This is a genomic window from Floricoccus penangensis, assembly GCF_001832885.1.
Lineage (GTDB): Bacteria > Bacillota > Bacilli > Lactobacillales > Streptococcaceae > Floricoccus > Floricoccus penangensis.
This window is the reverse complement of sequence record NZ_MKIQ01000028.1, coordinates 230,278-345,620: the sequence shown is the minus strand read 5'-3', so window position 1 is coordinate 345,620 and position 115,343 is coordinate 230,278. Positions and strand designations below refer to the sequence as shown.

Here is a 115,343-nt window from a genome sequence, read left to right as displayed (position 1 = left end):
AATTATTCTTTGCACGTAGCTTGATTCTTCACTCAGCACGTGCAGCTGGAATTGCAGCTATTGATACTGTATATTCTGATGTTGATAATGTTGAAGGATTCACTGCTGAAGTTGAACGCATTAAACAATTAGGATTTGATGGTAAATCTGTAATTAACCCTCGCCAAATTCCTATCGTAAACAAAATTTACGCTCCAACTGACAAAGAAATTCAAAATGCTAAAGAAGTTATTTGGGCAATTCGTGAAGCTGAATCTAAAGGTTCAGGTGTAATTGCGCTTAATGGTAAAATGATTGATAAACCAATCGTAGAACGTGCACAACGTGTAATCGCTTTGGCAAAAGCAGCGAAATTGATTACTGAGGAGGAAATTTAATCATGACAAAAAATAAAGTTGGAGTTGAAATTCCAGAAGAATATGTTAGCAAACATGGTGTTTACGAAGGTGAACTAGCTAATATTAATACTTATGAAGAATCTAGCCGTACAATTAAGCCAGTAAAACCACGTGATGAAAAATTACTTGATAGTATTCATGATGCAATTGTGAAGACTGGTCTTAAAGATGGTATGACAATTTCTTTCCACCACCATTTCCGTGAAGGTGATAAAGTTCTAAATATGGTAATGGAAGAAATCGCTAATATGGGAATTAAAGATATTTCAATTGCGCCTTCTTCAATTGCTAATGTACACGCACCACTTATTGATCATATTAAAAATGGTGTTGTAACTAACATTACGTCATCAGGACTTCGTGACAAAGTTGGAGCAGCTATCTCTTCAGGAATCATGAAAAACCCTGTTGTTATTCGTTCACATGGTGGTCGTGCAGCAGCAGTTGCTCGTGGTGATATCAAAGTCGACGTAGCTTTCCTTGGAGCTCCAAGTTCTGATGCTTACGGTAATGCAAATGGTACTAAAGGTAAAGCACCTTGTGGATCTTTAGGATATGCTATGGTTGATGCTAAATATGCTGATCAAGTTGTTATCATTACAGATACACTGATGCCTTACCCAAACACTCCAATTTCAATTCCTCAAACTGATGTTGACTATGTAGTTGTAGTTGATTCAATTGGAGATCCTAAAGGTATCGCTTCTGGAGCTACACGCTTCACTAAGAATCCAAAGGAACTTCTTATTGCTGAGTATGCATCAAAAGTTATCATTGGTTCACCTTACTATAAACAAGGATTTTCATTCCAAACAGGTACAGGTGGTGCTTCGCTTGCAGTGACACGTTTCTTAAGAGATAAAATGATTGAAGATGGAATTACTGCTAGTTTTGGTCTTGGTGGAATTACAAATGCAATGGTTGAACTTCTTGAAGAAGGCTTAATTGAAAAACTTATAGATGTACAAGACTTTGACGCTCCTTCAGGACTTTCTCTTGGTCGTAATGAAAATCATTATGAAATAGATGCGAATATGTACGCTTCACCATTAAGTAAAGGTTCAGTTATTAATCAACTTGATACTGCTATTCTTTCAGCACTTGAAATTGATACAGACTTTAACGTTAATGTAATGACAGGTTCTGATGGTGTGATTCGTGGAGCATCTGGAGGTCATTCAGATACAGCGTTTGCTTCTAAAATGAGTATGATTGTCGCACCAATTATCCGTGGACGCATTCCTACAATTGTTGATAAAGTTAATACAGTTATTACTCCTGGTACGAGTGTAGACGTTGTTGTTACAGAACTTGGAGTTGCGATTAATCCAGCTCGTACAGATTTAATTGAACATTTCAAAGATCTTGATGTTCCTCAATATACAATTGAAGAGTTAAAAGAAAAAGCATATTCTATTGTTGGTGATCCTGAACCAATTCAATATGGTGATAAAGTAGTTGCTGTTATTGAATACCGTGATGGAACAGTAATTGATGTAGTAAAAAATGTCTAATTTATTTAGCGGGAAACCAGTATCTCTTATAGAGATGCTGGATGCCCGTGAAAAGAGATCATATAAACAAAAAGATCTTTTGTGTAAATATCCAAATTTAGTTATGGTTTCTATGACTATGAACATACCTGGTGAGATCAAAAATTCAGAGCAGTTGTCTGATATCTTTGACTCTATGCTAGGTAGGGTAAAAGAACTTCTCGTTCCAGATGTTATTGTTGTCAATGACGCTAATATCAAGACAGGTAGAGAAGCTTTTTTGCTTATTAATGGTGATGCAAAAGATATAAAAAGAGAATTAGTAAAGCTTGAGGAAGAATCACCTTTAAATAGGTTATTTGATTTAGATGTAGTCTTGATTGATGAAGATGGTTTGATATACCAGGTTTCAAGAGATGATCTTAAACTTCCAAAACGATTATGCTTGATTTGTGGGAAAAATGCTAAAGAGTGTTCACGATCTAGAAAGCATAGTGTTAAAGAGCTACAAGAAGAAATTGAAAGGCTAGTTATTAATGAGTAAAGTTAAAGTAATGGAAACGGTTCTTCGTGATGGTCAACAAAGTTTGATTGCAACACGTATGCCGATTGAAGATATGACACCAATTCTTGAGACGATGGATCAGGCTGGATATCACTCTATGGAAGTATGGGGTGGTGCAACATTTGATTCATGTTTAAGATTTTTGAATGAAGATCCATGGGAACGTCTAAGAACTATTAGAGAAGGTGCAAAAAATACTAAGTTGCAAATGCTCCTTCGAGGACAAAATTTACTTGGATATAAGAATTATCCAGATGATGTTGTTGCTGAGTTTTGTAAGAAATCAGTAGAAAATGGTATTGATGTAATACGTATTTTTGATGCATTAAATGATACACGTAATTTAGCAACTGCAGTTGAAGCTACAAAAAAAGCTGGAGGCCATGCTCAGCTAGCTATCTCATATACAACTTCACCAGTTCATACTGTTCCATATTTTGTAAAACTTGCAAAAGAAATGGAAGAACTTGGCGCTGATTCAATTTGTATAAAAGATATGGCTGGGGTATTAACTCCTGGTGTTGCATACGAATTGGTTACAAAAATTAAAGATGAAATTTCTGTACCACTTGAAGTGCATACCCATGCTACTGCTGGTATTTCTGAGATGACTTATCTTAAGGCCGTTGAGGCAGGTGCAGATATTATTGACCTTGCTATCTCTCCTTTTGCTGGTGGAACTAGTCAACCTGCTACTGAGTCTGTAGCAATTGCTTTGCAAGATTTAGGTGTTGAAACTGATCTTGATATGGATAACCTTGAAAAAATTGCTGATCATTTTTCTGTAGTACGTGATAAATTCCAAGATAACGGAACTATGAATATTAAAGTTCTAGGTATTGAACCGAAGTCACTTATTTATCAAGTACCTGGAGGAATGTTGTCTAATCTTCTTAGTCAATTGACTGAGCAAGGGATTGCCGATCGTTACCAAGAAGTTCTTGAAGAAGTACCACGTGTGAGAAAAGACTTGGGATATCCTCCATTGGTTACACCGTTGTCACAAATGGTTGGTACTCAAGCTATGATGAATGTGATTACAGGTGAACGTTATAAAGTTGTTCCTAACGAAATAAAAGACTACGTTCGTGGTTTATATGGTCGCCCTCCTGCACCAATTGACCCAGAAGTTAAAGAAAAAATTATTGGAGATGAACCAGTTATTACTGTGCGTCCTGCTGACTTACTTGAACCAGGTTTACCAGCTGCACGTGAAGAAATTGGATCATATGCACGTAACGAGGAAGATGTATTGAGCTATGCATTATTCCCTCAACAAGCTAAGGATTATCTTGGACGCTTACAAGATAAATTCTATGATGTACCACTTGAAAGTTTTGACCTTAAACTGTAGGAAGAACACAAGAGAACACTAGTGTACATTGACTAGCAATTCCGATTTTGATAAAATTATTACAAACATCAAGGGAGTAGCTAACGTGTAAACGTGGTAATATCGACAATCCGAGTAATCCGGTATTATCTTAAAAAGTGAGACTTGTGGCCGTGCCACAAGTCTCTATTTTTTTCTACTTTACAATGTGAAATAGAAAGGACTATTATGTCAGAGAAAAAGTTTTTTACTCAAACGGGTGAGGAAACATTAAAAGAATTATCAGCAACTTCTAAAGGGTTAACTAGTACTGAGGTAGAATCAAGACTAGAAAAGTATGGTAAAAATCAACTAGATGAAGGAAAGAAGAAGTCAATATTTCAAAAATTTCTTGATCAATTCAAAGACTTGATGATTATTATTTTGATTGTTGCTGCCATATTATCTGTAGTTACAAGCGGTGGTAAAGATATTAGTGATGCAATAATAATCATGGCAGTAGTTATTATCAATGCAGTATTTGGTGTTATTCAAGAAAATAGAGCAGAGGCAGCAATTGATGCGCTGAAAGAAATGAGTACTCCAATTGCGCGTGTTCGAAGAAATGGACATGTTGAAGAAGTAGATTCTACTTTACTTGTCCCAGGTGATATTGTTCTTTTAGAAGCTGGGGATGTGGTTCCTGCTGATATGAGGTTATTGACTACGGCAAGTTTGCAAATTGAAGAATCAGGTCTTACAGGAGAATCAGTTCCAGTCGATAAAAATCAAGACGCAATCGTAGCAGATGATGCCGAAGTTGGTGACCGTGTTAATATGGCTTACCAAAATTCTAATGTTACATATGGTAGGGGAACTGGTGTTGTTGTTGCAACTGGAATGCATACTGAAGTTGGACATATTGCTCACCTACTACAGAATGCTGATGAAACTGAAACGCCACTTAAGACTAACTTGAATAAACTTTCAAAAGTTCTTACATATGCTATCTTAGTAATTGCAGCAGTAACATTTGCAGTTGGAGTATTCGTTCAGCACCAAGACCCAGTTGAAGCTTTGATGACTTCAGTAGCTCTCGCAGTTGCTGCAATTCCGGAAGGTTTACCAGCAATTGTTACAATTGTACTTGCATTGGGAACTCAAGTTTTAACTAAGAAAAACGCTATTGTACGAAAATTACCTGCAGTTGAAACATTAGGATCAACAGAAATTATTGCAAGTGATAAAACTGGTACATTAACTATGAACCAAATGACCATTGAAAAAGTATTTACCAATGGTAAATTAATAGATGCTACTGATGAAATACCTTCAGATGATTTAACTTTGCGCGTTATGAACTATGCAAACGATACAAAGATTTCTGAGCAAGGTAAACTAATTGGTGATCCAACTGAAACTGCACTTGTTCAATATGGTCTTGATCACAATTTTGATGTGAGAGATGAACTTAAAAAAGAACCACGTGTTGGTGAGTTACCATTTGATAGTGATCGTAAGCTTATGTCTACAATTCACAAACAAGCTGATGGTAAACTATTAGTTGCAGTTAAAGGTGCTCCTGATCAATTATTAAAACGTGTTACTAGAAAACTCGTTGATGGTCAAGTATTACCGATGACTGACGCTGACAAACAAGAAGTTCTTAAAGTTAATAAAAGTCTAGCAAAACAAGCTCTTCGTGTCTTGATGATGGCTTATAAAATTGAAGATACAATGCCAGAATTAAGCTCAGATGCTATTGAGAATGATTTAATTTTTGCAGGTCTTGTTGGTATGATTGACCCAGAACGCAAGGAAGCTGCTGATGCTGTTAAAGTTGCGAAAGAAGCTGGAATTCGTCCAATCATGATTACCGGTGACCATCAAGATACGGCAGAAGCTATTGCAATTCGTTTAGGAATTCTTGAAGATAATGCAGACGCAGATAGCCATGTACTTACAGGTGCTCAACTTAATGAAATGTCTGATGAAGAGTTCCAAAAAGCTGTATCTCAATACTCAGTATATGCACGTGTATCTCCACAGCATAAAGTCCGTATTGTAAAGGCATGGCAGAATGAAGGTAAGGTAGTAGCCATGACTGGTGATGGTGTTAATGATGCGCCAGCACTTAAGACAGCTGATATTGGAATTGGTATGGGTATCACTGGTACAGAAGTATCTAAGGGTGCTTCAGATATGGTACTTGCAGATGATAACTTCGCAACGATTATTGTTGCAGTTGAAGAAGGACGCAAAGTATTCTCGAATATTCAAAAAACAGTACAGTATCTACTATCAGCTAATACAGCAGAAGTACTTACAATTTTCTTAGCAACATTGTTTGGTTGGGATGTTCTTAAACCAGTCCACTTATTATGGATCAACTTAGTTACAGATACTTTCCCAGCGATTGCTTTAGGTGTTGAACCAGTTGAACCTGGAATAATGGATCAAAAGCCTCGCGGAAGAAAAGCCAGTCTTTTCTCTAATGGTGTAATGTCATCTATTATTTATCAAGGTATCCTTCAGGCTGCCCTAACTTTAGGTGTTTATTGGTATGGAATTAAATTCCCAGTTCATTCAGGATATGATGCTATTCATGCTGATGCCTTAACTATGTCATATGCAACTCTCGGACTTATACAGTTAGTACAAGCATTTAACTGTAAGTCTGTTTATCAATCAATTTTTAAAGTTGGATTTTTCAAATCTCGAATTTTCAACATTTCAATTTTAATCTCATTTGTTTTACTTGCAATTACAATTGTTGTTCCAGGATTTAACAAGGTATTCCATGTTACTAATTTAGGTGGTCATCAATGGGCTGCAGTAATCATTGGAAGTCTATCAATGTTTGTAATTGTTGAAATTGTGAAAGCAATTCAACGTTCAATGGGACTTGATAAGAAACAATAAAACCATCTAAAAGAGTTATTCAGTTTAATCTGATTAACTCTTTTTTGATAGACTATAAATCTGATTATTATTACTAGAAGGTATATATCGTACAATTTCTGTTCTAGTAAATTCATGATGCTTTTACTTTTGAAAAAAATCTGTTATACTTATTACCCTAAGAGCCTTTTTTAGGTTAAAGTAAAATATAAGGAAGAAAAAAATTGACAAAATTACGTGATGATATTCGCAACGTTGCAATCATAGCCCACGTTGACCATGGTAAAACTACTTTGGTTGATGAATTATTAAAACAATCAGATACATTAGATGACCACTTTACACTTCAAGAACGCGCAATGGATTCAAATGCCATTGAAAAAGAACGTGGAATTACAATCCTAGCTAAAAATACAGCAGTTTCATATAATGGAACACGTATTAATATCTTGGATACACCAGGACACGCGGACTTTGGTGGAGAAGTTGAACGTATTATGAAAATGGTTGATGGTGTAGTATTAGTAGTAGATGCCTACGAAGGTACAATGCCTCAAACACGTTTTGTATTGAAAAAAGCTCTTGATCAAAAACTAACTCCAATCGTTGTAGTTAATAAAATTGATAAGCCAGCAGCACGTCCAGCTGAAGTTGTTGATGAAGTTCTTGAACTGTTTATCGAACTTGGAGCTGATGATGAACAATTAGATTTCCCAGTAATTTACGCAGCAGCAGTTAATGGTACTTCTAGTCTTTCTGATGATCCTGCTGATCAAGAAGAAACTATGGCACCTATTTTCGATACAATTGTTGAACATATTCCAGCACCAGTTGATAATTCTGATGAGCCATTACAATTCCAAGTTTCATTACTTGATTATAATGACTATGTTGGACGTATTGGTATTGGACGTGTATTCCGTGGTAAAATTAAAGTTGGAGATCAAGTTACTCTTTCAAAACTTGACGGTACTACTCAAAACTTCCGTGTAACTAAGTTATTTGGTTTCTTTGGTCTTGAGCGTCGTGAAATTCCAGAAGCGAAGGCTGGAGATCTTATTGCTGTTTCTGGTATGGCTGATATCTTCGTTGGAGAAACTGTAACTCCTACTGATGCAGTTGAACCACTTCCAATTCTTCATATTGATGAACCAACACTTCAAATGACTTTCCTAGTAAATAATTCACCATTTGCAGGTCGCGAAGGTAAATTTGTTACTTCAAGAAAAGTTGAAGAACGTTTAGAAGCTGAATTACAAACAGACGTATCGCTTAGAGTAGATCCAACAGACTCACCAGACCGTTGGACAGTATCTGGTCGTGGAGAACTTCACTTGTCTATTCTTATCGAAACAATGCGTCGTGAAGGATATGAGCTTCAAGTATCTCGTCCTGAAGTTATTGTTAAAGAAATTGATGGTGTTAAATGCGAACCATTTGAACGTGTTCAAATTGATACGCCAGAAGAATATCAAGGATCAATCATCCAAAGTTTATCTGAACGTAAGGGTGAAATGCTAGATATGCAAAATGCTGGTAATGGTCAAGTTCGTTTGATTTTCCTTGTACCTGCACGTGGACTTATTGGATACTCAACTGATTTCCTTTCAATGACTCGTGGATATGGTATTATGAACCATACATTTGATCAATACTTACCTCTTATTCAAGCTGAAATTGGTGGCCGTAATCGTGGAGCTCTTGTATCAATAGATACAGGTAAAGCAACAACATACTCTATCATGTCAGTCGAAGAACGTGGAACTATCTTTGTAAACCCAGGTACTGAAGTTTATGAAGGAATGATTATTGGTGAAAACAGTCGTGATAACGATCTAACAGTTAATATCACAAAAGCAAAACAAATGACTAACGTTCGTTCTGCTAACAAAGACCAAACTTCTGTTATTAAAACTCCAAGAATCCTTACTCTTGAAGAATCACTAGAGTTCTTGAATGATGATGAATATATGGAAGTAACTCCAGAATCTATTCGTCTTCGTAAACAAATTCTTAACAAAGCTGAGCGTGAAAAAGCTAATAAGAAAAAGAAAAATTCTGAAGAAAAATAAATATTAGTTCTATTTTAAAGATGTGATTTGTCACATCTTTTTTTGCGAAAAAATTTTGTTTAAATTTCGTATAGACATATGTACATGAAATATTTTGTTTTTAAAATATACTTAAATATCGTGAAAAGTGCTTATAATTTTGATAAAATTAGCATATGAAATTAAATGAAAATGATATGCTAGCTTTTGCTGAAAGTTTAGCTCATAAATTAAATGCAGGTGATGTCATTGTACTGACAGGCGATCTAGGAGCAGGAAAGACTACTTTTACTAAAGGTCTTGGAAAAGGTTTGGGTATTAATCAAATGATTAAAAGTCCCACATATACTATAGTTAGGGAATATGAAGGAAGATTACCTCTTTATCATATGGATGTATACAGAATAGGAGATGATCCAGATTCAATTGATTTGGATTCATATATTTTTGGTGATGGAGTAACAGTAATTGAGTGGGGGAATTTACTGGAAGCAGACCTTCCTAAGGAATACTTGGAAATTATTTTTGAAAGAGATGGTGATGTTCGAGAGGTTCTATTGACTGCTCATGGGGATAGTTATATAAAATTTTTACCTCTAATTGAAGAAAACTAAATTAACATTTTATTACAAAGAGAAAGATCTTATTGTAAGATACTAGGAAAAATGTGATAATAGTAAAATACAATAAAAAGCGAGAATATAATAAAATATGAAGAAAATATTAACTATGTTAACTATGATTATCGTGTTAACAATAGGTGCATTATTTGTTTATGGTTATACTTTAATGAATGGTGCGGAAAATATGATGGCATCAACATTTGATGATTTAGGATTGGGTTCAGAGGAAGGCGTACAGTTTGATAACTCGAAGCCCTTTACTATACTTCTAATGGGTATTGATACTGGTGGGGCAGGTCGTGAGAATCCTTGGGAAGGAAGAAGTGATTCAATGATCGTTGCTACTGTAAATCCTAAAACAAATACGACTACAATGACGAGTTTAGAACGTGATATGCTAGTTGATTTATTGGATAAGAATGGAAAGGCTACAGGGAAGCTAACGAAATTAAATGATGCTTATTCTGAAGGGGGGCCTAAGATGAGTATCGTAAATATTCAAGATATTATTGGATTTAAAATAGATGCATATGCATTTATTAATATGCAAGGTTTGGTTACTCTTGTTGATGCAATTGGTGGGATCACAGTTAATAACACCTTAGGGGATACTATTTCAATTGAAGATACTGAACCAGATTATAAAGCAACTGTAAAGCCAGGCATTCAACATTTGAATGGTGATCAAGCCCTTGTATATTCTCGAATGAGATACCAGGATCCAGAAGGAGATATTGGCAGACAAGCGAGACAAAGAGAGGTAATTACTAAAGTCATAGAGAAACTTCTAACAATGAACAGTGTCTCAAATTATAGAAATATTTTTGAGTCTTTAAGTGGTAATTTGAAGACAAATATAAAAATTAATTCTAATACTTTGATGCAACTTATGGGATTTAGTTCATCATTTGAAACTATTCAATCAATTAAACTTCAAGGTGTTGGAGAAATGATTAATGAGGTATCCTATCAAGTGATGCCTGAAAATAATTTGTTGAGTGTTCAAAATACACTGAGACGTTCAATAGGGAAAGATACATTGGATTCACTTTCTCCTGATATCGTTACATTTGAAAAATATTTTGGATCTTCTCCTAACACATATGAAATACCTAGTATTGCAATTAGTAAAAATAATAATTTAAATACTTACTTTTTGCAGACAGATGGTGAACCAAATAAAGAAATGCCTGTACTAGATACGAATGCCTCTTCTAATGGTGGAAGTACAACTCCTTCAACTTCACGGGAAGAGTCTTCACATTAATTAATTTTAGTGTATTTAGAGGAAAATTAAAAAATCAGATTGACAAATTGTGATTTTTTGATAAAATATAATTAACGTTTACACGAACTAGATGGCGATTTGCCTCGTCATTCTAGTTGTTTTTATGTAAATAATCATGTTTCAATAGCTCAGCTGGATAGAGCATTCGCCTTCTAAGCGAACGGTCGGGGGTTCGAATCCCTCTTGGAACACTACTTAACACAAAAGCCCTTAGCATGCTAAGGGCTTTTGTGTTAAGTTTTATAGACTTAGATAATGAATCATAATGATGCTTACAAGTGATTATAGTTCTTTTCTCATACTAATATGTTTTATCCCAGCTTCTTTAAACACTTGTCCAAATTCTTCAAAACCTATTTTCTTATAGAAATCTCGTGCAGGGAGTTGGGCATGGAGAGTGATAGTACGATATCCATTATTAGCAGTGAATTTTAATGCTTCTTGAATAAGTAATTTCGCGTATCCAAGTTCACGATATTCTTTGAGAACAGCCATACGTTGAAGAATTAATTGCTCGTTATTCTGAGGTAATAGTCGTAGGGTGGCTACTGCTATATCTAAGGAATTATATAGTACAAAATGTATGCAATAACTTTCATTTTCATCTATTTCAAGTGCGAATGGTACACCTTGTTCCTTGACGAATACGCTATTACGTATTTTTACTGCATCTAAATATGTTTGTGATTGTGTATTTTTGGTTTGTTTAATTTTCATTTTAGTCCTTTTATAATTAGTCTAAATAAATTATAATATAAAGAAAGTCTTTCAACAAATAGTGAGTGAGGAATTATGTTTAAGAATAATAAATTGTTTTTTTGGACTGTTGAGATACTGGCCATAGCTTCGTTAATTTTCATTTTAACAAAACTAGATTTTCTATTTAAACCGATAGGAAGTCTCTTCGCTACAGTCTTTATTCCTTTTTTAATCGCTGGTTTTTTATACTATGCCTTTAATCCTTTAATCGAACTTCTTCAGAAAAAATTTAAAATTAAGAGAAGTCTAGGAATTTTAATTGTTTTTATAATTTTAATTGGTCTTGTGGTATTTATGGTCGTTAGTTTTGTTCCGACTATTATTAATCAGCTAACTGGTCTTGTAAATGCTACAGCAAATGCGATTCCAGATATTCAAAAGTGGGTTGAAGAACTTGCTCAAAGAAAGGAATTCCGTGATTTAAATATTGAAGAAGCTTTTCAAAAGTTAAATTTATCATACTCATCGATACTAAAAAATGTATTGAATGGAGTAACCCTAAGTTTAAATGGTATGCTTTCAACGATAACAAGGGTTGGACTGATATTAGTATTAGCACCAATACTTCTTTACTACATGCTTAGAGATGGTCATAAGCTACTACCAACTCTTAAGAAGACAATTTTAAAAGATGATAAGTATAATATAACTGGTCTTTTAGAAACTTTAAATGATACTATGTCTCGTTACATTCTAGGATCAGCAATAGATTGTTCAATCATATTTATTTTTGTGTTCATTGGTTACCTTGTTATGGGTATTCCCTATGCTTTCTTACTTGCGACTTTTTCAGCAATTACAAATTTGATTCCATATTTGGGTCCTTATATTGGTATGGCTCCGATGGTTTTAGTAGTTGCAGCGGATGATTGGAAGAAGGCAGTTGTTGCAGTAATATATGTTGCAGTGGTTCAACAAATTGATGGTAATTTTATTTATCCAAAAGTTGTTGGAAACGCAATGAAAATTCATCCAGTGACTATTATGTTATTGATGCTAGTTGTTGGTAACTTATATGGTTTAGTTGGAATGATAATTGCAGTACCTGCATATTCATTGATCAAGGAAGTTGTTAAGTTTATTGCTAATATTTTTGAAGAGAAGAAAAAAGCAAAAGCATAATCTCTTTTCAAGAAAATAAAATATGATATAATTATACTACCTTTACAAAAGAATTTATAAAATAGGAGAAGAGAAACAAACATGAATGCAGATCCCGAGGGTCAGTCGATTTTAATTCAATTAATATTATTAGTTGTTCTTACAGCATTAAATGCCTTTTTTGCAGCCAGTGAGATGGCTCTAGTAAGTGTCAATCGTTCAAGGGTTGAACAACGTGCAGCAGAAGGTGATAAAAAATATTCAAAGCTGTTAAGTGTAATCAATAATCCAAGTAACTTCCTTTCAACAATTCAGGTTGGTATTACTTTAATTAATATCTTAACTGGGGCGAGTCTTGCTGAGACATTGGCAGCTAAACTAGTACCATATTTAGGTCATATTGCTGGGGCAAAAACAATTGCACAAGTTATTGTTCTTGCTTTATTGACATATTTTTCAATTGTTTTTGGTGAACTTTATCCAAAGAGAATTGCTCAAAACTTAAAAGAGAGTCTAGCGGTTAAAGTTGTAACACCAATTCAAATACTTGGTGTTATTATGAAGCCATTCGTATGGTTATTAGCAAGTTCAACTAACTTATTAAGTAAGTTGACACCTATGAAATTTGATGATCACAGTGATAATATGACACGTGATGAAATCGAATATCTTCTTAACACTAGTGCAGTAGCACTTGATTCCGATGAGCGAGAAATGCTTGCCGGTATTTTCTCACTAGATGAGCTAGTAGCGCGTGAAATCATGGTGCCTAGAACGGATGCATCAATGATTGATATTCAAGACGATACGGCTTACAATATTAAATATATCATTGATTCTGTCTACTCAAGATTTCCTGTTTATGATGATGATAAAGATAAAATTATCGGTATTCTTCATACTAAAAACTTATTACGAGAAGCTTATAATAAGGGCTTTGAAAATGTTGATATTTTAAGTATTATGCAAGAACCATTATTTGTTCCTGAAACAATTTATGTTGATGATTTAATGAAAGAACTTAAGAGAACAAAAAATCAAATGGCTATCTTGCTTAATGAGTATGGTGGTGTAGAAGGTATTGTAACGCTTGAAGACTTGTTAGAAGAAATCGTCGGTGAAATTGAAGACGAAAGTGATGCTAAGGAAGATCCGGAAGTTGAACAAATTAGTGATAATCTATATCAGATAAAAGGTAGAATGCCATTAAGTGATTTCAATGAGGAATTCAAAGTAGAGCTTGAAAATAATGATGTTGATACAATTGCAGGATTCTTTGTTACTGAAATTGGTACAATTCCAGGAGAAGATGAGCATATAAACCTAGACCTAGTATCAAAAGACAAGTCGTTTACATTGACTAACTTAAAGATGGAAGGACCCCGTGTCGATGTCCTTCAGCTTGAATTTTTTGACACTGAAGATAAGGAAGAAAAGGAGGAGGATTAACCTCCTTTTTCTATGCTTTGTAGTAAAACAGAAGATTTGAAAATGCTTTCAAAATCATGTATCCTATACATAGGAAATAAAGACGATGGAGAGTTAGAGATGACTGAAAAAGATATTACACAAGTTACTGGTTTAGTTCATTCTACTGAAAGTTTTGGTAGTGTAGATGGTCCAGGGATTCGTTTTATTATATTTATGCAAGGTTGTAAAATGCGTTGCAAATATTGCCATAATCCAGATACTTTAGCATTTAAAAGTGAAAAAGCTGAAGAAAGAACTGTTGAAGATGTTTTAAATGAGGCACTTCGCTTTAAATCATTCTGGGGTAAAAATGGTGGTATTACAGTTAGTGGTGGTGAAGCAATGCTACAAGCTGAGTTTGTTACTGCTTTATTTACTAGAGCACATGAACTTGGAATACATACAACTCTTGATACGGCAGCACTTCCATTCAATAGAAGTCCAGAGTTTTTAGAAACAATAAATGCTCTCTTAGATGTTACAGATTTGGTTTTACTAGACTTGAAAGAAATAAATCCTAAACGTCATAAGATTTTAACTGGTCATGATAATAAAACCATTTTAGATTTTGCTAGATATCTTTCTGACTATGGAGTACCAGCGTGGGTTAGACACGTATTAGTTCCAGGTGAAACAGATTTTGATGAAGATTTGATTGAATTAGATAAATTTGTTAAAACTCTTAAAAATGTTGATAAGTTTGAAATTCTTCCATACCATACAATGGGTGAAATCAAATGGCAGGAGATGGGCCTTAAATATCCACTTGCTGGTGTAAAGCCGCCAACAAAAGAAAGAGTTGAAAATGCAAAGGAATTAATGCATACCGAATCATATACTGAATATTTGACAAGGGTACATAGAGCATAGATTAACTCAAAAGAGTAGGGCGAACGATGTTTCGCTTTTTCTTATAGCTAGAAAAAATGAAGAAAATTTGCTAGAATAGTATGAAGAAAAAAAGATAAATGGAGATAAAACAATGTCAAAAATTTTAGTTTTTGGTCACCAAAACCCTGATACAGATGCGATTGCTTCTAGTGTTGCATTTGCTCACCTTTTAAAAGTTGAAGATAAACTTGATGCAGAAGCAGTTGCTCTTGGGGAAGTTAACGAAGAAACAGCTTTTGTCCTTGAAAAATTTGGAGTGACTGCACCTCGTGTTGTAGAATCTGCTAAAGCTGAGGGCGTTGAAAAAGTAGCCCTTACTGACCATAATGAATTCCAACAATCAATTTCTGATATTGAAGATGTTGAAGTATTTGCAGTTGTTGACCACCACCGTGTGGCAAATTTCCAAACTGCAAATCCACTATTTATGCGTCTTGAACCTCTAGGTTCATGCTCATCTGTAATTTACAAATTATATAATGAGTATGGAGTAGAAATTCCAAGTGAGATTGCAGGACTTATGCTTTCAGGACTAATTTCTGATACGCTTCTTTTGAAATCGCCAACAACTACTGATTTTGATAAAGAAATTGCTCCAAAATTAGCTGAAATTGCTGGAGTAGATCTTGAAGAATACGGACTTGCTATGCTTAAAGCAGGAACAAACCTTGCTAGCAAATCTGCTGATGAATTAATTGATATTGATGCTAAAACATTTGAACTAAATGGTAATGCTGTTCGTGTAGCACAAGTTAATACTGTTGATATTGATGAAGTCCTTGCTCGTCAAGACGAAATTGAAGCAGCTATGAAGGCATCAATGGAAGAAAATGGATATTCTGATTTTGTACTTATGATTACTGATATCGTAAATAGTAACTCTGAAATCCTTCACTTAGGTGAAAATGTTGATAATGTTGAATCTGCATTTAATTTCAAACTTGAAAATAACCATGCTTTCCTTGAAGGTGCAGTATCACGTAAAAAACAAGTAGTTCCACAATTAACAGAAGCATTTGAAAAATAATGTCAATTAAAATATATAACGAAAATCGGCTGACTAAACAGCCGTTTTTTCGCAGTTTGATAGAATTTCTAGATATTAATCAGGATGTAACTTTGCGGGCAATAAAAGCTGAATTTAAAGATACGAATAATTTAGATAGAAAATTAGAAGATTATATTCAGTCAGGTTTAATTAGAAGAGAGAATCGTCGTTATTATAACAATTTTAAAGTTTTTGACGATATTGATTTTACTAAGGAATTAGTGGAAGAATCAGAAGAGCCTAACAAAATTCAAATTTTATCTTACAGCAAACCATTTTTCTTGAGATCTAATTCTATATTAAGTATAAAATTAAATGAGAGCCAAACATATTTATTACTAAAGAATGAAGTTAATGATTTGAAGTTTTTCTTTTCAAGTAATTTTGCAAGGACAGATGATAATTTAGCAAATTATTTTTATCATGTTGCTCAAGGTATTCCATTATCTACTCTTGAAAAGGATATATATAGAATTATGGGGGATGTAGATCCTAATTATGCTTTACGCTATATGACTGTTTTTCTTTTGAAGTATACTAAGCGTGAACTTGTACCTAATAAAAAGCCTGATATTTTTATTCAGACTTTGATTAAATATGGGTATATTGAGGCAGTGGATGATAAGTATTATAAAATTAATGTTGAAATTAATGATGATTTTGCAGATCCTCAAGGTATTACTTTCGATAATCCAGAAGAATTTATTGCAGCTCAACTGAAGGCGACAAGAAAAATCCAAACTAGCTTTATTGTCTAGCTTGGATTTTTTCTATAAATATTTTTGTGCAATAATATGGTCACCTGCATACTCGGCATGTGCACCATCAACAATCTGATAGGCATCTGCTCCCTTACCAGCGATGATTACAGCGTCTGAATCACTTAAGGTTCTACTCATTGCTTCTTTAATTGCTTCTTCACGATCAATAATTGTTTCAATTGGTCTTTCAATGAATTGGGCAATTTGCTTAGCTATATCTGCAGGGTTTTCAAAATTAGGGTCATCCGCACTTAGGATAACGTGGATTTCTTTTTCATCGTTAAGGAGATGACCAAAATCTTCACGACGACTTTCACCCTTATTACCTGGTGCACCTAAAATAAGGTAAATATTGCCTTTATGAGCACCTTTAACGACATTTAGTAGATTGGCAAGACTTACACCGTTATGAGCGTAGTCAACGTACACACGAGCTCCATTTGCTTGTTTAAAGACTTCCATGCGACCAGGAACAGTAGTTTGTGCAATACCATTTAAAACATCGTCAGTAGTTGCTCCTAGTTCTTTACAGGCAAGAGCTGCAGCGAGGGCATTCTCTTGATTAAATTTACCTAAAAGTTCAATGCTGAAAGTTTCGTTGAAAGTTCCGCTAGTAGAAAAATTAAATGGATTTGAGTTAGTAATTTTATTTTCTGAGTTATCGCCATAAAAGGCTGCAGGTTTATTTTTTAATTCTTCTTTGATAACAGAAAACTGATCCATGTCCGAATTAGCTACAACAAATTTACTATTATGGAGAAGTTGTCTCTTACAATAGAAATAATCTTCAAAGGTTGGGTGTTCAATTGGTCCAATGTGGTCAGGTGAAATATTTAAGAACACACCCACATCAAAAGTTAAACCATAAACTCGCGCAGTTTTATAGGCTTGACTACTAACTTCCATAACTAAATGAGTCATTCCATTATCACGCGCTTGGGCCATCATTTGGAATAAATCGAGGCTTTCTGGAGTTGTTAGTGCTGATTTAAAATAGTTCACCCCGTCAAGTGTTGTATTCATTGTAGAAAGCATTGCAGTTTTTTGTTTACTTGAAAGTTCTAAGATATTTTTTGCAAAGTAAGCAGCAGTAGTCTTTCCTTTTGTTCCAGTGAATGCTAATATTTTTAAGCTATTTTGAGGATAATCATAGAATTTTTGAGCTACTAAGCTCATTGCATGCTTTATGTTACTAACAATAATAGCAGGTATATCTACTTCGTAGTCAATTTCAGATATATAAAATTTCAGACCTTTGTTAATTGCTCCTTCTAAAAATTCCTTTCTGAAGTTTAGGCCTTTGGCAAAAAACAATGTATTTTCGTCTACAAGACGAGAGTCGTATGAAAGTTTATTAAAGTCAATATTTTTATCGTAATCGTAGTGATAGCAACCATCTACGATAATTTCATGAAAGTTTTCATCATCTTTCAAGATTTTAATCAATTCATCTAATTTAATCATGATTTAAGTATAAAACATTTTGTGAAAAACGTCTATTTATCTTGTAAAAGTTTGAAAATTAGATAAAATATAGATATGAATAATATTGAAGAAATTGAGCAAGTGCTCGAAGATACTGAAGTAAGACAGAAAAATAAAATGTTAGAGGGGGCTTTTTGGTCTACGATTGCTGACTTTACCTCTCGATTACTTGGTTTGATATATATTATACCTTGGTATTCGTGGATGGGAAAAAATGGAGATAATGCTAACGCACTATTCTCTATGGGATACACCATATATGCAATTTTCTTGCAAATATCTACTGCGGGTATGAATTTGGGTATTGCTAAGGAGGTAGCAAAATATAATACTCTTGGAGATGAAAATCAAAGTTACCGCATAGTTAGACAAATGCTAATCTTCATGACAGGTGCAGGACTTATATTTGCTGGGGGGATGTATATAGTGTCTCCCGCATTGGCTGCGATGAGTGGTGGTGGACAAGACCTAGTACCAGTGCTTAGAAGTTTAGCACCAGCTGTATTTATTTTTCCATCAATGAGTGTAATCAGAGGATTTTTCCAAGGTAATAACTATGTAAAACCTAATGCACTTAGTCAATTAGCAGAGCAATTAATCAGAGTCATTTGGATGCTAGTTACCGCTTTTCTTATAATGAAATTAGGAAGTGGAAATTATCCTGAAGCTGTAACTCAAGGTACATTTGCTGCTTTTGTAGGTATGATTGCAAGTTATGCAGTTTTAATATACTTCTTATATAAAACTGGAGCTCTTTCTAAAATAATTTCACCAGGACCTGGTAAATTAGAAATATCATCAAAGGATTTACTTGTCAGTACTGTGACTCAAGCTATACCTTTCGTAATTCTTGGAAGTGCAACTCAAATTTTTAAATTATTAGACCAATTTACTTTTTCAAATGTGATGACAAGAATTGGTAATTATACTTTAAATGAGGTTCAAGTATTCTTTAGTTACTTTTCTGCAAATCCAGATAAACTTAATGCGATATTACTTTCAATTGTAATATCACTAAGTGGTATTAGTGTTCCACTTTTAACAGAAAACTATGTTAAAGGGGACATGAAATCTGCTGCAAGATTAGTTGGAGATAATATTATACTCGGAGCAGCATTCATAATTCCAAGTATTGCAGGTATTACTATTCTTGCTCAGCCTCTATATACATTCTTTTACCGAGTTCCGAGCCGATTAGCACTTAATTCATTTGTACTTGCAGTTATGTTGACTATCGTTATTTCTTTATTCGGTATGCTTACGCCTAATCTACAAGCTTTAAGACATAGCAGATTTGCACTTAAGTATTTTGGAATAACTGTTCTTCTAAAATTAATTTTACAATTTCCAGCTATATATTTCTTTGAATCATATGGACCAAATATTGCCAGTGGTTTAGCATATGGGTTTGGAGCTACTATCTACTTGATTAAATTACAAGAGATTACACATTTTAATGTAGCTACAATTCTTCGTCGTTTATCTGGAATTCTTACATTAACAATTATTATGGCAGTAGTTACTGCTGTGATGTTCTTGCTATTGAAACTCTTTATTGTTCCAAATACCAAATTAAAATCATTGATTATTATAGTTCTTGCAGGTGGAACAGGTTTTGCTACCTATTTCTATCTGATAATGAAATCTAAAATGATTGATATACTTTTAGGGGATAAAGGTGTGAGTCTTCGTAGACGTTTCAAAATAAATTAAAGGAGTTCCTACTTTGTAGGTTCTTTTTTATGTAAAAAAACTACCAACTTAATAGTTAGCAGTTCAAAATTATTAATTATAAATTACGTTCTTTATACCATTCGTCTGGAGTCCAGTTCCACTCGGTATCATATTTTTCTAATAAATCGAAACTTGCTTTTGGTCCCATTGTTCCTGCTTTATAATCATATAAAGGAACTTCATTTTTTGACCATACATCAACAATCTTATCAATTAAAGTCCAGCTAGCCTTCAACTCATCCCAATGAGTGAAGTTTGAACCATCACCTTTCAGAACATCGTAAATTAGCTTTTCGTAAGCCTCAGGAGAATTACCTAGAATTGCTGCATCATGACGGAAATCAAGTTTAATTTCACCGATATTAAAGTCTTTACCAACTTCTTTGCCGTTCATTAGGAAGGAGAATCCTTCGGTTGGTTGGATGTAGATAGTTAAAACGTTTTGTTGTAATTTTTGATCTGGACCGAAGATAGAATCTTCTTTTTTGAAGACAATGTTGATACGTGTCCCTTTTTCAGTCATGCGTTTACCTGTTCTGAAGAAGAAAGGTACATCGTTAAAGCGACCATTATTAACAAAGAAGGCACCAGATGCAAAAGTTTCTGTCGTAGACTCAGGGTCAACTTGGCTTTCATCACGGTAGCTAACGAAATGTTGGCCGTTGAAGTCATTTTCAACATATTGTCCACGGACAAAGTCTTCTTTAACTTCTTCTGTAGATGGAATCTTGATTGATTGCAAAGCTTTTATTTTTTCAGCTAGGATATCTTTGCTGTGATAAGTTTTAGGTTTATCCATAGCAAGAAGAGATAGTACCTGAAGAATGTGGTTTTGAACCATGTCTTTTAAGGCACCTGAATGATCGTAGTAGCCACCACGGTCTTCAACACCAATAGATTCTGCAAAAGTGATTTGAATATTATCAATGAAATCGCGATTCCAAATTTTTTCAAAGACAAAATTAGTAAAACGGATAGCAAAAATATTTTGGATCATTTCTTTGCCTAGATAGTGGTCAATACGGTAGATTTGGTCTTCAGAAAAGGCTTTTGATAAATCGTCGTTTAATTTTTCTGCAGTAGCAAGGCTTGTACCGAAAGGTTTTTCAATGATTAATCGTTCATAACCCTTGCCGTCAGTAATATGTTCTGATTTTAAGTGACTTGCAATTGTTCCAAAGAATTCCGGAGCCATAGCTAAAAAGAAAACTTTATTATGATCAGTATCATATTTTTCACCTAGTTCATTTGAAAGTTCTCTTAAAGTTTCATAATGTTCAGAGTCATTTACATCATGTGCCTGATAGTAGAAGTGACTTGCAAAAGTTTTAGCATCTTCTTCATTTTCAACTAGACTAGAGATGCTTTCAAGAACAACATCCTCATACATTTCTTTTGTCCACGGTCTACGAGCAGTTCCAATAACCGCGAAATCTTCTTCGAGGACACCAGATTTATATAAACGATAAAGTGATGGATAAAGTTTACGTTTGGCAAGATCACCAGTTGCACCAAATATTGTAATTAAAACTTTTGACATATATCATTTCCTTAATTTCTATTAGTATTCTCTATATTTTATCATAAAATTCTGTCAAAAACATGAAAGATAGCACTGTACCGTATAATGGTTTCAACGTAGTACTAAAATAACAGGCTTTCAATATGAGTAGATTACTGAAGGATCATTGAAATTTGAGAGTAGGATAGAATTTAACCATCTTAATATATGTACATAATTAAAGTATATAGGTGATTAACGACCATATCATAATCAATAATGCATTGCTATTCTTAATAAAAAAGTTAATCATTAGTTATTATTTGACTAAGAAGTTAAATTTATTTAGTATGAGACTACACCAAATAAAAAAATTAAAGGAGAATACTTATGACTAAAGAAAAAGAGCTTTTTGATGAAGAAGTAAGAGCGAAAATGGAAGAAGAACGAGCTCACGATCAAAGACGTGAAGCGAAAGAAAAAGAAAAAGAAGAAAAAAAATTTCCAAATGAAAGACGCAAATCTTAATCTTTCAGAATCTATCATTGATAGACGAGTAAAAAGATAATATTAATAAAAATACCTCAGTAGCTTAAGCTATTGAGGTATTTTTATATATGGTTCTATTTTTATCAAATATACTTATCTCTGACCTCACCAATAGGTAGGTGATGAAACAAAAAATTTTTTTTACAAATATATAATTTAGTTAAATGATTATAACTTTTTAAAAGGTTCTATAAACATATGGATTACTTGGTTTATTAACTTTTTCTGATTTGTTTACAAGAACTGTTGGGAGGTTTCGTTTATATGGGGCAAAGTACTTGCTTTCAATTGTTCCTTCTACATGAACCCAAGTATTATTTTCGTACTCTTCTTTTTCATCTAGCATGAGTCCAAATACTCCGGAGTCGGCAATACAGTGAATTATTCCAAAGCGGAATAAGAACTGATATTTTTGTCCATCTAGTGAGTTATTATAAATGAAGCCTGTAAATGAAACCTTTTTCCCGATAAATTCACTTGGGAAATTATAAATCAATTCCATGGCTTCCATGTAATTTTTTTCATCAATTTTTATTTCGTCAGAATCCTTATATTTTGCTAGCGTCTTTTTCATCAATTCATCGTAATCCGACTTAGTGAAGTAGGAGCTAGTGTTAGGCTGAAGATACTGGATACTTGTACCATCATCACTGGTTCCAGATTCCTTATCAAGGGGAAAAGTAAATCCTTTGCTATCTACAACTGAAGCATCTAGTGACTTGTAAGGGATAAACAGACAAATCAGAAGGGGTGTAGCTAGTAGGAGATATGAAAAAGCTTTTTTGTACTTAGCTTTGAAGCTTTCTTTATCTGATTTGCTATTTGATTTTACCCAATTAATCAGTTGGACAAGGGATAAGATAAAGGAAAGAATCATTGAAAGGATTGCTAGGTAACTGTAGTGAACGTTGATATATTGATTTAGCTTTCCTGTGGCCATGAGATACATCATGAGCTCGAAATAGCCTGATAATATGAGGAATCTAATCATACGAACACCTCCGCAAAAATGATGGTAGCTAGTGTGACTATTGCTATAAATTGAAGGGTGAATTTAGTCTTGAAGAAGCGATTCATCATCAATAAGTTTTTAATATCAACAACTGGTCCAAATAGTAGAAAGGCGATTACTGGAGCTGGACCGAAGAGCCCCAGAAGACTTGAACCAATAAAGGCGTCTGCTTCTGAACATAGAGACATGATGAATGCTAGAAGCATCATTAGTAAAACTGCCATTAGCTTATTGTGGCTGATATTGGTGATATAGCGAGTAGGAATATAGATTTGCATGATACTTGCTATTGCACTCCCGATTATTAGGTAGCGACCAGTATCAAAGAACTCATCAATGGCATGACTTAGAGCATCCCAAATTCTATGTCCTAGATTTTCTTTATGGTTTGTATCGTGTGTATGATGGTGGTCATGACTATGACTGATTTCTATATCACCTTCTTTAAGGATGTCCCCGTTGTAAATGTAAGCGATGAATAGTCCGACGATTGTAGCTATTAAGATTGCTCCAAACATACGAAGGAGGGCAAAACGCCATGAATTACCAAAAGCGATATATGTTGCAAAAAGGACAACTGGATTTACGATTGGAGCTGCAACCATGAAGGGAAGAGCTGTGTAGCCAGGTATTCCTTTTGCCATCAGTCTGTGGACTATTGGTACAATACCACACTCGCATGAAGGGAAGAAAAATCCTAGGAAGACACCAAAGAAAATTCTTAGGACTTTATTTTTAGGTAGTATTTTGTTTATAAACTGAGGTGTTAAAAAGACTTCTAGAAATCCTGAAACGATTGACCCCAGTAAAACAAAAGGAAGTGCTTCAATAATGATTGACATAAAAATTGTCGCACATTGAAGCACCCCATATGGTAAATTGTTAAGCATTTGTATTTAAATCCTTTTTATCATCTGCATCAGGTTTTTGCTCAGTTTTAACTTGAATATTTGCATCTTTTTGAGCTTCAACGACTTTATCAGTTTTTGTATTTAAAAAATCATCTGGAAAAGTAGCAAACTCGCCAAGTACTTTTTCAAGGTCATCTCTTTTTTTGTATGTTAGTCCCATGTGTTTCTCCGTTCTTTGATCAATTATTATTAAATAATACTACTAAAGTATTAAAGATTTCTTAATTTAAATGTGAAAATTATAATTATTGTTTAAATTAGCCTATTTATCCTTACGAGTGAATAGGAAAAACAAACCAATAATTATTAGCGATGGTACAATAGCTTTCAGAAGCCCTAAAATTACAGCTGACATGTAGGTACACCTCGTTTCTTATAATATTTTATCACTAACTTGTAAAATATGGAAAAATATTAAAATATGGAAAAATGCAAATTTTCAATGATTAATTAGGATATAGGTAGTTGAAGAACATATTATTTTTACGGTCTATACTTGTAATAGATACCTTATCTTCATATCCTGGAGCTATTAAACCATATACATTCGGTTTAGCTTTTTTATAATTTGTATTTGTAATATTTAAAATTTCAGAAATTTTTGCTTTTTCCTTAATAATGCACTTCCCATTTTCACAGTTATTATTATATGATTTGTTCATATCAAATATCAGCTCATTTTCTATATAATCTTCATTTGTAAATTTATTTTCTAATGACTTCTGAAATGAATTTGGGACTAGTAGATTATAATAAGTATTAGTAAGAAATTTAGGTTGTTTTATTTTTAAACTATTAGAATTATTAAAGTTTTTATTTATCTTAGAGAAATTTCCATAAACTATAGTATTATATGATGCTAAATTGCCCCAATAATACCATTCTGAGTAATATATATCATATGGTTTATTACCTTGTTGGATTTGGATATTATTGCAAAATTTTATATCTCTATTTGAAAAAGTATAGGGTTGCTTTTCTTTGTTAAGATCATCATAATTATCTTTCCCTAAAGCAATATTAGATACAGAAAATATAGATAGATTAATAAAATCATTGTCAAATAAATTATAAAAAAAATATCCTACTGAACTATTCTTGTCAAATGAAGCTTTGAAATATATATCATTTATTTCATAAATGTTTTGTTTTAATACTGTGTCATCAATTTTTTCATTCCAGCTACTTATTGGAGCCCCCAAGTTTGAAGTAATATATTCTTCGGTTTTTCCTAATTTCATATTTTTTATAATCTTGTTTACACTATTTTTGTGATCAATATAAGATTGAAATTGATTTATTGAGTACATAACTACTCCAAGAAATATTGGGATAAATAATAATTCTATAATCTTCTGTATCCAATTTGTTGTATTTGTATTCGAGCTCAAAGTAGCCATCCTCGCGTTTCTTATTCTATATATTATGTTTTGTTATTTAATAACTTGATAGAAATTATAGCTATAATAAACTTTAATATTTATCATTGCAATTTTATCACTAGTTTGCATAATCCGAAAGAACAATTTTATTCTGTTATGCTATTTGATATAATTATGTTATAAATGTGAGGAGCCAGTCTATGGAAAATAAAGATAAAGAGAACAAGAAACCTTGTTGGGAGCCTTTTACTAAATTTAGTAACTGGATAAGCGAAAAACTTGAAAATGTAGATAATAGAAAATTAGTTAAATACTTAGTCTATTTTTTTATTTTTTTAATTGTAGGTATAATCTTATTACCCTCGGTAATGTGGCTATATACAAAAATTCGATTTTACACAGTTACAGATAGAACGACATTTTCGCGATTAGAATTTGTAAAAATTTCACTTCAATTATTAGGCATCATATTGACTTTCATAGTCTTCCAGAACACGTTATCAATACAGAAAGTAAACAAAGCCGAAAGAGATAGTGATAAAATAAAATCTGATAGAGAAAAAAATTATAAAATGGTTCATGATGATTTTTTTATGTTACTTGATAATGTTTTTAGAGCAAAAAGAGAATTAATTAATAATAATACAAGATCTAAAGAAATTAGGGAGTTATGGCTTAATAACGAAATTTTAAATTTAATGTTTGAAAATAACTTGAATTATATACGGGATAATTTTTATTCAATATTTAATGATGATGACGATCAACAAGTGCATATTAAATATAAAAATTTTATTATGAGCATACAACAAATATTATTTTTATTAAATGATTCTATATCAAATGGATTTGTTTCAAATAAGCAAAAAGATTTTTTTCTTAATCTATTGGTATCAAACATAAACTCTGATGAATTGTGTCTTATTGCATATTCGTGTATATTGGATGATAGCTCTTTTGACTTAGCTCTAGAAATTAGAAAAAGTTATATCTTTTCTAATATCGAAAAACGAGGTGCTTTTACTGTAAATCTATTTGGTTCTTTGTCAGAAGAACTTTGTACGGAACGAAATGTCAAGTCCGAAAGTGCGCTTAAAGAATTACGATTTGTTAAATATCAAGAATACTACGAATTTTTTATAGATGGTGTTGAAGATATGTCTGGAGAAATAATACTAGATGAATCTAAAGTTTTTAACAATATATTAATGATTGAAAAATTTCTAAAAGGGTTCTCTTTAGAAGACAAAATTGATAAAAAAATTGAAGATGTGAAACCCCATAGTTCATTGTATTCAGTAATTGATGGCATAAAAATTGATGACATGAATTTCTACAACAAATAAAAATCACGCTCGCAACGTGATTTTTTCTATCCAGCTTGTCCGCTTTATTTTGTTTGTCTTTTTTAGAAATATAGGGGTATGTAAGGGAGTTGATATAAGTATGATTGCTTATATTATAAGGGTATATAGATATAGGGTGCAATATGTTAAATGGTATGATAGAATAAATTGCTATGGAAAAAAATATTGAAAAAATCGCACAAAATTTATCTTTAAAAACAAGTCAAGTCGAGACTGTGTTGCAACTTACTCAAGAGGGAAATACAATTCCTTTTATCGCCCGCTACCGTAAGGAAATGACAGGTAGTCTTGATGAGGTACAAATTAAAGAAATCATTGATAGCCATAATCAGCTTGAAAAATTAGATGACCGTAAGGCGACAGTTCTTGCAAAAATCGAGGAGCAAGGGAAACTTACGGATGAGCTACGCGCTCAAATTGAGGCATCTGAGAAACTTCAAGAGGTTGAAGACTTGTATCTTCCTTATAAGGAAAAACGTCGTACTAAGGCTACTATTGCGCGTGAGAATGGACTATTCCCACTAGCTAAGCTAATCATGCAAAACGTTCCTAATATTGAGGATGAGGCTGAAAAATTCGTAAATGAAAATGTAAAAGATGGCAAGGCTGCATTAGATGGAGCACTGGCTATTTTAAGCGAAGCTATCAGCGAAGATGTAAAATTAAGAAATTGGACTTTGTCTGAAATTAAAAATAATAGTCGTATTGCTTCAAAAGTTAAGGATGAAAGCCTTGATGAGAAGAAGGTCTTTCAAATGTATTATGACTTTGATAATGACCTTTCAAAACTTCCAAATTACCGTGTTCTAGCCCTTAATCGTGGTGAAAAATTAGGGATTTTATCAGTTAAATTTGAAAATAATGATGAGAAGATTGAGCGTTTCTTTGAAACTCGCTTCAATGCTCGAAATAATAAATATCTGTCTTTAGCAATTAAAGATAGTACCAAAAAGAAAATCATTCCTGCTATGGAGAGACAGATTAGAAGTGAAATCACTGAGGCAGCTGAAGATTCTGCTATCAAGGTCTTCTCTGAAAATTTACGTAATCTTCTTTTAGTAGCGCCTTTAAAAGGTAAGGTTATCTTAGGTTTTGACCCTGCCTTCCGTACAGGAGCAAAACTTGCTGTTGTGGATGAGACTGGGAAGCTTTTGGAAACAAAAGTTATCTATCCAGTTAAACCTGCTAAGGCTAGTGAAATTGAACAGGCTAAAAAAGATTTAGCAGCTATTATCAAAAAATATGGTGTTGAAATGATTGCCATTGGTAATGGTACTGCATCACGTGAAAGTGAATCTTTTGTTTCTGAAGTTATTAAGAATGAAAATCTTGATGCTTACTATGTAATTGTTAATGAATCAGGAGCATCAATTTACTCAGCTAGTGAACTTGCACGTAAAGAGTTTCCTGAGCTTACTGTTGAAAAACGTAGCGCAATTTCTATAGCACGCAGATTACAAGATCCACTGGCAGAGCTAGTTAAAATCGACCCACAATCAATCGGGGTAGGACAATATCAACATGATGTTAGTGATAAGAAGCTTGCTGAAAATCTAGACTTCGTCGTTGAAACAGTAGTTAACCAGGTTGGTGTCAACGTAAATACCGCTAGTCCGGCACTTTTAAGCCATGTATCTGGTCTTAATAAAACGATTGCTGAAAACATTGTTAAGTACCGCGAGGAAAATGGCGCTCTTGCAAGTCGTAGTGAAATTAAGAAAGTACCGCGCTTAGGTGCTAAGGCATTTGAGCAGGCAGCTGGTTTCTTGCGTATTCCTAACGGGAAAAATGTTTTGGATAATACGGGTGTTCACCCAGAGTCTTATAATGTTGTTAAGAATCTTTTAAATGATTTGAAGATAAATGACTTAGACGATGATGCACGTAAAAAATTAGAGAATATTAATTATCCTCAAATGGCTGAAAAACTTGAGGTCGGTCAAGAGACTCTTCGTGATATTGTGGCTGATTTGATGAAACCTGGTCGTGATATGCGTGATAGCTTTGATGCACCAGTTTTAAGACAGGATGTTCTATCTATCAAGGATCTTTCTATAGGTCAAAAATTAGAAGGTGTTGTACGTAATGTAGTTGATTTTGGAGCTTTTGTTGATATTGGTATCAAGGAAGATGGTCTAATTCATATCTCTAAAATCAGTAAAAATTTCATTAAACACCCATCGGAAGTGGTGGCTGTTGGTGAAATCGTAACTGTCTGGGTTGATAAAATTGATAATGAACGTGGTAAGGTCAACCTAAGTCTGTTGGACCCACGAGGTTAATAATGAATACTGTAAGTTGGCAGGACTTTAATCTTCAAGAATATGTTGAAAAAGTGTCGCTTGAAGATTTTGGTATTGCTTTTATAAATCAGGCATTCTGGAACAATCGCTTGAGGACAACAGGTGGTCGCTTTTTCCCAAAAGATTTCCATCTAGATTTTAATCCAAAAATCTATGAAAAATTCGACTTAAATGTCTTTAGGGGAATTGTAAGGCATGAACTCTGTCATTACCATTTATACAAGGCAGGTAAAGGTTACCAGCATGTTGACAGAGATTTCAAAAATCTTCTTAAGGCAGTTGATGGCTTAAGATATACACCGACTTACGACAGACCGCAAACCCCAATTTCCAGTCAACATAAGTACATATGTACAAAGTGCGGACAAAGATATGTTAGAAAAAGAAGAATAAATACCATAAAATATGTATGTGGTAAATGCCGGGGCAGATTGAAGGAAATATAAATTAGGTATTTTATAAAAAGTTAATAATGTTTAAGGAGAAGAAATGCAATTTATTTTAAAAAAGGGTAAGAACTTAAAACTTGTTAATCAAGATAATGTTAAAGAAGAACTTTCAGAGGCTATCAAGAGCAATCTATCTAGTAAATATTTAGATAATGCTGATAATTTTGATGTTGTAGTTTCGGATTTTGAGACTCTTGAGGTTACAGGCGACGATAATCATCAATATGATAAAATTTCAAAAATTGGCTATCAATTTGAAGGATTGACTTCTGAACAAGAAGAAGTAATGGCTAAACATGGATTTTCTGATAGCAATGTACTTATGGCAAACCTTAACGTAATTATAACTCCTCTTAATTCTGGTTTACATGTTGTTATGTATTCAACTCCAAACTGTATGAAGTGTAGAATTACTAAACAAAATTTCGCTAAATCAATTAAAAATGATGAAGGTATTGATGTAAGTTTGACTGTTCAAGATTACTATAAAGATAATATTGACGAAACAAATGTTATTGATATTTTAAGTGAAGATGAAAATAAGAAAAACTGGTCACTTTCAAAAGTAGAAAAGATTAAAGAAAAATATGGTGTGAAATCAATGCCACTTGTGAAAATTGTTGATAATGATGGACACACAATTGACTTTTGGTCAGATATGGATGTAGCTGCTATTAAAAAGTGGAAAGAAGCTACTAAGAACGCTAAAAATTAGTTTTTAGGAAAAATATATATTATCTGAATGATATCAAGCAACATGTTCAACATAGCTTGGTATCTTTTTTATTGTCTTTTAGTTTATAATTTTATGTGCTAAAATTAGATATTATGCTTATCTAAGTCATTATTCATAGGTAAGAAGATATAGAAAAATATTTTATTATGGAAGAAAAATATGAATAACAAATATAATAGATCGCTTTTAAGACAATTACAGAACTTTTTGTTTGGTAAGGCGAAAAAGAAATCTCCTTTTTTAGCGATATTGGTCGTTCTTGCCTTTGCACTAGCTTTTTATTTTTTAAATGAATATGAAAGTAAACAACCTCCGGTCGGAAAAGATAGTCCGCGGTACGAGGAGGTTGAGAAACCTAAGAAGGAAAAAGAGGTTGTTCAATCAGCTGATGATGAATCACTTTTAAACCTAAAATGGGATGGTACAATGCAGAATATTGCAGTACCAGTCAACAATAATAAATCAACTTTTACTGATTCCGATCTTAAAGAGGATGGAAGTGAAGATTTTTGGGTTAAGTTTTCCAAGCGTGATAAGTTAGGTAGGGCGCAAGAAGCCAATGCTAGACTTAATCGGGATACTTATATGAAGGTTAAATCTATTCAGCGTCCGAGAATTCCGCAAGGTAACGATCCTGTGGGTTGGCGCTATAAAGGAAGATCTAACAATGGACAGATATATTTTGATGGCGAAAATCAAGCTCTCTATAATAGGAGTCATCTGATCGCTTGGATGTTTATAGCTGACGCTGGTAGTATGGAGAATTTAGTAACAGGTACTCGTGCTTTTAATAATCCAGGTATGAACTATTATGAAGGTAAGATTTCTAATGCCTTGTATTATGGTAAGACTCACATTCGCTATCGTGTTACACCAATATATTCAGGTAATGAACTTCTACCTCGTGGAGTACAAATGATGGCTAAAAGCATTGAAGATGATGGAAAGACTTATGATTTAAATGTTTATGTTTTCAATGTACAACCAGGTGTTGAGATTGATTACTTAACCGGACAAAATAGTGTGCAGGAAAAACAAAACTAAATATTGAAGTTTAATCCTGTTTAAACTTTTAGCAGTCGATTCAGCACCTTTTTTAATTTCAGTCCATGGACTGATTTTTTTATGCTTTTAATTTGGCATAATGTATACATACCTAACAGGAGGGAAAAACAAATGAACAAAAAAGAAAGAATTTTAGATTTGATGCGTCGTGGAGTTATCTCAAACGAAGAAGCAATCGAATTACTTGAAAACTTAGAAAATAAAAATAAAGAAGTAAATACTGCAGGAACAGAAGACATCTTTTCTGGATTCGATCCTTCAACATTCTTTGATGGAGCAGATTTTGATAAAATAAATGATGAATATTCTTCTAAAAGTGAGGAAGATAAAAAGAAAATCGAAAAAGAAGCAGCAGATTTCGCTGATACTTTAGGAGAAGCCTTTAAAGGATTTGTTGGATGGGGAAATGAACTATTTGACAATGTTAAGAGTAAAGTTGATGATAACTTTGAATGGAAGGGTGGAACTTTCAAAGTAAAAACTACTAAAAAATCTGAAAGTAGAACAATTGATAAGGACATCCGTGCAATTAATATAGCATCACAAACAGGAGATGTAGAAATTGTTAAAAGTTCTGATGATAAGGTTAAAATCGACTTTGATTTTGAAGTATTCGGTGTAGATGATCCAGAAAAATTCATTGAAGAAAATGTAACAGTTACAGATGATGCAGGAATTCTTGATATTAATATTCCAAGCAAACGCATCTCAGCTGATATGGTGATTAGCTTACCAGCAAAACGTTATGATTCACTTACTATTAATACAATCAATGGAGAAGTTTCAATTTCATCTTCAATTATTGATTATGTAAGAGTTTCAACAATCAACGGAGATTTAGATACTGATGATCTATCTTCTTCTATTGCTGAATTAACTACTAAGAATGGTGATTTGAAAGTTACGGATGGTAACTTCACTGATCTTAAGGCAAGTACAATCAATGGTGATATTCGTGTGAATGCTGATTTTGAAACAAGTGATATTTCTTCAGTCAATGGAGCCATCCGTATGACGCCGACACTAAAGGCTAAAAAAGTTACTGCTAAGAATGTTAATGGCGATATTAAAATGTCCGTTCCATCTAAGGCAGGAATTACAGGACTTGCTAAAACTTCATTTGGTAATTACAAGACTCGTCTTGAATTAGATAACCCAGTAGATATTGGTAAGAGTGGTGTCGCCCTTGTACGTAAAGGTGATGATGTAATCACATTTGATATTGAATCAAAAATGGGTAGCATTTGGCTTAAAGATGCTGAATAGATAAGATAAAGAATGCAAATAATGTGAAGCAAGCTATCAATTGTTTGAAAACATGAGATAGCTTGCTTCAATAAATAACTAAATAACACTTGAAATAAACAAGAAAAATAAGATATTATAGATAGAGACAAAATAACAAGAAAGAGGAAAATCATGCCAAAGAAAAAACTGACAAAGTCATCTACAGATAAGGTTTGGTCAGGGGTTCTAGGAGGGATTTCAGAATATTTCGGTCTGGATTCAACTTGGGTGAGAATTGCCTATGTGGTTCTGTCAGTTTGTTCTTCTGGCTTCCCAGGTATTACCCTTTATATACTACTCTCAATAATAATCCCTAAATCACAAAACCAAACTACAAACCATAGAAACTTCGATAGTTTCAGTGGAAATTACTATGATCGAAACCAAAGAGATAGATATAATAATTCTGAACGTAAAAGAAAAGATGCTGAACCGATTTATCATGAAGATGAGGACGATTGGGCAGACTTCTAATAGATAGATTTAACGACCAGCCATGGCTGGTTTTTATATTACGGTTAGTATTAACAAGTAGCCCAGTAGTTTATCTTGAAAGCTTTGAAGTAATTAAGAAATTTATATTTTAATTAGTAAGTGAATTATGAACGTATTTTCCAGTTCTGAACTTTTAAAATTAAAAATTTTTGAGGTATAATATAATTCATAAGATATTGGAGGATTATAAAGTATGAGTAATAATGATTTTTTGGACGTAGTTGTTAATCGCCGTTCAATTCGTAGATATAAAGATAATAAGATAGATAAACAAGAAATTTTAGATATTTTAAATTTGGCTGTTAAGTCACCAAGTAGTAGAAATATGCAACCTTGGGAATTTGTTGTTGTTGAGAGCGATGAAGCAAAAGATAATTTGTCACAAATGGTTTACTCGAATGTTCAACAAATTAAAACTTCAAGTTTTGCTTTGATTATTTTCTCACGTCAAATTCTTGAGGATAATATTGAAGTGGTAGCTGAAGGTGAAGTAGTTAGCGGTAATTTTCCTGCCGAAAATAAGGATGAATATGTGGCATACATGAAGAAGAGTTATGCTTCTATGGATGATGATTCTAAGGCACATATTGCGACTTTTGATACTGGCCTGCTAACTGCAAACTTTTTAAATGCTGCAAGGCATTTTGGTTATGATACTAATGTCATTGGAGGGTTCGTGAGAGATCAAGTTAAGGATGCTTTTGCACCTGCTGATAATTTGAATCCTGCTATTGTTATTAGTGTGGGTATTGCGGATGAAGAAGGTAAGACAACTTATCGTATTCCTGCTGAAGATATCACAAAATTTGTTTAATCTTGATAAATAGGGGGTCAAGTAACCCCTTTTTTTGCTATAATAAACATAACAATAATAAGGAGAACAAGAATGTCTGTAAGTGTTAGTGATTTAGTAAACAAGATTAAGCTTCAAGTCGTACAAGCAAGTGATGAGGCTTTAGAAAGAGATGTTACTACTGCTGATATTTCACGACCAGGTCTTGAAATGTCAGGGTATTTTGACTATTACACCCCAGAGCGTATTCAACTCTTTGGGATGAAAGAGTGGTCTTATATGATGAAGTATACTAGTGATAATCGTTATGACCGTTTGAAACAAATTATTACGCCGGAAACACCAGCGGTAATTGTTGCGCGTGGTCTTGAAATTCCTAACGAAATGTACGCGGCTGCTAAGAAACAGGATGTTGCTTTACTTCAATCTAATGAGGTCACTAGTAGATTATCTGCAAATCTTACAACATATCTTATAGAAGCGTTAGCAGAGCGCCATACAGTCCATGGAGTACATATGGATATTTTTGGTACAGGTGTCTTGATTCAAGGTGCGAGTGGTGTTGGTAAGAGTGAAACCGGTTTAGAGTTGGTTAAACGTGGACACCGTCTGATTGCTGATGACCGTGTTGATGTTTATCGTAAGAATGAGTTTACCCTTATGGGGCAACCAGCTGATGTGCTTAAACATTTAATGGAGATTCGTGGTGTTGGGATTATTGATGTTATGATGCTTTTCGGTGCAGGTGCAGTAAAGGATTATGGAGAAATAAATCTTGCAGTAAATCTTGTACCATATGAAAAAGGCTATCAATATGATCGCCTTGGTAATGGAACAAAATCAATTGAACTTGCTGAAGTTAAAGTTCCTCAAATTGAAATTCCAGTCCAAACTGGTCGAAACATATCAGTAATTATTGAAGCTGCTGTTATGAACTTCCATGCTAAAAACATGGGATATGATGCAACTGAAAATTTTGTTAAAAATTTAAATACTTTAATCAAAGAAAATAGCTAAAAGTTAGGAGGAATGATGTTTTTAACTATTAATCCAGTTGCTTTTAGTTTTGGACCTATTCAAGTACATTGGTATGCACTATTTATAACGTTGGGTGCCGTCCTTGCAGTTGTCCTTGCCATGCGAGAGGCTCCAAGAAAAAATATTAAACCTGATGATATCCTGGACTTCATATTAATGGCGTTTCCAATTTCGATAATTGGAGCAAGATTATACTATGTCATCTTCGAATGGTCATATTACTCAAAGCATTTATCTGAAATATTTGCAATTTGGAATGGTGGTTTAGCCATTTATGGAGGTTTAATAACTGGCCTGATTGTTTTGATAATATACTGCTATTACAAGTTTATTAATGTTTATGATTTTCTGGATGTAATAAGTCCTGGTATTTTTTTAGCTCAGGCAATTGGACGTTGGGGAAATTTTGTTAATCAGGAAGCCTATGGTAAGGCAGTAGATAATTTAGATTATTTGCCAAAGTTCATTCAAAATCAAATGTTTATTGACGGCCAATATAGAGTACCTACTTTTCTTTATGAAAGTATCTGGAACCTTATAGGATTTGTTATTATTATAATATTGCGTCGCATACCGAAATTTATGAGAAGGGGTCAAATTTTTGCCTTTTATCTAATTTGGTATGGAATAGGTCGTTTCTTTATTGAAGGTATGAGAACGGATAGCTTAATGCTTGGTCCAATAAGAGTTTCTCAGATTGTATCGATTCTTATTTTGTTGGCGGGTATTGGGATAACCATTTATCAGTCAAAGAAAAAGGGAAAATATTATCAAGATTAAAAATATTTTGTTATAATAACAGTAATTTAGTTAGCGCTGTAGCGCTTTAGAAGGAGGTTTTTGTGGAACAAATAGGGTTGGGACAAATTGCTTTGCTCATCATTGCCATTGCATTTGTTGTCCTAGTAGTATTCTTAGTGCAATTCATTAATAAATTATCTAAAACAGTTGATGAGGTTACAAAATCAGTAAATCTTCTGACTACTGATGCTAATTTATTGTCGAGTCAGGCTGATCAAATTTTGGCAAAAACAAGTGTTTTATTGGATGATGTCAACGAAAAAATGGTAACGATTGATCCGGTCTTCCACACAGCAGCCGATCTTTCAAATAGTGTATCAAATGTGAATGAAAGTGGTCAAAACTTTGTTTCACGCTTTAAAACAGAGTCTTCAAATATTGGTAAAGCTAGTTCGATAATAACTGTGGGTCGAGCAACAAGTAAACTTTTGAAAAACAATAAAAGAAAAAACAATAAGAATAAGAAGGAGCAATAAAATGGCAAAAAAATCTGGATTTCTAGCAGGAGCACTTCTTGGTGCAGCACTTGGTGCAGCGGGAGCATACTTAACAGCTTCTAAAAAAGGTGAAGATCTTCGTGAAGACTTATTAGATGAGTTCAATGAATACAAAGAAAATCCTCAAGCAAAATTTGCTGAGCTAAAAGATGCTGCTATTGATAAAGCGTATGATGCTCGTGATCTTGCTGAAGATAAATATGCTGAATTGCGTGAAGCTATTGAAAATGGCGATATCTCAGTAGATTCAGCTGTAGATTTCCTAAATGCTAAGAAAGAAGAAGCTTTTGAACGCTTTGCTAAAGTAAAAGAAAACTTAAACTATTCTGAGGAAGAATTACGTGATGCATTTGAAAATTCAAAAGACGATTTTGACTACCAAATTGACATGACTGATATTCTTAACGATGTCGAGGATAAAGCAAAAGATGTTAAAGAAGATTTAACTGATAAGGCTGAAGATGTTAAAGATGCTGTAGTTGATAAAGCAGAGGATATCAAAGAAGATACTTCTAATAACTTTTAATTGATTGAAATAAAATGGATTAGCCCTGAGGTTAATCCATTTTTATATTATATATTTTTGAAAAAATAAAAAGGCCTGAGCCTTTTATTATTAACGTGCTGTACGTTTACGAGCAGCTTTTCTACGATTATCTTCAACGAATGCTTCTTTTTCTAATTCAGGATCAATAACTTTCTTTTTGTAAGTTAACGCACCAGTTGCAGCAATAGCTACACTTGAAGCGACACCAGCAAGAACACCTTTAGTAAATTTTTTCATGTTAAGTACCTCCGTTAGTTGTTATGAGAATATTATAACATATAATTTATTTGAGGGCACTTTATTTGATATGGGACTATGGGATGAAATTAGCATGAGTTTAGCTATAATTCTTTAGTTTAGAATCAACTCTAATTAATGGTATAATACAAACAGTAGCCATATTTATCGGCATAAAAATAATTAGTTGGAAAAATAAATGAAAAATAAAGTGATAGTAGTAGCAGGTCCTACCGCAGTGGGGAAAACAGCCCTAGGTATCAAACTTGCTCAAGAATTTAATGGAGAGATTATCAATGGTGACTCCCAGCAAGTTTATAAAGGACTTGATATAGGAACAGCCAAAGCCAGTAAAGAAGAGCAGGAACAGGCTCCTCATCATTTGCTGGATACTAAAGAAATAACAGAGAATTTTTCTGCCCATGATTTTGTGACAGATGCTAATATATTGATAGAAGATATAATTTCGCGGGGGAAACTTCCTATCATCGTTGGTGGAACAGGACTTTATCTTCAAAGCCTGATAGAAGGCTATCATTTGGGCGGTTCAGATAACCATGAGGCAATGAGAAAGCGACGAGTAGGACTTGAAGATTTAAGTGATGAAGAGTTGGAAAAATTGTTTAACTCTTATAATCTTTTTGTTCAAGAACCTAATCGTAGGAGACTAATTAGAGAAATTGAGAAGTTTGAGCTAGGTAGTGATTTAGAGAATCAAGAATCTCCGTATGAGTTTATGCTTGTTGGTTTAAATATGGATAGACAAACTCTATATGACCGAATAAATTTACGTGTCGATATTATGACAAATATTGGAATCCTTGAAGAGGCAGAAATGCTATACAAGAAATTCCCAGACGTACAAGCTACTAGAGCAATTGGTTACAAAGAATATTTCCCCTATTTTGATGGACATATTGATTTAGAGGAAGCAACAGAAACTGTTAAGAAAAATACTAGGCATTATGCCAAAAGACAAATTACTTGGTTTAAAAATCGTATGAACATTGATTTTTACGACGTATTAGATGATGCATTTCCTAATAATGTCTTGAAAGATGTTGAAGAATTCTTGAACAAGGAGGATATAAATTGATAGAAACAGAAGTAAAAAAAGAACGGGTTGCTATCGTTGGTGTAGAGACAGAAGCTAATTATAAGACTTTCTCCGTATCAATGGATGAGCTAGCAAGCTTAGTAACAACTGCAGGTGGTGAAGTAATTTTAGACTTTACTCAAAAGCGTGAACGTGCTGACGGTCGTTATTTGGTTGGAAAAGGAAAACTCGAAGAAATAAAGCAAAATATTGAAGCAGATGAAATTGATACTGTTGTCTTTAATGAACGATTATCTCCTAGACAAAATATGAATCTAGAAGAGTACCTTGGAGTTAAGGTAATTGACCGTATGCAGTTAATTTTAGATATCTTTGCTGCGCGTGCAAAAAGTTATGAAGGTATGCTACAAGTTGAACTTGCTCAGCTTAAATATATGCTACCCCGTTTGGTAGGAAAAGGAATTGCCTTAAGTCGTCAAGCAGGTGGGATTGGAAGTCGTGGACCAGGTGAAAGCCAACTTGAAATGGACCGTCGATACATTAGGACTAGAATTGAAAATATCGAAAAGGCTCTCAAGAAAGCTGAAAAAACTAGACTTAATATTCGTCAAAAGCGTCAAAAATCTGGTGTTTTTAGAATTGGATTAATTGGATATACTAATGCTGGTAAATCTAGTATTTTTAATGCTTTAACTGATAAAATTCAATATGAAAAAGATGAGCTATTTGCTACTTTAGATGCAACCACTAAAGATTTTAGTTTAAAAGATGACTTTATAGCAACCCTGACTGATACTGTAGGATTCATTCAAGATTTACCAACAGAATTAGTTGATGCATTTAAGTCTACTCTAGAAGAAAGTTCAGATGTTGACCTATTAATACATGTTATCGATGCATCTAATCCCGATCATGAAATACATGAAGATACAGTTAAAAAAATCATGTCAGACCTTGATGTGTCAGATATTCCAGTTCTGAATGTATACAATAAGGCAGACCTTACTGGCAATGATTTTACACCAACGGTTTACCCACATATTTTAATATCTGCAAAAAATAAGGATGACATTAAGAAGTTGAAGGAAACTATCGTAGATTTACTACAAGAGGTATTTGTGCCATTTACTATTAAGCTTCCATATTCGGAATCTTATAAGTTGCCTGATTTGAAGAAGATTACCTTACTTGAAGAGGTGGATGAACTGGATGATTCCTATAAAATCAAAGGTTCAATTGCTAAAAACCAAGAGTGGAGGATTGAAGATTATGAGCACATCTAAATGGATTGATTTGGCGCTGAAGTATGGTGGATATATGGAGATGGATAAGGTTCTTTTAAGTAATTCTCTTGAAAATTTATCAACTGATGCGGAAAAACTTGCTTTCGTTACGCCTCCAGCTAGTGTTGTTAATGCCTATTTTTCAGAGCTTTATCAGAAAAAAGACTCGGAAGCTGCTTTAGATTATTTTCTTGATTTGAGTAAAGCTTTGGGAAACTTTAATGAAAATCCTAGTTTTCAACAGGAGGGACAGACAGACTATCCGTCATATCGTTTTATTCGCTTGAACCTGCAAGGTATATCCTATGGTTTTATCTTTAAGAATGAAACAGGAGAGGCTATTGCTTTCCCAGAGAATAGTAGAGTTTTGGCTAAGGAAGAAGTTATACTCCAGTTAGCAACATTATTTCCATCATATGCAGTGAATATGGATCAGGGGATTGCTATGATTGAACTAGTACCAGTAAAATATTATGATGAAGAACCTTTGAATAAAAAGGTACTACCGCAGTTTCCAAGCTCGGTAATTACTTACTATAAGTCATATTTGGTAATTGAATCTGATAATTTAGAAGAGATAAAAAAACTTTCAAAAATAGTTGGTTTTGATTGTGATAAAGTGCTACAATATAGTCAAGAAAAACTTAGAGTCTTTCTAAAATCTTAACCTATTATGGAGGGTGAATTATGTGGGCATTTTTAGTAATTTTAGCTATTATACTGTTATTTTTCATAGCAGCAGCTGGAACTTTATTTTATGTAGTTAAGCAACAGACAGTTGCAATCATTGAACGTTTTGGTAAGTTTCATACAACTGCTGGATCAGGAATCCATGTTAAACTTCCTTTTGGGATTGATAGAATTGCAGCGCGCGTGCAACTTCGTCTTATTCAAAGCGAGATGACTGTTGAAACAAAAACACGTGATAATGTATTCGTTCAAATGAATGTAGCAACTCAATACCGTGTAAACGAACAAAATATTACGGATGCATACTATAAATTGATGAATCCAGTAGAACAAATCAAGTCTTACATTGAAGATGCACTTCGCTCAAGTGTACCAAAATTAACTTTAGATGAACTTTTTGAGAAAAAAGATGAAATAGCTTTGGAAGTACAACATCAAGTGGCAGAAGAGATGGAAACATATGGCTATATGATTGTTAAAACTCTGATTACCAAAGTTGATCCAGATGCTGAAGTTAAACAATCAATGAATGAAATAAATGCAGCACAGCGTAAACGTGAAGCAGCCCAGGAACTTGCTAAGGCTGATAAAATCAAAGTTGTAACTGCAGCAGAAGCAGAAGCTGAAAAAGACAGACTTCATGGGGTTGGTATTGCCGAACAACGTAAGGCAATTGTTGATGGTTTATCAGCTTCAATCCTTGAAATGAAGGAATCTGGAGTTCATATTAGTGAAGATGAAATTATGTCAATCTTATTGACTAACCAATATCTTGACACCTTGAATCAATTTGCTGAACATGGAAATTCATCAATTTTCCTACCAGCTAGTCCAGAAGGTGCAGATGATATTAGAACACAAATTCTCTCTGCTCTAAAAGCTACTAAATAAATTAATAAAAAGGAAAACGACTTACTTTGGTAGGTCGTTTTTGTATTATTGTATATTAAAAAGACGACATTTATGAGTCGTCTTGTAAATTAGTTTATTTTTCTTCGTCTGGTGTAAGTACCATTGGAATAATGATTGGATTTCGTTCAGTTTCCTTGTATAAGAATGGGCGAAGTGAGTCAGTCATTGCCTTGGCCACAGTTGATTCATTTGCATTTTCAGCGTTAAGTGCTTTGCGAATGGCATTGAAAAGTACACGTTGACTACTTCTAATTAAGTCACCTGATCCGCGCATATAAATAAATCCACGGCTTAGAAGATCAGGTCCTGCAAGAATTAACTTAGACTTGAAGTCAACAGTTGCGACTGCGAGAACAACACCGTCATCAGATAGTTCATGGCGATCACGAAGTACTGCACTTCCGATATCTCCAATACCTGATCCATCAACGTAAGTATCTTGAGCATTAAAGTGACCAGCAGGACGAGCAGTATCTTTTGTTAAGGCGAGTACATCACCATTTTCCATAATAAAGCAATTTTCTTTTGGTACACCTGTATCTTGAGCAAGCCCAGCATGAATTTTTAACATACGATACTCACCGTGAACGGGCATGAAATATTTAGGTTTGATAAGGCGAAGCATAAGTTTTTGCTCTTGTTGTCCACCATGACCTGATGTATGGATATTATTCATCTTACCATAGATAACTTTAGCTCCTGCTTCAGAGATTGAATTAATAAGTTGATTAACTCCATGAGTATTACCTGGAATTGCATTAGATGAGAAAACTACTGTGTCACCAGGTTGAAGTGTAACCTGTCTATGCATTCCGTTAGCAATACGACTGAGAGCAGCCATTGGCTCACCTTGACTACCTGTACACATGATTAATATTTCATTACCAGGATATTGGTTAACTTCATGTGGTTCGATAAAAGTTCCTTTCGGAGCTTTTATGTATCCAAGTTCAAGACCATTAACAATAGCTTTCTCCATACTACGACCAAACACAACAACTTTACGACCAGTCTTAACGGCTGCTTCAACAGCTTGTTGTAAACGGAAAATATTTGAGGCGAAACTTGCGAAGATAATTCGTCCTTCAATTTTTTCGAAGATTTTTAGAATTGATTGGCCAACAACTTTTTCACTATGAGAGAAAGTTGGTATTTCGGCATTTGTAGAATCTGAAAGAAGAAGTAACACTCCTTCGTCACCGAGTTGTGCCATGCGATGTAAATCCGCTGGTTTACCAACTGGAGTAAAGTCAAATTTAAAGTCACCAGTAGCGACAATCTTTCCTGGCGGTGTTTGAACAACAACACCAAGTGGCTCTGGAATTGAGTGAGTAGTGTTGAAGAAACTTACACTAGTTTTACGGAATTTAATAACGCTGTTTTCGTTAATTTCATATAGAGTAGCATCGCGTAAAAGACCATGTTCTTCAAGTTTACCACGTATAAGAGCAAGTGCTAATGGTCCCGCATAAATGGGAATATTAGCTTGCTTTAGAAGGAAGGGGATTCCTCCTATGTGGTCTTCATGACCGTGTGTGATAAACAGACCTTTAATACGGTCAATGTTATCAACAATAAAGCTATAATCAGGTATGACGTAATCAACACCTAATAGGTCGTCTTCTGGGAATTTGATACCAGCATCAATCAGAATAATTTCATCTTGATATTGGATACCATAGGTATTTTTACCTATTTCTCCCAATCCACCGATGGCAAAGACACCGACTTCATTATTCTTAATATTTAGTTTTGTAGACATTCTTTCTCCTGTTTTTATATACGCAAAAAGCATCCTAATTTAGGACTTTTTGCATTCTTTATTAAAATTTTGTAATCTTGAAACCCTCAGATTCTCTTTCATACTCTTCTGCTTCCTTAGATAGAGCATCAATAAATTCAACATTGTAAGGTGTGTTATCTGCAACTAGTTGACGTACTTCAACGATTCCTGTTTTTGCATCTACATTATCAAGTTCAACGTATAGTGATTTAGTTGTTTCACGTTTTGGTGAACGTAGTTTTGTTTCTTGGTAAAATACTTTAAATAGCATGTTTTATTTCTCCTGAATGTTAAATTTTTGTACCACGAAGGTATTATAGTTATTAACTATATTTTGCCTGTGCACCCAAAGGTCGCATGATTGCAATTATCACTATAATAGCATAAAATAGTAAGGGTTGCAAAAAGTATAAATTTAAAATAAACAATAAAAAGAATAAGTAAAAGAGGTAGTAATGAAAATCTTAGCATTCGATACATCTTCAAAAGCTCTTGCAGTAGCACTTGTCGAAGATGGAGATATTCTAGGTCAAGTTACCTTAAATATAAAGAAAAATCATAGTATCACTCTAATGCCTGCCATTGATTTTCTGATGGCGCAAGTTGGTCTCAAACCAAAAGATTTGGACCGTATTGCAGTAGCAAAAGGGCCAGGGTCATATACAGGACTTAGAATTGCTGTGACAACAGCCAAAACACTGGCCTATAGTTTAGATATTGAACTTGTTGGTGTATCAAGCTTGCAGGCTATGGCAAAGAACCTTGATACATCATCACTTGTAGTACCTTTGATGGATGCAAGAAGAAAAAATGTATACGCAGGGGCTTACTTGAATGGAGAATCTGTGATTACAGATAGACACACATCATTTGATGATTTAGTGCCACTCTTGCAAGAAAGAGATGAAGAAATTGTATTTACAGGAGAAGTTGATAATTTTATCGACGATATCTCAGAAAAACTTCCAAATGCAAGAGTAATTAATGACTCATTATTAAAATTACCTTCAGCCTATCAAATAGCTCTTGTCGGAGTAGAAATGGAACCAGTGGAAATTCACACATTTGTTCCAGAATATTTGAAACGAGTTGAAGCAGAAGAAAAATGGCTTGAAACACATCATGAAGATAAAGATACAGGATATATTAACAAAATTTAATCAGCGATTATTTGGTCTCAAAGGATTGAATTTTGATGAAAAAATTGATGGTTTTTATTATTGTTTAGCAGAAAAATCAGATATTTTTTATTTACTTGCAATTGAAAGAGACGTTTATGATGGAGATACTCCATGGACTTATAGTCATTTCGAATTTGAGATTGAAAAGAATCCCAATGCAAACTTCTTAATTGCGGCTAAAAATGATAAACCAATAGCATTCATTGGTACAAGAATTGATTTTCATGAAGATAGTATTCATGTTACTAATCTTGCTGTAAAAAAAGAATTCCAACATAGAGGAATTGCTAAAAATTTTTTAGCTCAAGTTGAAGATCTGTGTCAAAAATTAGGAATTAATAAAATTAGTTTAGAAGTGAAGCTAACTAATCAGGTAGCTCAAGCCTTATACAGATCAAATGGATTTTTAAGTGAAAAAATTTTACCTGAATATTATGATGATGGAAGTGATGGCTTATGGATGGAAAAAAATTTATTGGATGATGAGAATTGATGAGAGAATTATATATTAAACGAATAAATCCTGATTTAGATTGTTTAAGAGATATAGCGATCGATGTTCATCTTATTCTAAGTGATGTTTATGATACTCCACCGTGGACTTTTGAACAGACATTTTCTGATTTATTAAAAGTAGATACTATCTATTTTTTGGCTTATCACGAGGAAAAACCAATAGGATTCTTATCAGCGGTGGAAGTAATGGATGAGATTGAAATCACTAATGTTGCGGTTATTCAAGATTTCAGGGGGCAAGGAATTTCATCGGATTTATTGAGTCGACTATTGAAATTTGATGGAACTTTTTTTCTAGAGGTCCGAAAATCAAATGAAGTTGCTAAGAGCTTATATAAAAAGTATAATTTTCAAGCTTTTCATGAACGAAAAAATTATTATAAAAATCCCACGGAAGATGCAATTTTAATGCGTTTAGAAAGATTATAAAGATGAAAGATAGATATATTTTAGCCATTGAAACGTCTTGTGACGAAACTAGTGTGGCTGTTTTGAAAAATGACGATGAATTATTGTCGAATATTATTGCTAGTCAAATTGTTAGTCATAAACGATTTGGCGGAGTAGTGCCAGAGGTTGCTAGTCGCCACCACGTAGAACAGATTACTCTGTGTATTGATGAGGCGTTAGCTGAGGCTGATGTTGAAGTTGACCAACTTGATGCTGTTGCTGTGACTTATGGTCCAGGTCTAGTTGGGGCACTTTTAGTTGGTGTTGCTGCGGCAAAAGCTTTTGCTTGGGCAAATAGTTTGCCATTAATTCCTGTTAATCATATGGCAGGTCATCTTTGGGCTGCACGCCTGGTTGATGAATTAGAATTTCCACTTTTAGCCCTTTTGGTTTCTGGTGGGCATACTGAACTGGTCTATGTTGAAGAACCAGGTTCATACAAAATAGTAGGTGAAACTCGTGATGATGCAGTTGGTGAGGCCTATGACAAGGTTGGTCGTGTAATGGGGCTTACTTATCCAAGTGGCCGTGAAATTGATCAACTAGCTCATATTGGCAAGGATATTTACAATTTTCCACGCGCCATGATTAAGGAAAATAATTTAGAGTTCAGTTTCAGTGGACTTAAATCGGCTTTCATTAATCTAAAACATAATGCAGATCAAAAAGGTGAAACTTTATCAAACGAAGACTTATCTGCATCATTTCAAGCTGCAGTTCTTGATATCCTACTTGCAAAAACTAAAAAAGCACTTGCGCAATATCCAGTTAAAAACTTAGTTGTTGCGGGTGGAGTTGCCGCTAACCAAGGGTTAAGAGAACGCTTAGCAGAAGAGATTACAGATACCAAAGTTATTATCCCACCATTAAGACTATGTGGAGATAACGCAGGAATGATTGCAGCAGCAAGCGTCTGTGAATACGAAAAAGAAAACTTCGCACCACTAAACCTAAACGCAATCCCTAGCCTGAGCTTTGAAGTTAGTAGCGATTAAAACTAGCAAGTTTACTTGCTTAAGTTTTATCGACATCGTAGCTAATGGAATTAGCGAAGTAGGAGTAATTCGAAGAATTACGAACACTTATAAAGTATGATATTAAAAAACCCACTTGATAATTGAATCTCGCATGAGAGTTAATTATCAAGTGGGTTTCGATATCGCTATTGATATTTATTTTCTTGTTTTTCTTCATCTTCTATAGAAAATACAGTGAGCTTATAGCTATTATCTTTAACATATGCAAAATAGAAAATGATTATAGCTAAGATTGCTACGACTGAAGTTAGACGATTATATTGATTGTTAAATACATTATTTGATAAAAAAATTTGAATCAGAGGGATAGAAATTAGTACATAATAGCATTTTTTATTTGTAGTTATTGTAACAAGTGAATTGTCAGGTATATTTGTTACCTTACTATAACCTCCAATAGTTCCAACTCGAACGGAGTTAACTTCTTTTGTGTTTTCTATTGTTGTATAATCTTCATTACATATTTTGGCAATTTTTTTACCATCAATATAAATGTTTATCTTTACAAGTATACCTATAAAACCAGTTTTTCTATGAAATTTAATAGCCATGGTGTACCTTTCTCTTAAGCTGATAGTATTAATAGTAATTATGACACTTTATTTATATAAATAACACAAAAAAAGAGCCTCGAAGCTCTTTTTAAGTAATTATTTATCGTTTTTTGTTCTATTAACATATGCTTGATAAATTAAGATACTAATTATTGAGAATCCAATAGGTCCTGCAAGCATCCATATTGTATCTTTTGGACCTGCTCCATCAATGATTGGTTGTATAATTGTGAAAACATTGGCACCAAGAACTAATATAAACACGACTGTACTAACAATAACAGTAGTAGAATATGATTTATAAACTTGGAATGGACGATCTAAACCTTCTTTTTTCTTAAATTTAGGGAAGGCATAAATTAAGAATAGGTATGGCAAGGTTATTGAAACATTGGCCATTAAAGTTAATACATTGTAGAATTGTCTAGGATCACTTGCACCAAATGATGCGACTAGAATAATTGTTACTACTAAGGCACATTGAATCCACATTGCGTAACTTGGCATACCATTTTTGTTCAAGACAGTGAATTTTTTAGGCCATAATTTTTTAGGTGTACCCATAATTAATGTTTTAAGCGGTGAATAAGTTAAAGAGAAGAAAGCACCACTATAAGCTAGGAACATACCAAGACCAGTATATCTAGCAAACCAATTACCCATAGTAATTGCGGCTGCTTCTTTGAGTCCGATAGCCTTACCAAATTCAAAACCTAAGTTATTCATCATAACATAGCTGATGTTACCGAGGTTGGTTGTTTTACCTGAAAGAACAGTATCCCAATTTGTTGATACTCCCCATAGGAATATACCTAAGGCATAACCTACTGAGATAACTATAGCTGAGATGATAATTGCTCTTGGGAAAGTTTTTTCAGGCTTATCAGTCTTATCGACCATTGCTCCCAAAGTTTCAAGACCACCATAGGCAAAAATTGCAAATACAGCAAATCCAAGCATAGCAAGTGGGCTTTGGTAAGCAGGGTTTGGAGAAGACATAATGTGCTCAAATGGTTGAGCTAGCTTACCGCCATTAGCTACTAAAATAATACCTGAAATTACTAGTAATACAGCGTTTAAGCTAGTAACAGCTAGACCACCAAGACTCGTAACTTTTACAATTCCTTTGACACCTTTGATTGAAATAAAGGTAACAGTTATCATCCATAGACACGCCATTAGACCTACAATTTGAGTAGAAGTTAGTCCAAACATACTAAGCTTTTGAGTTTGGTCACTTCCAGCAAATGCGGTTGTAAGTGGAATGAAGACTTTAGATGATGTAGAAACCATCCAAATTACATATGAAGCAAACCACATGAAAGTTGCAACAAATGCAAAGCGTGGGCTTACACTGACCTCAAGCCACTTATACATTCCACTATTCTCCCCTTTAATTGCTGAACCATATTCAGCCATCATTAGAGCAAATGGAATGAAGAAGAAGATTGCTGCTAGGACATAAAAGATTATTGATCCATAACCCATTAAATAATAAGCAACCGGTCCGTTTGCAAATCCAAATACAGAGGTAAAAATCATCAGAACTAATGCTCCAAGGCTCATACCTTTTTGAGTTTTTGACATAAAAATACTCCCATAATTTTTGTAGAAAATATTGCATAAAAAAAGCATGTGATTGCAATAAATACAAGAAATTTTCCCACTCTCTACTTTATAATTAAAAAAAGAGAAACACAAGTAAATTATTGAAATTTTTAAATTAGGACAAATAAAAACATATTAGCTATATAAAAAAACTTCCTGTTAGATTTAACGGGAAGTTTTTTCTGAATTTTTTGTTAACTTATACGCTAATTTAAATGATTGAGATACCCAAGTTGATAGTTCATTACGTATCTTAATCGCCATAAATTTCCCCTTAATTAGTCCCTGCCACCCAACCAGTAGCAAGGGCAGAAGTGATGTTGTATCCACCAGTATGGGCATTAATATCTAAAACTTCACCGACAAAATACAGTCCGGGAACAGTTTTCGACTCCAAAGTCTTCGGATTTATACTTTTTAGTTCAACACCACCAGCGGTTACAAAAGATTTTTCAAGAGAAAAAGTTTTTTCGATTGATAGCTCCCAATTCTTAGCTAGGTGAGCAAGTTCTTGTAATTTCTGCTTACTTACTTGTTTAAGAGGAATTTGTGGGTCAATTCCAATTATATTTAATAAATATAGTAAAACTCGCTCTTGAAATTCACCTTTAAGAGAGTTTTTTATAGCCTTATTCTCATCAAAAGTTAACCATTTTTTTACAAGTTCTTCTTGATTGAGATTAGCAAAAAGATCCAAATAAATATTTGTTGGTTCTTTAATATAAGTTGATGCTCTGAGTGCTGCAGGACCTGACAAACCAAAATGAGTAAAAAGAATATCGTGGACAATAGTCTTTTTTCCTACTTTTACAGTCACATCATCCATTGAAATTCCCTGAAGGTCTCTAATTGGTTTATCCATTATTAATGGACTTTCGGAAGGTCTTAGATCAGTAAGTGGAATATCAAATCGTCTTGCAATTTCATGACCAAATCCTGTTGAGCCAGTAGATGGGTAAGTTTTACCACCTGTAGCTACAATGACACGACTTGCTTCATACTCTTCCTTGTCACTAGTTTTAACCATGAAAAAATTGCCAGTCTTTTTGACCGAAACAACTTCGACTTTAGTTTTAATGGTAACCCCAAGTTCTTTCATTTTATCAATTAGAGCATTGATTATAGTCATTGATTTATCTGTTGTTGGAAACATGCGACCATGGTCTTCTTCTTTTAGTGGAGTACCATTATCCTGAAAGAAGTTTATTATGTCTTTGTTGTCAAATTGTGAAAATGTTGAGTGGAGGAATCTTCCGTTACCAGGTATATTTTCGATAATTTCATCAATATTAGCGTTGTTTGTGACATTGCAACGCCCACCGCCTGTCATAGAAAGTTTTTTACCGAGACGTCTATTTTTTTCAATAAGTATTGTTGAATGTCCGTAGTAGCTAGATCCTATGGATGCCATCATACCAGAAGGCCCGCCACCGATTACTATTGTGTCATATTTATTCATGGTTTAATTTTAGCACAAGTTTATTTTATATTCAGCTTTATCGCTTGAAATAATGCAAGCGCTTGAGTGAAAATGTTTTCAATGTGTTGAAAAATGAATAGAAAAAGGATAAAATTACTGTGAAAGACTAATTTAGTGGATAAGTTCACTAAATAGAAAAATTTGGAGGATATTATGGCTCATATTAAATTTGATTATAGTAAATTAGCACCATTTGTTGCTGATCATGAACTTGATTATATGCAAAGTCAAGTAACAGCAGCTGATGAATTAATTCGTAAAGGAACTGGTGCGGGTTCTGATTTCCTAGGTTGGTTAGACTTACCTGAAAACTATGATAAGGATGAATTTGCTCGTATTCAAAAAGCAGCTGAAAAAATTCAATCTGATTCAGAAGTTCTTGTAGTTATTGGTATTGGTGGTTCTTACCTTGGAGCACGCGCTGCAATTGATTTCTTGAGTAATTCATTTGTAAATCTACAATCTAAAGAAGAACGTAAAGCACCACAAATTCTTTACGCTGGTAATTCAATTTCTTCGACTTATTTATCTGACTTAGTTGAATATGTTGCTGATAAAGAATTCTCTGTAAATGTAATTTCAAAATCAGGAACTACAACAGAACCTGCTATTGCTTTCCGTGTATTTAAAGAACTTTTAGTTAAGAAATATGGTAAAGAAGAAGCTAATAAACGTATTTATGCTACAACTGACAAATCTCGTGGAGCTGTTAAAGTTGAAGCTGATGCTGAAGGTTGGGAAACTTTTGTAGTTCCAGATGATGTTGGCGGACGCTTTTCAGTTCTTACTCCCGTTGGTTTACTTCCAATTGCTGCAAGTGGAGCTGATATTCAAGCATTAATGGATGGAGCCAATGCAGCACGTAAGGAATATACTTCTGATAAGATTTCAGAAAATGAAGCATATCAATATGCAGCACTTCGTAATATTCTTTATCGTAAAGGATACGCAACTGAAATTCTTGCGAACTATGAACCAAGTCTTCAATACTTCTCAGAATGGTGGAAACAACTTGCTGGTGAATCTGAAGGTAAGGATCAAAAAGGAATTTATCCAACTTCAGCAAACTTCTCAACAGACTTACACTCTCTAGGACAATTCATCCAAGAAGGTGCACGTATTATGTTTGAAACAGTCGTTCGTGTTGACAAACCTACAAAAAACATCACAATCCCTAGTCTTGATGAAGATTTAGATGGTCTTGGTTACCTTCAAGGTAAGGATGTAGACTATGTTAATAAGAAAGCTGCTGACGGAGTGTTGCTTGCTCATACAGATGGTGGAGTTCCAAATATGATCGTAAGTCTTCCAGAACAAGATGAATTTACATTAGGTTATGCAATTTACTTCTTTGAAATTGCAATTTCACTTTCTGGCTACTTGAATGCCATTAATCCATTTGACCAACCAGGTGTTGAGGCATATAAGAAAAATATGTTTGCATTACTTGGTAAACCAGGATATGAAGAACTAGGTAAAGAATTAAATTCTCGCCTATAATCAAAATTATAAAGAAAAAGGATGAACTTTCGGTTCACCCTTTTTTATTTGAATGTATTTTTCTTATAGAAAGGTACATTTTTTGTTTTTAAGGAATCTTAAAGTTTGGATTAAGTTTTAAGCAAGTTTCGTGAAAGGTTTAATAAAGTTTTGTGAATTATTATTAATACAAATAAAATAACAAGAAGGAGCAAGACTTATGAAATTAAAGAATGTTTTTCAAAGGCAAGAGGTTAAATATACTTTAACTTTTGAGCAGTATGAAAAGTTAAGGGTGCTTTTAAAAGATAAACTTTTTGAGGATCAATATGGACTTCATACTATATACTCTCTTTACTATGATACTGATAATTTTGACATGATAAGAAAATCAATTGAAAAACCTGATTACAAAGAAAAATTTCGCATACGGTCATATGGGTTACCCACTGCTGATTCAAATGTGTATTTGGAAATCAAGAAAAAAGTAAACGGCATAGTATACAAGCGGCGTGTTGAACAACCATATTCAGCTTTGAATTTAATTGATACTTATACAGCACTAGAAAATCCCTTCCAAAGCAAAAATAGTCAAGTGAATCGTGAAATAACTTATCTTTTCAGCAGGCAGGTTTTAGAACCGAAGGTTTTGATTGCCTATGACAGGAAGGCTCTCTATACACCTGAGGACGAAAATTTTCGTGTAACTTTTGATTTTAATATTCGCTATTCTTTAGATGAGTTAGATTTTCAAGAAGATGGAATGAAAGGTGTAAGCCCAGATGTAGATGTACTTATGGAGGTCAAGAGTTTGGCTAGTTACCCACTTTGGTTTTCAAAAGCACTGAGCGATATTGGAGCTTTTAAGGCTAGTTATTCTAAATATGCACGGGTTTATAAGGATTTTATAGTTCCACGCGAAAATTTTAAGGAACTTGATAGAAAAATAAAAGAAATAGGAGAGAAAGCTTATGCTTAACACGTTAATTGGAGTCGGGGTATCTATTACCCTTGGTTTATTGGTAGCTTTGGTACATACTTACCGCAATGTTTATAGTAAAAATTTTATTATCACCTTAGTTGCCCTACCGGTTCTTGTTCAACTGGTAATAATGCTTGTCAATGGCAATCTTGGTACTGGAGTAGCCGTCATGGGAGCCTTCTCCCTTATTCGATTTAGGTCAGTTGCAGGTGGTGCGCGTGAGATAACAAGTGTTTTCTGGTCGATGGCTATAGGACTTGCTACTGGTACTGGTGCCTATATGGAGGCAGCTATATTTTCAGCAATCACAGCACTTTTAATTATTACCTTAAATACCCTTAGGTTCGGTGAGCAAAATAAAGTTGCTGAACGTACACTTAAAATAACTATTGCTGAGGATTTGGATTTTCCAGGTATATTTGATGAAATACTAAATAAGTTTACCTATCAATTTGACAATGAGTCTGTAAAGACTACGAATATGGGAAGTTTGTATGAGCTTCGCTACAACATCAAATTAAAAAATATTGAAGATGAGAAAAAGCTCATTGATGAAATTAGAGTTCGAAATGGGAATTTACCTGTTTCCTTAGGCAGATTAGCACAGAATAGTGAGGTATTATAATGTCAGCAAATAAATTAAAGAAAATTGTGTTTTTACTAAGTTCGAGCTTGCTATTAGCAGCTTGTTCCAACAATTCTTCAGCAACAAGCACGAAGACAGATTCTAATCAGACAGCAACTGTTCAAAATGTGTCTACAAATAGTAAAGTAGATGAAAGTAATGCAACGACTATTGATTTATCAAAAGAAACTGGTAAAACTGTTGAAATTACTAAGGCAGGTACATATATCTTAACGGGAGAATATAAAGGTCAAATTCATATCAAAGCCGATAAGTCTGAAGTAACAATTATTTTGAAAAATGCTAAGATTTCTTCTAGCTCAGGTCCTGCAATATACTCGGAAAGTGCATCTAAAACAACTATCTCGCTTGTTGGGGAAAATTCACTTTCCGATTCAAGCAATTATCCAACAACCGATGATGCACCAAATGCGACTTTATACGCTAAAAATGATTTAGTTTTGACAGGTGAAGGTACGTTATCTGTGAAATCAAACTATAAAACAGCCATTCGCTCAAAAGATATAGTAACAATTGAAAGTGGTACATATTCAATTGAGAGTACTACTGATGCTATTAAGGCAACTGACCAAGTAATTGTTAATGGTGGGAAAATCGATATTAAGTCAGGAAGTGATGGAATACAAGCGACTAGCACAAAAGATGGTAAGGGAATAATTACAATTAAAGATGGTGAAATTAATATTTCAGCTGAGAAAAAAGGACTCAAAGCTGCTAAAACACTTAATGTAGAAGGTGGTACAACAAATATCACTAAATCATATGAAGGTTTTGAGGCAGAAGTTATTAATATTAAAGGTGGTAAAAATACTATTGTTGCTTCTGATGATGGAATAAATGCTTCATCGTCATCTTCAGATTCCAATACTGATGATACAAAATCAACTAATAGTAAAACGAATGATAAGACTGATAAAAGTCAAGATATGCAAAAACCAGATGGACAAACTCCACCAGATGAAGGAGGACAAGGAGGGCCTAATATGAATGGAGGTGGTATGCCAGGCAGTGGTGATGAGGCGGATGAAAATCTTATTATTAACATTACTGGTGGAAGTACGACCGTTAAAGCAAGCGGAGATGGAATTGATAGTAATGGTAATGTAAATATGTCAGCAGGTACTTTAATTGTTGAACAAAATGGTGATGGTGATGCTCCTCTTGATTTCAATGGTGAGTTCAATCAATCAGGAGGTACTCTTTTAGCATTGGGTTCATCAAGTATGGCGCAAACAACTAAAGGAAGTCAGGCTGGTCTTGCAGTATACGAAGAAGCAAGTGGAAAGGTTACTATTGAGGATGGCAAAGATACATTGACTTACACACCATCAAATTCATACAGTTTCCTCTTTGTTTCAACTCCCAACATGAAAAATGGAAGCAGTGTGAAAATTAATAGTAAAGAATATAAGCTAACTGATACCATCACAACTAGTGGACAAGCAAATAACCAAATGGGAGGTATGGGTCAAGGTGGAGGACCTGGTGGTCGTAGATAATGAAAGGTGAACTTTATGGTAAGAAAAACAAACAAAAAAGTAAAACCCTTGTGGAAAAAGCTGACAATAGTTTTGGCAACATTGATTTTTATAACTAGTAGTGCTCTAGGGATATTTTTTAAAACAGATGTTTTTGCAAATCAGCGTGATTTATGGGTTCAAACAGCCATGAATACTTCAAATCATAAATGGCTTGCAAGGAGCTTCCTTAGTGAAAATGAAATAAATACTATTTTGGCTAAATATAAGGTTGAAAATACGAGCAAGTCAAATAGTGAGTCAGTCTCTTTAAGCACTGCTTCACCAAAAATAAGCACTTCATCTACTGATGAAAATAATACTTCTATCAAAGAAATTAGTGGCTCTACTTATAAGGGTTATGTTGTTACAATTAAGGATCCATCAACGGTCAAGCTAGTAAATACTTTAACGTCATCTGGTGGTGGGACTAAACTTTCAGATACGGTTGCAAATAATTCTTACAAGGTCGCTTTAAATGCTGCGGGCTTTGACTTTGACCGTGCTAGTGAATCAACTGGTGACCAGCCATTAGATTCTTTAACAATTATTGATGGTAAGCTTCTATATGGAGATAAGGAAACTTCTTATCAAATGATAGGAATGACTTCGGAAGGAAAACTTGTCTTGGGTGACTATACTTATCAAGAGGCTATTGATGCTGAAATTGATGATGCTATATCATTTGGGCCATATCTTTTGGTTAATGGAGAAAAACAAGTAACTGAAAAATCTACAGGTGGATACCAACCTCGAACGGCTATTGGACAAGCTGCTGATGGGACTTTCTTCTTTGTTGTTATTGAAGGGCGTTCGTCATCAAGTGTTGGGGCTACGCTTTATGATTTACAAGAAATCATGGAAAATCTTGGCGCAGTCAATGCTACTAATCTTGATGGTGGTGGATCAAGCGAGATGTACTATGATGGTGAACTTGTAAATAATTTGAGTAACAGTAAGGAAAGAGAATTGCCTAATGCTTTTGTAGTAAGTAAGTAAGATAAAGATCATGAAAAAAGCTATCAGAATTTATAAATCTGATAGCTTTATGCTGTTCTAATTTTCCATATAACTTACAAAATCAAAGTCTTTTAAGCCTGCATTTAGTGCGATTAAAAGTTTAATACGTGCCTTTTGAGAATTAACTTCGCGACTAAATAATACGCCATCACTATGAAGTTGAACGCCTCCTCCTTCATAGCTATATACCGGTTCAGCAATACCATTAAAGCAACGAGACACAAGAATAACTGGGATTTTGTTTTTTAAAATTCTATCAAGGCTCCTAGCAGCAAGTGGTGGAAGATTTCCAGCTCCGAGTGCTTCAATTACTAAGCCATCAAGTCTATCCAAATCAAGTAAATCAATAAGTTCACCTGTCATACCAGCATAAGCTTTTATAATCGGAACATTTCCTTTAACGCTATCAATATCAATATGCTTATCTTCATGTTCATTTTGGAAATATAGAATATGATTTTTTGTTAAAAGCCCTAGAGGACCGTGAGTTGGTGTTTGGAAAGTTGAAACGTTAGTCGTATGGGTTTTAGTAACGAAACGTGCAGAGTGAATTTCGTCATTCATAACCACTAAAACTCCTCGATTTGCTGAATTATCATCTGCGGCGACACGGATGGAAGTTAGGAAGTTATAAGTTCCATCACTTGCAATTTCATTACTTGATCGCATGGCACCAGTGACAACTATTGGTTTACCTCTTTCGATTGTTGAATCAAGGAAGTAGGCAGTTTCTTCAAGAGTATCTGTTCCATGGGTAATTACAACCCCATCAATATTCTCATTAGCAAATGCCTTATTAATTCTTTTTTTGAGTTTTAGCATATCTTCTAGTGTTACTTGAGGACTTGGTAAATTAAAGAAATCTTCAACTATAAGATTTACATTATCTAAATCGACTTGGATATTATTCATAGGGTTTATTTGATCAGGTTTTACGTTTCCGCTCTCGTCTTCAAGCATTGAAATAGTACCACCAGTATGTAATACAAGAATATTTTTCATTTTATTTCCTTTGTTGTTAGTCTTTGAAGTGAAATATTTTTATAAAAATTGTATAATAATTACTAGACTAATTCAAGCAGACAAATTGTTACTATGAGGTGAGGATATGGATACAAAAGCAGTATTTTTTGATTTAGATGGTACGTTATTTACTAGTACTAGAAATATTTTGCCAAGCACTAAAAGAGCAATTGCTGAACTTAAAGAAAGAGGTATACTTGTTGGTGTTGCTACTGGTCGAGGACCTGCATTTGTAATTCCAATAATGGAAAATCTTCAGCTTGATTTTGCAGTTACATATAACGGTCAATATATTTTCTCACCATCAGAAATTATTAGTACAAGGCCAATTGATAAAAAGAGCCTAAGAGAAATTCTTGCCTATTCAAGAAAAAATCATAGAGATGTTTCTTTCGGTGGTGCAGATGGAATGTCAGGTAGTAGTCTGATTAAATTTGGTGAAACAAGAACGGCACAATTTGTTAATCACATATTACCAGGGAAAATTTCTAATAGTTTAAAAGATACTTTTAAAAATTTTGTAAGAAAAGTTAGACCTCAACGTATGGATCTGGAAAAAATCATCCGTCAACCCATTTATCAAGTGGTAATGGTAGCGACAGAAGATGAAACTCCAGAACTTGAAGCAAGCTTTAAAAATGTGTCTATTACAAGAAGTAATCCGTATTCGGTTGACATAATAGCAAAAGGAAACTCAAAACTTAAAGGTATTGCAAAAGTTGGTGAGAAGTATGGCTTTGGCCTTGAAAATGTTATGGCATTTGGGGACAGTAATAATGATGTAGAAATGATTAATGGCGTTGGTATAGGTGTAGCAATGGGGAACGGCACATATCAGGTTAAGCAAGTAGCAAATTATATCACGGACACAAACAACCAAGATGGTATAGCAAAAGCTATTGCTCATTATGGACTTATTAATTTTTATGACCAGGAAACCTTCCGCAGTCGTGATGAGGAGTTCAATAAGGTTAAAGACTTCCATACATTAATGGATGGAAAAACTCAAGAAATTCCAAAGATATTCTCAGCATCAGATGCAAGTAATCGGGTTGACTTTAAGGTGGAGGAGCTAGTTGAGTTTCTTTATGCAGCAGCAAAGGGTGATGAAGAGAAATTCAGTAATCTAATTGAAAAGATGAAAGCAGATATTGATAAGGCTAAACAAAAAATCATTTCTAAAGATAAAGATATAGATGATGTTTTGACAAATGAAGTTGATGCTTTAACTGATATGCTATATCTTACTTATGGAAGTTTTGTTTTGATGGGAGTGGATCCTGCTGAAATATTTGATGCTGTTCATCGTGCTAACATGGGTAAAATATTTCCAGATGGACAACCTCATTTTGATGAAATTACTCATAAGGTTTTAAAACCTGATAATTGGGAGAAAGAGTATGCTCCCGAGGATAGAATAAAATTTGAGCTCGAAAGACAGAAAAAAGTTGCAACAAAAAAAGGCAACTAGATTAGGCTAGAAATTTAATTCTAGTCTTTTTGATAGATTGAAAAACCACTATGAAAATGATATAATGGCACGAGTATTATACACTAGGAGAAAAAATGGCAAATAACATTGTAAGAAAACTTATTGAAAACGATAAGCGCGAAATAAAGAAATTAGATAAACAAGCTAACGAAGTTGAAAAATATGCTGATGCAATGGCTGCTTTAACTGATGAAGAATTAAAGGCGAAAACACCTGAATTTAAACAAAGATATCAAAATGGTGAAACTTTAGATGAACTTTTACCAGAAGCCTTTGCCGTTGTTCGCGAAGGTGCAAAACGAGTTTTGGGTCTATATCCGTATCATGTTCAAATTATGGGGGGAATTGTTCTTCATAATGGTGACGTTCCTGAAATGAGAACAGGGGAAGGTAAAACACTTACTGCAACGATGCCTGTATATCTTAATGCCATTAGTGGCGAAGGTGTTCATGTAGTAACAGTAAATGAATATCTATCAACTCGTGATGCAACTGAAATGGGTGAATTATATAACTGGTTAGGACTTTCAGTTGGTATCAACTTAAATGCAAAATCACCTGAAGAAAAAAGAGAAGCATATAACTGTGATATTACTTATTCAACAAACTCTGAATTAGGATTCGATTATCTTCGTGATAATATGGTTACGCAGACAGAAGAATTAGTTCAGCGTGACTTGAATTTTGCCCTTGTTGACGAGGTCGATTCAATTCTTATTGATGAAGCCAGAACTCCTTTAATTATCTCAGGACAATCTGAAGGATCTAGCGCTCTTTATGCAAGAGCTGATATGTTCGTAAAATCATTAGCTGATGAAGACTATATTATCGATTTACAATCAAAAACTATTTCTCTTACTGAGAGTGGAATTGATAAGGCTGAGTCATATTTCGCCTTAGATAATCTATATGATCTTGAAAATGCTGCACTTACTCATTTTATTGATAATGCATTGAGAGCAAATTACATTATGATGCTTGATTTGGATTATATGGTTGATGAAAACCAAGAAGTTCTTATAGTTGACCAATTTACTGGGCGTGCTATGGAAGGACGTCGTTATTCAGATGGACTTCACCAAGCTATTGAAGCTAAAGAAGGTGTGCCTGTTCAGGATGAATCTAAAACAATGGCTTCAATTACATATCAAAACTTCTTCCGTATGTATAAAAAATTGGCGGGGATGACTGGTACTGCAAAAACTGAAGCTGATGAATTTAGAGAAATCTATAATATGCAGATTATCCCAATTCCTACAAATAAGCCTATCAAACGTATTGACCATAATGATCTTTTATATCCAACTCTTCAGTCTAAATACAATGCTGTTGTAGAGGATGTTAAAGAACGTCACGAAAAAGGTCAACCAATTCTTATTGGTACTGTTGGTGTTGAAACGAGTGAAATTATTTCAAACCGTCTAACTCAGGCTGGTATTCCTCACGAAGTTCTTAATGCAAAAAACCACTTTAAAGAAGCTGAAATTATCATGAATGCAGGTCAAATGGGAGCAGTTACAATTGCGACTAATATGGCTGGTCGTGGTACAGATATCAAACTTGGTGCAGGTGTTGTTGAACGTGGAGGCCTTGCTGTAATTGGTACTGAACGTCATGAATCTCGTCGTATTGATAATCAGTTACGTGGTCGTTCAGGTCGTCAAGGGGATCCAGGTGAATCAAGATTCTATCTGTCTCTAGAAGATGAACTAATGAAGCGTTTTGGTAGTGAGCGAGTAAGTGCATTCCTTGAAAGTATGAACTTAGCTGATGAAGATGCTATCATTGAATCACGTCTAATCACTCGTCAAGTTGAATCAAGCCAAAAACGTGTTGAAGGTAATAACTATGATTCACGAAAACAAGTACTTCAATATGATGACGTAATGCGCGAGCAACGTGAGATTATTTATAAACAACGTAAACAAGTAATGACTGCGACAGAAGATTTGACACCAGTTCTTCTTGGAATGTTTAAACGCACAATTGAAAGAGAAGTTGCAACGCAAACACAAGGTGGAAGTACCCTATCTGAAGAGTCAATCAATGATCTTTATGAGTTCGCAAAAGCTTCACTTCTTCCAGAAGATTCTATAACTCGTTCAGATTTAGAAGGCAAGACTCCTGAACAAGTAACAGATTATCTTTATACAAAAGTTCGTGAACATTATGAAAATCAAATGTCTAAACTTGCCGATGATGAACAAAGATTAAGATTCCAAAAAGCAGTAATCTTGCGTGTAGTTGATAGCAAGTGGGCTGATCATATTGATGCCTTAGATCAAATGAGACAATCAGTTGGCTTACGTGGATATGCACAAAACAACCCATTGGTTGAATACCAATCAGAGAGTTTTACAATGTTTAATGATATGATTGGTTCAATCGAATTTGATGTAACTCGTCTAATGATGAAAGCACAGATTCATCAAGAAGCACCTCGTCCAGTATCTCCAAATGTCGTTATGACAGCATCACAAGAAAACATGCTTGTAGATGATAAAGTTGCTAGTGATGCGGATGAGTTGAAAGCAGAAGGAATTGACTTTTCACAAGTTAAGAGAAATGACCCTTGTCCTTGTGGGAGTGGTAAGAAATTCAAAAACTGCCATGGAAAAAATTTATAATTTATAACTGAATAAGAAGCTAAAGTAGTGTAAGTAATTGCACTACTTTATATATAAGTAAAGGGTTTAGAATATTATGACATTTGAAATTATTAGTCCAAAAATTGATGTGGAAAAAGTTAAGGATCTGGGCAAGCTAACAGGTGATGCCTTAGAAATAAAAAATCAGAGAGATAAAGAGCTAGAAGCTATTATTAAAGGTGAAGATAACCGTATATTACTTGTTATTGGACCTTGTTCTAGCGATAATGAAGAAGCAGTACTAGATTATGCAAATAGATTATCAGCCTTGCAGGAAAAAGTTAAGGAAAAAATATTTATTGTAATGCGAGTCTATACTGCTAAACCAAGAACAAATGGTGATGGGTATAAAGGATTAATACATCAGCCTGATGTTGAAGGACTACCAAATTTGATTAATGGTATTAAAGCAGTACGTGATCTCCACTACCGAGTAATTACAGAGACAGGCTTGACTACTGCTGATGAAATGCTCTATCCAGAAAACTTACCATTGGTAGATGATTTAGTCAGTTATATCGCTATAGGAGCTCGTAGTGTTGAAAATCAACAGCACCGTTTTGTAGCGAGTGGAATAGATATGCCAACTGGGATGAAAAATCCGACAAGTGGTAATCTAAAAGTGATGTTTAACGGTATCTATGCAGCTCAACATTCTCAAGAATTTTTATATTCAAGTTCGGAAGTGAAAACTTCTGGTAATCCATTAGCACATGCAATATTACGTGGTGGATTAAAAGAAGAAGGAAGATATGTTCCTAATTATTATTATGATAATTTATTACATGCAATTGAAATGTATGAATCATCTAACTTAGAAAATCCATTTATTATGATAGACACTAACCATGATAATAGTGGTAAAAGGCATATGGAACAAATTAGAATTGTTAGACAAACTTTGATTAATCGTGAATGGAATGAGAAAATAAACAAATACGTTAGAGGTTTTATGATCGAATCATATATTGAAGACGGGCGTCAAGATCATCCCGATACATATGGTAAATCAATTACTGACCCATGTCTTGGATGGGAAAAAACAGAAGATTTAGTACTAGAAATTTTTGAACATGAAAATAGTCTGGTAAAATAATGAAAAAAGTAGTACATTATTTGTACTACTTTAATAATTTTTAGAATGAGGAATTTATATATATTATGACGTTTGAAGTTACAAGCCCAAAGATAGATATGAAAGAAGTGAAAAATCTTGGTAAATTAAAAGGGCTAGAGTTAGAAAAGAAGCTACAGAGAGATAAAGAACTAGAAGCAATAATTAAAGGTGAAGATGATAGATTACTCTTAATAATTGGTCCTTGTTCAAGTGATAATGAAGAAGCAGTACTAGATTATGCTCACCGCTTAGCCAAATTACAAGAAAAAGTTAAAGATAAAATCTTTATGGTAATGCGAGTTTATACGGCTAAACCTAGAACAAATGGTGATGGGTATAAGGGATTAATTCATCAACCAAATATTAATGCTCTCCCTAATCTAATAAATGGCATTAAGGCGGTTCGTGATTTACATTATAAAGTTATTACTCAAACTGGTCTAACAACTGCTGATGAGATGTTATATCCTGAAAATCTATCATTGATTGATGATTTAGTAAGCTACCATGCAATCGGTGCTCGAAGTGTTGAAAATCAACAACATCGATTTGTAGCGAGTGGAATAGACGCACCAACTGGTTTGAAAAATCCAACTAGTGGTAATCTAAAAGTAATGTTCAATGGTATCTATGCTGCTCAACATCCTCAAGAGTTTCTATTTTCAGGAACAGAGGTTAAAACTTCAGGGAATCCATTAGCTCATGTTATTTTACGTGGTGGGCTAAAAGAAGATGGTCGTTATGTTCCCAATTACTACTACGACAATCTTCTACATACTATTGATATGTATGATAAAATGAATTTGAAGAATCCGTTTATTGTAATTGATACAAATCACGATAATAGTGGTAAGCAATTTATGGAGCAAATTAGAATAGTTCGTCAAACTTTAATCAACCGTGATTGGAATGAAAAAATAAGAAAATCAGTTCGTGGATTTATGATTGAAAGTTATATTGAAGATGGTCGTCAAGATCATCCAGAAGTTTATGGAAAATCTGTTACAGATCCATGTCTCGGATGGGATAAAACAGAGGCTTTAGTAATGGAAATCTTTGAAAATGAGAGCAAAGGAGAATAGATTATTCTCCTTTTTTTCTTACCAATTATATGACAGGAAACGATTGCAAATTATATCAGTTTATGATAGAATTTTCTTTGTAAGGGGTTACCCTAAATGAAAAAATCATGAATTTTTTCAGAAATCAATATAAACAATTCAAAGGAGAATGCAAAATGGCATCTAAAGATTTTCACATTGTAGCAGAAACAGGAATTCACGCTCGTCCAGCAACTTTACTAGTTCAAACAGCTAGCAAATTCACTAGCGATATCAACTTAGACTACAAAGGTAAAGCAGTTAACCTTAAATCAATCATGGGCGTAATGAGCCTAGGTGTTGGTCAAGGTGCTGACGTTACTATCACTGCTGAAGGTGCTGATGCAGACGACGCAATCGCTGCTATCACTGAAACAATGGAGAAAGAAGGTCTAGCTGAATAATGTCAGAAGTGCTTAAAGGTATTGCAGCCAGTGATGGTGTTGCGGTAGCTAAGGCATATCTGCTAGTTCAACCGGATTTGTCATTTGAGACAGTTACTGTCGAAAATACTGACAACGAAGAAGCTCGTCTAGACGCAGCATTAGCTGCAAGTCAAGGCGAGCTTCAAGCTATCCGTGACAAAGCAGTGTCAAGCCTTGGAGAAGAAGCTGCATCAGTTTTTGATGCTCACTTAATGGTTCTTTCAGACCCAGAAATGATTGGTCAAATTAAAGAAACTATTCGTGCTAAAAAAACTAATGCTGAGCATGCTCTTAAAGAAGTTACAGATATGTTTATTACTCTTTTTGAAAATATGGATGATAATCCTTATATGCAAGAAAGAGCGGCTGATATTCGCGATGTAGCTAAACGTGTTCTTGCAAATCTTCTAGGAGTTAAACTTCCTAGTCCAGCAATGATTAATGAAGAAGTTGTTGTGATTGCTCATGACCTAACTCCTTCAGATACAGCTCAATTAGATCGTAAATTTGTAAAAGCATTTATTACAAATATTGGTGGACGTACAAGCCATTCAGCTATTATGGCTAGAACGCTTGAAATTCCAGCAGTACTTGGAACAAATAATATTACTGAATTAGTAAAAGATGGTCAATTGCTTGCGGTAAATGGAATTACTGGTGAAGTAGTAATTGCTCCTTCTGAAGAAACTCAATTAGAATTTCATAAAGCAGGAGAAGCCTATAAAGCTCTTAAAGCTGAATGGGAACAATTAAAAGACGCTAAGACTGAAACTGCTGATGGAAAACATTTTGAACTTGCAGCAAATATCGGTACTCCGAAAGATGTTGTTGGAGCAAATGATAATGGTGCAGAAGCAATTGGTCTTTATCGTACAGAATTCTTATATATGGATTCTCAAGACTTCCCAACTGAAGATGAGCAATATGAAGCTTATAAAGCAGTTTTAGAAGGAATGAATGGTAAACCAGTAGTAGTTCGTACTATGGATATCGGTGGAGATAAGGAACTTCCTTACTTTGACCTTCCAAAAGAAATGAATCCATTCTTGGGATATCGTGCCCTGCGTATTTCATTATCTGAAAAAGGTGATGGAATGTTCCGTACACAAATCCGTGCTCTATTACGTGCATCAGTTCATGGTAAATTACGTATCATGTTCCCAATGGTTGCTCTTCTTACTGAGTTCCGCGCAGCGAAAAAAGTATTTGATGAAGAAAAAGCTAATCTTTTAAACGAAGGTGTTTCAGTTGCTGACGATATTCAAGTTGGTATTATGATTGAAATTCCTGCAGCAGCAATGCTTGCAGACCAATTCGCTAAAGAAGTTGACTTCTTCTCAATTGGTACAAATGATCTTATTCAATACACAATGGCTGCTGACCGTATGAACGAACAAGTTTCATATCTTTACCAACCATATAACCCATCAATCTTACGTTTAATTAATAACGTAATCAAAGCAGCACATGCTGAAGGTAAATGGGCTGGAATGTGTGGAGAAATGGCTGGAGATCAAATTGCAGTACCACTATTAGTTGGTATGGGATTAGATGAATTCTCAATGAGTGCTACATCTGTTCTTAAGACACGTAGCCTTATGAAGAAACTTGATACTAAACAAATGGAAGAACTTGCTAACAAAGCTCTTACAGAAACTTCTACAATGGAAGAAGTTGTTGATTTAGTAAATAAATATGTTCCAGAAATTCAATAATAATGCGTAAAAACTACTCTTACGGGAGTAGTTTTTTTGTGAATTTGTGAAACAAAATGTCAGCAATAATTCAATGTTTTTGCTATAATATCGCTTTGTAATGTAATTGCTTACACTACAAAAAAATTAAGGATAGGAAAAATATTATGAAGAAAAATATATATAAATTGTTTGTTGTTGCTTTTGCAACGGTATTTTTAGTTGCTTGTGGAGCTAAAACAAAAGATAGCGGAGATAGTAGCTTATCTAAAGTAGAGGATAAGAAAGTTTTAACTGTTGCCACATCTGGTACATTATTTCCCTCATCATATTATAATGATAAAAATGAACTAGTTGGGTATGATGTTGATATTGCCAAAGAAGTTGCGAAGCGTTTAAATCTAAAAATTGAATTTAAAGAATACAATGTTGATGGTCAAATTGCTTCTCTAGATAAAGGAGAAACAGATTTTGCAGCAAATGATTTCGGTCTAACTGCTGAAGATAGAAAGAAAAAGTTTTCATTATCAACTCCAATAAAGTATTCTTTTACAAGTTTAATTGTTAGAAAAAGTGATGATTCAGGTATCCATTCTTTAGATGATTTAAAAGGTAAGAAAGCTGCTGGTGAACCTAATACTAGCTATATGAAATTCGCTGAAAAGATGGGAGCCATTCCTGTTACTTATGATAATGCGACAAATGACCAATACTTAACTGATGTGGCAAACGGAAGAACAGATGTTATCATTAATGACTATTATCTACAAAAAATGTCGGTAGGAGCCCTACCAAGTATTCCAGTGAAAATTTTAGATGGTATATACTTCGATCCAAGTGAATCAGGTTTTCTATTTAAAAAAGAAAGTGACAAATTAAGAGAAAAAGTTGATTCAACTTTAAAAGATATGAAGAAGGATGGAACTTTAGCTAAGATATCTAATACATATTTTGGTGAAGATGTATCGGTGAAATCAGATAAAAAAATCGAAACAGTAGACAGTAAATAATGTATATCCCTAAAATCGATTTCAAACTAATGTTTGACTCTATACCTTTTGTTCTTTCAGGCTTAAAGTATACTATCGGACTTTCAGTAGCAAGCTTTTTTCTTGGCAATATCTTAGGACTAGTTTTAACTGTTTTGGGGATGACAAAATCGAAAATTTTACAATATTTTGTGAGATTTTATGTTTCATTTTTAAGAGGTGTACCTGCATTAGTTTTACTATTCTTGTTATACTTTGGACTACCAATCCAGCTAAGTGCTTTAGTTGCGAGTATAATATGCTTTACATTGAGTAGCAGTGCATTTATTTGCGAAATATATAGAGGGGCAATTCTTGGAGTTCCATTTGAACAATGGGATGCGTCATATTCTCAAGGTTTTACTTTCATTCAAAGCTTAAGATATATTATTATTCCCCAAGCTTTTAGGATATCTATTCCTGCATTAGGGAATGTGGCAATGGATTTGGTTAAGGGGACGTCACTTGCTGCCATGATTACAATACCTGATATTTTCCAAAAAGCTAAAATAGTTGGTGGTAGAACTTTTGATTATATGACCATGTATATAATGGTCGCAATAATTTACTGGCTTTTGTGTATTGGAATTGGCTATTTACAAAAAAAACTTGAAAAATCTTTAAATAGATATATAAACGTCTTAGAATAAATTAAAATGCCTACTCTAAAATTATTTAGAGTAGGCATTATTTTAATTTTTTGTTTTATTATCTAACATTTTTAGGAAACGAACCACCTTACTTTTGGCATATCTAAATTCAACATTTTTATCAATTAAGAATTTTTTAAAATCCTTTTTTCCTTTTACTGAATCTTGAACTTCAAGTTCAAGTTCGTAATCACAGGCATCGAAGTAAGTATTTTTATCTAGTGCCATTAGTCCAATGTCAGTTTCCATCTCTTGTCTGATAGTAGTTAGACTTCCAAGAACTGTAATTTTTCTGTAGTCAATTCCACGTTCTTTTAAGATTGAAAGAATATCAGAAATTTGAGGTAGATTATCATTAATTTTTTTTGACTCAAGCATCCCGTGTGCTTCTTCTAAAGTTAAAGCAGCATTATGTTCAATATTTCCAATTGCTTGAGGGACTTTTAGTGTCATTTCAGCATCGTTATCAAAAGTACGTATACGTAGTGCTAATCTATTACTTCGCATTATTAAATCGGGACTATCCATATATTGATTAGTTTGTCTGATTGGAGTGACATGGCTAAAATATTTTTTTAGTCTGTCGTATTCATCTAGACTGAGTAAGGTTTTATATTCTATTTCTAAATTGGTAGTCATAATGTAATCCGTTCTAAATTGTGGTAAAATTATTATTGATTATAACGTGAAAAAGGAGATGTGGCAAGTCTTTTAAAAAAACAATCTATTTTAAAAGTTAACCTTGTCCTTTTAAAGATATGAATTGGGAAGAATTTTTAGATCCATACGTACAAGCAGTTGGTGAGCTTAAGGTGAAATTTCGTGGAATGAGAAAACAATTTCAGAAGAAAAATAGACATTCTCCAATCGAATTTGTTACTGGAAGAGTCAAGCCAATTGAGAGCATAAAGAACAAAGCAAGACTAAGAGGCGTAAAAAAAGAGAATCTTGAACAAGAAATGCAAGATATTGCTGGAATTAGAATAATGGTTCAATTTGTTGAGGACGTCGAAGAAGTTCTGGAGTTATTGCGAGATCGAAAAGATTTTAAGATAATCCAAGAAAGAGACTATATTAAAAATCAAAAAGCTAGTGGCTATAGGAGTTATCATGTAGTTATCGAATATCCTGTTGAAACTATTGATGGACGTAAGCTTATATTAGCTGAAATTCAAATTAGAACATTAGCAATGAACTTTTGGGCTACTATTGAGCACTCACTCAATTACAAGTATCAGGGTGAGTTTCCAGAAGAATTGAAAGAACGAATTGCTAAAACTGCTAAAATTGCCTATGATCTGGATGAAGAAATGAGCCAAATCCGTGAAGAAATTCAAGAAGCTCAATTACTTTTCAATCCTCCGGCTAACAAATTGAATGATGGAGTAGGAAATAGCGATGACAACGATGAATATTACAGATGGTAAAAGGGTTGCTTTTGTCTCAAGTGGATCAGCTGAATCTGTAGATGTTGAAAAGAAAATTCGTAAAAAATTAAAGGTCAAACGAATTGAGGTTGATTCTAAAGCTCCGGATATCGTGATCTCTATTGGAGGCGATGGGACGCTCTTAGAAGCGGTTCACACATATGGTAGACGATTGGATACAACACGCTTTGTTGGTGTTCATACGGGGCATCTTGGCTTCTACACGGACTATTTATGTAGCGAGGTTGAAGAACTTGTTGAGGCGATAGTAAATGAGGATCCCAAAAATTCTATAGCCTATCCTGTTTTAAAGATGAAGGCCATCATGGCTGATGGTCAAATCTTTGAGAAATATGCCCTTAATGAGGCGACAGTGCGACGTTTAAGTAGGACACTTGTCGCGGATGTCTTTATTTCAAATTTTCTCTTTGAAAGATTTAGAGGTGATGGGCTTTCAATTTCAACTCCGACCGGAAGTACAGCATATAATAAATCTATTGGCGGTGCAGTATTGCACCCAGGTCTAAAAGTTATGCAGATGGCAGAGATTGCCTCTTTGAATAACCGTGTTTATCGAACTTTAGGAGCCCCAATTGTAGTAACTGAAGATGAAAATATTATTTTAAATTTAGATAAAGCTCTTGACTACAGTCTTACTGTTGATAGATTAGAATATAAATTTACCAATTTAGCAGGACTAGAGTATTCGCTAGATGGAACAGTTGTTCATTTTCTTGGAGAACGTCACAGTTCTTTCTGGAAACGAGTACAGGAGTCCTTTATTGGTGATGTGAATTAAATTTTAGATGAAGGAAGAAAAATGAAATTTACCTATGAAGTTGAGCAAGATAACATTAAAATAAAAACATTTTTGGCTCAAAAAGGGATTTCAAAACGACTTCTAGCTAAAATAAAGTTTGCAGGAGGGTTAATCCTTGTTAATGGGCAAGAAGAAATTGTAACGCGTTTAGTTAAAAGTGGAGATACTGTTGAAATAACAATCCCTTCTGAAAGTCCTTCTGAAAAACTGCTGGCGCAAAAATATCCACTTGATATAATCTTTGAAGATGAGCACTTTTTAGTAATTAACAAGCCGGCAGGATTTGCGAGTGTGACAAGTTCAGTTCATCCAAATAGTACTATCTCAAATTTTGTTCAAGATTATCTGATTAGACAAAATTATGAGAACAAAAAAGTTCATATTGTAACGCGTTTGGACAGAGATACATCAGGCCTTATGATGTTTGCAAAACATGGTTTTGCACACTCACATATGGATAAAATGTTGCAAGATAGAACAATTGAAAAGAAATACTATGCTCTTGTTGAATCTTCGGACATGCTCGAAAAAGAAGGGGAGATAATCCTTCCCATCGATAGAGAAGAAGGAAGTATTATTAAACGTTGTGTTGCTGAAAGTGGGAAACAAGCACACACAAGCTATAAATTACTTGAGAAGAAAGATGGTACTTCGCTTTTAGATATCAAACTTCATACGGGTAGAACCCATCAAATTAGGGTTCATTTTTCACACCTAGGAGCTCCTTTGTTGGGAGATGACCTATATGGTGGAAGTATAAATAAAATTCAAAGACAGGCCTTGCACTGCCACTCATTGGAATTTATTCATCCTTTCACGAACGAAAAAATAAAATTAGAAGCAAATCTTCCAGAAGATATGAGGAATTTAATTAATGAATGAAGAAATAAATTTTGAGAAAAATTTTGTTCAACTTAAAGAACTTCTAAAAAATAATAATATAAATGAATTCCGTGAGTCCTTTCTAAATCATCATTTGTACGATCAAAGTAGATTTTTCCTTTCTTTAGAACCTGAAGAACGACTAGAATTTTATAGTCTTATGAGTCCTAAGGAAATTGCCGATATCTTTGACCTTTTCGATTCAGATGATATTGATATCAATCCTTTTGTCGATGAAATGAGCAAGGAATATTTGGGTGAAATTTTTGACTCAATCTATTCGGATAATGCAGCAGACCTACTTGCTAACTTAGAGCCAGAAACTATGAAAGAAATTCTTGATAGTATGGATGCTGAGGAGTCAACTGAGGTCAAACGAATACTTCACTATGATGATGAAACTGCTGGGGCGATAATGACCACAGAATTCGTTTCTATTGTTGCCAATCAAACAGTACGCTCAGCAATGACTGTTTTGAAGGCACAAGCTGAAGAAGCTGAAACGATTTACTATGTATATGTAATTGATTCACAGAATCGGCTATTAGGTGTAATCAGCTTACGTGCACTTATTACAAGTCATGATGACACTTTAATCAGCGATATTTACAATGATCATATCATTAAACTTGATGTAAATGAGGATCAAGAAAAGATTGCTCAATATTTCCGTGACTATGATCTACTTGCAATACCGGTCGTTGATACGGACAATAAGCTTATAGGTATTGTAACAGTCGATGATATCATTGACGTAATCGATGAAGAAGCAGCTAGCGACTATTCGGGACTTGCGGGGGTTGATACGGAAGATGTAAGCCAAAACCCATGGCAAGCAGCTTCAAAACGGTTACCATGGCTAATTGCCCTTCTATTTTTAGGAATGGGAACTGCGAGCCTTATTAATCATTTTGATAGTTTGGTGTCAAAAGCTAGCATTCTTGCTGTTTTTATCTCATTAATTACAGGTACGGCAGGAAATGCAGGAACTCAATCTTTAGCGGTTGCAGTACGACGTCTAGCAATTCGTGATGAGGATAAAAAAAATAGTTTAATGACTATGATTTTATCAGAACTAATAACTGGATTGATTACAGGGCTTGTTACTGGTATCACTATTTTTATAGTGGTTAGTATTTGGAAGCATAATATGATTCTAGGAATAGCGGTTGGAACTGCAATGTTTTGCGCTATTACAGTCGCAAACCTTGCAGGGAGTCTTATTCCTATACTTATGGAAAAATTAGGATTTGATCCAGCAGTTGCTAGTGGTCCCTTTATTTCTACTATGAGTGATTTGACAAGTGTTTTTATATATTTCAACATTGCATCATTATTTATACATTATTTTAATTAGAATTTCGAATAAAAAACCAGTGAGCCGCTATAGTTGGCTACTGGTTTTTCTCTATTTTTTAAAATCGTAATCTTTAATGACTTCAATTGATTTAATTTTTACTGGGTTAACTGGTTTTGATTTTTCATTGCCAGAACTATTTGCTGTAGTTTCTCCATTAGCAATTTTATCAACCACATCCATTCCTGAAACTACTTGTCCGAAGACAGAATAGTTTTTGTCCAGACTAGGAACACCACCATTTTTATATGCGTCTATAATCTTTGTAGGAAATTCATCGTATAGCAACCCATCACTCATATCCTTAGGATTTTGTACAATAAAGAATTGACTTCCATTTGTATCAGCTCCGGCATTAGCCATTGATAGGGCACCTCTTAAGTGGAAAAGATGATTAGATACTTCGTTACGGAATCCAGTCCCTGGGTCAATACTTGCATCTTTACCATTCCAAATTGACTCCCCACCTGTACCATTGTTCTTAGGATCTCCACCTTGAATCATAAAATCTTTAACAACTCTGAAAAATTCAACTCCATTATAATATCCTTTTTTAGAGTGTGTCAAAAAGTTCTCAACTGCAAGTGGTGCATATTTAGGGAACAATTTGATTGTGATATCACCTTCTTCGGTAACCATCTTAACCTCTGCTTCATCTTCAGAAACCTTATCAGATAATTGAGGTAAATCAACTTTTTCTAAGTCTTCCTTGCTAGTAGTAGTTTGAGTACTTGTTGATTCTGCACTTTTTGTGTTTTCTTTTTTCTCCCCTTTGTTTGCAAAGTAAACAAGACCAAATATAGCAATTAGAGCGACAATGGCACCAATTATGATGCCTAAATTATTATTTTTCTTATTATTTTCCATGGGGATATTATAGCAAAATAAGTATATAAAATAAAGAATTGTTAGAAAATAAGAATTGGTATACCTTGCAATAATATCTAAATGTTTGTATAATTATAACACTATATTTTTAAGGAGGTGACTATGCAGTATATATCAGAGATACTACCTCAACTATTATCAGGCTTGAATACAACCTTACAGGTTTTTGCAATAACATTGATTTTATCAATACCGTTAGGAATGATAGTTGCATTTTTATTAAGAGTTAAGTTTTTTCCAGTACGTTTATTAACTAATATATACGTTTGGCTCATGCGTGGAACTCCATTATTAGTGCAATTAATCATTATATTTTATGCATTACCAATGGTAGGGATAACACTCAATCGAATGCCAGCTGCCATCTTAGCTTTTGTGCTTAACTATGCAGCATACTTTGCTGAAATTTTCCGTGGAGGCCTTCAGGCAATTCCTAAAGGACAGATTGAGGCAGCGGAAGTGTTACAGCTAAACAAATGGCAGACAGCGCGTTTCGTCGTATTACCCCAAGTCGTAAAAATCGTTTTACCAAGTATTTTTAATGAAATTATTAATTTAGTAAAAGATTCATCATTGGTATACGTTGTTGGTTTGGGAGATTTACTTCGAGCAGGTAAAATTGCAATGAGTCGAGATGTAACCCTGGTTCCGATGATAGTTGTATCATTAATTTATTTGGTTTTAATTGGACTATTGACACTACTATCTAAGAGAATCGAAAAGAAATTTGATTTTTATAAATAATTGAGATTGGAGAAGATGAAATGCTAGAATTAAAAAATATTTCTAAAAAATTTGGCGATAAAGTTATCTTTGAAAATTTCAATTTATTAGTTGAAGACAAAGAACTTTTAGCAATTGTAGGGCCAAGTGGTGGTGGTAAAACAACACTACTTAGAATGCTTGTAGGGCTTGAATCAATTGATAGCGGAGAAGTTATTTATAATGGGGAAAAGATTTCTCATGATGGCTATGTAAGGGGGAATATCTTAGGATTTGTTTTTCAAGATTTTCAACTTTTCCCTAATATGACAATTATTGATAATCTAACTTTAAGTCCGATTCAGACAATGAATATGAGTAAGGTTGATGCTGTAGCTAAGGCGGAAAGTCTTCTATTTGACTTAGGTATATTGGAACAAAAAGATTTATATCCCTATGCCTTATCTGGTGGTCAAAAACAAAGGGTAGCGCTAGCACGTGCCATGATGATTGATCCTAAGATTATTGGCTATGATGAACCAACAAGTGCACTTGATCCTGGACTTCGAGATCAAGTTGCTGAATTAATTCTAGCTAATAAGGTAGCTGGAATGACACAAATAGTTGTAACCCATGATATGCAGTTTGCTGAAACCATTGCTGATACAATACTTGCAGTTAATTCAAAGGAGGATTAGTATGAAAAAGTTTTTAACGATTTTTAGTTTACTCTTAACAACTTTATTTTTAGTTTCTTGTGGTAAAAAAGAAGAAGAAAAAGCTGATGGATGGAAGAAGATTGAAGATAAAAAAGAAGTAGTTATTGGTTTTGATAATACATTTGTACCAATGGGATTCAAAGATGAATCAGGTAATAACGTTGGATTTGACATTGATCTTGCTAATGCTGTATTTAAAAAATACGATATCAATGTTATGATGCAACCAATTGATTGGTCAATGAAGGAAACTGAATTGAAAAATGGAAGTATAGATTTAATCTGGAATGGATACTCAATTACACCTCAAAGGGAAAAACAAGTTCTTTTCACAAAACCTTACATGGCTAATAAGCAGGTATTAGTTACTAAGAAATCATCAAATATTACAAGTGTCAAAGATATGAAGAATAAAGTTCTTGGAGCACAGGATGGATCAAGTGGTTACGATGCCTTTACTGGGGCTCCAGAAGTTCTTCAAGATATCGTAAAAAACAATGATGCAACTTTATATGAAGGTTTTAATGAAGCACTCCTAGACCTAAAAAGTGGACGTATTGACGGTTTATTGATTGATGATGTATATGCCGAATATTATTTGAATAAAAATAACGAAATAAAAGATTATAACATTATTGAAACTGAATACACACCAGAAAACTTTGCCGTTGGAGCACGTAAGGATGATAAAACTTTAGTAGAAAATATTAATAAGGCTGTTAAAGAATTACACGAATCAGGTGATTTTCAAAAGATTTCAGATAAATGGTTTGGCAAGGATGTATACCCGAAATAATTAAAGAGGCTAACATGCCTTCTTTTTTTATAAACAACATATGGGTAAAATGATTATTTTTCTTATATAATATAAATATAGTTAGAATATTTAGTAAAAGGAGAATGATATGAAAGTAATAACACGTAACGGGGAAGAAGTAGCAAGAATAGAACCAATTATGGAAGGAAAAGCTCCAAACTTTAGTTTAGAAGATCAAAAAGGAAATACAATCACCCTATCTGAACTAGATAAACCAATTGTTTTAAGTATCTTCCCAGATATAAATACGCGAGTTTGTGCCCTTCAAACACGTCATTTTAATGAAGAGGCTGCAAAGAACCCAGAAATTGAATTTCTATCAATTTCCAATAATACTTCTGATGAACAAAGGAATTGGTGTGCCGCCGAAGGTGTTGATATGGAAATTTTATCTGATGAAACAAACACTTTTGGTCAAGAGTATGGTCTTCTAATGCAAACTGGAAAATTGGCGAGAAGTGTATATTTAATCAATGATGGGGAAATTGTTTATGTTGAGGTTGTGGACGAGATGACTGATGAACCTAATTATTCCCTTCTGTTCGATGCTATTGATAAAATAATAACCAAATAGTACATTTATCTTTTTTATTATTTTAGAACTAGTGATATAATAAACATGAAAGACTGGAGGAACCATATGAAGATAATTAATGTTACCAACAATCATCGTGGTCTGGTCAGAGAGCAGTTGCGAAATACAGATGCGGAACTTGTAGAAGTTTATTCTGCTGGTAATACGGACGTTATTTATACAAAGGCTCCAAGCCATCATGAAATCGTTGTTTCTAACAAACACCGTGCCATTCGTCCCGATGAAAGAAAACAAATTAAATCATTTTTTGTTGATAAAAGAATTGATCAAAAAACAATTGATCGAGATAATATCAACTTAATTGAAACACCAAATCTTATCGAAATATCAATTCCTATTCCTGGTGAATAATTCAACCTCACTGGTAGGTTGATATCCCCTTTCTTTTTGAAGGGGTTTGAAAAAATAAATAATTAATGAATAGAAAACACTGACTTAGTTTAACTCGGTCAGTGTTTATTTTGTATAAATAATAGGTGAAAAGTTTAATGTTTTGTTTTTTGCGAATTATATTTTCCGTATATCTTCATTCCAATATTAAAAATTGTCATGATAGAAAATATAATACCAATTGGTAAAATCCTATATAATCCCTCAGAGTCAGAATTAACTTTGTAAAAATATAATGCTAAAACGACAAAAGATAATCCTGTAAAAAGTGAGGATGCAAGATAAAGATTATCCATTTGATTTTTCAGCTTGGTATTGCCTTTATTAAAATCTTTTAATAGTTTGCTTAAACTTTGGAAAATTAGAGTAAGCCCTAAAAAAATTAATGATAAAAATAGAATTGTAGCATCTTTTCCAAGGTTAATTAGTCCAATTATGGAAAATCCTACAAATAAAATACCTAGTATTAAAATTGTTAAATTGAATATTTTTTCTATTATATTAAAAAATTTATCTAACTTTTTTGATTGATTCATATTTTATACTTTTTATTTTTTTATGATTATATCATATAAATGAAATAAAAGTTATGTTAATAAATAAATTTTTTATAATTTCATTTATGCTACAATTAATATTAGAATACACTACAGTTGAAAAATTTTGAGGTAATAAATGAATACTACAATTAAGGATGACTATTTTGTCTATGAAGAAGAAATAAAAAAATCACGTTTTATCTGTCATTTAAAAAGAGTTGGAACTGAAGATGAGGCACGTGAATTTATCAATAAAATAAAAAAAGAACATTACAAAGCAAATCACAACTGTTCTGCTTTTACTCTTGGAGAAAATCAAGAGATTCAGCGTTCTAGTGATGACGGCGAACCATCAGGGACAGCAGGTATTCCGATGCTTGAAGTTCTAAAAAAGCGAGAAATTATTAATGTGGTTGCGGTTGTTACCCGTTATTTTGGAGGAATTAAATTAGGTGCTGGAGGGTTGATTCGTGCATATGCAGGGAGTGTTGCACATGCTCTAGATGTGGCACCTTTAGTAAAGATTGTTGAACAGCAAGAAGTTAAGGTTGATATTGATTATTCTCTTTTTGATAACCTTAATCGTTTTCTTGATACACAAAATTTGAAATTAATTGATACTCAGTTTACAACTGAAATTACTGGATCAATTTTTGTTGATCTAGATGAAGTTGATGATATTTTATCCAAAATTACCGAAAGCTTTAACGGAAAGGTTTCAACAAGCTTAGGAGAGAAAAGATTTGTCGAAGTAGATATTTGATGTTATAATAGTGCTACTGCTTAATAAGGGGTCGTTACGGATTCGACAGGTATTATTGAGCATGAAGTGCAACTAGGATTTGCAAACCTTAATCTGCTAAACAAAATATAACTGCTAAAAACAGTAATAATTACGCAGTAGCTGCCTAAACCCCAGCTCTCGTGAACTAGATTTTGCTCGCCCATGGTGATTTCCAGTTCTCAAATTAGTGGGATACGTTGTTAAATTGTCTAGCTTTAACAAAAGAGATTTATAGACTAGCCGTTGACTCAGTTGAGCTGTGTCTGTGTTAAATGGTTAAATTAATGCACAGCCTATGGTTGTAGACCTTTGTGTAGCAAGATATTTGGACGTGGGTTCGACTCCCACCGGCTCCATATATACGTTTTAGTAAACATCAGAACCTTTCATATAAGGATTTTGGTGTTTTTTATTTGCCTTAAATTTACCATTGCCTACATCAAAATCTACGTTAATTTTTTGATATCTTCCCATATGTTTTACGTATAAAATAGCATGGAAGAACTTTTATACGGACGTATCCTTAGTGAAAAAGAATTGCAGTCAATCCCTGAAAACGTACAAAGATTAGAATCTATGTCTGAAAATGGTCAATATATTATATGTCACCGCTGTAACAGTAAGAATCTGAAAGAAGAAGTAAAGTTACAGATAGATGCTTATTATTGCTCAGAATGTATAAACTTAGGCAGGGTAAGATCAGATGAGTATTTATATCATTTACCGCAAAAATCTTTTCCTAAAAGGGAAGAAAGTGTTTTGAAGTGGTCAGGAAAGTTAACTGAATTACAAGGGAATATTTCAAAATCTTTGATAGAAGCAAATAAAGATAAAGATTCAATTTGGGTGCATGCAGTAACAGGAGCAGGAAAAACCGAGATGATTTATCAGGTAGTTGCTGAAACGGTTAATAATGGAGGAGCAGTAGGTATTGCATCTCCACGAGTTGATGTATGCATTGAACTTCATAAACGAATGGTTAATGATTTTGATATAGATATAGCCTTGTTATATGCAGAAGGAGATTCATATTATCGGACACAATTAATGATTTTGACTACCCATCAGCTTTTACGTTTTAAGGAAGCATTTGATTTATTAATAATAGATGAAGTTGATGCCTTTCCATTTGCGGATAATGCAATGCTTTATTATGCTGCTGAAAATTCGCGAAAAGATGAATCATGCCTTATATATTTGACAGCAACGGCTACAAAAAATCTCAATAATCAAGTTTATAAAGGAAGTTTGAAAAAAGTAAATTTACCAAGAAGATTTCATGGAAGTCCATTAGTTGTTCCCCAAAATATTTGGTGTAATATTCCATGGGAAGTAGAAAAGATACCTCAAAAACTATTTTCTTATATTCAAGAACAAAGGAAAACAGGCTTTCCTTTATTGATTTTTGCTCCTGTAATTTCATTTGGTCATAAATTTGAAAAAACTTTACAAAAATTCTTTCCAAATGAAAAAATCGCTTGTGTTTCAAGCATTAGTGAAAATCGTAAGGACCTCGTTAATGATTTTAGGGAAGAAAAAATTGATATTTTGATAACAACAACTATTTTAGAGCGGGGTGTCACATTTCCAAGAGTGGATGTATTTGTCCTTCATGCAAATCATAAGCTCTTTAGTTCAAGTTCCTTAGTTCAGATATCTGGTCGAGTAGGTAGAAGTCCAGATAGAACAGATGGTCTAGTTTATTTTTTTCATAATGGTAAAAGTAAAGGTATGGTTGATGCTATATCTGAAATTAAAGATATGAATAGATTGGGAGGATTTTAATGACTTGTATTTTATGTTCAAAATTTATTAATTATCAATTAAAATTTACTGATATTATTTTTCTTAGAAAAAATGAAAATAAAATATGTCAAAAGTGCCTTGATTCATTCACGAAAATTTCAGAGAACCATTGCAAAAGATGTTGTAAATCATGTATGAAAGAAACGTGTAATGATTGTCAAAATTGGTTAAAAAGAGGCGAAGAAGTCAATCATCAAGCAATATATAAATATGATGAAGCTATGAGAGAATATTTTAAAATGTATAAGTTTAGTGGACATTATCAATTGAGACAGATCTTTGCTCAAGAAATAAAAAAAGTTATTAAAACATATAAAAATTATACTGTAATTCCTATACCAGTTAGTTCAGAACGATTAGAGGAAAGAGGTTTCTGTCAGGTTACTGCAATACTTGAATGGTGTGATATTCCCTATACTCAAGTTTTTGTTAAAAATGATTCAGAAAATCAGTCAACAAAGAATAAACAAGATAGGCTTGAAACTAAAGGCACATTCTCTATCATCAAAGGAAATAATTTCCCAATGAAGGTACTATTATTTGATGATATTTATACAACAGGATCTACTATTAATCAAGCGAGACACATGCTGAGACAAGAAGGCGTTAAAGAGATTAAATCATTATCAATTGCAAGATAGAAAATAGAATGTTAACAATCTAAGAACTATGTGAAATTCCCAGTTCAAATATTTGTATATATATAACTTTTAATGCTATAATATCCTTACATCTTGAGAAAATCATTATTATTTCAGATATATTTACATATAGCCCTTTGGGCTTTTTTTTGTTGTATGCTTTGACTGAATGGTAAATTTTTACTAGAATAAAGTATACTATTATTTATTTAGGGAGATATAAAAATGAAAAAAAAAGAAAATTCATTCTTTACCGTTAAACGTGTTATTGCAATTATTGTTATTGTTTTAGTCGCTATTTTTGCTTTTCAAAATTTGAATACTGCTGAACTATCGCTATTATTCTTTTCAATTAAAGTTCCACTTATCTTATTAATTTTGATTATGCTTGCATTGGGAGTATTTGTTGGTTGGACTTTTGAAAGAAGCGATTTTGATAAATTAGTTGTAAATCTTGAAGGTGAAACACGCAAAGAATTAAGTGATTTACAAGCCCAATTGAGAGCAAATAAAGAAGCGAAAGATTTAAAAGATAAGACTAAAGCCGCTGAAGACAAGGCAGAAGAAATTAAAGAAACTGCTAAGGATAAAACAGATGATGCTGTTGATGCTACTAAAGAAGCTGCGGATAAAGCAACAGATAAGGTAGATGACATTTCAGATGGTGTTAAAGATAAAGCAAGTGATGTCAAAGATGCAGCGAAAGAAACAGTTGAAGATGTGCAAGATAAGGCATCCGATGTTGTAAGCGAAGATTAAAGGTATATTATCTAGAATAGAAGTAAGTAACCCTTATTTCTATTTTTTATTACAAAAACCCACCTACGTCAAAGTAAGTGGGTTTTTGCAATATTATAAAGGCTTTTTATTTGGTGTTCCAGCTTTTCTTGGATATTTATTTGGAGTATCTTTTGTTTTTTCAATAATAACTATATGACGTTCATCTCCATTAGGAAGTTGATAGTCAATCTCTTTAGATAATTTAGCTCCTAAAATTGATAAAGATTTTGTTGCTTCGGTAACCTCTTCCGACATTTGACTAGCCTTCAAAGAAAGAAGAAGTCCATTTTTTTTAAGGAAAGGAATGGTAATTTCATTTAGAACATTTAACCTTGCCACAGCCCTTGCAGTTACAAAGTCAAATTTTCCGCGATAATTTTTATCTTGACCAAAATCTTCTGCGCGTCCATGTAATAGTTCAACACCTGATATTTTTAGTTCTGAAGTTAGCTCTTTTAAAAAGTTAATTCTTTTGTTAAGTGAGTCAATAATAGTGACCTGTATATTGGGAAAGATTATTTTCATTGGGATACTTGGAAACCCAGCACCAGCTCCAATATCAAGTAATTTGATATCTTCGTTAGGAATCAATTCATAGAGTATAGGAGCAATAGAGTCGTAAAAATGTTTAAGGTAGACTTCTTGCTTTTCCGTAATTGCAGTTAAGTTAATTTTTTCATTCCATTCAACCAAAGTTGTAAAGTAGTTTTCGAATTGTTCTTTTTGACTTTCAGTCAATTCAATATTAAATTTATTTAATTCATTATAAAATTCTTCTGTGTTCATATGACCATACCTAATTTTTTATTATAAATAATCATAGCATGTTTTAGAGAAATTAGAAATAGATGATGAATAATAAAAAAAGAGACTTGATTCAAGTCTCTAAAATCTTATTTTTCAGATTTAATTTCTTTTTTAGGTGCAGGACCTTCAAGTTCTTTACCTAATTCAATGATGTATTTTCTTAAATCATCTTTAATTTGTGGGTGTTTAAGTCCGTATTCAATAGTAGTTTCTACGAATCCAAATTTATCTCCTACATCATAACGTTTACCTTTAAATTCACGCGCGAATACTCGTTGAGTTTTATTTAGTCGTTCAATCGCATCTGTAAGTTGGATTTCATTTCCAGCTCCAGGTTCTTGAGTTTCTAAAATGTGGAAAATTTCCGGTGTTAATAGGTAACGACCAATGATAGCAAGATCACTTGGAGCCTCTTCAACAGCTGGTTTTTCTACAAAGTTTGCTACATTATACAAACCATCCTCAACTTGACCTTCTGGAGCAATAACTCCGTACTTATCTACTTCTTGATGAGGAACTTTCATAACAGCAATTGTAGAAGCATGAACTTCATCATAATCATTAATTAACTGTTTAGTTAGTGGAACTTTATCTTCCATAAGATCGTCACCAAGCATAACTACAAAAGGTTCATCACCAACAAAAGCTTTTGCTTGTAGTACTGCATGTCCAAGACCTTTAGGATGGCTTTGACGAATGAAGTGCAAGTTAATATCAGTTGTTTCTTCTACTAACTTAAGAAGTTCATCCTTACCTTTTTCCTTTAGATTCATTTCAAGTTCAATATTTGAATCGAAATGGTCTTCGATTGGTCGTTTTGCTTTTCCAGTTACAATTAGAATATCTTCAATTCCACTAGCCAAAGCTTCCTCAACTATAAATTGAATAGTTGGTTTATCAACAATTGGAAGCATTTCTTTGGCAATAGCCTTAGTAGCAGGTAAGAAACGAGTACCCAAGCCAGCGGCAGGAATAATTGCTTTTCTTACTTTTTTAGAATTGTCAGTGTCTACTTTCTTGTTCATAAAATTCTCTTTCTATTTGTATAATTTATATTTTAGACATTATATTCGTTTTCAGATTTGAATTCACGAGTCATAACGTCTTTAATAGCTTTACGTAAATCAGCCTCATTGTATAAGACATTGTATATTGTTTCAGTAATTGGCATTTCTATATTAAGTGATGAAGCTAATTCATAAGCAGCCTTAGTAGTAGATACTCCTTCAATAACCATACCCATATTTGATTCAATGTCTGTAAGTCGTTCGCCTTGACCAAGCGCATTACCAGCTCGCCAATTTCGGCTATGAGGGCTAGTACCAGTTACGATTAAATCACCGACACCAGATAAACCAATATATGTTAGTGGATCTGCACCAAGTGCTACACCTAATCTAGTTATCTCTGCTAATCCTCTTGTAATAATAGCTGCTTTAGCATTATCACCATATCCTAACCCATGAAGAGCTCCGGCACCGACTGCAATAATATTTTTTAAGGCACCTGCAGTTTCTACACCTACTACATCGTTATTTGTATAAATACGGAAATAATTATTGCTTAGTAATTTTTGTACATATTTCGCATCATTCTCAGAACTAGATGCAGCAGTTATTAAGGTCAAATCACGTACAGCGACCTCCTCAGCATGGCTTGGACCAGAAACGACAATAATATCGCTTCGGAATTCCGGAGAAATTTCTTCTTCAAGAATTTCAGAAATCCTTTTATGAGTTCCTTGCTCTAAACCTTTAGAGGCGTGCATAACATAAACTTTATGATTAATCACTTCGTTTACCTGCTTAGCAACCTCACGAATAGCTTTCGTTGGAACAACAAACATAATTCCATCAACGCCATCAAGGGCTTCAGAAAGATCGGAATATGCCCTTATTTTTTCATCAAACTTTTGATTTCCAAGATAGGCTGAGTTTGTATGTTGAGTGTTTATTTCATTAACCTGTTCAGAATTGAAACTCCATAATCGGGCTTCATGACCGTTGTCATTTATAACTTGAGCAAGACCGGTTCCCCAACTTCCAGCTCCAAGAACAGCAATCTTTTGTTTTTCCAAAAAACGTCCTCCTATTTTTATATATATTTTATCACAATCTTGTATAATTTGTAAGCATATTCATAAAATCAGTCTCTAGGAGTATATTCTAAGGATAAAAATATGTTAAAATACTTTTATAGATAAAGGAGAATAAAAATTATGTGGAAAACAATAATATTTTTAGGAATTGCTTACCTAATAGTAAAATATTTATTCTTGGATAAAAAAGAAAACAATAATAAATTTAAAAATAATATTAAGAAAAATAAGGCTAATAAGATACAACATTACAAGGAAAAAGGATTGGATGACAAAGACATTGATATTTTTCGTGATACAATGAAAGAAGCACGAGATAATATTAAATTCTGGAATTCTCAGTTGCCTAAATATGAAAAATTAGATATTATTGAAGAACAGACAGCAGGGCTTGAATCAAGTAAAAAGATTTTCCAAGCTATTGTCGAAGAACCAGCTGAAATGACTAAAGAAAATGATTTCCTATATAAAGATTTACCAAATATGGTAACTCTAGTTAAAAAATATGGTGAATTAACTGATGTAAGACCTGAGACACAAGAAGTTAAGATGGAGTTAGCAGAGAGACTTTATTATATTACTAAGCTTTCTGAAAAAATTACTAAAAATTATCAAGCGATGTTAATTGATGATGTTGATGAAATAAAACATGCTTTAAAAGAAAAAGAAATTGAGGAGAAGGTGGAGGAGTATGAATAATCCTATTTTAGAAGATTTAATGAATGAAGGATCAAAAACTAAGGTTGAGGAAAAATTAGTAGAAAATACCTCATTAGAAGAAAACGCTAATGAGGTTCAAGAGGTTGATGTGAATTCGACCCTTGCCACTTTGACACCTGAGGAAGTGGAGCAGGCTAAAAGGCTTGTAGAGCAACTAAATGAAAATAATTCGCAGTCAGTTATTGAATATGGAACATCAGCACAAAAGCGTGTTGGTGATTTTTCACAAGGTGTTTTGGAAAGAGTTCAAGCTAAGGATTTAGGAGAACTTGGATCAAGTCTCACTGATCTTATGTATCGTTTAAAAGAGGCTGATACTAATGATTTAGTTACTGGTGATCAAAACTTTTTTACCAAAATGTTTGGTAAAGTAAAAAAATCAATTTTTGAAGTTACACAAAAATACCAAAAAATTGGTGCTGGAATTGACAAAATTGCAGTAAAACTAGACTATGAACAGGCTGGATTACTTGAAGACAATAAAACCTTAGAGGGATTGTATGATGAGAATTTAAATTATTTTAGAGCATTGAATGTTTATATCGCTGGTGCTGAATTGAAGATGGCTGAATTAGAGAACGAGATAATTCCTAAAGCAAGAATTGAGGCACAAAATTCAACGGATAATGCATTAGCAATTCAAAAGGTCAGTGATCTAGAGGCATATAAAAATCGTTTGGATAAACGTACTCATGACTTACGTCTTGTTCGTCAAATTACAATTCAACAAGCACCGCAAATTCGTTTAATTCAAAATACAAATCAAGAACTAGCAGAAAAAATTCAAACATCAATAAATACTGCTATTCCTTTATGGAAAAATCAAGTAGCTATAGCTTTGACCCTACTTAAGCAGAAAGATGCACTTGCAAGTCAGAAAATTGTATCTGAAACTACTAATGATCTTTTATCTAAAAATAGCGAAATGCTGAAAACTTCAACAATTGAAGCTGCTAAGGAAAATGAACGTGGGGTTGTTGATGTGGAAACTCTCAAGAAGACTCAGAACGATTTAATTGAAACAATTCAGGAAACACTTCGAATTCAGGCGGAAGGAAGTCAAAAACGTCGTGCTTCTGAAGTTGAATTACAAAGAATGGAAAAAGAAATTAAAACTAAACTTCTGCAAATTACTGAAAATAGTAAAAAATAATAATCAGGTTGGAGATATAAAACTATCAGAGAAGATTTCTGATAGTTTGTTTTGTTTTCTGATAAAATTAATACATATATGATATAATAATTTTAAATTAACAAATTTAAAATAAGGAATGACAAAAAATTCCTTAGAATATCTTAGGGGCAGAATATGAGTAAGAAAAGTGTTACCAATGACAATTTTTCGAACGAATTTTATCAACTTTTTGCTTATATTAATCCATTCAGTGATTTGGAAGATGATAAGTCACCAATAATTACAAATCATAAAAAATAAGAAAATCAAATAATGTTAAAAGAGAAAGTGCATCTAATAAAATTGGAATTAGTTTTAAAAATGAAACTTACAAAAATTTAGGAAGAAAAAGAGTTCAAAATCTAAAACTATATTTTCAGTATTAAGTGGGATATTTATTTTTTGTTTGGCTATATTATTTATATTTAGCATGATTGGAAATATTGAAATAACTGGTACTGAATCAAAAAAAGTTGACCTAAATAATTTAAAACTACAAGATGGTGTAAAAAAAATCAATAGTGATGAATCAGTAAAACCATTAACTGATGTTTTTAGCCCGGTTTCAGAAAATGAAAAACAAACAACAGATTTTTATGTTAATCAAAAGGGAAAAAACTTTATTTTGTCTAATGGTTATGAACTTGAAACAAAAAACTTAACTGAACTTGGTAAATCCGAAACAATTAAAGTTGAACCTTTTGATGGTAGCTATGGGGGCACGAAATATTTTTTCTCAGCATACTCTGATAATGGGTTAAATGATATATATCTTGGTTATACCTCCTATTTAAATAATAATATTGCTAACAGTTATGGAATACAAAATGGTGGAAACTCAAAACTTTATAATATATTTCCAGCTAAAAAGTTTAATGGGTATGAAGTAGCATGCATTTATATTATGGATATACAAGATAATTATTCGATAAATCATATTAATAAAATTTATCGACTTACCAATGGATCTGGATTTTATATAGATTGCTCATTTATGTTTGATAGTGATGTGGAATCAGAAACTAATGAGGAAGGTAGCTTGTATGAATTTGATATGAAAAATTTTGACCATGTTAAAGAAGTTATTGATAGCCAGTTTAATTTTAAAGAAACAAATTAATAAAAAATAATATTGTTAGATCAAACGTAGCATGTTTTAAAGGGCTAAAAGTTTTTGATGTAATTTAATGACTTGGAGAGCGAATTTTATGACTAATAAAAAGAATAATGAAGCATGTAATGATGATTTTTCAAAAGAATTTGATGAAATTTTTGGTTTTGATAAATTCAAGGAGAGTGGAAAAGATAATCTAAAAACTAGTGAAATCAATGAAAATAGTATAAATAAGCTGAATAATGTCGAAAATAGAATAGACACTGGAAAAAAAGAAAAATTGGATGTAAGTGCTACGAAGAAAATATATAGTGAAGAATCTACTTCTTTTCCACAAAAAAATAATATAAATCAAAAAAATAGAATAGATTCAGATTCAAGTGAAAAAACTGTATATAAGGATCAATCGGGAGGAATATTATTAATAGTTATAATGTCAATAATATTACTAACAGCTACAATTGTAAAAATGAATATCAGTAAACCAGTTCAAAATGAAGATAGTCCTCGAGAACTAGAAGTAGGTGTGCATTATGTAAAAAATAATGAAGAGGTTAGTCCATTAGCGGATATATTTTCTAAACCAATTGAAGAAGCAAGTAAAGTAAATAATTTTTATGTCGTAGAGGATGGAACAAAGTTCAATTTTTCTAATGGTTATCAATTAACTTTAAAAAATTTCAAAAAAATGGAACCAATTGAAGAATCTGTTTTTGTATCGCCTCCAAGTAGTCATGTTGATACTAAAAAATTTTTAAATGCTGAATTTGCAAATAATAACAAAAATATATATGTTTCAGGTTCATTGACAAATAATGTTATAGAGGGGTTTAAAATTCAAGAATTATATTCATTTGATGAAGGAATATACTATAAATCTTCAGATGTTAAAAAAAATGACGATTATGAAACAGTACGAATATATGCAAAAAAAATATCCATGAATGGTGACAGGGAATATACAGTTTATGATATTTATCGGTTCAATAATGGTTATGGTATTATAATTGAAAAGAGACTATCTGGTAATTCAATTGATAATAAAAGTTATAATGTTGGAGACAAAATATCAATTGAAACTGACATCATGGATAAATTGGTGGAAAAAGCTGATGAAAATATTGAAATCAAAAAAGTAGACATTAGTAACCAGAATCAAACTGATTTTTCTAACAACAATGGATAAATGAGAAATTTAAAACTATAATATTTTTGGTATATACCAATTGACTTTGAAATCTAAAGTAGTAGAATATAGGTAACGATAAGAAATATGGAGGATATATAATGACAACATATATTAAAGCAGATAAATTTTTCTACCCGTTTGAAACAAAAGTAGGTGGATACTTAGAAATTAAAGATGGAAAATTTGGGAACCATGTAAGTGATATTCCAGCTGATGCAGAGGTCGTAGACTATTCTGGTCATACTATTGCTCCAGGTCTTGTGGATACTCATATTCACGGATTTGCAGGCGTTGATGTCATGGATAATGATATCGATGGAGTACTTACTAAAATGAGCGAGGGGCTTCTTGCAACTGGTGTTACAAGTTTCCTTCCAACAACTTTAACTGGTAACCATGAGTTGTTAAAAGAGGTTTCTAAAGGATTAGGTGATAATTATAAGGAAGCTAAAGGAGCTAAAATTCAAGGTATTTACTTTGAAGGACCTTATTTTACAGAGGAATACAAAGGAGCTCAAAACCCTATTTACTTCTCTAATCCAAGTGTTGATGAATTTCATGAATGGCAAGAAGCTGCTGGTGGGCTAATTAAGAAGATTGCACTTGCACCAGAACGTGATGGTGTTGAAGAGTTTGTAAATACTGTGACTGATGAAGGTGTTGTTGTGGCATTAGGACACTCAAATGGTACTCTTGAAGAAGCAACTAAGGCAGTTCAAGCTGGAGCTAGTGTTTGGGTACATGCTTATAATGGTATGCGTGGTTTAACTCATCGTGAAGTTGGTATGGTTGGTTCAATGTTTGAGCTTCCTAATACTTATGCAGAACTTATTTGTGATGGTCATCATGTTCATCCTAAGGCTTGCGATATTCTAATTAAACAAAAAGGTCACGACCATGTGGCTATGATTACTGACTGTATGCGAGCAGGTGGACAACCAGATGGTGATTACATGCTTGGTGAATTTCCAGTAATTGTTGAAAATGGAACAGCTAGACTTAAAGATGGTGGAAATCTTGCTGGTAGTATTTTAAGACTTAAAGATGGTATTAAAAATGTGGTTGAATGGGGACTTGCAAGTCCTGAAGAAGCTGTAATGATGGCAAGTCTTATCCCTGCAATTTCATGTAAGATTGACGATAAATGTGGAAAAATTAAAGCAGGACGAGATGCTGACTTTATCGTTCTAGATAATGATTTGGAACTTGTTTCTACATGGGTAGATGGTGTTAAGCGTTTCGAAAAATAAAAATTTTTCAATCACATGCTTACAATAAAATAAGAAGCATATATATTACCAATTATATTGTTTATAATGTGTAATTTATCGTTTCTTAAACTTGTTATCAATACGATATTAACGATCTTAATTAAGGTCGTTTTTTGTCATATTTTATTAGTGATATAAGACAAATAATTTGATAAAATGACAGTGTAAATGATATAATTATTTCAAAGGTCAAATTTGGTCAAGAAGCAAAAAACCAAATTCCTTATTACAAAAACTTTGCTGGGTAGGTTTATATAAATTTAGATTTATTAAAATCTATTTTGAATAGTAAAAAAGGAGATTCATATGCTTTGTCAAAACTGTGGTAAAAATGAAGCGACAATTCACTTATATACAAATGTGAACGGTCAGAAACAACAAACAGATCTCTGCCAAAAATGTTATCAAGAAATGAAGATGGGTGGTCGAGATAACTTGTTTGGTCAAGCAACTGAACCAACTAAAAATATAAATAATGATGATAATAATCGTCAATATAATCCATTTGAGGATTTATTCGGTACTTTAAATCGTGATTTTGCAAGTGGATTTGGGTCAATTCCTCCGACACAAACAGGAGGAAGAAACCCAGGTGGAAATGGTAATGGGCCCAAGAAACCAAAAAGCGCAAAACCAACTCTATTAGATGAATTTGGTATTAATATTACTGAACTTGCACGTCGAGGAGAAATTGATCCAGTAATCGGTCGTGATGAAGAAATTACCCGTGTAATTGAAATATTAAATCGTAGAACAAAAAATAATCCAGTTTTAATCGGAGAACCTGGTGTTGGTAAAACAGCAGTTGTTGAAGGTTTAGCCCAAAAAATTGTTGAAGATGATGTTCCACAAAAACTACAAAATAAAGAAGTTATTCGACTTGACGTTGTTAGTCTAGTTCAAGGTACAGGAGTACGTGGACAATTTGAAGAACGTATGCAAAAACTTCTGGAAGAAATCAAGGAACGTGATGATGTAGTTCTCTTTATTGATGAAATCCATGAAATTGTTGGAGCTGGCTCAACAGGTGATGGAAGTATGGATGCTGGTAATATTTTGAAACCCGCTCTTGCGCGTGGTGAACTTCAAATGATTGGAGCGACTACGCTTAATGAATATCGTATTATTGAAAAAGATGCGGCACTTGAAAGACGTATGCAACCAGTTCGAGTTGATGAGCCTAGTATCGACGAAACAATAGTTATTCTCAAAGGTATTCAAAGCCGATATGAAGATTATCATCATGTAAAATATACAGATGAAGCCATTAGACAGGCAGCCCTTCTATCAAATCGTTACATTCAAGATAGATTCTTGCCAGATAAGGCCATCGACCTTCTGGATGAAGCCGGTTCTAAGATGAATTTAACTCTTCGTTTCCTTAACCCTGAAGATATTGCACGAAGAATTGAAGATGCAGAAGCTGAAAAAAATGATGCCATGATGATGGAAGATTTCGAAAAAGCAGCTTATTATAGGGATCAAATTTCTAAATTGAGGGTTCTGCAAAAAGAAAGTACTGTAGAAGTTGATACTCCAATAATTTCTGAAAAAGAAATTGAGCAGATTATTGAACAAAAAACAAATATTCCAGTTGGAGATTTGAAAGAAAAGGAACAAGCTCAGCTCGTAAATCTCGCTGATGATTTAAAAGCTCATGTTATCGGTCAAGATAATGCTGTAGATAAGATTTCTAAAGCAATTCGTCGCAATCGAATTGGATTAGGAAGTGATAGTCGTCCGATTGGTAGTTTCATGTTTGTTGGACCTACTGGTGTCGGTAAAACTGAATTAGCTAAACAACTTGCTAAAGAACTTTTTGGCTCAGAGGATAGCATGATTCGCTTTGACATGAGTGAATATATGGAAAAACACAGTGTGGCCAAATTAATCGGAGCTCCCCCAGGATATGTTGGATATGAAGAAGCAGGTCAACTTTCTGAGAAAGTTCGACGTAATCCATATTCATTAATTCTCTTGGATGAAATTGAAAAAGCTCACCCTGATGTTATGCATATGTTCTTGCAGATTCTTGATGATGGTCGCTTGACAGATGCTCAAGGTAGAACAATTAGTTTCAAAGATGCTATAATTATCATGACTTCAAATGCTGGTACTGGTAAGGTTGAAGCAAATGTTGGCTTTGGTGCAGCACGTGAAGGACGTACAAATTCAGTTCTTGGACAATTAGGTGATTTCTTCTCACCTGAATTCATGAACAGATTCGATGGTATTATTGAGTTTAGTGCACTAAGTAAGGATGATTTACTTCATATAGTTGATTTGATGCTTAAAGATGTTAATAATCAATTATCTAAGAATGAAATTCATTTAGATGTTACAGATTCTGCTAAGGAAAAATTAGTTGATTTAGGCTATGATCCAGCAATGGGTGCACGTCCATTACGTCGTACAATCCAAGATAACATTGAAGATGGAGTTGCTGATTTCTACCTTGAAAATCCTGAAAATAAAAATCTTGTTGCTGATACAAATAAGGCAGGGGATATTGTTATTAGGAAAAAAAGAGGAAGAAAAAAAGCTACTACAAAAGTGGAAGCTAAAGCAGAAATAAGTGAATAAATTAAAGGGACTTACTCAAAAGTCTTCTAAAATCGAAAAGCAAAGCATAAGAAATTGATTTCATTATTAATTTCTTATGTTTTTTGATTTTAGATAAAAAATGTAAGTTTCCTTTATCATTTAAGCATATTTTTCTCCAAATTGTATATTTTCTAATTTCATATTCTTAGCTTCTTAAAACTGTGCGTAAAAAAAATAAGAAATCTAGTATAGTTGATGGAAGTAGGTCAAGGATCGCACATCGCTTTGAGTTCCATAGAACTTAAGTTATTAAAAGTCGCTAGTTCTATTCTACTGGTAAATGAGCTAAGAATAGAAATTGAGTCCATTGAAGTGAGCTTACGGTGTAGACTTATTTTAAGACAAGCGATTATAAAATTAAGATTATGTTTTATGTCTCCAAATAAAGGTTCTGCATCAATTTTTCTCTGTGTATATATTGGGGGATGTTTAGCATATATTAATAACTTTCTAACATCTGACATAAAGTACAACTATGACTATCAGCTTATAGGATATGATAATCGAAAGTATCATTCTTGGACTGCATGTTAATCAACTAAAATTTTTATCTTAAAAATGAATTTTCTGGAATTGATTGAATAAACTTACTTATAAATATTTCAATATCATTTTCCTCAAGTTCTCGACTAAATGTATAGGCAAAACTATTTGATTTATATACATAGAGTTCCCTTTTAAGTGTTGTTTAGTAATTTAATTATAAGAATTAGTTTTCATTAAATTACTTAGAATCATATTGAATCTAGGCGATTTAATTTTAACTTGTTAAGTTGAGACTTTTGAATCAGTATATCTTTTTTCTTAGTTATTAAATATTTTAATAAAAAAACAATATTACTTATTGTAATATTTGTAATACTATGGTAATATGTGTTTATAAAAAACAATAGGGGAAAATTATGAACAAGAAAAGAATTACAGTCTTAATAATGAGTATGTTGGCAATCGTATCTCTAGCAGCATGTGGGGGACATAAGAAAGATTCTAGTAAATCTAAAGAAAGCAAAATATCATCAACATCTAAGGAAAAATCATCTAAGGAAAAATCATCTAAGGAAAAATCATCTAAGGAAAAATCGTCTGAAGGTTCATCAAAGGATTCATCAGCAGAAGTATCAAATGTAGCTACTGAATCTCAAAATGTTAGTCAAGTTGAATCTGATCAAGCTGCAGAATCTGGTCAAGAAGGAAAAGCTTCTGGAGGTGCTGAATCAAAAGCTACTCAAAATATTACAGGAGCTAAATCGAATGAAGGAATGACAGAGGAAAAGGCTGAAACAGGAGCGCAAAATTATGCAACTCATATGGCTGGCTATAGAGTTGCTCAGTACGGACAAGTTGTAGAAGGTTCAAGTATTGATACAAATGGTTATAAAAGTAATCTACTTGCTTATGGAACTCCATTCCCAACAGGTATGTGGCCAGAGAAAGCTGGTCCAGCTTATGGATTAGGAGGAACTGCGGGACCAAAACCAGATGATATGAGTCAAGAAGAATATGATCGTAGAATAAAAGAGTGGGAGGAGTCGATGAGACAGGCAATGATGGACGGGATGAGTTCAAAAGGTACACCAGAATATGATCAGGCTCTACTAACAAATTTTAGTGGACAATATCCAGATAATCTTTATGCAAACGCAAAATAGTTTCCAAAAAGAGAACTTTAGTTTCCTAAAGTTCTCTTTTTGTTATTTGCCTTTGGATACATCTCCAATGTCTATCTCTACGCCAAATGCTTGTGACGATGTAGGTTTGGTGATTTTCAAAGTATTCATAGGTTAATATGAAGGTCTTCTTGCTTATTCTTTCTGGGTTGAACTGAGAGATTCCAATTTGCTGAGGTTTTTTCTCAATTAATCTTTGGCTCTTATCGAGTATTATGCCGTCAGATTGTATTTCTTTAAAGGTTCTGTCAAGAAGTTTATCAAGCTCAAAACCATTTAAGATTTTTTCTTCCATAGCAAGTAAATCAAGGGCTATGTAGCTGTCTCTTTCTTCTTCTTCAAGATACGATGGTTCAACATGAACATCGACATCAAATACTTCAAATTGAGTCTTGAGTATATTTTCAATCTCTTCGGTTGCTTGGTGACTTTCGAAAACTGACATATCAGGACTCATATCGACAACGACATCTAGAAAGACGTTACTTCCATATGTACGACCACGGATATTCTTGATTTCTTCTATTTCTCTTATTCCTGTGAGGGCTTTTTTATATTCTTCGATTTTTTCTTCATCAAAGCCATCTGACAAGCTAAAGGCACTTTCTGAGAAGATATCATAGGCTGTTTTGAAGATGAAAATCGTGATCACAACGGCCATAAGGCGGTCAATCCAAGTAAGATTGAAGGATGCAGCTACGATAGCAATAGATGTAGCAATTGATGTTACCGCATCACTTAGGTTATCTTTTGCAGCACTCATGAGTCCAGGGGATTTAACTTTTTGAGCAAGTCCAGCATTATAGCGATAAATTCCGAACATGATTATTGCTGAGAATATACCAACTATTGCACCCACAGGATCGACTGCAGTTTTTTCGTTATTAATAATGTCAATAATCGTCTGACGCAAAACAACAAAACCAACAGCGAACATAATGAAACTAGTAATTAAACTAGCAACACTTTCAACTTTCCAATGACCATAGGCATGATCATCATCTGCAGGACGTCTTGCCATACGTATTCCAGCAAGAACGGCTATATTTCCTATGATGTCCGTGATGTTGTTAAACCCGTCAGCTCGTAAACTTTCAGAGTTTGTGAGGTTTGCGACAGCAATCTTAATAATTGAGAGAACTACATAGGCAATGATGCTAATCAAAGCACCGCGCTCAGCCATTTTGAGCTCTTTAATTCTAGAATTGTTCATCCCTCCATTTTATCACAAAAAATTTAATACACAAGAAAAATATTTACTTAATATTTTTTAGGTTAACTTAAAAAATTTTATAATTTATTTCCTACTCTAATTTTATAAAATTATAACTTCAATTCAGAACCTTTTAATTGACTTTTAGGTTCAGAGGAGTAAAATCTATTTGTTAGTTAAAAAATAGATGAACTAAATACTTTAAGGAAAGGAAGCATATGTCAAAAGAAAGCCAAGATCTGTTTAGGATATTTATGAAGATTATCAGAAAACCTAATGTTGCTAAAGCGGTACATGGTATCAATGATGGTAGACGAATAAGGCAAGATGGTAGTCAACGTGGAGCGCGAGGTTTGTTGTTCTTTTTAAATGATAAATCAAATGGTCTGACGAACTCTGAGATTGCTGAAACTTTGGATATTAAACCTTCAAGTGTAACTGCGATGGTTAAACAACTTGAACAAGAAGATTTAATTTTTCGAGTCAGTGATGAACAAGACAAAAGAATAAATAGAATATATATTTCAGATGAAGGAAGAAAAATGGTATCTGAGAGAATTAATATCATGGACACTGCTTCAGAAGAATTATTTTCATCCTTAACAATTAAGGAACAAAGTGAGCTACTCAGATTGTTAAAAAAACTTGATGCAGCAAATGCTGATGGTTCAAATGAGTTTTTCTCAATGTGTAAGAGTAGTATATTTGGTGCTCCCTTGCAAAAAGATGAAAAATAATGTTATTTAGGTCTAAAGGTAGTGGACATTTTTGATTCGAAAATGTACAATAGTAAAGCTGCTCTCTTGACGAGGTAATTAAAAGAGTGTTATTTATTAAAAAAATGAAAAGGAGAAAAGAATGCTTTTCCAGTTTATTAAAAAGTATAAGTGGTATGCACTTGCTTCTCTTGTAATGATTGGCTTAGTAGTAGCTTCAAGTTTACTACAACCTCAATATTTACAAGATGTATTGACAGCGGTAATGCAAGATGACAAAAACAAAATCAAAGAAGTTGGTGTTTGGTTAGTCGGAATTGCAGTTATGGGTCTAGTTGCAGGTCTTATTAATACCATTCTTGCTGCTAAGATTGCTCAAGGAGTATCTGCTGATATCCGTGAAGCAACCTTCAAAAAAATTCAACAATTCTCATATGCAAATGTAGAAGAATTCAATGCTGGTAATTTGGTAGTTCGTATGACAAATGACGTTAACCAAGTTCAAAACTTGACAATGATGATATTCCAAGTACTACTACGTGTTCCTATTTTATTCGTGGGATCATTTATCCTTGCTGTAAGAACTCTACCAAGATTATGGTGGTTAATTGTTCTTCTGGTAGTGTTAATTGTAGTAATCACTGGTCTTGCAATGTCTAAAATGGGACCACATTTCTCAGCTTTCCAAAAATTGTTAGATAAATCTAATACGATTGCTAAGGAAAACCTTCGTGGTGCTCGTGTAGTTAAATCTTTTGTTCAAGAAGAATCTCAAGAAGAAAAATTTGATGCTGTAAGTGATGAGTTACTTGGTCATAACTTGGCAGTTGGTAACTTATTCTCAACAATGATTCCAGCCTTTACTCTGGTCAGCCAACTTACAATTTTCGGAGCTATCTATATGGTTTCAACATTTATCGTTGATGATCCAACAGCATTAGGTGGTGTTGCTTCATTTATGACTTATATGGGACAAATTATGTTTGCTATCATCATGGGTGGTATGATGTCTATGATGGCAAGTCGTGCATTTATCTCACTTCGTCGTATTAAAGAAGTTCTTGATACAGAACCTGCTATGCAATTTAAAGATGTCCCAGATGTAGAGCTTAATGGTTCAATCAAATTTGATGATGTAACATTTGTTTATCCAAATGATGATAAACCTACTCTTAAGAATGTGACATTTGAAATTAAACCTGGTCAAATGGTTGGTATCGTGGGAGCTACTGGTTCAGGTAAAACTACTTTAGCACAATTAATACCAAGACTTTTTGATCCAACAGAAGGTATGGTTGAAGTGGGAGGACGCGATTTACGTGATTTAAGTCGTGGTACACTTAAGAAAAACATTTCTATTGTTCTCCAAAAAGCTATCCTTTTCTCAGGTACAGTTGCTGACAACCTTAAACAGGGGAAACCGGATGCTAATTTGGACGACTTGAAACATGCAAGTGAAATCTCTCAAGCTAAGGAATTTATTGAGAAGATGCCCGATAACTATGATTCAGAGGTTGAAGAACGTGGTGCAAACTTCTCTGGTGGACAAAAACAACGTATGAGTATTGCGCGTGGTGTTATTAAGGATCCTAAAGTTTTAATTCTTGACGATTCAACATCTGCTCTTGATGCTAAGAGTGAAAAACTAGTTCAACAAGCTTTGAATGAAGATCTTAAAGATACAACTAAAGTTATTATTGCCCAAAAGATTTCTTCTGTTGTCCATGCTGATACTATTCTTGTTCTGGATGAAGGCAGATTAATTGGTCAAGGTACTCATAAAGAGTTGATTCAAAATAATGATGTTTATCGTGAAATTTACGAAACTCAGAAAGGAAGTGATGAATAATGGGAGAATATAGAAAAGCTATAAAATTCTTTTGGCAATATTTTAAGAAATTTAAACTTTCATTTATTGTTATCATCCTAGCTATAATCGCTTCTACATATTTACAAGTTAAGGCTCCAGTCTTTCTTGGTCAAGCACTTACTAGCTTAGGTGAATGGTTGGGAGAATATATGAAAGCTAAAGGAGTTGCTGATGCAACTGGTGCAGCTTTTGTTAGTCCAAGTAAACAACCTTTCTATGATGTAATGGTTAAGTTATTCTTAGCTTATGTCTTTACTACAGTAGCAAACTTAATATACTCACTACTATTTAATAGGGTAGTAAGTTATTCAACAAATGAAATGCGTAAAGGTTTATTTGGTAAACTAGAACGTTTGACAATTTCATTCTTTGACCGTCATAAAGATGGTGACATCTTGAGTCGTTTTACAAGTGACTTAGATAATATTCAAAATTCACTTAACCAATCAGTATCACAAGTTGCAACAAACTTTGCTTTATTTATTGGTTTACTAATTATGATGTTCCGTCAAAATGTAAGTCTTGCATGGCTTACAATTGCTTCAACTCCAGTAGCTATTATCCTTGCGATTTTCGTAATCCGTCAAGCTAAAAAATATACTGACATTCAACAAAATGAAGTTGGTAAATTAAATGCTTATATGGATGAAACTATTTCAGGTCAAAAAGCTATCATCGTTGAAGGACTTCAAGATGATGTGGTTAAAGGTTTTGAAGTACATAACGAAAACGTTAAAGGTGCTACATTTAAAGCTCGTGTATTTGGTGGTATGTTATTCCCAATGATGAATGGTATCAGCTTGATTAATACTGCGGTAGTAATCTTTGTTGGTTCAACGATTGCTCTTAATGACTCATCATTATCACGCGCAGCAGCGCTTGGTTTAGTAGTAACATTTGTTCAATATTCACAACAATATTACCAACCAATCATGCAAATTTCTTCAAGCTTTACAGAACTTCAAATGGCAATTACTGGTGCTCGTCGTTTACAAGAAATGTTTGATGAACCTGATGAAATTCGCCCTGATAATGGAGTTAAATTTGAAGAAATTAAATCTGGAGTAGCAATCAAGGACATTGATTTCTCTTACACACCAGGAAAACAAATCTTAAAAGATGTTTCAATTGATGTTAATAAGGGTCAAATGGTTGCTCTTGTAGGCCCAACAGGTTCTGGTAAGACAACAATCATGAACCTTATGAATCGTTTCTATGATGTTGACTCTGGTTCAATTAAGTTTGATGGAACTGACATTCGTGAAATGGATCTTGATAGCCTTCGCTCAAATGTTGGTATCGTACTTCAAGACTCAGTATTATTCTCTGGTACAATCCGTGATAATATCAAATTTGGTAAACCAGATGCTACTGATGAAGAAGTAATTACTGCAGCCAAGACTACTCACATTCATGACTTCATTGAGAGTCTTCCTGATAAATATGATACTGTTGTTGATGATGAACAAAACATCTTCTCAACAGGTCAAAAACAACTTATTTCAATTGCACGTACTATCCTTACAAATCCTGAATTACTAATTCTTGATGAAGCAACAAGTAACGTAGATACAGTAACTGAAAGTAAAATTCAACAAGCTATGGAGGCAGCAATTGCTGGACGTACAAGTTTCGTAATTGCCCATAGACTTAAAACAATCCTTAATGCAGATAAAATCGTCGTATTACGTGACGGTAAAGTTATCGAGGAAGGAAGCCATAAAGAACTCCTTAACCAAAAAGGATTCTATGCAGAACTTTATCATAACCAATTTGTATTTGAATAAAATAAAGCTAGACCCTTTTATGATAAGGTGTCTAGCTCTTTTTGTTTGTAATTAATTTATAAAAGGGGCAGAAAGGGAAACTTATTATAAAATATAGAATTTATATTTTATAATTTTTTCATATTTTTTTAGACATTATAATGAGGAAATTGAAGAAAATGGGCTGATTTTAAAGGATATGGTCAGACTCTCAATGGATATTTAAGTTGAAATTTCAAAAGAACACAATAGATACACATAAATTGGTATAGTTTAATTCTACATAATTGTAATGAAAGCGTTTTTTATTTATAATAAATTTAAGAGAATACGTATTATTAATAGGAGGCTTTATTGAATAAAATAACAAGTAGAATAAAAATAGGGAGTGTTGGCTTTTATGCAGCAAAAATAGGAATTGGTACAACTTTAGCAATTTTTATAGCTATGTTTATGAAATTAGAATATGCTAGTTCAGCAGGAATTATAACATTATTATCAATTGTACCAACTAAGATGGATACATGGAGACTCTGTCTTGATAGAATAATTACTTTTATAGCAACTGTATTTTTAGCATGGATTGCACTTTTTATAACTGATTATAATTGGATAGCTTTTGGTATTGTTTTAACCATTGTAACTTTTGGTCTTGCAATTAATAATTTACAGGCAACTTTATCAGTAAATGCTGTTTTTTTAACGCACATGATGTCAGCCAAGCAATTGACGTGGCCATCAATTTGGAATGAGTTTTGGTTACTGATTATCGGTATTGTAATTGCGATTATAATCAATCATGTTCAAGATTTTTCAGCCCAGAAGAAAAGATTGGATGCTGGAATACTAGATGTTGAGATTGAATTTAAAAGAATTTTTGCTAAATTGAAAAATTACCTATCAAGTGAGGATACTGATGAAATGCATGTATGGGATGATGTAATTGCACTAGAAGAAAAACTTACACCTTATCAGACAATGGCTCATCAATATCAACAAAATCGTTTACCAGTAAAAGATGATTTCTATGTAAATTATTTTGAAATGCGATTACAACAAGTTAATATTCTTCACAATCTTCACTATGAGATTAAAAAATTACGTAAAAATCCACATGAAGCTCAAATTGTTGCTGATTATTTGGAAACTATACATACTTATTTTTCCGATAGAGAAGAACCAAAAATTCAACTTGAAAAATTGGGTCAATATTTACAACAATTAGAAAAAGAAGAACTTCCAAAAACTCATGATGAATTTGCTGCAAGAGCACGCATGTATCACATATTGATGGATCTAGAAGATTTTATCATCCTTAAGAAACGTTTTATAAAAAATAATAGAATATGAGCTTGAAGAGCTATAGAAAGCACCGACTTATGATTAGGTGCTTTTTACTTTGTAAAATTGTATAATAGATATAGATATTTAATATTAGAAGTAGAAGGTATTAGTTTTGAAAATTTTATATACAGGTGGCGGTTCGGCTGGTCACGTTACATTAAATTTGCAGTTGATGGATTTATATAAAGAAGATGGTTGGGAGCAATATTATATTGGTTCTGAAAAAGGAATCGAAAGAGAGATGCTTGCCAAATATCCAGATGTCAAATATTATCCAATTTCAACTGGTAAATTAAGACGTTATTTTTCAATGGAGAACTTTACTGATGTCTTTAAAATCACAAAAGGTATTGGTCAGGCTCGAAAAATAATTAAAGAAGTTAAACCGGATTTCATTTTTTCTAAGGGTGGCTTTGTATCAGTTCCTGTAGTTATTGGTGCTAAGATGAATAAGGTACCAGTTATTATTCATGAGTCAGATAAATCAATTGGTTTAGCCAATAAGATATCTTCAAAATTTGCGACAAAGATGTTATCAACATTTGATATAGCAGGTCATGATGGGGTTCAAAAGGTTGGAGCTGTAATTAACTCGAACTCAATTAAACCATTTGAATTACCCGATGATTTTGATGCCAATAAAGAAACTCTACTATTTTGGGGTGGAAGCCTTGGAGCCAAAAACATCAATAATTTAGTAGCTGAAAATCTTGATAAGTTGCTTGAAAAATATAATGTTATTCACCAAACTGGTAGTGTTGATAAATATGAAGCAAAACCTGGATACTACCCGTTTGAGTTTGTTGACGGTGGAATGCTTGGCATAATTGCAGCATCGGACATAGTTATAGCACGTGCTGGAAGCAACTCAATTTTTGAAATTCTTTACTCAAAGAAACCAAATATTTTAGTTCCTCTATCTCTTGCTTCAAGTCGTGGTGACCAAATCCAAAATGCCAACTATTTTAAAGAAAAAGGATATTCAGAAGTTATAGATGATGAAGAATTTACCTATGATAATTTAGTAGAGAAGCTTGCAGTGCTTGAAAAAGAAAAAGATCAAATGATAAGTAAAATGGCAGAAACTGATGAAATAATTTCTATCAATGAATTTTATAATCTACTTAATACCCTATATTAAGCACACAAATACCTACCTTAGTGGGTATTTTTTGATTATAGGAAAATAAATTAGGAAATAAAAAAAGCAAACCACAATTTCAATTAGCTTGAAAAATGTTTGCTTAAAGATTTAAAATTCTACAATTTTTGTACCATGAACATAGTTAGTACCAGTTTGATGGGCAAGTTCTTCAGCATTATTATAGGTTACCCCGCCACCAATGATAATATCAATTCGACCGTCAGCATATTCAACCATCTCTTTGATTTTATCAATATTTAATGGCTTATCTAATGGTCCACCATGAGCTAAGATTTTTTCGACACCTTCATCGATTAAATAATCCATAGCAGGTTTCCAATCTTCAATTTCATCAAAAGCCATGTGGAAGGTAATTTGGAGCCCTTGGCTTGCAATTAGAAGAGTTTCCATAGTTTCTTTATCAATATTATTATCTTCAGTTAGAGCACCCATGACAAGAGCAGTTGCCCCAGCTTCAGCTGCCTTCAAGATATCTTCTTCCATAATTTTAACTTCAGTACTATTATAGACAAAGTTACCACTACGGGGACGAATGATGACTGCTAGAGGAATATTATCGTCCTTTGTATAGATGGCAGCCTCTTTAATTACTCCATAACTCGGAGTAGTGCCACCAACAGCTAAATTATCGCAAAGCTCAATACGTGTAGCTCCTGCTATAATTGCTTTAGGGATATCAGTGAAATTCTCAGCACAAAATTCTTTGATAATCATCATTATTTACCTCATTTATTCTATTCAGAAATTTATCATACAATATTTTTGTAAATTTGTAAAAAAGATAAGATTTGTTTAGTAACCCTATTTTTTGGTATATGGTATACAGTATATAGAACACTTTACAATTATCTATATCAGTTATAAGCTCAAAAAGCTTGCTACTAGATAGTTTACTTGATAAAATTAAAAATATCACAAATAGTTCTTTACTTAAAATATTGGAGGATAAATGAGAAAGAATTCTGTCAAACAGTTAACTATTGTTGCTTTATTAATTGCAATGGGAATTGTAATACCAATGATTATGCCACGTATTACGATTGGACCAGCATCATTTACATTAGCAAGTCATGTACCACTTTTTATTGCTATGTTCTTTTCACCAGGCGTAGCAATTGCAGTGGCACTTGGAACGGCATTTGGCTTCTTCATCACTTCACCATTCATTATTGCATTGAGAGCATTATCGCATCTAGTTTTTGCAATTCTTGGTTCAGTATATTTACAAAAGAAACCTGAAACAGTGTTGAGTAATAAAAAATTTCAAATTTACAACTTTGTAATTGCAATAATCCACACAGTCTGTGAAATTGCAGTTGTAGCCATCTTCTTCTTAAGTGGTCAAGGCGTTACACCAAACAATTTTGGAATTCTATTATTAATCATGGGTCTAGGTGGTGTTGTCCATAGCTTAATTGACTATAATATAGCTTATTTTATCGCTAAACCACTAAGTAATATCTTTGAAATTCCAGTATTTGCTAAGGCGAAAGAAAAAAGTAAACTTAAGTAATATAATTAAAAGGAGCAGAGATGCTTCTTTTTTATAATTTTTAATAAAGGAAAAGTTCAAGATAAAATACATCATCTTGAACTTAAATACTAATATTAGAATTTTAATTGATCATTGAAGAAGTGTGCAACATAATCTACTGCGGGATTAATATATTCTTCTTTATCATAAAGATCCACATGAGTAGCTCCTTCAGCAATATAATAGTCGCGTTTTACAGATGCTGTAGCTTTTTCATAGAGTTCGTCTGTAAGGAATTTAGTATCTGCTTCTGATCCTGCTACAACAAGAAGTGGTTGTGTAAGAAGGGTATCTACTAAATGAAGAGTGTCATATTGGAAAATTTCTTGCATACTACGTTGTAATAAGAAATCTGGAGCAGTTGGATACATCGCACGTGGAGTACGGTAATAGTCAGAAGCTTCACGAGCATATACAGGTGTATCTTCTGTAATTTCATCTCTTGTATAAGGAACATAATTAATAAATGTAGATGTTTTTGAATTTGCATCTTTTGAACGAGCAAGTGATGCGGCTTCTAGAGCTTGAATTTGTGATTCAACTGATACAGCATGATCTAGACCTTCGCGGAATAAGATACCAATATTTACTAAGCTCACAGCGCCAACTGCTTTGATACGACGGTCTACTGTCGCCGCAGTGACAGAATAACCAGCACCTGCACATATACCAAATGCTGCGATATTATTCATATCAACAAATGATAAAGTAGATAAGTAGTCAATTGCAACACTGACATCTTCAATTCGAGCTGATGGACTTTCTAATAAGCGTGGATATCCACCGCTTTCTCCTTGAAATGAGGCATCAAATGCGATAGTTAAAAACCCATGCTCAGCTAACTTACGAGCATAAAGACCTGCTGCCTGTTCTTTTACTCCACCACCTGGATGAGAAACAACTATTGTTTTATATGTGTTATTTTCATTGAAATTTTCTGGATAGTAAATAATTCCAGACATGTCATAATATGAATTTGGGAAAAGTACTTTTTCTGATTTAATCATTTTTGTCTCCTGATTTAATTTAATAATAATATTATTGAGATAATCAATATTTCAATATATTTATAATAAACGAACGTTCATTTATTGTCAAAGAAAATGACTTTCTTTAATAATAAAAAACTAGCATAAAATTCTATTAGATAGAAATAGAATTCCAGGCTAGTTCAATAAGTATATTTATAACCGCTTTTTTTGGTCTTTCGTCAGAGTTAAACTGCTCTTTAAAATAAGCTGACAATGGTTGAAAAATTGGTAAGAATAATATTTTTGTATCAATATCTTTAATAACTTGTTCACTAATCCCTTTTTTTAATACTTTCTCCATGGGATAGAAGTATTGGTTAGTTTGGTCTAGTATTTCGCTTGAAAGTATAGGCATATTTTGCAATTGCTCTACAAATAGAAAACGACTTTTGTTATCTTGAATATATTGGCTGAACTTTTTCATTATATTTACAAAATTTTCATGTACAGTTTGTTGATTGTCAATTTTTACAAAGATATAATCACTCATTTCTTTTTTTACAGATAAATATAGCTTGTTAATAAGATCTTCCTTATTCTCAAAATAAATGTAAATTGTAGCTGGAGATACACCTGCCCCTTTAGCTATTTTACTAATTGAAGTTTGGTGGAGACCTTCATCAATAATAAGCTGAAGTGTAGCTTCATATATATTTTCTAATTTTTTTTCATCTTTTATTCTCATATGTTAATAATAAATGAAGATTCATTTAAAGTCAAAAAATTTTATCTATATTAATCTGACAAACTTGTAAGGTTACCTTGTGAAATTGTAAGTTTTTATGGCCTTATATAATTTATAATTATTTCTTAGTTACTAGAAATAGAGGAGATTTTATAAATGAAAACAAATTATAAAGGAATCACTGGAACCCAGCTAAAATTAATCGGAGTTTTTCTTATGGTTCTTGATCACATACACCAGATGTTCTATTATGCTGGTGCTCCAATGATACTAACAATGCTTGGTCGCCTAGTCTTACCTATCTTTTTATTTATGCTTGCTGAAGGTTTTCATTACACGCGCAATAAGCACAAGTACCTAGCACGTCTTTTTATTGCTCATGTCATAATGATGATTATGACCCAAATAATTACCAGAATTTTTCCGCTTGATACAGTTATTCTTATGAATGGAATTTTTGGGACAATGTTCCTTGGAGCTTTGACAATGTTTGCTTATGATAAGTTTCGTGAGTGTAGATACTTATTGGGTACAGGACTCTTAGTTTTACCAGTAGTTCCAGCAGCTGTAGGTATGCTTTTAAGCAATAGCCACCCAATGTTAGCAGCAACAATCATGATTGATATCCCGAATTATTTAGCAGTTGAAGGTGGATTTGTTAGCGTCTTTTTAGCTCTTGGACTATATATATTTAGGGAAAAAAGATCAATTCAGTACCTTCTGATTGCGATAGTTGCTTTGATATCTACGAATTTTCAGTTTAATAGTACATTATTGACTGAAAACGTTCAATGGATGATGGTATTTTCTATAATTCCAATTTCATTTTACAATGGTCAAAGAGGGAAGGGATCAAAATACTTTTTCTATATATTCTACCCAGCTCATATCTATATCCTTTATATCCTTTCATACTTATATACGAATTATTTTATGTAAATTCAACAATTCTAATAAAAAGTAGATATATAAAATAATCCTCCGTTATTATATTTTAATAGCGGAGGATTATTTTGACTTCATGTTGTGTTTGCAATCATAATAGTATCCTGAAAGAGACACTGTCAATTTGACTATATATTAACCCATATTATTATTTATTCAAAATAGGCTTAAAGGCATATCCATCTTGGTAATTAATTATATTACCGATAGATGGAATCGAGAAGTGAGTACCAGCAATAATAGTATCATCATCAGCGAATGTCTTAGAAAATTCTATACGAGTATCTTCAGATTGTTTCTTATCAAAATCCGCAATATTACACCATTCAGGATGAGCTAACTGACATGGATGATGGAAAGCATCACCCGTAATAACAAATTTCTCTTTTCCAGTATCAAAAATTACACTTATATGAGCAATTGTATGGCCTGGAGTAGGAAAAACACTAATCCCGTCGCCTAAATAAGCATCTTCATCAATAAAGTTTACAAGTCCTGCATCTATAATTGGTTGAACTGAGTCTTTTATAGCATTTCCTTGTCCATCACCGATTGAGTGAAGTCCTGGATCTTCCTTCCAGAAGTCATATTCTTTTTTAGCAAAGTGATACTTGGCATTGGGAAATGTTGGAACCCATCCTGTTTCAGTTTTATAGGTATTCCAACCAATATGATCCATATGTAAGTGTGTGCATAAAACATCTGTGACTTTATTTCTGTCAATTCCAATATTCTCAAGAGTTTCAAGAAAATCAGTTTGAAGGTTTGTCCAGTCCGGCGATTCTGTACGTTCTTTATCATTACCAATGCAAGTATCAACAACTATTATGCGATCATCTTTTTTTACTATGATTGACTGAGAGACAGCATTTAAAGTTCCATCAGCATTTATATGTGGATAATCTAACCATTCAATTTCTTTTACTTTATCTGGCGTAGCATCAGGAAAAAGTTGCCCAACTGGATTTCCAATTTGAATTTCTACTACTTGAAATACATCAATATCTCCTATTTTAGAATGAACTGTTTGTAATGTCATAAAATACCTCTATTTTTTATAAATATTTTCCAAAGAATTCAGATAGTTTATTAACAGCTTTAGAAACTGCCTCAGGTTGATCATATAATTCATAGTGAGTAGTTTCTGGCACAATATATAACTCTTTTTCATCAGCTTTAGTAGCAGACTTATAGTACACATCATAAGCGAGACGGTATGATCCAAATTGTCCAGGTATACCACCAGCAATCATAAGTAATGGTTGGGTAAGAAGTTTATCAATCATGTGTAATGGATCATAGCCTAGCATGTATGCCATACTTGTATAACGAACTTTGTTTGGAGAGTATTTATCTTGTCCGCGTGGAGTGGTATAGTAGTCAACGGCTTGAACGATATCTACATCAGTAATTCCCATTTCCTTAACAGCTTCATTAGAAGTTGGGTAGTAATTAACTAATAGAGGTTCAGCTCCTTGAGCTTCAGCTGTTCTTTGTTCACCCATTTGTTCTAAAACTTCAATTAGCTTTTCATCCGGTCCGAAAGATTCACGGTAAGCACCACCAGAACTACCAGCTACTACACCAGCAACTGCTTTGATACGATGGTCAACTTTGGCAGCGTTGATTGTATATCCACCACCTGCACAAATACCCATTGCCCCAACTTTGTTTTGGTCAACATATGGAAGTGATACTAAGTAGTCAACAGCAAAGCTAACATCTTCTGTACGAGCATATGGATCTTCCAAAAATCTTGGTTCCCCTTCACTTTGTCCTTGGTATGAAGCATCAAAAACTAGAGCTAAGAATCCCTTTTTAGCAAGTTCTTCAGCATAGATACTTGAAGTTTGGTTCATATCTGCACTTGTTGGATGAGAAATAATGATAGCAGGATTTTTTTTGCTTTCATCGAAATTTTCTGGGAAGAATAAGCGTCCCGCTAAGTTAAAGTGTCTTGCTTTGAATTTTACGTCTTTTTTATTAATTGTCATTTTACTAATCTCCTTTATAAAATAAAACCCAGAAAAATTTATGTAGTTTTTCTGGGTATTGCATACCACAATCGTTATAATTTAATTATTTAGCTGCTCTTCTAAGAATTTAGAAGCGTAGTCAACGATTGGATCAATGAATTTTTCTTTATCATAAAGGTCAACGTGAGTTGCTCCTTCAGCAACGTAGTAGTCGCGTTTTGAAGATGCTGTTGCTTTATTATAAAGTTCATCTGTAAGGAATTTAGTATCTGCTTCTGAACCTGCAATAACAAGAAGTGGTTGAGTAAGAAGTGTATCTACTAAATGAAGTGAATCATATTGGAAGATTTCTTGCATACTCTTTTGAAGTAAGAAATCTGGAGATGTTGGGTACATTGCACGAGGTGTACGGTAGTAATCAGAAGCTTCACGTGCATATGTAGGAGTTTGATCTGTAATCTCGTCTTTTGTATAAGGTACATAGTTGATGTAAGTAGATGAATCAGAGTTCGCATCTTTTGAACGTGCGAGAGATGCAGCTTCAAGAGCTTGAATTTGAGATTCTACTGGAATAACATGATCTAATCCTTCGCGGAATAAGATACCAATATTTACAAGACTTACTGTCACTAAAGCTTTAATACGACGTTCAACAGTTGTAGCAGTTACTGAATATCCAGCACCTGCACATACTCCGAAAGCAGCAATATTATCCATGTCAACGAATGGTAAAGTTGATAGATAATCAATTGTTACGCTGATATCTTCAACACGAGCAGAAGGACTTTCAAGTAGACGAGGATATCCTCCAGATTCTCCTTGGAATGATGAGTCAAAAGCGATTGTTAAAAATCCTTGTTCTGCAAATTTACGTGCATATAAACCTGCAGTTTGTTCTTTTACTCCTCCTCCAGGATGAGATACGACAATAGTTTTATATTTTTTTGAAGCATCAAAATTGTCTGGGTAAAACATTAATGCTGACATTTCATAGTAAGCGTTTGGGTATAAGATTTTTTCAGTTGTAGTCATTATGTTATCCTCCGATAAAAATGGCATATATTATATATTTAATGCATGCTTGGTTCTTAGTTACAAATATATAATATCACAAACTTATGCTCGTAAACCAACTAAAAGCTTGGTATAACAGCGTATTGTTAAATGCTAACATTGTGAAAAAGTAGTTGTAACAATAAAAGTTAAGTGAATATCTTTAGTTGCTTGTTAATAGAGCCTCTTAATATTAATAAAAAAACAATTGAAAAAAGCAATTAAATATGTATTAAAAACATGAATTTTCAAAAATAACAAAATTTCTACGAACAAAATTTTTAGATTAAAATCTAAAATGTCTTTTGCTTGAATAATATAGTTTGATACAGTAGTATTTAGTTATTAATTATTTTTTTGGAGGAATTTATGAACAAAGGACGCGTTGAAGCCTTTACGGATGCTGTTGTAGCAATTATTATGACCATTATGGTTTTGGAGTTTAAAACACCGGAAGAACCAACACTTGAAGCACTTTTCAGTGAAGCACCATATCTGTTTGCTTATATAGTTTCATTTGTATTCATCTGTGTTGCTTGGTACAATCATCATTATATGTTTGCTTTGGCTGATAGAATTTCGAAAAGAACATTTTGGATAAATAATTTTTGGATGTTTACAATGTCTCTTTTACCTATGGCAGCTGCTTGGGCTGGTAATTCTATAGATGATAGAGTACCAGAATACTTTTACATAGTTATCTTCTTTTTATGGAGTTTAGCATATCTATTCTTAACAAAATCCATTGCTAAAGATTTAGATGTAACAAGTCCAGAAAAAGCAGCGAAGATTAGAAGTATGCCACCATACAAATTTATGACTAGTATATTATTCCCAATTGCTATTATTGTAGCTACAGTAGCTGTTTATTTCTTCCCACCATCAGGATTATTACTAACTTTCTTAGAATTAATCTATATGGCGTTCAATACTACGCCTGATAGTGATCGAATTGAAGGTATGGAATAGATAAAAAATAAGTTATCAATTGATAACTTATTTTTTTACATTAAAAATTCGGTTGGAGCAACACACGCTGCGGTATTTATTATTTTAACAATTTCTTCGGGGTTTTCTTTTACTCCATTTAGAATCCAGTATTCAAGGATTGATACAACACTTGATAGCATAATTTCATAAGCATACCCATCTGGCATTTTAAACTTATTGAAGTTTAAAACACCAATTTTTTTTGCTCGTTCTTGTAAAATATCAACCATGATTTCTTTAAACTTAGGAATAAGTTTTGAATTTCCACCTTCTGAAATCAAACCATGAATCATTTCAAAATTGTCTTTAGCATAAGTGGCGGCATGAAGTATGGAATCATTGGAAAAGAGTTGAACATTTTCTTTTTCAGTATAATCTACAGGTTTAATAATTTTTGGTCCTGATTCATCAAAATAACTTTTTAAATTACCCAAAATCTCATCTTCAACTTCATTAAGTAGATCATACTTGTCAGTGTAGTGGGAATAAAATGTACCTCTATTAACGTCTGCTGTACGAGTGATGTCACTTACAGTTATCTTTTCAAAACCTTTTTCGTTTAGTAATTTGGCAAAGGCTTTTTTTATATCTTTTTTTGATCTTGTTTTTCTTTGTGCGACCATAACATTTCCTTTTTTTAAAAAAATAATTTTTTTCTTGCTTTATTGATATATATATTATACAATGATTTTAAAATTAAATCAACACGTTGTTCAAATAGATGCGGAAGTGACATTCTGCTTATATTTTTTAAATCAATTAAGTCAACACGTTGTTCAAATAGGAAGAAGGATATATAAATGGCATATATTGAAATGATAGATTCTACTAAGTCTTACAAAACAGGTTCAACTACTGTTAATGCTAACAAGGACATTAACTTTGCAATTGAAAAAGGAGAGTTAGTAATTATTCTAGGAAGTTCTGGTGCAGGAAAATCAACAGTATTAAATATTTTAGGCGGAATGGATACTAATGATAGTGGCCAAGTGTTAATTGATGGTAAAGATATTTCAAATTATACATCTAAAGAGTTAACAACCTATAGAAGGTATGATGTTGGTTTCGTATTCCAGTTCTATAATTTGGTATCAAACCTAACAGCCAAAGAAAATGTAGAGCTTGCTTCAGAAATTGTTGAAAATGCTATGTCCCCTGAAAAAGCATTAGAAGATGTTGGACTAGGTCAAAGAATGGATAACTTCCCAGCACAGCTTTCTGGTGGTGAGCAACAACGTGTAGCTATTGCGCGTGCAGTTGCTAAAAACCCCAAGATTCTTTTATGTGATGAGCCAACAGGAGCCCTTGACTATAATACTGGTAAACAAGTTCTACAGATCCTGCAAGATAAAAGTCACATAGATGGAGCAACAGTAATCATAGTTACCCATAATGGAATGATTGCACCGATTGCTGATAGGGTTATTCGAATGCACGATGGACAAGTTAAATCAATTGAGGTCAATGAAAATCCACAAAATATTGTTGATATTGAGTGGTAAGGCAGGAGATAATAATATTATGAGTAAAAAAATATTAAATAAGGATATTAGGCAATCTATTTTAAAATCAAAAGGTCGATTCTTTTCAATCTTTGCCTTGATTTTACTTGGCGTTTTTGCTTTTACAGGGCTTAAAATATCGGGGCCAAATCTTAGACAAACTGCTGAGACATTTTATAAGGAAACAAATTTAGCTGATGTTGAAGTAATGTCAAATTATGGTTTAAATGATGAAGATAAAAAAATAATAGATTCTTCTGATGGCTTGGATAAGGCAGAATTTGGATATTTTACAGATGTCCTCCTCAAAAATACAAAGACTTCTTTCAGAATTTTTTCCAAACCTGATAATATTTCAAAATATGAAATAGTTGAAGGTAATCTACCTAAGTCTGATGAAGAAATAGCTCTCGATTATCTTTATAAGGATGACTATAAAATTGATCAAGAAATAGAATTTACAAGTGATAAAAATGTTCTAAAGAAAACAAAGTTTAAAATTTCTGGCTTCGTAAAATCTAGTGAGTATACTTCGAAAACAAGTCTAGGAACAACTGATATAGGAACTGGACAGCTAAATTCTTATGGAGTAGTTATACCAAGTGTATTTGATTCGGAAGTTTACATGATTGCTCGACTTAAGTACAAGGACACTGAAAGTCTTTCAGCCTATAGCAAGAAATACTCAAACCGCGTGGAAACACACAAGGATGAATTACAGGACCGTTTGGATACTCAAAAAGATAGTCGATTAAAAGCTATTAAGGCAGAGCCTCAAAGCAAAATTGATGATGGTCGAGCTAAAATTGAAAGCTCTAAAAAAGAAATCAGCAATCAAGAAGCAAAAATTAAAGAGCAAGAAAATCAATTATCACAAGCAGAAAAAGCAGGTATGTCAGTACCTGACCAACAAAAAGTACAATTAAATGATGCTAAAAAGAAGATTGTAGATGCTAAATCGGAAGTTTCAGATAAGGAAAAAGATTTAAAAGAAAAGCAATCAGAACTTGATGGACTTTCTGAACCAGTATATCTTGTTAGTGAACGTTCTGATAACAGAGCATACAAAACATATTTGGAAAACTCTAAGCGAGTAGACATTTTATCAAATGTTTTTCCAGTTTTCTTATTTGCCATTGCAGCACTTGTATCACTCACAACAATGACACGTTTTATTGAAGAAGAGAGGATAAATTCAGGAACATTCCGAGCACTAGGCTACAGTAAAGCTGATGTTAGTCGTAAGTTTGTTGTTTATGGATTAGTCTCAGGACTTCTTGGAGCAATTGCAGGAGCAGCTCTTGGATATACCTTGCTTCCAACAGTAATTTTTAAAGCATATACAGCAGCAACAACCTTTGATAAATCAATCTTAACATTCTCTTGGAAGTACACCTTAATTGCATTCGTCATAGCCCTTGCTTGTACAGTATTATCAAGCTTATTCATCTTATGGCGTGAGTTAAAAGAACTTCCAGTAAGTCTCTTACAACCGAAACCACCAAAAGCCGGTTCTAAAATACTACTAGAGTACATAACTCCAATATGGAATAGAATGTCATTCACCCATAAGGTAACAGCCCGGAATATCTTCCGTTACAAGTCTAGAATGTTTATGACAATCTTTGGGGTAGCTGGTTGTACAGCCCTGTTGATTACAGGCTTTGGTATTCGCGATTCCCTAGATGGTATTTCGAGCAAACAATATGATGAGCTTATCAAATATGACTTAGTCGAAGTCCAAAAAGATGATGCGACAAATAAAGAAAATGAAGAAATCAATAAAATTTTATCTTCTGAACAAGTGAAAAGTCATGAGCCAGTTCGTTTTGAACAAGTTACAAAAATAGCTAAAAATGAAGGTAAACAGACAATTAACCTAATTGCAACTCAGGACACCAAGAATTTTAAAGACTTTGTTAATTTGCGAAATCGTGAAAGTCATTCGCAAATAGAATTAACAGATGATGGAGTAGTTATATCCGAGAAATTTGCTAAACTTTTTGACCTGAAAGTAGGAGATAAATTTAAAGTAGAAACATCTAAGGAAACTTCAGATGGTAAAGAAGTAGAACTAAAAGTTTCTGCTATTACTGAAATGTATATGGGACACTTTATATTTATGGATTCTAAGAATTATCAAGCGACTTTTGGTAAGGATTTTAAAGACAACTCAAATTTGGTAATTTTGAAGAATGGTGATGCTAAAGGAGTTGAAAAATTTTCTAGTCAACTTATTGATACCGAAGGTGTTGCTCTAATTCAGCAAAACCTTGATGCCAAGAGTGTTATTGATAATGTCATGGAGGGCTTGAATAGTGTAATCCTTGTCTTGATAATATGTGCAATTTTGCTTGCGGTAGTGGTTATATATAATCTTACAAATATTAATGTTAGTGAACGTATTAGAGAGCTTTCAACTATCAAGGTACTCGGATTTTATGATAAAGAAGTTACACTATATATCTACCGTGAAACAATTATCCTCTCAGTACTTGGTATTGTTGTTGGTTGGTTCCTTGGAGCTTCCCTTCATGGTTTCATAATCTCATCACTTCCACCAGAAGATGCCATGTTTAATCCAGTATTGAATTGGGCTAACTACCTAATCTCAGCAGCAATCACTCTAGGAATAACAGCCGTAATAAGCGTAGTTATCCATAATAAAATAAAAAATGTTAACATGCTGGATGCCCTAAAATCAGTAGAATGACCTTTGGAGTAGTAAGGAATAATTCGAAAGAATTATGAACACGTATATCGTGAAAATCCTAAGCTTATCTATATTGATAATTTAAAGAAAATTTTAGATTATGCTCAGTATGTTGATGATAATTATCTTTATGAGGCACTTTATCATTTATATGAGGGGCTGTTCGAAGATAATGGCGGTATTCCGCAAATTCCAGATTATGAATAACTATTTGAGGCAAAATTATATTGTCTTAAATAGTTTTTTTGTCTTTTAAAGCTTGGGATATAAGCATTTAGGAGGTGTAGAGTCTTGTTTTTAGGATTGTAGATTTTCACAATTTAAAAAAACGAATAAAAAACTTGCTATACTTTTAAAAAAAGTAAGAGAGAGGTATTTAAATGAATCTAAGACAGCTTTGGAATGATATTCCTAAATGGAAGTTCTTATTATTATTTATAGCCATGATTGGAGCTGGTTTTGATGGGATAATTATGTCACAGGTGTTTTCATCAGTATCAAAATTCTCAAAAAATTCTACCCTAAACCAGGTTACGATTTTTATTATTTATAGCATTGGATTTTATATTTTAATTGAACTTTCAGCTCTCATTAAGTCACTTTTACAAAATGATATTTTGAAGAACTTGAATGAAGAATATAAAATGAAGGTTATAAAGTCCTTAGCAGCAAAAGAAGTAGAAAATAGGGATGTAGCTCAGTCAATATCAACTCTAACAATTGATTTGAAACTCATAGAAGATAAATACTTCTCGCTAATCTTTAACTGTACTTATTATTTTATTCTTGGTCTAATTTCAATGATTTATCTTCTTTATCTGAGTCCATCCATAGCTCTGTTATTCATAGTATTTTCTTTTTTACCCATGTTACCATCGATGGTATTTGGTAAGTATTTAAAAACTGCGACAGATGATTATACTGCTGCAAACACAAACTTTATACGGAACATTAAGGATTTGTTCCAAGGGTATTCAGTTATTGAAACTTATGGGGCTTTTTCAACCTTCTTTAGAAGGTCACAAGATTCAGTCGAAAATTTGGAGACGAAATCGCAAGTAATGAGTAACCGTCACGCTATCGTCGGAATATTTTCATCAGTTTTCTCTTGGTTCAGTTACATGTTCCCTCTCGCTGTGGCTTTAATATTTGTAATTAATGGGAAACTTGAGGCGAACACAGTTATAGCACTTCTACTTGCGAGCGACCGAGTAATTTATCCCTTTAGAAATGTTTCTGAGTATTTGAGGATAATAAAATCAACTGAGAGTACAAGAGAAAATATCGCAAGTCTTATTGTGAATAGTGACGTTGAAAAATTGGAGAACAGTCTTGCAGATACTATGATTGCTCCTGAGATTGTCATAGAAGACCTTAGCTTTGGTTATAATGGCGAGGAAAAACTATTTTCAGATATAAATATAAATATTTCTTATGGAGAAAAAGTATTAATAACTGGTAAATCTGGAAGTGGGAAGTCAACAGTCCTTGATTTGATACAAAGAGTACTAATGCCAAATTCTGGTGACATTTATATGATTGATGAGGGGAGAAAGATTAATAATCAAGCCCAAGCAATGGCAAGAATTCAACAAGCACCATATTACTTTGAGCTTTCGCTTAGGGATAACCTGATAATGGAGTTAGAGGGTGTAAGTGATGAAGTACTTTTTGATATTTTAAATAAGTTAGGTCTACTTGAAGAATTAGGACAAAGCTGTTTAAGTGAGAATTATGGAGAGAACGGCGCTCTATTATCAGGTGGACAAAAACAGAGAATAGAAATTGCGTGTGCTTTGATACACGATAAGAAAATATTATTAGTTGATGAAGGAACTTCATCAGTTGATAAAAAATCGTCTAAAAAAATTCGAGATATTTTCTTTAAATCTGATATGACTGTAATAGAAGTAGCCCACCATTATGATGAGGATAGGAAAAATAATTACGATAGTCAGATTGAAATTTCTGATAAGCATTTAACAATGGATAAAATTTGAAAAGTTATAGCAAGTTCATTAGAGCTTGCTATTTAACTTGTAAGAAATTTTTATATCTTGTAGAATGATAACAATAGTAATAGGTGGATATGGAGAATTATGCAAGAAAAAGAAAATTATAAAAAGGAAATTTATGAATTTTTAGCTTCAAGAGACTGCATTTCAACCTATGAGCATTGTATCGAAGTGGGAGATTACGCAGCTATTCTTGCCAAAGACTTTGGGCTTAATGAAGAAAAAGCACTAGTTGCTGGATATTTTCATGATATTTCAGCTATTTATCCAGTTGAAGAACGGATTCATGCTGCTGAAGGATTTAAGATTAATTTATTGCCTGAAGAAAAAGTCTTTCCTTTAATTATCCATCAAAAAATATCGGCTTATCTAGCAAATAATTATTTTTTTGTTAGTGATGATGAAATACTTTCGGCTATTGAATGCCACACAACTTTAAAGGGTGTCTATTCTGAAACAGATCTACTGGTTTTCGTCGCTGATAAGATAAAATGGGATCAAAGAGGTATCCCACCATACTTAGACGAAATGTTAGAAAGGCTGGAAGAATCTTTAGAAGATGCTGCTTTGTATTACATCCAATATATAATGAATAATGATATAAAAATTTTGCATCCATGGCTTCTTAAAGCAAAATCTAGTCTAGAAGAAAATATTTCCTTAGGAAAAATACATAGAAAAAGAGGAAGATTAAATAATGGAAGATAATTTTAAAATAAATAAAAATACGGATCACTAATAACTTGGATCCAAGATAGCTAGAATACATGTCACATTTAAATAATTTCAAGGAGTAGGAAATGAAAAATAAA

General features: G+C 33.3%; 110 protein-coding genes, 1 tRNA gene and 1 other RNA gene (2 of these 112 only partly in view). 84 read left to right on the top strand and 28 right to left on the bottom strand.

The window, feature by feature from the left end:
* From citE to BG262_RS08250, 9 genes are all read left to right on the top strand, one after another.
* Positions 1–377, top strand: partial view of a citrate (pro-3S)-lyase subunit beta gene (gene citE, locus BG262_RS08290; RefSeq protein ID WP_070788422.1) — the 3' portion only. Its footprint begins 511 nt before the window's first position; the window shows 377 of its 888 coding nt (coding positions 512–888); its start codon lies off the left edge, out of view; the stop codon is at positions 375–377.
* 2 nt (positions 378–379) lie between these two features.
* Positions 380–1,912 (top strand): citrate lyase subunit alpha, encoded by a 1,533-nt coding sequence (gene citF / locus BG262_RS08285; protein ID WP_070788421.1) that lies wholly within the window; start codon positions 380–382, stop codon positions 1,910–1,912.
* Positions 1,905–2,435: a citrate lyase holo-[acyl-carrier protein] synthase gene (citX, locus tag BG262_RS08280; RefSeq protein ID WP_070788420.1), complete on the top strand. Its 531-nt coding sequence runs from the start codon at positions 1,905–1,907 to the stop codon at positions 2,433–2,435. The genes citF and citX overlap by 8 nt, the downstream gene beginning before the upstream one ends.
* Complete coding sequence (locus tag BG262_RS08275; protein ID WP_070788419.1) at positions 2,428–3,810, top strand: oxaloacetate decarboxylase subunit alpha; 1,383 nt, start codon at positions 2,428–2,430, stop codon at positions 3,808–3,810. The genes citX and BG262_RS08275 overlap by 8 nt, the downstream gene beginning before the upstream one ends.
* 207 nt (positions 3,811–4,017) lie before the next feature.
* Positions 4,018–6,690, top strand: a complete 2,673-nt coding sequence (locus tag BG262_RS08270) for a calcium-translocating P-type ATPase, PMCA-type (protein ID WP_070788418.1) — start codon at positions 4,018–4,020, stop codon at positions 6,688–6,690.
* Between the two features lie 203 nt (positions 6,691–6,893).
* Positions 6,894–8,741 (top strand): translational GTPase TypA, encoded by a 1,848-nt coding sequence (gene typA / locus BG262_RS08265; RefSeq protein WP_070788417.1) that lies wholly within the window; start codon positions 6,894–6,896, stop codon positions 8,739–8,741.
* Positions 8,742–8,896: 155 nt separating this feature from the next.
* Positions 8,897–9,334: a tRNA (adenosine(37)-N6)-threonylcarbamoyltransferase complex ATPase subunit type 1 TsaE gene (tsaE, locus tag BG262_RS08260; protein WP_070788416.1), complete on the top strand. Its 438-nt coding sequence runs from the start codon at positions 8,897–8,899 to the stop codon at positions 9,332–9,334.
* 97 nt (positions 9,335–9,431) lie between these two features.
* Positions 9,432–10,610: an LCP family protein gene (locus tag BG262_RS08255; RefSeq protein WP_070788415.1), complete on the top strand. Its 1,179-nt coding sequence runs from the start codon at positions 9,432–9,434 to the stop codon at positions 10,608–10,610.
* Between the two features lie 138 nt (positions 10,611–10,748).
* A tRNA-Arg gene (locus BG262_RS08250) sits at positions 10,749–10,822 on the top strand.
* A 91-nt stretch (positions 10,823–10,913) separates the two neighbouring features.
* Here BG262_RS08250 and BG262_RS08245 read toward each other — a convergent pair.
* Positions 10,914–11,348, bottom strand: coding sequence for a GNAT family N-acetyltransferase (locus tag BG262_RS08245; protein ID WP_070788414.1), 435 nt, complete (start codon positions 11,346–11,348; stop codon positions 10,914–10,916).
* Positions 11,349–11,423: 75 nt separating this feature from the next.
* Between BG262_RS08245 and BG262_RS08240 the strand changes: the two genes are divergently transcribed.
* The 5 genes from BG262_RS08240 (at position 11,424) to BG262_RS08220 (ending at position 16,658) form a co-directional block, all read left to right on the top strand.
* The gene (locus tag BG262_RS08240; protein ID WP_070788413.1) at positions 11,424–12,512 is read left to right on the top strand and encodes an AI-2E family transporter; all 1,089 of its coding nucleotides are present in this window, start codon (positions 11,424–11,426) and stop codon (positions 12,510–12,512) included.
* A gap of 81 nt (positions 12,513–12,593) precedes the next feature.
* Entirely contained in the window at positions 12,594–13,940 is a 1,347-nt protein-coding gene (locus tag BG262_RS08235; protein WP_070788412.1) for a hemolysin family protein, read from the top strand.
* Positions 13,941–14,039: 99 nt separating this feature from the next.
* Positions 14,040–14,831 carry a pyruvate formate-lyase-activating protein gene (pflA, locus tag BG262_RS08230; protein WP_070788446.1) on the top strand — a complete coding sequence of 264 codons (792 nt, stop codon included), beginning with the start codon at positions 14,040–14,042 and terminating at the stop codon, positions 14,829–14,831.
* 112 nt (positions 14,832–14,943) lie between these two features.
* Positions 14,944–15,879: a manganese-dependent inorganic pyrophosphatase gene (locus BG262_RS08225; RefSeq protein ID WP_070788411.1), complete on the top strand. Its 936-nt coding sequence runs from the start codon at positions 14,944–14,946 to the stop codon at positions 15,877–15,879.
* Positions 15,879–16,658, top strand: coding sequence for a DUF1803 domain-containing protein (locus tag BG262_RS08220; protein ID WP_070788410.1), 780 nt, complete (start codon positions 15,879–15,881; stop codon positions 16,656–16,658). The genes BG262_RS08225 and BG262_RS08220 overlap by 1 nt, the downstream gene beginning before the upstream one ends.
* Positions 16,659–16,670: 12 nt before the next feature.
* On the opposite strand, the gene BG262_RS08215 is transcribed toward BG262_RS08220, so the two are convergent.
* Entirely contained in the window at positions 16,671–18,125 is a 1,455-nt protein-coding gene (locus BG262_RS08215; RefSeq protein ID WP_070788409.1) for a UDP-N-acetylmuramoyl-L-alanyl-D-glutamate--L-lysine ligase, read from the bottom strand.
* Positions 18,126–18,200: 75 nt separating this feature from the next.
* Between BG262_RS08215 and BG262_RS08210 the strand changes: the two genes are divergently transcribed.
* Positions 18,201–19,859 (top strand): putative polysaccharide biosynthesis protein, encoded by a 1,659-nt coding sequence (locus BG262_RS08210; protein WP_070788408.1) that lies wholly within the window; start codon positions 18,201–18,203, stop codon positions 19,857–19,859.
* Between the two features lie 76 nt (positions 19,860–19,935).
* Here the strand turns inward: BG262_RS08210 and zwf are convergent, their stop codons facing one another.
* Positions 19,936–21,420: a glucose-6-phosphate dehydrogenase gene (gene zwf / locus BG262_RS08205; RefSeq protein ID WP_070788407.1), complete on the bottom strand. Its 1,485-nt coding sequence runs from the start codon at positions 21,418–21,420 to the stop codon at positions 19,936–19,938.
* 351 nt (positions 21,421–21,771) lie between these two features.
* Here zwf and BG262_RS10780 point away from each other — a divergent pair, with 351 nt between their 5' ends.
* Positions 21,772–21,909 (top strand): hypothetical protein, encoded by a 138-nt coding sequence (locus tag BG262_RS10780; RefSeq protein WP_158006662.1) that lies wholly within the window; start codon positions 21,772–21,774, stop codon positions 21,907–21,909.
* 199 nt (positions 21,910–22,108) lie between these two features.
* Here BG262_RS10780 and BG262_RS08200 read toward each other — a convergent pair whose 3' ends face one another.
* The 4 genes from BG262_RS08200 to BG262_RS08185 all read right to left on the bottom strand — a co-directional run bounded on the left by BG262_RS08200 (position 22,109) and on the right by BG262_RS08185 (position 25,163).
* Positions 22,109–22,921 (bottom strand): TIGR03943 family putative permease subunit, encoded by an 813-nt coding sequence (locus BG262_RS08200; protein ID WP_070788406.1) that lies wholly within the window; start codon positions 22,919–22,921, stop codon positions 22,109–22,111.
* Positions 22,918–23,838, bottom strand: coding sequence for a permease (locus tag BG262_RS08195; RefSeq protein ID WP_070788405.1), 921 nt, complete (start codon positions 23,836–23,838; stop codon positions 22,918–22,920). The genes BG262_RS08200 and BG262_RS08195 overlap by 4 nt, the downstream gene beginning before the upstream one ends.
* Complete coding sequence (locus BG262_RS08190; protein WP_070788404.1) at positions 23,825–24,013, bottom strand: SPJ_0845 family protein; 189 nt, start codon at positions 24,011–24,013, stop codon at positions 23,825–23,827. Before BG262_RS08190 ends, BG262_RS08195 begins: the two co-directional genes overlap by 14 nt.
* Before the next feature lie 286 nt (positions 24,014–24,299).
* Complete coding sequence (locus BG262_RS08185) at positions 24,300–25,163, bottom strand: hypothetical protein (protein ID WP_143602669.1); 864 nt, start codon at positions 25,161–25,163, stop codon at positions 24,300–24,302.
* Between the two features lie 272 nt (positions 25,164–25,435).
* Between BG262_RS08185 and BG262_RS08180 the strand changes: the two genes are divergently transcribed.
* The 12 genes from BG262_RS08180 to BG262_RS08125 all read left to right on the top strand — a co-directional run bounded on the left by BG262_RS08180 (position 25,436) and on the right by BG262_RS08125 (position 36,592).
* Positions 25,436–26,581, top strand: a complete 1,146-nt coding sequence (locus tag BG262_RS08180; protein ID WP_070788402.1) for a hypothetical protein — start codon at positions 25,436–25,438, stop codon at positions 26,579–26,581.
* Positions 26,582–26,754: 173 nt separating this feature from the next.
* Positions 26,755–28,884, top strand: coding sequence for a Tex family protein (locus BG262_RS08175; protein WP_070788401.1), 2,130 nt, complete (start codon positions 26,755–26,757; stop codon positions 28,882–28,884).
* Between the two features lie 2 nt (positions 28,885–28,886).
* Positions 28,887–29,351, top strand: coding sequence for a SprT family protein (locus BG262_RS08170; protein WP_070788400.1), 465 nt, complete (start codon positions 28,887–28,889; stop codon positions 29,349–29,351).
* Positions 29,352–29,394: 43 nt separating this feature from the next.
* Entirely contained in the window at positions 29,395–30,069 is a 675-nt protein-coding gene (locus BG262_RS08165) for a thioredoxin domain-containing protein (protein ID WP_070788399.1), read from the top strand.
* 180 nt (positions 30,070–30,249) lie between these two features.
* A complete protein-coding gene (locus BG262_RS08160) occupies positions 30,250–31,134 on the top strand; it encodes a DNA/RNA non-specific endonuclease (protein WP_070788398.1) in 885 nt (294 codons plus the stop codon).
* A gap of 132 nt (positions 31,135–31,266) precedes the next feature.
* The gene (locus BG262_RS08155) at positions 31,267–32,421 is read left to right on the top strand and encodes a DUF4097 family beta strand repeat-containing protein (RefSeq protein ID WP_070788397.1); all 1,155 of its coding nucleotides are present in this window, start codon (positions 31,267–31,269) and stop codon (positions 32,419–32,421) included.
* Positions 32,422–32,574: 153 nt separating this feature from the next.
* The gene (locus BG262_RS08150; RefSeq protein ID WP_070788396.1) at positions 32,575–32,916 is read left to right on the top strand and encodes a PspC domain-containing protein; all 342 of its coding nucleotides are present in this window, start codon (positions 32,575–32,577) and stop codon (positions 32,914–32,916) included.
* 214 nt (positions 32,917–33,130) lie between these two features.
* Positions 33,131–33,751, top strand: coding sequence for a nitroreductase family protein (locus BG262_RS08145; RefSeq protein ID WP_070788395.1), 621 nt, complete (start codon positions 33,131–33,133; stop codon positions 33,749–33,751).
* 72 nt (positions 33,752–33,823) lie between these two features.
* Complete coding sequence (gene hprK, locus BG262_RS08140) at positions 33,824–34,747, top strand: HPr(Ser) kinase/phosphatase (RefSeq protein WP_070788394.1); 924 nt, start codon at positions 33,824–33,826, stop codon at positions 34,745–34,747.
* A 15-nt stretch (positions 34,748–34,762) separates the two neighbouring features.
* Positions 34,763–35,548, top strand: coding sequence for a prolipoprotein diacylglyceryl transferase (gene lgt / locus BG262_RS08135; RefSeq protein ID WP_070788393.1), 786 nt, complete (start codon positions 34,763–34,765; stop codon positions 35,546–35,548).
* 62 nt (positions 35,549–35,610) lie between these two features.
* Positions 35,611–36,045: a DUF948 domain-containing protein gene (locus BG262_RS08130; RefSeq protein ID WP_233278841.1), complete on the top strand. Its 435-nt coding sequence runs from the start codon at positions 35,611–35,613 to the stop codon at positions 36,043–36,045.
* 1 nt (position 36,046) lies between these two features.
* A complete protein-coding gene (locus BG262_RS08125; RefSeq protein WP_070788392.1) occupies positions 36,047–36,592 on the top strand; it encodes a YtxH domain-containing protein in 546 nt (181 codons plus the stop codon).
* Positions 36,593–36,682: 90 nt separating this feature from the next.
* Here the strand turns inward: BG262_RS08125 and BG262_RS08120 are convergent, their stop codons facing one another.
* Positions 36,683–36,850 (bottom strand): DUF3042 family protein, encoded by a 168-nt coding sequence (locus tag BG262_RS08120; protein WP_070788391.1) that lies wholly within the window; start codon positions 36,848–36,850, stop codon positions 36,683–36,685.
* A gap of 199 nt (positions 36,851–37,049) precedes the next feature.
* On the opposite strand from BG262_RS08120, the gene miaA reads away from it, so the two are divergent.
* The 4 genes from miaA to BG262_RS08100 are packed head-to-tail and all read left to right on the top strand — an operon-like array spanning position 37,050 to position 40,771.
* Entirely contained in the window at positions 37,050–37,946 is an 897-nt protein-coding gene (miaA, locus tag BG262_RS08115) for a tRNA (adenosine(37)-N6)-dimethylallyltransferase MiaA (protein ID WP_070788390.1), read from the top strand.
* Positions 37,943–39,190, top strand: coding sequence for a GTPase HflX (gene hflX / locus BG262_RS08110; RefSeq protein WP_070788389.1), 1,248 nt, complete (start codon positions 37,943–37,945; stop codon positions 39,188–39,190). The genes miaA and hflX overlap by 4 nt, the downstream gene beginning before the upstream one ends.
* Positions 39,177–39,857, top strand: a complete 681-nt coding sequence (locus BG262_RS08105) for a hypothetical protein (protein WP_070788388.1) — start codon at positions 39,177–39,179, stop codon at positions 39,855–39,857. Before hflX ends, BG262_RS08105 begins: the two co-directional genes overlap by 14 nt.
* Positions 39,858–39,877: 20 nt before the next feature.
* Positions 39,878–40,771, top strand: a complete 894-nt coding sequence (locus BG262_RS08100; protein ID WP_070788387.1) for an SPFH domain-containing protein — start codon at positions 39,878–39,880, stop codon at positions 40,769–40,771.
* Positions 40,772–40,865: 94 nt separating this feature from the next.
* Here the strand turns inward: BG262_RS08100 and rnjA are convergent, their stop codons facing one another.
* Positions 40,866–42,554, bottom strand: coding sequence for a ribonuclease J1 (gene rnjA / locus BG262_RS08095; protein ID WP_070788386.1), 1,689 nt, complete (start codon positions 42,552–42,554; stop codon positions 40,866–40,868).
* A gap of 61 nt (positions 42,555–42,615) precedes the next feature.
* Positions 42,616–42,846, bottom strand: a complete 231-nt coding sequence (locus BG262_RS08090; RefSeq protein ID WP_070788385.1) for an RNA polymerase epsilon subunit — start codon at positions 42,844–42,846, stop codon at positions 42,616–42,618.
* Positions 42,847–43,030: 184 nt separating this feature from the next.
* Between BG262_RS08090 and tsaB the strand changes: the two genes are divergently transcribed.
* The 4 genes from tsaB to tsaD are packed head-to-tail and all read left to right on the top strand — an operon-like array spanning position 43,031 to position 45,717.
* Positions 43,031–43,735 (top strand): tRNA (adenosine(37)-N6)-threonylcarbamoyltransferase complex dimerization subunit type 1 TsaB, encoded by a 705-nt coding sequence (tsaB, locus tag BG262_RS08085; protein ID WP_070788384.1) that lies wholly within the window; start codon positions 43,031–43,033, stop codon positions 43,733–43,735.
* Positions 43,698–44,249: a ribosomal protein S18-alanine N-acetyltransferase gene (gene rimI, locus BG262_RS08080; protein WP_070788383.1), complete on the top strand. Its 552-nt coding sequence runs from the start codon at positions 43,698–43,700 to the stop codon at positions 44,247–44,249. The genes tsaB and rimI (BG262_RS08080) overlap by 38 nt, the downstream gene beginning before the upstream one ends.
* Entirely contained in the window at positions 44,249–44,701 is a 453-nt protein-coding gene (rimI, locus tag BG262_RS08075; RefSeq protein ID WP_070788382.1) for a ribosomal protein S18-alanine N-acetyltransferase, read from the top strand. The genes rimI (BG262_RS08080) and rimI (BG262_RS08075) overlap by 1 nt, the downstream gene beginning before the upstream one ends.
* A 2-nt stretch (positions 44,702–44,703) precedes the next feature.
* Positions 44,704–45,717, top strand: a complete 1,014-nt coding sequence (gene tsaD, locus BG262_RS08070) for a tRNA (adenosine(37)-N6)-threonylcarbamoyltransferase complex transferase subunit TsaD (protein WP_070788381.1) — start codon at positions 44,704–44,706, stop codon at positions 45,715–45,717.
* A gap of 167 nt (positions 45,718–45,884) precedes the next feature.
* On the opposite strand, the gene BG262_RS08065 is transcribed toward tsaD, so the two are convergent.
* From BG262_RS08065 to BG262_RS08055, 3 genes are all read right to left on the bottom strand, one after another.
* Positions 45,885–46,310 (bottom strand): hypothetical protein, encoded by a 426-nt coding sequence (locus BG262_RS08065; RefSeq protein ID WP_070788380.1) that lies wholly within the window; start codon positions 46,308–46,310, stop codon positions 45,885–45,887.
* A 99-nt stretch (positions 46,311–46,409) separates the two neighbouring features.
* Positions 46,410–47,900 carry a glutamate/gamma-aminobutyrate family transporter YjeM gene (yjeM, locus tag BG262_RS08060; protein WP_070788379.1) on the bottom strand — a complete coding sequence of 497 codons (1,491 nt, stop codon included), beginning with the start codon at positions 47,898–47,900 and terminating at the stop codon, positions 46,410–46,412.
* 295 nt (positions 47,901–48,195) lie between these two features.
* The gene (locus tag BG262_RS08055; RefSeq protein ID WP_070788378.1) at positions 48,196–49,380 is read right to left on the bottom strand and encodes a BaiN/RdsA family NAD(P)/FAD-dependent oxidoreductase; all 1,185 of its coding nucleotides are present in this window, start codon (positions 49,378–49,380) and stop codon (positions 48,196–48,198) included.
* A gap of 174 nt (positions 49,381–49,554) precedes the next feature.
* On the opposite strand from BG262_RS08055, the gene BG262_RS08050 reads away from it, so the two are divergent.
* The 5 genes from BG262_RS08050 (at position 49,555) to BG262_RS08030 (ending at position 55,024) form a co-directional block, all read left to right on the top strand.
* Entirely contained in the window at positions 49,555–50,901 is a 1,347-nt protein-coding gene (locus BG262_RS08050) for a glucose-6-phosphate isomerase (protein ID WP_070788377.1), read from the top strand.
* A 199-nt stretch (positions 50,902–51,100) separates the two neighbouring features.
* Positions 51,101–51,859, top strand: coding sequence for a polyphosphate polymerase domain-containing protein (locus BG262_RS08045; RefSeq protein ID WP_070788376.1), 759 nt, complete (start codon positions 51,101–51,103; stop codon positions 51,857–51,859).
* Positions 51,852–52,487 carry a DUF4956 domain-containing protein gene (locus tag BG262_RS08040; protein WP_070788375.1) on the top strand — a complete coding sequence of 212 codons (636 nt, stop codon included), beginning with the start codon at positions 51,852–51,854 and terminating at the stop codon, positions 52,485–52,487. The genes BG262_RS08045 and BG262_RS08040 overlap by 8 nt, the downstream gene beginning before the upstream one ends.
* Positions 52,487–54,007 (top strand): carbohydrate-binding domain-containing protein, encoded by a 1,521-nt coding sequence (locus BG262_RS08035; RefSeq protein ID WP_070788374.1) that lies wholly within the window; start codon positions 52,487–52,489, stop codon positions 54,005–54,007. Before BG262_RS08040 ends, BG262_RS08035 begins: the two co-directional genes overlap by 1 nt.
* A gap of 15 nt (positions 54,008–54,022) precedes the next feature.
* Entirely contained in the window at positions 54,023–55,024 is a 1,002-nt protein-coding gene (locus tag BG262_RS08030; protein WP_070788373.1) for a phosphodiester glycosidase family protein, read from the top strand.
* A 57-nt stretch (positions 55,025–55,081) separates the two neighbouring features.
* Here the strand turns inward: BG262_RS08030 and BG262_RS08025 are convergent, their stop codons facing one another.
* The gene (locus BG262_RS08025; RefSeq protein WP_070788372.1) at positions 55,082–56,047 is read right to left on the bottom strand and encodes an asparaginase; all 966 of its coding nucleotides are present in this window, start codon (positions 56,045–56,047) and stop codon (positions 55,082–55,084) included.
* 106 nt (positions 56,048–56,153) lie between these two features.
* Here BG262_RS08025 and BG262_RS08020 point away from each other — a divergent pair, with 106 nt between their 5' ends.
* From BG262_RS08020 to BG262_RS07985, 8 genes are all read left to right on the top strand, one after another.
* On the top strand, positions 56,154–57,539 hold the full coding sequence (locus BG262_RS08020; protein WP_070788371.1) for a Cof-type HAD-IIB family hydrolase: 1,386 nt from the start codon (positions 56,154–56,156) through the stop codon (positions 57,537–57,539).
* 95 nt (positions 57,540–57,634) lie between these two features.
* The gene (gene secA, locus BG262_RS08015) at positions 57,635–60,187 is read left to right on the top strand and encodes a preprotein translocase subunit SecA (protein ID WP_070788370.1); all 2,553 of its coding nucleotides are present in this window, start codon (positions 57,635–57,637) and stop codon (positions 60,185–60,187) included.
* 76 nt (positions 60,188–60,263) lie between these two features.
* On the top strand, positions 60,264–61,304 hold the full coding sequence (locus tag BG262_RS08010; protein WP_070788369.1) for a 3-deoxy-7-phosphoheptulonate synthase: 1,041 nt from the start codon (positions 60,264–60,266) through the stop codon (positions 61,302–61,304).
* Positions 61,305–61,369: 65 nt separating this feature from the next.
* A complete protein-coding gene (locus tag BG262_RS08005; protein WP_070788368.1) occupies positions 61,370–62,407 on the top strand; it encodes a 3-deoxy-7-phosphoheptulonate synthase in 1,038 nt (345 codons plus the stop codon).
* A 155-nt stretch (positions 62,408–62,562) separates the two neighbouring features.
* On the top strand, positions 62,563–62,829 hold the full coding sequence (locus tag BG262_RS08000; RefSeq protein ID WP_070788367.1) for a phosphocarrier protein HPr: 267 nt from the start codon (positions 62,563–62,565) through the stop codon (positions 62,827–62,829).
* On the top strand, positions 62,829–64,565 hold the full coding sequence (ptsP, locus tag BG262_RS07995) for a phosphoenolpyruvate--protein phosphotransferase (protein WP_070788366.1): 1,737 nt from the start codon (positions 62,829–62,831) through the stop codon (positions 64,563–64,565). The genes BG262_RS08000 and ptsP overlap by 1 nt, the downstream gene beginning before the upstream one ends.
* 146 nt (positions 64,566–64,711) lie before the next feature.
* Positions 64,712–65,554, top strand: coding sequence for a transporter substrate-binding domain-containing protein (locus tag BG262_RS07990; protein ID WP_070788365.1), 843 nt, complete (start codon positions 64,712–64,714; stop codon positions 65,552–65,554).
* Positions 65,554–66,222, top strand: coding sequence for an amino acid ABC transporter permease (locus BG262_RS07985; RefSeq protein WP_070788364.1), 669 nt, complete (start codon positions 65,554–65,556; stop codon positions 66,220–66,222). Before BG262_RS07990 ends, BG262_RS07985 begins: the two co-directional genes overlap by 1 nt.
* Positions 66,223–66,264: 42 nt before the next feature.
* On the opposite strand, the gene BG262_RS07980 is transcribed toward BG262_RS07985, so the two are convergent.
* The gene (locus BG262_RS07980; protein ID WP_070788363.1) at positions 66,265–66,861 is read right to left on the bottom strand and encodes a CYTH domain-containing protein; all 597 of its coding nucleotides are present in this window, start codon (positions 66,859–66,861) and stop codon (positions 66,265–66,267) included.
* 119 nt (positions 66,862–66,980) lie between these two features.
* Here BG262_RS07980 and yjbM point away from each other — a divergent pair, with 119 nt between their 5' ends.
* Genes yjbM through mgtE form a run of 4 tightly spaced genes read left to right on the top strand, consistent with a single transcriptional unit; the run spans position 66,981 to position 70,708 of the window.
* Complete coding sequence (gene yjbM, locus BG262_RS07975; RefSeq protein WP_070788362.1) at positions 66,981–67,649, top strand: GTP diphosphokinase; 669 nt, start codon at positions 66,981–66,983, stop codon at positions 67,647–67,649.
* Positions 67,636–68,448: an NAD kinase gene (locus tag BG262_RS07970; RefSeq protein ID WP_371827966.1), complete on the top strand. Its 813-nt coding sequence runs from the start codon at positions 67,636–67,638 to the stop codon at positions 68,446–68,448. The genes yjbM and BG262_RS07970 overlap by 14 nt, the downstream gene beginning before the upstream one ends.
* Before the next feature lie 21 nt (positions 68,449–68,469).
* Positions 68,470–69,351, top strand: a complete 882-nt coding sequence (locus tag BG262_RS07965) for an RluA family pseudouridine synthase (protein ID WP_070788360.1) — start codon at positions 68,470–68,472, stop codon at positions 69,349–69,351.
* Entirely contained in the window at positions 69,344–70,708 is a 1,365-nt protein-coding gene (mgtE, locus tag BG262_RS07960; protein WP_070788359.1) for a magnesium transporter, read from the top strand. The genes BG262_RS07965 and mgtE overlap by 8 nt, the downstream gene beginning before the upstream one ends.
* 51 nt (positions 70,709–70,759) lie before the next feature.
* On the opposite strand, the gene BG262_RS07955 is transcribed toward mgtE, so the two are convergent.
* The gene (locus BG262_RS07955) at positions 70,760–71,575 is read right to left on the bottom strand and encodes a peptidylprolyl isomerase (protein ID WP_070788358.1); all 816 of its coding nucleotides are present in this window, start codon (positions 71,573–71,575) and stop codon (positions 70,760–70,762) included.
* 123 nt (positions 71,576–71,698) lie between these two features.
* Between BG262_RS07955 and BG262_RS07950 the strand changes: the two genes are divergently transcribed.
* From BG262_RS07950 to BG262_RS07930, 5 genes are all read left to right on the top strand, one after another.
* Positions 71,699–72,340, top strand: a complete 642-nt coding sequence (locus BG262_RS07950; protein WP_070788357.1) for an amino acid ABC transporter permease — start codon at positions 71,699–71,701, stop codon at positions 72,338–72,340.
* A gap of 20 nt (positions 72,341–72,360) precedes the next feature.
* Positions 72,361–72,996, top strand: a complete 636-nt coding sequence (locus BG262_RS07945) for an amino acid ABC transporter ATP-binding protein (RefSeq protein WP_070788356.1) — start codon at positions 72,361–72,363, stop codon at positions 72,994–72,996.
* Positions 72,992–73,813, top strand: coding sequence for an amino acid ABC transporter substrate-binding protein (locus tag BG262_RS07940; RefSeq protein WP_070788444.1), 822 nt, complete (start codon positions 72,992–72,994; stop codon positions 73,811–73,813). The genes BG262_RS07945 and BG262_RS07940 overlap by 5 nt, the downstream gene beginning before the upstream one ends.
* 109 nt (positions 73,814–73,922) lie before the next feature.
* Positions 73,923–74,408, top strand: a complete 486-nt coding sequence (locus BG262_RS07935) for a thiol peroxidase (RefSeq protein WP_070788355.1) — start codon at positions 73,923–73,925, stop codon at positions 74,406–74,408.
* 66 nt (positions 74,409–74,474) lie between these two features.
* Positions 74,475–74,780, top strand: a complete 306-nt coding sequence (locus BG262_RS07930; RefSeq protein WP_070788354.1) for a DUF1827 family protein — start codon at positions 74,475–74,477, stop codon at positions 74,778–74,780.
* Positions 74,781–74,914: 134 nt separating this feature from the next.
* Here BG262_RS07930 and BG262_RS07925 read toward each other — a convergent pair whose 3' ends face one another.
* Complete coding sequence (locus tag BG262_RS07925) at positions 74,915–75,355, bottom strand: hypothetical protein (protein WP_070788353.1); 441 nt, start codon at positions 75,353–75,355, stop codon at positions 74,915–74,917.
* Positions 75,356–75,494: 139 nt separating this feature from the next.
* Here BG262_RS07925 and BG262_RS07920 point away from each other — a divergent pair, with 139 nt between their 5' ends.
* The 5 genes from BG262_RS07920 to BG262_RS10865 all read left to right on the top strand — a co-directional run bounded on the left by BG262_RS07920 (position 75,495) and on the right by BG262_RS10865 (position 79,348).
* Positions 75,495–76,121, top strand: a complete 627-nt coding sequence (locus BG262_RS07920; protein WP_070788352.1) for a YigZ family protein — start codon at positions 75,495–75,497, stop codon at positions 76,119–76,121.
* 27 nt (positions 76,122–76,148) lie between these two features.
* Positions 76,149–76,501: a transfer-messenger RNA gene (ssrA, locus tag BG262_RS07915) on the top strand.
* 136 nt (positions 76,502–76,637) lie between these two features.
* Positions 76,638–77,927: an ATP-dependent helicase ComFA gene (locus tag BG262_RS07910; RefSeq protein WP_070788351.1), complete on the top strand. Its 1,290-nt coding sequence runs from the start codon at positions 76,638–76,640 to the stop codon at positions 77,925–77,927.
* A gap of 155 nt (positions 77,928–78,082) precedes the next feature.
* On the top strand, positions 78,083–78,589 hold the full coding sequence (locus BG262_RS07905; protein ID WP_143602667.1) for a ComF family protein: 507 nt from the start codon (positions 78,083–78,085) through the stop codon (positions 78,587–78,589).
* A 225-nt stretch (positions 78,590–78,814) separates the two neighbouring features.
* A complete protein-coding gene (locus BG262_RS10865; RefSeq protein WP_070788349.1) occupies positions 78,815–79,348 on the top strand; it encodes a YtxH domain-containing protein in 534 nt (177 codons plus the stop codon).
* A 93-nt stretch (positions 79,349–79,441) separates the two neighbouring features.
* Here the strand turns inward: BG262_RS10865 and rsmG are convergent, their stop codons facing one another.
* The 3 genes from rsmG to BG262_RS07885 form a co-directional block, all read right to left on the bottom strand.
* The gene (rsmG, locus tag BG262_RS07895) at positions 79,442–80,155 is read right to left on the bottom strand and encodes a 16S rRNA (guanine(527)-N(7))-methyltransferase RsmG (RefSeq protein ID WP_070788348.1); all 714 of its coding nucleotides are present in this window, start codon (positions 80,153–80,155) and stop codon (positions 79,442–79,444) included.
* Between the two features lie 107 nt (positions 80,156–80,262).
* Positions 80,263–81,201 carry a UTP--glucose-1-phosphate uridylyltransferase GalU gene (gene galU, locus BG262_RS07890; RefSeq protein ID WP_070788347.1) on the bottom strand — a complete coding sequence of 313 codons (939 nt, stop codon included), beginning with the start codon at positions 81,199–81,201 and terminating at the stop codon, positions 80,263–80,265.
* A gap of 32 nt (positions 81,202–81,233) precedes the next feature.
* Entirely contained in the window at positions 81,234–82,253 is a 1,020-nt protein-coding gene (locus BG262_RS07885) for an NAD(P)H-dependent glycerol-3-phosphate dehydrogenase (protein ID WP_070788346.1), read from the bottom strand.
* Between the two features lie 141 nt (positions 82,254–82,394).
* Between BG262_RS07885 and BG262_RS07880 the strand changes: the two genes are divergently transcribed.
* The 8 genes from BG262_RS07880 (at position 82,395) to BG262_RS07850 (ending at position 91,995) form a co-directional block, all read left to right on the top strand.
* Positions 82,395–82,973, top strand: a complete 579-nt coding sequence (locus BG262_RS07880) for a 5-bromo-4-chloroindolyl phosphate hydrolysis family protein (RefSeq protein WP_070788345.1) — start codon at positions 82,395–82,397, stop codon at positions 82,971–82,973.
* Positions 82,966–84,147, top strand: coding sequence for a toxic anion resistance protein (locus BG262_RS07875; protein WP_070788344.1), 1,182 nt, complete (start codon positions 82,966–82,968; stop codon positions 84,145–84,147). Before BG262_RS07880 ends, BG262_RS07875 begins: the two co-directional genes overlap by 8 nt.
* 156 nt (positions 84,148–84,303) lie before the next feature.
* On the top strand, positions 84,304–84,429 hold the full coding sequence (locus tag BG262_RS10975) for a hypothetical protein (protein ID WP_267887001.1): 126 nt from the start codon (positions 84,304–84,306) through the stop codon (positions 84,427–84,429).
* A gap of 169 nt (positions 84,430–84,598) precedes the next feature.
* The gene (locus BG262_RS07870) at positions 84,599–85,288 is read left to right on the top strand and encodes a hypothetical protein (protein ID WP_158006661.1); all 690 of its coding nucleotides are present in this window, start codon (positions 84,599–84,601) and stop codon (positions 85,286–85,288) included.
* 88 nt (positions 85,289–85,376) lie between these two features.
* The gene (locus tag BG262_RS07865) at positions 85,377–86,468 is read left to right on the top strand and encodes a hypothetical protein (protein ID WP_070788342.1); all 1,092 of its coding nucleotides are present in this window, start codon (positions 85,377–85,379) and stop codon (positions 86,466–86,468) included.
* 101 nt (positions 86,469–86,569) lie between these two features.
* Positions 86,570–87,721, top strand: coding sequence for an N-acetylglucosamine-6-phosphate deacetylase (nagA, locus tag BG262_RS07860; protein ID WP_070788341.1), 1,152 nt, complete (start codon positions 86,570–86,572; stop codon positions 87,719–87,721).
* 327 nt (positions 87,722–88,048) lie between these two features.
* Positions 88,049–90,325 (top strand): ATP-dependent Clp protease ATP-binding subunit, encoded by a 2,277-nt coding sequence (locus BG262_RS07855; RefSeq protein ID WP_070788340.1) that lies wholly within the window; start codon positions 88,049–88,051, stop codon positions 90,323–90,325.
* Positions 90,326–91,248: 923 nt separating this feature from the next.
* A complete protein-coding gene (locus BG262_RS07850) occupies positions 91,249–91,995 on the top strand; it encodes a hypothetical protein (RefSeq protein WP_070788339.1) in 747 nt (248 codons plus the stop codon).
* A 25-nt stretch (positions 91,996–92,020) separates the two neighbouring features.
* Here BG262_RS07850 and BG262_RS07845 read toward each other — a convergent pair whose 3' ends face one another.
* Entirely contained in the window at positions 92,021–93,226 is a 1,206-nt protein-coding gene (locus tag BG262_RS07845) for a cation diffusion facilitator family transporter (protein ID WP_070788338.1), read from the bottom strand.
* Between the two features lie 218 nt (positions 93,227–93,444).
* On the opposite strand from BG262_RS07845, the gene BG262_RS07840 reads away from it, so the two are divergent.
* From BG262_RS07840 to murG, 5 genes are all read left to right on the top strand, one after another.
* Positions 93,445–93,963 carry a MarR family winged helix-turn-helix transcriptional regulator gene (locus tag BG262_RS07840; RefSeq protein ID WP_070788337.1) on the top strand — a complete coding sequence of 173 codons (519 nt, stop codon included), beginning with the start codon at positions 93,445–93,447 and terminating at the stop codon, positions 93,961–93,963.
* Between the two features lie 121 nt (positions 93,964–94,084).
* Complete coding sequence (locus BG262_RS07835; protein WP_070788336.1) at positions 94,085–95,791, top strand: ABC transporter ATP-binding protein; 1,707 nt, start codon at positions 94,085–94,087, stop codon at positions 95,789–95,791.
* Positions 95,791–97,599, top strand: coding sequence for an ABC transporter ATP-binding protein (locus tag BG262_RS07830; RefSeq protein WP_070788335.1), 1,809 nt, complete (start codon positions 95,791–95,793; stop codon positions 97,597–97,599). Before BG262_RS07835 ends, BG262_RS07830 begins: the two co-directional genes overlap by 1 nt.
* Positions 97,600–97,932: 333 nt before the next feature.
* Positions 97,933–98,928, top strand: a complete 996-nt coding sequence (locus tag BG262_RS07825; protein WP_070788334.1) for an aromatic acid exporter family protein — start codon at positions 97,933–97,935, stop codon at positions 98,926–98,928.
* Positions 98,929–99,034: 106 nt separating this feature from the next.
* Positions 99,035–100,063, top strand: a complete 1,029-nt coding sequence (murG, locus tag BG262_RS07820; protein WP_070788333.1) for an undecaprenyldiphospho-muramoylpentapeptide beta-N-acetylglucosaminyltransferase — start codon at positions 99,035–99,037, stop codon at positions 100,061–100,063.
* 111 nt (positions 100,064–100,174) lie between these two features.
* On the opposite strand, the gene BG262_RS07815 is transcribed toward murG, so the two are convergent.
* Entirely contained in the window at positions 100,175–100,801 is a 627-nt protein-coding gene (locus BG262_RS07815; RefSeq protein WP_070788443.1) for a copper homeostasis protein CutC, read from the bottom strand.
* Between the two features lie 235 nt (positions 100,802–101,036).
* Here BG262_RS07815 and BG262_RS07810 point away from each other — a divergent pair, with 235 nt between their 5' ends.
* Entirely contained in the window at positions 101,037–101,600 is a 564-nt protein-coding gene (locus tag BG262_RS07810) for a hypothetical protein (RefSeq protein ID WP_070788332.1), read from the top strand.
* 95 nt (positions 101,601–101,695) lie between these two features.
* Here the strand turns inward: BG262_RS07810 and BG262_RS07805 are convergent, their stop codons facing one another.
* Positions 101,696–102,628 (bottom strand): alpha/beta hydrolase, encoded by a 933-nt coding sequence (locus BG262_RS07805; protein ID WP_070788331.1) that lies wholly within the window; start codon positions 102,626–102,628, stop codon positions 101,696–101,698.
* A gap of 136 nt (positions 102,629–102,764) precedes the next feature.
* Complete coding sequence (locus tag BG262_RS07800; protein ID WP_070788330.1) at positions 102,765–103,337, bottom strand: TetR/AcrR family transcriptional regulator; 573 nt, start codon at positions 103,335–103,337, stop codon at positions 102,765–102,767.
* 156 nt (positions 103,338–103,493) lie between these two features.
* Between BG262_RS07800 and BG262_RS07795 the strand changes: the two genes are divergently transcribed.
* Positions 103,494–104,276, top strand: a complete 783-nt coding sequence (locus tag BG262_RS07795) for a TraX family protein (protein WP_070788329.1) — start codon at positions 103,494–103,496, stop codon at positions 104,274–104,276.
* Between the two features lie 154 nt (positions 104,277–104,430).
* Here BG262_RS07795 and BG262_RS07790 read toward each other — a convergent pair whose 3' ends face one another.
* From BG262_RS07790 to BG262_RS07780, 3 genes are all read right to left on the bottom strand, one after another.
* Positions 104,431–105,321, bottom strand: a complete 891-nt coding sequence (locus tag BG262_RS07790) for an MBL fold metallo-hydrolase (protein ID WP_070788328.1) — start codon at positions 105,319–105,321, stop codon at positions 104,431–104,433.
* A gap of 16 nt (positions 105,322–105,337) precedes the next feature.
* Entirely contained in the window at positions 105,338–106,276 is a 939-nt protein-coding gene (locus tag BG262_RS07785; protein ID WP_070788327.1) for an alpha/beta hydrolase, read from the bottom strand.
* Positions 106,277–106,357: 81 nt separating this feature from the next.
* A complete protein-coding gene (locus BG262_RS07780) occupies positions 106,358–107,290 on the bottom strand; it encodes an alpha/beta hydrolase (protein ID WP_070788326.1) in 933 nt (310 codons plus the stop codon).
* A 390-nt stretch (positions 107,291–107,680) separates the two neighbouring features.
* Here BG262_RS07780 and BG262_RS07775 point away from each other — a divergent pair, with 390 nt between their 5' ends.
* Positions 107,681–108,280, top strand: coding sequence for a TMEM175 family protein (locus BG262_RS07775; protein ID WP_070788325.1), 600 nt, complete (start codon positions 107,681–107,683; stop codon positions 108,278–108,280).
* Between the two features lie 35 nt (positions 108,281–108,315).
* On the opposite strand, the gene BG262_RS07770 is transcribed toward BG262_RS07775, so the two are convergent.
* On the bottom strand, positions 108,316–108,924 hold the full coding sequence (locus BG262_RS07770) for a TetR/AcrR family transcriptional regulator (RefSeq protein WP_070788324.1): 609 nt from the start codon (positions 108,922–108,924) through the stop codon (positions 108,316–108,318).
* A gap of 177 nt (positions 108,925–109,101) precedes the next feature.
* Between BG262_RS07770 and BG262_RS07765 the strand changes: the two genes are divergently transcribed.
* From BG262_RS07765 to serB, 5 genes are all read left to right on the top strand, one after another.
* Complete coding sequence (locus tag BG262_RS07765) at positions 109,102–109,803, top strand: ABC transporter ATP-binding protein (RefSeq protein WP_070788323.1); 702 nt, start codon at positions 109,102–109,104, stop codon at positions 109,801–109,803.
* 19 nt (positions 109,804–109,822) lie between these two features.
* The gene (locus tag BG262_RS07760; protein WP_070788442.1) at positions 109,823–112,516 is read left to right on the top strand and encodes an ABC transporter permease; all 2,694 of its coding nucleotides are present in this window, start codon (positions 109,823–109,825) and stop codon (positions 112,514–112,516) included.
* Positions 112,517–112,896: 380 nt separating this feature from the next.
* A complete protein-coding gene (locus BG262_RS07755) occupies positions 112,897–114,516 on the top strand; it encodes an ATP-binding cassette domain-containing protein (protein WP_070788322.1) in 1,620 nt (539 codons plus the stop codon).
* A gap of 99 nt (positions 114,517–114,615) precedes the next feature.
* On the top strand, positions 114,616–115,239 hold the full coding sequence (yqeK, locus tag BG262_RS07750; protein WP_070788321.1) for a bis(5'-nucleosyl)-tetraphosphatase (symmetrical) YqeK: 624 nt from the start codon (positions 114,616–114,618) through the stop codon (positions 115,237–115,239).
* Between the two features lie 92 nt (positions 115,240–115,331).
* Positions 115,332–115,343 carry the 5' portion of a phosphoserine phosphatase SerB gene (serB, locus tag BG262_RS07745; protein WP_070788320.1) on the top strand. The gene runs 636 nt beyond the window's last position, so 12 of the gene's 648 nt are visible here — the first part of the coding sequence; it begins with the start codon at positions 115,332–115,334; its stop codon lies off the right edge, out of view.

Excerpts from the sequence above, each read along its gene's own strand:
- citF (WP_070788421.1), top strand. The coding sequence starts at position 380 with ATGACAAAAAATAAAGTTGGAGTTGAAATTCCAGAAGAATATGTTAGC.
- citX (WP_070788420.1), top strand. The coding sequence starts at position 1,905 with ATGTCTAATTTATTTAGCGGGAAACCAGTATCTCTTATAGAGATGCTG.
- BG262_RS08275 (WP_070788419.1), top strand. The coding sequence starts at position 2,428 with ATGAGTAAAGTTAAAGTAATGGAAACGGTTCTTCGTGATGGTCAACAA.
- BG262_RS08270 (WP_070788418.1), top strand. The coding sequence starts at position 4,018 with ATGTCAGAGAAAAAGTTTTTTACTCAAACGGGTGAGGAAACATTAAAA.
- tsaE (WP_070788416.1), top strand. The coding sequence starts at position 8,897 with ATGAAATTAAATGAAAATGATATGCTAGCTTTTGCTGAAAGTTTAGCT.
- BG262_RS08255 (WP_070788415.1), top strand. The coding sequence starts at position 9,432 with ATGAAGAAAATATTAACTATGTTAACTATGATTATCGTGTTAACAATA.
- BG262_RS08245 (WP_070788414.1), bottom strand. The coding sequence starts at position 11,348 with ATGAAAATTAAACAAACCAAAAATACACAATCACAAACATATTTAGAT.
- BG262_RS08240 (WP_070788413.1), top strand. The coding sequence starts at position 11,424 with ATGTTTAAGAATAATAAATTGTTTTTTTGGACTGTTGAGATACTGGCC.
- BG262_RS08235 (WP_070788412.1), top strand. The coding sequence starts at position 12,594 with ATGAATGCAGATCCCGAGGGTCAGTCGATTTTAATTCAATTAATATTA.
- pflA (WP_070788446.1), top strand. The coding sequence starts at position 14,040 with ATGACTGAAAAAGATATTACACAAGTTACTGGTTTAGTTCATTCTACT.
- BG262_RS08225 (WP_070788411.1), top strand. The coding sequence starts at position 14,944 with ATGTCAAAAATTTTAGTTTTTGGTCACCAAAACCCTGATACAGATGCG.
- BG262_RS08220 (WP_070788410.1), top strand. The coding sequence starts at position 15,879 with ATGTCAATTAAAATATATAACGAAAATCGGCTGACTAAACAGCCGTTT.
- BG262_RS08215 (WP_070788409.1), bottom strand. The coding sequence starts at position 18,125 with ATGATTAAATTAGATGAATTGATTAAAATCTTGAAAGATGATGAAAAC.
- BG262_RS08210 (WP_070788408.1), top strand. The coding sequence starts at position 18,201 with ATGAATAATATTGAAGAAATTGAGCAAGTGCTCGAAGATACTGAAGTA.
- zwf (WP_070788407.1), bottom strand. The coding sequence starts at position 21,420 with ATGTCAAAAGTTTTAATTACAATATTTGGTGCAACTGGTGATCTTGCC.
- BG262_RS10780 (WP_158006662.1), top strand. The coding sequence starts at position 21,772 with ATGACTAAAGAAAAAGAGCTTTTTGATGAAGAAGTAAGAGCGAAAATG.
- BG262_RS08200 (WP_070788406.1), bottom strand. The coding sequence starts at position 22,921 with ATGATTAGATTCCTCATATTATCAGGCTATTTCGAGCTCATGATGTAT.
- BG262_RS08190 (WP_070788404.1), bottom strand. The coding sequence starts at position 24,013 with ATGGGACTAACATACAAAAAAAGAGATGACCTTGAAAAAGTACTTGGC.
- BG262_RS08185 (WP_143602669.1), bottom strand. The coding sequence starts at position 25,163 with ATGTACTCAATAAATCAATTTCAATCTTATATTGATCACAAAAATAGT.
- BG262_RS08180 (WP_070788402.1), top strand. The coding sequence starts at position 25,436 with ATGGAAAATAAAGATAAAGAGAACAAGAAACCTTGTTGGGAGCCTTTT.
- BG262_RS08175 (WP_070788401.1), top strand. The coding sequence starts at position 26,755 with ATGGAAAAAAATATTGAAAAAATCGCACAAAATTTATCTTTAAAAACA.
- BG262_RS08170 (WP_070788400.1), top strand. The coding sequence starts at position 28,887 with ATGAATACTGTAAGTTGGCAGGACTTTAATCTTCAAGAATATGTTGAA.
- BG262_RS08165 (WP_070788399.1), top strand. The coding sequence starts at position 29,395 with ATGCAATTTATTTTAAAAAAGGGTAAGAACTTAAAACTTGTTAATCAA.
- BG262_RS08160 (WP_070788398.1), top strand. The coding sequence starts at position 30,250 with ATGAATAACAAATATAATAGATCGCTTTTAAGACAATTACAGAACTTT.
- BG262_RS08155 (WP_070788397.1), top strand. The coding sequence starts at position 31,267 with ATGAACAAAAAAGAAAGAATTTTAGATTTGATGCGTCGTGGAGTTATC.
- BG262_RS08150 (WP_070788396.1), top strand. The coding sequence starts at position 32,575 with ATGCCAAAGAAAAAACTGACAAAGTCATCTACAGATAAGGTTTGGTCA.
- BG262_RS08145 (WP_070788395.1), top strand. The coding sequence starts at position 33,131 with ATGAGTAATAATGATTTTTTGGACGTAGTTGTTAATCGCCGTTCAATT.
- hprK (WP_070788394.1), top strand. The coding sequence starts at position 33,824 with ATGTCTGTAAGTGTTAGTGATTTAGTAAACAAGATTAAGCTTCAAGTC.
- lgt (WP_070788393.1), top strand. The coding sequence starts at position 34,763 with ATGTTTTTAACTATTAATCCAGTTGCTTTTAGTTTTGGACCTATTCAA.
- BG262_RS08125 (WP_070788392.1), top strand. The coding sequence starts at position 36,047 with ATGGCAAAAAAATCTGGATTTCTAGCAGGAGCACTTCTTGGTGCAGCA.
- BG262_RS08120 (WP_070788391.1), bottom strand. The coding sequence starts at position 36,850 with ATGAAAAAATTTACTAAAGGTGTTCTTGCTGGTGTCGCTTCAAGTGTA.
- miaA (WP_070788390.1), top strand. The coding sequence starts at position 37,050 with ATGAAAAATAAAGTGATAGTAGTAGCAGGTCCTACCGCAGTGGGGAAA.
- BG262_RS08105 (WP_070788388.1), top strand. The coding sequence starts at position 39,177 with ATGAGCACATCTAAATGGATTGATTTGGCGCTGAAGTATGGTGGATAT.
- BG262_RS08100 (WP_070788387.1), top strand. The coding sequence starts at position 39,878 with ATGTGGGCATTTTTAGTAATTTTAGCTATTATACTGTTATTTTTCATA.
- rnjA (WP_070788386.1), bottom strand. The coding sequence starts at position 42,554 with ATGTCTACAAAACTAAATATTAAGAATAATGAAGTCGGTGTCTTTGCC.
- BG262_RS08090 (WP_070788385.1), bottom strand. The coding sequence starts at position 42,846 with ATGCTATTTAAAGTATTTTACCAAGAAACAAAACTACGTTCACCAAAA.
- tsaB (WP_070788384.1), top strand. The coding sequence starts at position 43,031 with ATGAAAATCTTAGCATTCGATACATCTTCAAAAGCTCTTGCAGTAGCA.
- rimI (WP_070788383.1), top strand. The coding sequence starts at position 43,698 with ATGAAGATAAAGATACAGGATATATTAACAAAATTTAATCAGCGATTA.
- rimI (WP_070788382.1), top strand. The coding sequence starts at position 44,249 with ATGAGAGAATTATATATTAAACGAATAAATCCTGATTTAGATTGTTTA.
- tsaD (WP_070788381.1), top strand. The coding sequence starts at position 44,704 with ATGAAAGATAGATATATTTTAGCCATTGAAACGTCTTGTGACGAAACT.
- BG262_RS08065 (WP_070788380.1), bottom strand. The coding sequence starts at position 46,310 with ATGGCTATTAAATTTCATAGAAAAACTGGTTTTATAGGTATACTTGTA.
- yjeM (WP_070788379.1), bottom strand. The coding sequence starts at position 47,900 with ATGTCAAAAACTCAAAAAGGTATGAGCCTTGGAGCATTAGTTCTGATG.
- BG262_RS08055 (WP_070788378.1), bottom strand. The coding sequence starts at position 49,380 with ATGAATAAATATGACACAATAGTAATCGGTGGCGGGCCTTCTGGTATG.
- BG262_RS08050 (WP_070788377.1), top strand. The coding sequence starts at position 49,555 with ATGGCTCATATTAAATTTGATTATAGTAAATTAGCACCATTTGTTGCT.
- BG262_RS08045 (WP_070788376.1), top strand. The coding sequence starts at position 51,101 with ATGAAATTAAAGAATGTTTTTCAAAGGCAAGAGGTTAAATATACTTTA.
- BG262_RS08040 (WP_070788375.1), top strand. The coding sequence starts at position 51,852 with ATGCTTAACACGTTAATTGGAGTCGGGGTATCTATTACCCTTGGTTTA.
- BG262_RS08035 (WP_070788374.1), top strand. The coding sequence starts at position 52,487 with ATGTCAGCAAATAAATTAAAGAAAATTGTGTTTTTACTAAGTTCGAGC.
- BG262_RS08030 (WP_070788373.1), top strand. The coding sequence starts at position 54,023 with ATGGTAAGAAAAACAAACAAAAAAGTAAAACCCTTGTGGAAAAAGCTG.
- BG262_RS08025 (WP_070788372.1), bottom strand. The coding sequence starts at position 56,047 with ATGAAAAATATTCTTGTATTACATACTGGTGGTACTATTTCAATGCTT.
- BG262_RS08020 (WP_070788371.1), top strand. The coding sequence starts at position 56,154 with ATGGATACAAAAGCAGTATTTTTTGATTTAGATGGTACGTTATTTACT.
- secA (WP_070788370.1), top strand. The coding sequence starts at position 57,635 with ATGGCAAATAACATTGTAAGAAAACTTATTGAAAACGATAAGCGCGAA.
- BG262_RS08010 (WP_070788369.1), top strand. The coding sequence starts at position 60,264 with ATGACATTTGAAATTATTAGTCCAAAAATTGATGTGGAAAAAGTTAAG.
- BG262_RS08005 (WP_070788368.1), top strand. The coding sequence starts at position 61,370 with ATGACGTTTGAAGTTACAAGCCCAAAGATAGATATGAAAGAAGTGAAA.
- BG262_RS08000 (WP_070788367.1), top strand. The coding sequence starts at position 62,563 with ATGGCATCTAAAGATTTTCACATTGTAGCAGAAACAGGAATTCACGCT.
- ptsP (WP_070788366.1), top strand. The coding sequence starts at position 62,829 with ATGTCAGAAGTGCTTAAAGGTATTGCAGCCAGTGATGGTGTTGCGGTA.
- BG262_RS07990 (WP_070788365.1), top strand. The coding sequence starts at position 64,712 with ATGAAGAAAAATATATATAAATTGTTTGTTGTTGCTTTTGCAACGGTA.
- BG262_RS07985 (WP_070788364.1), top strand. The coding sequence starts at position 65,554 with ATGTATATCCCTAAAATCGATTTCAAACTAATGTTTGACTCTATACCT.
- BG262_RS07980 (WP_070788363.1), bottom strand. The coding sequence starts at position 66,861 with ATGACTACCAATTTAGAAATAGAATATAAAACCTTACTCAGTCTAGAT.
- yjbM (WP_070788362.1), top strand. The coding sequence starts at position 66,981 with ATGAATTGGGAAGAATTTTTAGATCCATACGTACAAGCAGTTGGTGAG.
- BG262_RS07965 (WP_070788360.1), top strand. The coding sequence starts at position 68,470 with ATGAAATTTACCTATGAAGTTGAGCAAGATAACATTAAAATAAAAACA.
- mgtE (WP_070788359.1), top strand. The coding sequence starts at position 69,344 with ATGAATGAAGAAATAAATTTTGAGAAAAATTTTGTTCAACTTAAAGAA.
- BG262_RS07955 (WP_070788358.1), bottom strand. The coding sequence starts at position 71,575 with ATGGAAAATAATAAGAAAAATAATAATTTAGGCATCATAATTGGTGCC.
- BG262_RS07950 (WP_070788357.1), top strand. The coding sequence starts at position 71,699 with ATGCAGTATATATCAGAGATACTACCTCAACTATTATCAGGCTTGAAT.
- BG262_RS07945 (WP_070788356.1), top strand. The coding sequence starts at position 72,361 with ATGCTAGAATTAAAAAATATTTCTAAAAAATTTGGCGATAAAGTTATC.
- BG262_RS07935 (WP_070788355.1), top strand. The coding sequence starts at position 73,923 with ATGAAAGTAATAACACGTAACGGGGAAGAAGTAGCAAGAATAGAACCA.
- BG262_RS07930 (WP_070788354.1), top strand. The coding sequence starts at position 74,475 with ATGAAGATAATTAATGTTACCAACAATCATCGTGGTCTGGTCAGAGAG.
- BG262_RS07925 (WP_070788353.1), bottom strand. The coding sequence starts at position 75,355 with ATGAATCAATCAAAAAAGTTAGATAAATTTTTTAATATAATAGAAAAA.
- BG262_RS07920 (WP_070788352.1), top strand. The coding sequence starts at position 75,495 with ATGAATACTACAATTAAGGATGACTATTTTGTCTATGAAGAAGAAATA.
- BG262_RS07910 (WP_070788351.1), top strand. The coding sequence starts at position 76,638 with ATGGAAGAACTTTTATACGGACGTATCCTTAGTGAAAAAGAATTGCAG.
- BG262_RS07905 (WP_143602667.1), top strand. The coding sequence starts at position 78,083 with ATGAAAGAAACGTGTAATGATTGTCAAAATTGGTTAAAAAGAGGCGAA.
- BG262_RS10865 (WP_070788349.1), top strand. The coding sequence starts at position 78,815 with ATGAAAAAAAAAGAAAATTCATTCTTTACCGTTAAACGTGTTATTGCA.
- rsmG (WP_070788348.1), bottom strand. The coding sequence starts at position 80,155 with ATGAACACAGAAGAATTTTATAATGAATTAAATAAATTTAATATTGAA.
- galU (WP_070788347.1), bottom strand. The coding sequence starts at position 81,201 with ATGAACAAGAAAGTAGACACTGACAATTCTAAAAAAGTAAGAAAAGCA.
- BG262_RS07880 (WP_070788345.1), top strand. The coding sequence starts at position 82,395 with ATGTGGAAAACAATAATATTTTTAGGAATTGCTTACCTAATAGTAAAA.
- BG262_RS07875 (WP_070788344.1), top strand. The coding sequence starts at position 82,966 with ATGAATAATCCTATTTTAGAAGATTTAATGAATGAAGGATCAAAAACT.
- BG262_RS10975 (WP_267887001.1), top strand. The coding sequence starts at position 84,304 with ATGAGTAAGAAAAGTGTTACCAATGACAATTTTTCGAACGAATTTTAT.
- BG262_RS07870 (WP_158006661.1), top strand. The coding sequence starts at position 84,599 with ATGATTGGAAATATTGAAATAACTGGTACTGAATCAAAAAAAGTTGAC.
- BG262_RS07865 (WP_070788342.1), top strand. The coding sequence starts at position 85,377 with ATGACTAATAAAAAGAATAATGAAGCATGTAATGATGATTTTTCAAAA.
- nagA (WP_070788341.1), top strand. The coding sequence starts at position 86,570 with ATGACAACATATATTAAAGCAGATAAATTTTTCTACCCGTTTGAAACA.
- BG262_RS07855 (WP_070788340.1), top strand. The coding sequence starts at position 88,049 with ATGCTTTGTCAAAACTGTGGTAAAAATGAAGCGACAATTCACTTATAT.
- BG262_RS07850 (WP_070788339.1), top strand. The coding sequence starts at position 91,249 with ATGAACAAGAAAAGAATTACAGTCTTAATAATGAGTATGTTGGCAATC.
- BG262_RS07845 (WP_070788338.1), bottom strand. The coding sequence starts at position 93,226 with ATGAACAATTCTAGAATTAAAGAGCTCAAAATGGCTGAGCGCGGTGCT.
- BG262_RS07840 (WP_070788337.1), top strand. The coding sequence starts at position 93,445 with ATGTCAAAAGAAAGCCAAGATCTGTTTAGGATATTTATGAAGATTATC.
- BG262_RS07835 (WP_070788336.1), top strand. The coding sequence starts at position 94,085 with ATGCTTTTCCAGTTTATTAAAAAGTATAAGTGGTATGCACTTGCTTCT.
- BG262_RS07830 (WP_070788335.1), top strand. The coding sequence starts at position 95,791 with ATGGGAGAATATAGAAAAGCTATAAAATTCTTTTGGCAATATTTTAAG.
- BG262_RS07815 (WP_070788443.1), bottom strand. The coding sequence starts at position 100,801 with ATGATTATCAAAGAATTTTGTGCTGAGAATTTCACTGATATCCCTAAA.
- BG262_RS07810 (WP_070788332.1), top strand. The coding sequence starts at position 101,037 with ATGAGAAAGAATTCTGTCAAACAGTTAACTATTGTTGCTTTATTAATT.
- BG262_RS07805 (WP_070788331.1), bottom strand. The coding sequence starts at position 102,628 with ATGATTAAATCAGAAAAAGTACTTTTCCCAAATTCATATTATGACATG.
- BG262_RS07800 (WP_070788330.1), bottom strand. The coding sequence starts at position 103,337 with ATGAGAATAAAAGATGAAAAAAAATTAGAAAATATATATGAAGCTACA.
- BG262_RS07795 (WP_070788329.1), top strand. The coding sequence starts at position 103,494 with ATGAAAACAAATTATAAAGGAATCACTGGAACCCAGCTAAAATTAATC.
- BG262_RS07790 (WP_070788328.1), bottom strand. The coding sequence starts at position 105,321 with ATGACATTACAAACAGTTCATTCTAAAATAGGAGATATTGATGTATTT.
- BG262_RS07785 (WP_070788327.1), bottom strand. The coding sequence starts at position 106,276 with ATGACAATTAATAAAAAAGACGTAAAATTCAAAGCAAGACACTTTAAC.
- BG262_RS07780 (WP_070788326.1), bottom strand. The coding sequence starts at position 107,290 with ATGACTACAACTGAAAAAATCTTATACCCAAACGCTTACTATGAAATG.
- BG262_RS07775 (WP_070788325.1), top strand. The coding sequence starts at position 107,681 with ATGAACAAAGGACGCGTTGAAGCCTTTACGGATGCTGTTGTAGCAATT.
- BG262_RS07770 (WP_070788324.1), bottom strand. The coding sequence starts at position 108,924 with ATGGTCGCACAAAGAAAAACAAGATCAAAAAAAGATATAAAAAAAGCC.
- BG262_RS07765 (WP_070788323.1), top strand. The coding sequence starts at position 109,102 with ATGGCATATATTGAAATGATAGATTCTACTAAGTCTTACAAAACAGGT.
- BG262_RS07760 (WP_070788442.1), top strand. The coding sequence starts at position 109,823 with ATGAGTAAAAAAATATTAAATAAGGATATTAGGCAATCTATTTTAAAA.
- BG262_RS07755 (WP_070788322.1), top strand. The coding sequence starts at position 112,897 with ATGAATCTAAGACAGCTTTGGAATGATATTCCTAAATGGAAGTTCTTA.
- yqeK (WP_070788321.1), top strand. The coding sequence starts at position 114,616 with ATGCAAGAAAAAGAAAATTATAAAAAGGAAATTTATGAATTTTTAGCT.